This is a genomic window from Mesorhizobium sp. B2-8-5, from assembly GCF_006440675.2.
Classification (GTDB): domain Bacteria; phylum Pseudomonadota; class Alphaproteobacteria; order Rhizobiales; family Rhizobiaceae; genus Mesorhizobium.
This window is the reverse complement of the sequence record NZ_CP083951.1, coordinates 6,146,899-6,260,979: the sequence shown is the minus strand read 5'-3', so window position 1 is coordinate 6,260,979 and position 114,081 is coordinate 6,146,899. Positions and strand designations below refer to the sequence as shown.

Annotated in this window: 104 protein-coding genes, 2 tRNA genes and 2 pseudogenes (2 of these 108 cut by a window edge); 49 read left to right on the top strand and 59 right to left on the bottom strand. The window is 62.8% G+C overall.

From position 1 onward, the window contains the following. The 12 genes from tssM to tssA all read right to left on the bottom strand — a co-directional run. Window positions 1-720, bottom strand: partial view of a type VI secretion system membrane subunit TssM gene (gene tssM, locus FJ430_RS30690; RefSeq protein ID WP_140706173.1) — the 5' portion only. It extends 2,823 nt beyond the left edge of the window; the window shows 720 of its 3,543 coding nt (coding positions 1-720); it begins with the start codon at window positions 718-720; its stop codon lies off the left edge, out of view. Window position 721: 1 nt separating this feature from the next. Further along, window positions 722-2,044 (bottom strand): type VI secretion system protein TssL, long form, encoded by a 1,323-nt coding sequence (gene tssL, locus FJ430_RS30685; RefSeq protein WP_140706171.1) that lies wholly within the window; start codon window positions 2,042-2,044, stop codon window positions 722-724. Between the two features lie 4 nt (window positions 2,045-2,048). Continuing rightward, window positions 2,049-3,383 carry a type VI secretion system baseplate subunit TssK gene (gene tssK, locus FJ430_RS30680; protein ID WP_140706169.1) on the bottom strand — a complete coding sequence of 445 codons (1,335 nt, stop codon included), beginning with the start codon at window positions 3,381-3,383 and terminating at the stop codon, window positions 2,049-2,051. A gap of 42 nt (window positions 3,384-3,425) precedes the next feature. Continuing rightward, complete coding sequence (gene tssJ / locus FJ430_RS30675) at window positions 3,426-3,878, bottom strand: type VI secretion system lipoprotein TssJ (RefSeq protein ID WP_140706167.1); 453 nt, start codon at window positions 3,876-3,878, stop codon at window positions 3,426-3,428. Between the two features lie 4 nt (window positions 3,879-3,882). After that, a complete protein-coding gene (gene tagH, locus FJ430_RS30670) occupies window positions 3,883-5,337 on the bottom strand; it encodes a type VI secretion system-associated FHA domain protein TagH (RefSeq protein ID WP_140706165.1) in 1,455 nt (484 codons plus the stop codon). Beyond that, window positions 5,334-6,401, bottom strand: coding sequence for a type VI secretion system baseplate subunit TssG (gene tssG, locus FJ430_RS30665; protein WP_140706163.1), 1,068 nt, complete (start codon window positions 6,399-6,401; stop codon window positions 5,334-5,336). Before tssG ends, tagH begins: the two co-directional genes overlap by 4 nt. Beyond that, window positions 6,365-8,239: a type VI secretion system baseplate subunit TssF gene (gene tssF, locus FJ430_RS30660; protein WP_140706161.1), complete on the bottom strand. Its 1,875-nt coding sequence runs from the start codon at window positions 8,237-8,239 to the stop codon at window positions 6,365-6,367. The genes tssG and tssF overlap by 37 nt, the downstream gene beginning before the upstream one ends. Window position 8,240: 1 nt before the next feature. Further along, a complete protein-coding gene (gene tssE, locus FJ430_RS30655) occupies window positions 8,241-8,993 on the bottom strand; it encodes a type VI secretion system baseplate subunit TssE (RefSeq protein ID WP_140706159.1) in 753 nt (250 codons plus the stop codon). Then, complete coding sequence (locus FJ430_RS30650; protein ID WP_181166839.1) at window positions 8,980-9,429, bottom strand: Hcp family type VI secretion system effector; 450 nt, start codon at window positions 9,427-9,429, stop codon at window positions 8,980-8,982. Before FJ430_RS30650 ends, tssE begins: the two co-directional genes overlap by 14 nt. 71 nt (window positions 9,430-9,500) lie before the next feature. Continuing rightward, the gene (gene tssC / locus FJ430_RS30645) at window positions 9,501-11,006 is read right to left on the bottom strand and encodes a type VI secretion system contractile sheath large subunit (protein ID WP_140706157.1); all 1,506 of its coding nucleotides are present in this window, start codon (window positions 11,004-11,006) and stop codon (window positions 9,501-9,503) included. A gap of 3 nt (window positions 11,007-11,009) precedes the next feature. Further along, window positions 11,010-11,546: a type VI secretion system contractile sheath small subunit gene (tssB, locus tag FJ430_RS30640; protein ID WP_140643156.1), complete on the bottom strand. Its 537-nt coding sequence runs from the start codon at window positions 11,544-11,546 to the stop codon at window positions 11,010-11,012. Between the two features lie 6 nt (window positions 11,547-11,552). Then, entirely contained in the window at window positions 11,553-12,725 is a 1,173-nt protein-coding gene (gene tssA / locus FJ430_RS30635; protein ID WP_140706155.1) for a type VI secretion system protein TssA, read from the bottom strand. 335 nt (window positions 12,726-13,060) lie between these two features. Between tssA and tssH the strand changes: the two genes are divergently transcribed. Next, window positions 13,061-15,898 carry a type VI secretion system ATPase TssH gene (gene tssH / locus FJ430_RS30630; protein ID WP_140706153.1) on the top strand — a complete coding sequence of 946 codons (2,838 nt, stop codon included), beginning with the start codon at window positions 13,061-13,063 and terminating at the stop codon, window positions 15,896-15,898. A gap of 25 nt (window positions 15,899-15,923) precedes the next feature. Here tssH and FJ430_RS30625 read toward each other — a convergent pair whose 3' ends face one another. The 3 genes from FJ430_RS30625 to FJ430_RS30615 all read right to left on the bottom strand — a co-directional run bounded on the left by FJ430_RS30625 (window position 15,924) and on the right by FJ430_RS30615 (window position 18,067). After that, window positions 15,924-16,658, bottom strand: coding sequence for an SDR family oxidoreductase (locus FJ430_RS30625; protein ID WP_140643150.1), 735 nt, complete (start codon window positions 16,656-16,658; stop codon window positions 15,924-15,926). A 25-nt stretch (window positions 16,659-16,683) separates the two neighbouring features. After that, window positions 16,684-17,454 (bottom strand): 2-keto-4-pentenoate hydratase, encoded by a 771-nt coding sequence (locus FJ430_RS30620; protein ID WP_181175416.1) that lies wholly within the window; start codon window positions 17,452-17,454, stop codon window positions 16,684-16,686. A 163-nt stretch (window positions 17,455-17,617) separates the two neighbouring features. Then, window positions 17,618-18,067: an Lrp/AsnC family transcriptional regulator gene (locus FJ430_RS30615; protein WP_140706149.1), complete on the bottom strand. Its 450-nt coding sequence runs from the start codon at window positions 18,065-18,067 to the stop codon at window positions 17,618-17,620. Window positions 18,068-18,194: 127 nt separating this feature from the next. Here FJ430_RS30615 and FJ430_RS30610 point away from each other — a divergent pair, with 127 nt between their 5' ends. The 6 genes from FJ430_RS30610 (at window position 18,195) to FJ430_RS30585 (ending at window position 24,828) form a co-directional block, all read left to right on the top strand. Continuing rightward, window positions 18,195-18,515, top strand: a complete 321-nt coding sequence (locus FJ430_RS30610) for a DUF1330 domain-containing protein (protein ID WP_181175414.1) — start codon at window positions 18,195-18,197, stop codon at window positions 18,513-18,515. A gap of 669 nt (window positions 18,516-19,184) precedes the next feature. After that, complete coding sequence (locus FJ430_RS30605; RefSeq protein ID WP_140706145.1) at window positions 19,185-20,438, top strand: sarcosine oxidase subunit beta family protein; 1,254 nt, start codon at window positions 19,185-19,187, stop codon at window positions 20,436-20,438. Between the two features lie 13 nt (window positions 20,439-20,451). Further along, complete coding sequence (locus FJ430_RS30600) at window positions 20,452-20,721, top strand: sarcosine oxidase subunit delta (RefSeq protein ID WP_140706143.1); 270 nt, start codon at window positions 20,452-20,454, stop codon at window positions 20,719-20,721. After that, entirely contained in the window at window positions 20,718-23,597 is a 2,880-nt protein-coding gene (locus tag FJ430_RS30595) for a sarcosine oxidase subunit alpha family protein (protein WP_140706141.1), read from the top strand. The genes FJ430_RS30600 and FJ430_RS30595 overlap by 4 nt, the downstream gene beginning before the upstream one ends. Then, window positions 23,590-24,114 (top strand): hypothetical protein, encoded by a 525-nt coding sequence (locus tag FJ430_RS30590; RefSeq protein ID WP_140706139.1) that lies wholly within the window; start codon window positions 23,590-23,592, stop codon window positions 24,112-24,114. The genes FJ430_RS30595 and FJ430_RS30590 overlap by 8 nt, the downstream gene beginning before the upstream one ends. Window positions 24,115-24,165: 51 nt before the next feature. Then, window positions 24,166-24,828, top strand: a complete 663-nt coding sequence (locus FJ430_RS30585; protein ID WP_140706137.1) for a TetR/AcrR family transcriptional regulator — start codon at window positions 24,166-24,168, stop codon at window positions 24,826-24,828. A 24-nt stretch (window positions 24,829-24,852) separates the two neighbouring features. Here FJ430_RS30585 and FJ430_RS30580 read toward each other — a convergent pair whose 3' ends face one another. The 7 genes and pseudogenes from FJ430_RS30580 to FJ430_RS31795 all read right to left on the bottom strand — a co-directional run. Next, window positions 24,853-26,880 carry a CocE/NonD family hydrolase gene (locus FJ430_RS30580; RefSeq protein WP_140706135.1) on the bottom strand — a complete coding sequence of 676 codons (2,028 nt, stop codon included), beginning with the start codon at window positions 26,878-26,880 and terminating at the stop codon, window positions 24,853-24,855. 15 nt (window positions 26,881-26,895) lie between these two features. Then, window positions 26,896-27,906 (bottom strand): ABC transporter ATP-binding protein, encoded by a 1,011-nt coding sequence (locus FJ430_RS30575; RefSeq protein ID WP_140706133.1) that lies wholly within the window; start codon window positions 27,904-27,906, stop codon window positions 26,896-26,898. After that, entirely contained in the window at window positions 27,903-28,883 is a 981-nt protein-coding gene (locus FJ430_RS30570) for an ABC transporter ATP-binding protein (RefSeq protein WP_140706131.1), read from the bottom strand. Before FJ430_RS30570 ends, FJ430_RS30575 begins: the two co-directional genes overlap by 4 nt. Next, window positions 28,880-29,707 (bottom strand): ABC transporter permease, encoded by an 828-nt coding sequence (locus FJ430_RS30565; protein WP_226892000.1) that lies wholly within the window; start codon window positions 29,705-29,707, stop codon window positions 28,880-28,882. The genes FJ430_RS30570 and FJ430_RS30565 overlap by 4 nt, the downstream gene beginning before the upstream one ends. A 37-nt stretch (window positions 29,708-29,744) precedes the next feature. Continuing rightward, entirely contained in the window at window positions 29,745-30,692 is a 948-nt protein-coding gene (locus tag FJ430_RS30560; RefSeq protein ID WP_140643122.1) for an ABC transporter permease, read from the bottom strand. A 47-nt stretch (window positions 30,693-30,739) separates the two neighbouring features. After that, window positions 30,740-32,044, bottom strand: coding sequence for an ABC transporter substrate-binding protein (locus tag FJ430_RS30555; protein ID WP_181175412.1), 1,305 nt, complete (start codon window positions 32,042-32,044; stop codon window positions 30,740-30,742). Window positions 32,045-32,120: 76 nt separating this feature from the next. Further along, window positions 32,121-32,612 (bottom strand): annotated as a pseudogene (locus FJ430_RS31795) (dipeptidase); the annotation flags it as partial. A 415-nt stretch (window positions 32,613-33,027) separates the two neighbouring features. Between FJ430_RS31795 and FJ430_RS30545 the strand changes: the two are divergent. After that, on the top strand, window positions 33,028-35,058 hold the full coding sequence (locus tag FJ430_RS30545) for a prolyl oligopeptidase family serine peptidase (protein ID WP_140706129.1): 2,031 nt from the start codon (window positions 33,028-33,030) through the stop codon (window positions 35,056-35,058). A gap of 12 nt (window positions 35,059-35,070) precedes the next feature. Beyond that, the gene (locus FJ430_RS30540; protein WP_140706127.1) at window positions 35,071-36,330 is read left to right on the top strand and encodes an NAD(P)/FAD-dependent oxidoreductase; all 1,260 of its coding nucleotides are present in this window, start codon (window positions 35,071-35,073) and stop codon (window positions 36,328-36,330) included. A gap of 13 nt (window positions 36,331-36,343) precedes the next feature. On the opposite strand, the gene FJ430_RS30535 is transcribed toward FJ430_RS30540, so the two are convergent. Continuing rightward, entirely contained in the window at window positions 36,344-37,237 is an 894-nt protein-coding gene (locus tag FJ430_RS30535) for a LysR family transcriptional regulator (protein ID WP_140706124.1), read from the bottom strand. Window positions 37,238-37,355: 118 nt separating this feature from the next. Here FJ430_RS30535 and FJ430_RS30530 point away from each other — a divergent pair, with 118 nt between their 5' ends. The 14 genes from FJ430_RS30530 to FJ430_RS30465 all read left to right on the top strand — a co-directional run bounded on the left by FJ430_RS30530 (window position 37,356) and on the right by FJ430_RS30465 (window position 54,424). Beyond that, entirely contained in the window at window positions 37,356-38,708 is a 1,353-nt protein-coding gene (locus FJ430_RS30530; protein WP_140706122.1) for an aromatic ring-hydroxylating oxygenase subunit alpha, read from the top strand. Between the two features lie 134 nt (window positions 38,709-38,842). Next, on the top strand, window positions 38,843-39,406 hold the full coding sequence (locus tag FJ430_RS30525; RefSeq protein WP_181175411.1) for a hypothetical protein: 564 nt from the start codon (window positions 38,843-38,845) through the stop codon (window positions 39,404-39,406). 828 nt (window positions 39,407-40,234) lie between these two features. After that, entirely contained in the window at window positions 40,235-40,579 is a 345-nt protein-coding gene (locus FJ430_RS30520; RefSeq protein WP_210242093.1) for a non-heme iron oxygenase ferredoxin subunit, read from the top strand. Window positions 40,580-40,635: 56 nt separating this feature from the next. Continuing rightward, window positions 40,636-41,934 (top strand): sugar ABC transporter substrate-binding protein, encoded by a 1,299-nt coding sequence (locus FJ430_RS30515; RefSeq protein ID WP_181175409.1) that lies wholly within the window; start codon window positions 40,636-40,638, stop codon window positions 41,932-41,934. Window positions 41,935-42,011: 77 nt separating this feature from the next. Further along, complete coding sequence (locus tag FJ430_RS30510; RefSeq protein WP_140706118.1) at window positions 42,012-43,001, top strand: ABC transporter permease; 990 nt, start codon at window positions 42,012-42,014, stop codon at window positions 42,999-43,001. Then, window positions 42,998-44,017 carry an ABC transporter permease gene (locus FJ430_RS30505; protein WP_140706116.1) on the top strand — a complete coding sequence of 340 codons (1,020 nt, stop codon included), beginning with the start codon at window positions 42,998-43,000 and terminating at the stop codon, window positions 44,015-44,017. The genes FJ430_RS30510 and FJ430_RS30505 overlap by 4 nt, the downstream gene beginning before the upstream one ends. Before the next feature lie 21 nt (window positions 44,018-44,038). Further along, window positions 44,039-45,589: a xylulokinase gene (locus FJ430_RS30500; RefSeq protein ID WP_140706114.1), complete on the top strand. Its 1,551-nt coding sequence runs from the start codon at window positions 44,039-44,041 to the stop codon at window positions 45,587-45,589. Window positions 45,590-45,594: 5 nt separating this feature from the next. Further along, window positions 45,595-47,079, top strand: coding sequence for a sugar ABC transporter ATP-binding protein (locus FJ430_RS30495; RefSeq protein WP_181175407.1), 1,485 nt, complete (start codon window positions 45,595-45,597; stop codon window positions 47,077-47,079). Between the two features lie 97 nt (window positions 47,080-47,176). Then, a complete protein-coding gene (locus tag FJ430_RS30490) occupies window positions 47,177-48,172 on the top strand; it encodes a fatty acid desaturase (RefSeq protein ID WP_140706110.1) in 996 nt (331 codons plus the stop codon). A gap of 80 nt (window positions 48,173-48,252) precedes the next feature. Continuing rightward, window positions 48,253-49,425, top strand: coding sequence for an NAD(P)/FAD-dependent oxidoreductase (locus FJ430_RS30485; protein WP_413467814.1), 1,173 nt, complete (start codon window positions 48,253-48,255; stop codon window positions 49,423-49,425). Next, entirely contained in the window at window positions 49,425-50,531 is a 1,107-nt protein-coding gene (locus tag FJ430_RS30480) for a zinc-binding dehydrogenase (protein ID WP_181175438.1), read from the top strand. The genes FJ430_RS30485 and FJ430_RS30480 overlap by 1 nt, the downstream gene beginning before the upstream one ends. Further along, window positions 50,528-51,373: an alpha/beta hydrolase gene (locus FJ430_RS30475; protein WP_140706104.1), complete on the top strand. Its 846-nt coding sequence runs from the start codon at window positions 50,528-50,530 to the stop codon at window positions 51,371-51,373. Before FJ430_RS30480 ends, FJ430_RS30475 begins: the two co-directional genes overlap by 4 nt. Further along, a complete protein-coding gene (locus FJ430_RS30470) occupies window positions 51,360-52,283 on the top strand; it encodes a LysR substrate-binding domain-containing protein (protein WP_181175403.1) in 924 nt (307 codons plus the stop codon). Before FJ430_RS30475 ends, FJ430_RS30470 begins: the two co-directional genes overlap by 14 nt. A 953-nt stretch (window positions 52,284-53,236) precedes the next feature. Beyond that, a complete protein-coding gene (locus tag FJ430_RS30465) occupies window positions 53,237-54,424 on the top strand; it encodes an IS481 family transposase (protein WP_181175401.1) in 1,188 nt (395 codons plus the stop codon). A gap of 230 nt (window positions 54,425-54,654) precedes the next feature. Here the strand turns inward: FJ430_RS30465 and FJ430_RS30460 are convergent, their stop codons facing one another. Together FJ430_RS30460 and traA are read right to left on the bottom strand one after the other, a co-directional pair. Beyond that, window positions 54,655-54,870, bottom strand: coding sequence for a helix-turn-helix transcriptional regulator (locus tag FJ430_RS30460; protein ID WP_140706098.1), 216 nt, complete (start codon window positions 54,868-54,870; stop codon window positions 54,655-54,657). 128 nt (window positions 54,871-54,998) lie between these two features. Continuing rightward, window positions 54,999-58,052 carry a Ti-type conjugative transfer relaxase TraA gene (gene traA / locus FJ430_RS30455; protein WP_140706096.1) on the bottom strand — a complete coding sequence of 1,018 codons (3,054 nt, stop codon included), beginning with the start codon at window positions 58,050-58,052 and terminating at the stop codon, window positions 54,999-55,001. A gap of 173 nt (window positions 58,053-58,225) precedes the next feature. Here traA and FJ430_RS30450 point away from each other — a divergent pair, with 173 nt between their 5' ends. From FJ430_RS30450 to FJ430_RS30405, 10 genes and pseudogenes are all read left to right on the top strand, one after another. Continuing rightward, on the top strand, window positions 58,226-58,552 hold the full coding sequence (locus tag FJ430_RS30450; RefSeq protein ID WP_140706094.1) for a conjugal transfer protein TraD: 327 nt from the start codon (window positions 58,226-58,228) through the stop codon (window positions 58,550-58,552). Window position 58,553: 1 nt separating this feature from the next. Further along, on the top strand, window positions 58,554-58,802 hold the full coding sequence (locus FJ430_RS30445; protein ID WP_140706092.1) for a conjugal transfer protein TraD: 249 nt from the start codon (window positions 58,554-58,556) through the stop codon (window positions 58,800-58,802). A 938-nt stretch (window positions 58,803-59,740) separates the two neighbouring features. Further along, window positions 59,741-59,911 carry a hypothetical protein gene (locus tag FJ430_RS30440; RefSeq protein WP_226891998.1) on the top strand — a complete coding sequence of 57 codons (171 nt, stop codon included), beginning with the start codon at window positions 59,741-59,743 and terminating at the stop codon, window positions 59,909-59,911. 141 nt (window positions 59,912-60,052) lie between these two features. Further along, window positions 60,053-60,649 (top strand): hypothetical protein, encoded by a 597-nt coding sequence (locus tag FJ430_RS30435; RefSeq protein ID WP_140706090.1) that lies wholly within the window; start codon window positions 60,053-60,055, stop codon window positions 60,647-60,649. Between the two features lies 1 nt (window position 60,650). Then, on the top strand, window positions 60,651-61,718 hold the full coding sequence (locus tag FJ430_RS30430; protein WP_023707996.1) for an XRE family transcriptional regulator: 1,068 nt from the start codon (window positions 60,651-60,653) through the stop codon (window positions 61,716-61,718). A gap of 86 nt (window positions 61,719-61,804) precedes the next feature. Next, window positions 61,805-62,615: pseudogene (locus tag FJ430_RS30425) on the top strand (IS1 family transposase). A 16-nt stretch (window positions 62,616-62,631) separates the two neighbouring features. Then, complete coding sequence (locus tag FJ430_RS30420; RefSeq protein WP_181175396.1) at window positions 62,632-62,919, top strand: hypothetical protein; 288 nt, start codon at window positions 62,632-62,634, stop codon at window positions 62,917-62,919. A gap of 112 nt (window positions 62,920-63,031) precedes the next feature. Beyond that, window positions 63,032-64,393 (top strand): DUF262 domain-containing protein, encoded by a 1,362-nt coding sequence (locus tag FJ430_RS30415; protein ID WP_140706088.1) that lies wholly within the window; start codon window positions 63,032-63,034, stop codon window positions 64,391-64,393. Beyond that, window positions 64,390-65,562 (top strand): AAA family ATPase, encoded by a 1,173-nt coding sequence (locus FJ430_RS30410; protein WP_140706086.1) that lies wholly within the window; start codon window positions 64,390-64,392, stop codon window positions 65,560-65,562. The genes FJ430_RS30415 and FJ430_RS30410 overlap by 4 nt, the downstream gene beginning before the upstream one ends. 9 nt (window positions 65,563-65,571) lie before the next feature. Next, window positions 65,572-66,417, top strand: coding sequence for a hypothetical protein (locus FJ430_RS30405; protein WP_140706084.1), 846 nt, complete (start codon window positions 65,572-65,574; stop codon window positions 66,415-66,417). 69 nt (window positions 66,418-66,486) lie between these two features. Here FJ430_RS30405 and FJ430_RS31665 read toward each other — a convergent pair whose 3' ends face one another. Continuing rightward, window positions 66,487-66,621: a hypothetical protein gene (locus FJ430_RS31665; RefSeq protein WP_264296064.1), complete on the bottom strand. Its 135-nt coding sequence runs from the start codon at window positions 66,619-66,621 to the stop codon at window positions 66,487-66,489. Between the two features lie 24 nt (window positions 66,622-66,645). Here FJ430_RS31665 and FJ430_RS30400 point away from each other — a divergent pair, with 24 nt between their 5' ends. From FJ430_RS30400 to FJ430_RS30380, 5 genes are read left to right on the top strand one after another with little or no spacing between them, the layout of a single operon-like run. Further along, the gene (locus FJ430_RS30400) at window positions 66,646-67,014 is read left to right on the top strand and encodes a hypothetical protein (RefSeq protein WP_140706082.1); all 369 of its coding nucleotides are present in this window, start codon (window positions 66,646-66,648) and stop codon (window positions 67,012-67,014) included. A gap of 56 nt (window positions 67,015-67,070) precedes the next feature. Then, a complete protein-coding gene (locus tag FJ430_RS30395; protein WP_140706080.1) occupies window positions 67,071-67,376 on the top strand; it encodes a DUF2604 domain-containing protein in 306 nt (101 codons plus the stop codon). Continuing rightward, complete coding sequence (locus tag FJ430_RS30390) at window positions 67,373-67,990, top strand: putative metal-binding protein (RefSeq protein ID WP_140706078.1); 618 nt, start codon at window positions 67,373-67,375, stop codon at window positions 67,988-67,990. Before FJ430_RS30395 ends, FJ430_RS30390 begins: the two co-directional genes overlap by 4 nt. Before the next feature lie 56 nt (window positions 67,991-68,046). Then, entirely contained in the window at window positions 68,047-68,478 is a 432-nt protein-coding gene (locus tag FJ430_RS30385) for a Mov34/MPN/PAD-1 family protein (RefSeq protein ID WP_226891996.1), read from the top strand. Window positions 68,479-68,484: 6 nt separating this feature from the next. Next, a complete protein-coding gene (locus FJ430_RS30380) occupies window positions 68,485-70,011 on the top strand; it encodes an E2 ligase fold family C protein (protein ID WP_140706076.1) in 1,527 nt (508 codons plus the stop codon). Between the two features lie 217 nt (window positions 70,012-70,228). Here FJ430_RS30380 and FJ430_RS30375 read toward each other — a convergent pair whose 3' ends face one another. The 3 genes from FJ430_RS30375 to FJ430_RS30365 form a co-directional block, all read right to left on the bottom strand. Next, a complete protein-coding gene (locus tag FJ430_RS30375) occupies window positions 70,229-70,567 on the bottom strand; it encodes a hypothetical protein (protein ID WP_140706074.1) in 339 nt (112 codons plus the stop codon). 19 nt (window positions 70,568-70,586) lie between these two features. Next, a complete protein-coding gene (locus FJ430_RS30370; RefSeq protein ID WP_140706072.1) occupies window positions 70,587-71,552 on the bottom strand; it encodes a hypothetical protein in 966 nt (321 codons plus the stop codon). Between the two features lie 552 nt (window positions 71,553-72,104). Continuing rightward, window positions 72,105-72,323 carry a helix-turn-helix domain-containing protein gene (locus FJ430_RS30365; RefSeq protein ID WP_140706069.1) on the bottom strand — a complete coding sequence of 73 codons (219 nt, stop codon included), beginning with the start codon at window positions 72,321-72,323 and terminating at the stop codon, window positions 72,105-72,107. Between the two features lie 254 nt (window positions 72,324-72,577). On the opposite strand from FJ430_RS30365, the gene FJ430_RS30360 reads away from it, so the two are divergent. Beyond that, complete coding sequence (locus tag FJ430_RS30360) at window positions 72,578-72,982, top strand: hypothetical protein (RefSeq protein WP_140706067.1); 405 nt, start codon at window positions 72,578-72,580, stop codon at window positions 72,980-72,982. Between the two features lie 78 nt (window positions 72,983-73,060). Here the strand turns inward: FJ430_RS30360 and FJ430_RS30355 are convergent, their stop codons facing one another. From FJ430_RS30355 to FJ430_RS30305, 11 genes are all read right to left on the bottom strand, one after another. Then, window positions 73,061-74,248, bottom strand: coding sequence for a tyrosine-type recombinase/integrase (locus tag FJ430_RS30355; RefSeq protein ID WP_140706065.1), 1,188 nt, complete (start codon window positions 74,246-74,248; stop codon window positions 73,061-73,063). A 161-nt stretch (window positions 74,249-74,409) separates the two neighbouring features. Next, window positions 74,410-74,485 (bottom strand) — tRNA-Phe (locus FJ430_RS30350). A 164-nt stretch (window positions 74,486-74,649) separates the two neighbouring features. After that, complete coding sequence (gene yacG, locus FJ430_RS30345) at window positions 74,650-74,871, bottom strand: DNA gyrase inhibitor YacG (protein ID WP_140706063.1); 222 nt, start codon at window positions 74,869-74,871, stop codon at window positions 74,650-74,652. Continuing rightward, window positions 74,868-75,494 (bottom strand): Maf-like protein, encoded by a 627-nt coding sequence (locus tag FJ430_RS30340; protein ID WP_140706061.1) that lies wholly within the window; start codon window positions 75,492-75,494, stop codon window positions 74,868-74,870. The genes yacG and FJ430_RS30340 overlap by 4 nt, the downstream gene beginning before the upstream one ends. Before the next feature lie 127 nt (window positions 75,495-75,621). After that, window positions 75,622-75,840, bottom strand: coding sequence for a translation initiation factor IF-1 (infA, locus tag FJ430_RS30335; protein ID WP_006200926.1), 219 nt, complete (start codon window positions 75,838-75,840; stop codon window positions 75,622-75,624). A gap of 195 nt (window positions 75,841-76,035) precedes the next feature. Continuing rightward, window positions 76,036-76,446 carry a low molecular weight phosphatase family protein gene (locus FJ430_RS30330; protein ID WP_140706377.1) on the bottom strand — a complete coding sequence of 137 codons (411 nt, stop codon included), beginning with the start codon at window positions 76,444-76,446 and terminating at the stop codon, window positions 76,036-76,038. 331 nt (window positions 76,447-76,777) lie between these two features. Then, the gene (locus FJ430_RS30325; protein WP_140648026.1) at window positions 76,778-77,263 is read right to left on the bottom strand and encodes a UPF0262 family protein; all 486 of its coding nucleotides are present in this window, start codon (window positions 77,261-77,263) and stop codon (window positions 76,778-76,780) included. Window positions 77,264-77,265: 2 nt separating this feature from the next. Continuing rightward, window positions 77,266-78,558 (bottom strand): histidinol dehydrogenase, encoded by a 1,293-nt coding sequence (gene hisD, locus FJ430_RS30320; RefSeq protein ID WP_140706059.1) that lies wholly within the window; start codon window positions 78,556-78,558, stop codon window positions 77,266-77,268. A 6-nt stretch (window positions 78,559-78,564) separates the two neighbouring features. Then, window positions 78,565-78,999 (bottom strand): DUF2948 family protein, encoded by a 435-nt coding sequence (locus tag FJ430_RS30315; protein ID WP_140706057.1) that lies wholly within the window; start codon window positions 78,997-78,999, stop codon window positions 78,565-78,567. A gap of 92 nt (window positions 79,000-79,091) precedes the next feature. Continuing rightward, entirely contained in the window at window positions 79,092-80,384 is a 1,293-nt protein-coding gene (murA, locus tag FJ430_RS30310; protein WP_140648023.1) for a UDP-N-acetylglucosamine 1-carboxyvinyltransferase, read from the bottom strand. A gap of 139 nt (window positions 80,385-80,523) precedes the next feature. Then, window positions 80,524-80,724: a hypothetical protein gene (locus FJ430_RS30305; protein ID WP_140648022.1), complete on the bottom strand. Its 201-nt coding sequence runs from the start codon at window positions 80,722-80,724 to the stop codon at window positions 80,524-80,526. A gap of 225 nt (window positions 80,725-80,949) precedes the next feature. Here FJ430_RS30305 and FJ430_RS30300 point away from each other — a divergent pair. Continuing rightward, a tRNA-Thr gene (locus FJ430_RS30300) sits at window positions 80,950-81,024 on the top strand. A 45-nt stretch (window positions 81,025-81,069) separates the two neighbouring features. Here FJ430_RS30300 and FJ430_RS30295 read toward each other — a convergent pair. After that, window positions 81,070-81,816 carry a GGDEF domain-containing protein gene (locus FJ430_RS30295; RefSeq protein WP_226891992.1) on the bottom strand — a complete coding sequence of 249 codons (747 nt, stop codon included), beginning with the start codon at window positions 81,814-81,816 and terminating at the stop codon, window positions 81,070-81,072. Window positions 81,817-82,070: 254 nt separating this feature from the next. Beyond that, window positions 82,071-82,775: a thermonuclease family protein gene (locus tag FJ430_RS30290; protein ID WP_226891985.1), complete on the bottom strand. Its 705-nt coding sequence runs from the start codon at window positions 82,773-82,775 to the stop codon at window positions 82,071-82,073. A 205-nt stretch (window positions 82,776-82,980) separates the two neighbouring features. Between FJ430_RS30290 and FJ430_RS30285 the strand changes: the two genes are divergently transcribed. Further along, window positions 82,981-83,514: a hypothetical protein gene (locus tag FJ430_RS30285; RefSeq protein ID WP_140706051.1), complete on the top strand. Its 534-nt coding sequence runs from the start codon at window positions 82,981-82,983 to the stop codon at window positions 83,512-83,514. A gap of 29 nt (window positions 83,515-83,543) precedes the next feature. On the opposite strand, the gene FJ430_RS30280 is transcribed toward FJ430_RS30285, so the two are convergent. The 10 genes from FJ430_RS30280 to FJ430_RS30235 all read right to left on the bottom strand — a co-directional run bounded on the left by FJ430_RS30280 (window position 83,544) and on the right by FJ430_RS30235 (window position 91,727). Then, complete coding sequence (locus tag FJ430_RS30280; RefSeq protein ID WP_140706049.1) at window positions 83,544-84,104, bottom strand: hypothetical protein; 561 nt, start codon at window positions 84,102-84,104, stop codon at window positions 83,544-83,546. Beyond that, the gene (locus FJ430_RS30275; protein ID WP_140706047.1) at window positions 84,101-84,676 is read right to left on the bottom strand and encodes a L,D-transpeptidase; all 576 of its coding nucleotides are present in this window, start codon (window positions 84,674-84,676) and stop codon (window positions 84,101-84,103) included. Before FJ430_RS30275 ends, FJ430_RS30280 begins: the two co-directional genes overlap by 4 nt. Further along, complete coding sequence (locus FJ430_RS30270; RefSeq protein ID WP_140706045.1) at window positions 84,663-85,826, bottom strand: AAA family ATPase; 1,164 nt, start codon at window positions 85,824-85,826, stop codon at window positions 84,663-84,665. Before FJ430_RS30270 ends, FJ430_RS30275 begins: the two co-directional genes overlap by 14 nt. Beyond that, window positions 85,823-86,407 carry a TadE family protein gene (locus tag FJ430_RS30265; protein WP_226891984.1) on the bottom strand — a complete coding sequence of 195 codons (585 nt, stop codon included), beginning with the start codon at window positions 86,405-86,407 and terminating at the stop codon, window positions 85,823-85,825. The genes FJ430_RS30270 and FJ430_RS30265 overlap by 4 nt, the downstream gene beginning before the upstream one ends. 38 nt (window positions 86,408-86,445) lie before the next feature. After that, window positions 86,446-86,982 carry a TadE/TadG family type IV pilus assembly protein gene (locus FJ430_RS30260; RefSeq protein WP_140706039.1) on the bottom strand — a complete coding sequence of 179 codons (537 nt, stop codon included), beginning with the start codon at window positions 86,980-86,982 and terminating at the stop codon, window positions 86,446-86,448. A gap of 5 nt (window positions 86,983-86,987) precedes the next feature. Next, a complete protein-coding gene (locus FJ430_RS30255; RefSeq protein ID WP_140706037.1) occupies window positions 86,988-88,556 on the bottom strand; it encodes a TadE/TadG family type IV pilus assembly protein in 1,569 nt (522 codons plus the stop codon). An 8-nt stretch (window positions 88,557-88,564) separates the two neighbouring features. Further along, the gene (locus FJ430_RS30250) at window positions 88,565-88,858 is read right to left on the bottom strand and encodes a hypothetical protein (RefSeq protein WP_181175394.1); all 294 of its coding nucleotides are present in this window, start codon (window positions 88,856-88,858) and stop codon (window positions 88,565-88,567) included. Continuing rightward, window positions 88,845-90,290, bottom strand: a complete 1,446-nt coding sequence (locus FJ430_RS30245) for a type II and III secretion system protein family protein (protein WP_140706035.1) — start codon at window positions 90,288-90,290, stop codon at window positions 88,845-88,847. Before FJ430_RS30245 ends, FJ430_RS30250 begins: the two co-directional genes overlap by 14 nt. A 52-nt stretch (window positions 90,291-90,342) precedes the next feature. Then, window positions 90,343-91,404: a Flp pilus assembly protein CpaB gene (cpaB, locus tag FJ430_RS30240; RefSeq protein ID WP_140706032.1), complete on the bottom strand. Its 1,062-nt coding sequence runs from the start codon at window positions 91,402-91,404 to the stop codon at window positions 90,343-90,345. Between the two features lie 98 nt (window positions 91,405-91,502). Continuing rightward, the gene (locus FJ430_RS30235) at window positions 91,503-91,727 is read right to left on the bottom strand and encodes a Flp family type IVb pilin (RefSeq protein WP_140706030.1); all 225 of its coding nucleotides are present in this window, start codon (window positions 91,725-91,727) and stop codon (window positions 91,503-91,505) included. Between the two features lie 496 nt (window positions 91,728-92,223). On the opposite strand from FJ430_RS30235, the gene FJ430_RS30230 reads away from it, so the two are divergent. From FJ430_RS30230 to FJ430_RS30200, 7 genes are read left to right on the top strand one after another with little or no spacing between them, the layout of a single operon-like run. Continuing rightward, window positions 92,224-93,609 carry a CpaF family protein gene (locus tag FJ430_RS30230; protein WP_140706027.1) on the top strand — a complete coding sequence of 462 codons (1,386 nt, stop codon included), beginning with the start codon at window positions 92,224-92,226 and terminating at the stop codon, window positions 93,607-93,609. Beyond that, entirely contained in the window at window positions 93,609-94,580 is a 972-nt protein-coding gene (locus FJ430_RS30225) for a type II secretion system F family protein (RefSeq protein WP_140706024.1), read from the top strand. The genes FJ430_RS30230 and FJ430_RS30225 overlap by 1 nt, the downstream gene beginning before the upstream one ends. Before the next feature lie 15 nt (window positions 94,581-94,595). Continuing rightward, window positions 94,596-95,546, top strand: coding sequence for a type II secretion system F family protein (locus FJ430_RS30220; protein WP_140706022.1), 951 nt, complete (start codon window positions 94,596-94,598; stop codon window positions 95,544-95,546). A gap of 51 nt (window positions 95,547-95,597) precedes the next feature. Continuing rightward, window positions 95,598-96,143 (top strand): tetratricopeptide repeat protein, encoded by a 546-nt coding sequence (locus FJ430_RS30215; RefSeq protein ID WP_140706020.1) that lies wholly within the window; start codon window positions 95,598-95,600, stop codon window positions 96,141-96,143. After that, window positions 96,140-96,685 carry a prepilin peptidase gene (locus FJ430_RS30210; protein WP_140706018.1) on the top strand — a complete coding sequence of 182 codons (546 nt, stop codon included), beginning with the start codon at window positions 96,140-96,142 and terminating at the stop codon, window positions 96,683-96,685. Before FJ430_RS30215 ends, FJ430_RS30210 begins: the two co-directional genes overlap by 4 nt. Window positions 96,686-96,726: 41 nt before the next feature. Continuing rightward, a complete protein-coding gene (locus FJ430_RS30205; protein WP_140706016.1) occupies window positions 96,727-97,704 on the top strand; it encodes a phosphatase PAP2 family protein in 978 nt (325 codons plus the stop codon). Window positions 97,705-97,741: 37 nt separating this feature from the next. Then, a complete protein-coding gene (locus tag FJ430_RS30200; RefSeq protein WP_181175392.1) occupies window positions 97,742-98,788 on the top strand; it encodes a phosphatase PAP2 family protein in 1,047 nt (348 codons plus the stop codon). An 18-nt stretch (window positions 98,789-98,806) separates the two neighbouring features. Here the strand turns inward: FJ430_RS30200 and FJ430_RS30195 are convergent, their stop codons facing one another. The 4 genes from FJ430_RS30195 to FJ430_RS30180 all read right to left on the bottom strand — a co-directional run bounded on the left by FJ430_RS30195 (window position 98,807) and on the right by FJ430_RS30180 (window position 110,033). After that, window positions 98,807-100,039 (bottom strand): ABC transporter substrate-binding protein, encoded by a 1,233-nt coding sequence (locus FJ430_RS30195; protein ID WP_140706012.1) that lies wholly within the window; start codon window positions 100,037-100,039, stop codon window positions 98,807-98,809. Between the two features lie 230 nt (window positions 100,040-100,269). Beyond that, the gene (locus FJ430_RS30190) at window positions 100,270-100,974 is read right to left on the bottom strand and encodes a lytic transglycosylase domain-containing protein (protein WP_181175390.1); all 705 of its coding nucleotides are present in this window, start codon (window positions 100,972-100,974) and stop codon (window positions 100,270-100,272) included. A gap of 182 nt (window positions 100,975-101,156) precedes the next feature. After that, window positions 101,157-101,525, bottom strand: coding sequence for a hypothetical protein (locus tag FJ430_RS30185; protein WP_140706010.1), 369 nt, complete (start codon window positions 101,523-101,525; stop codon window positions 101,157-101,159). A 72-nt stretch (window positions 101,526-101,597) separates the two neighbouring features. Next, entirely contained in the window at window positions 101,598-110,033 is an 8,436-nt protein-coding gene (locus tag FJ430_RS30180; RefSeq protein ID WP_226891982.1) for a DUF5801 repeats-in-toxin domain-containing protein, read from the bottom strand. A gap of 323 nt (window positions 110,034-110,356) precedes the next feature. Between FJ430_RS30180 and FJ430_RS30175 the strand changes: the two genes are divergently transcribed. Beyond that, window positions 110,357-111,307, top strand: coding sequence for a transglutaminase-like cysteine peptidase (locus FJ430_RS30175; RefSeq protein WP_140710026.1), 951 nt, complete (start codon window positions 110,357-110,359; stop codon window positions 111,305-111,307). Between the two features lie 86 nt (window positions 111,308-111,393). On the opposite strand, the gene FJ430_RS30170 is transcribed toward FJ430_RS30175, so the two are convergent. The 3 genes in view from FJ430_RS30170 to FJ430_RS30160 are tightly spaced (at most 15 nt apart) and all read right to left on the bottom strand, a layout consistent with a single transcriptional unit that may run on beyond the window. After that, entirely contained in the window at window positions 111,394-112,035 is a 642-nt protein-coding gene (locus FJ430_RS30170) for a ribbon-helix-helix domain-containing protein (RefSeq protein WP_140710024.1), read from the bottom strand. After that, the gene (locus tag FJ430_RS30165) at window positions 112,025-113,314 is read right to left on the bottom strand and encodes an HlyD family type I secretion periplasmic adaptor subunit (RefSeq protein ID WP_140710022.1); all 1,290 of its coding nucleotides are present in this window, start codon (window positions 113,312-113,314) and stop codon (window positions 112,025-112,027) included. Before FJ430_RS30165 ends, FJ430_RS30170 begins: the two co-directional genes overlap by 11 nt. A 15-nt stretch (window positions 113,315-113,329) precedes the next feature. After that, window positions 113,330-114,081: the end of a type I secretion system permease/ATPase gene (locus tag FJ430_RS30160; protein WP_140710020.1), read on the bottom strand. It continues 1,381 nt past the right edge of the window; the window shows 752 of its 2,133 coding nt (coding positions 1,382-2,133); its start codon lies off the right edge, out of view; it ends in the stop codon at window positions 113,330-113,332.

Below are 114,081 nucleotides of genomic sequence, written 5' to 3'. Positions count from 1 at the left end.
TTTTCTGCCATGCGCCTTGATCGCCTCGTCGCCCTCCGACAGCGCGTCGATCGACAGCGCGACGATGACGCCGTTGAGCGCGCGGCGGCCCCGATGCTTCTTCAGGAGGTCGAGGAAGCCCAGCCATTCCGTCGCGTCGACGTCCGGCTGGCTTTCCTGCTGGACGTAGCGGCCCGCCGTGTCGATCAACACCGCGTTCTCGGAGAAGAACCAGTCGCAGTTGCGCGTGCCGCCGACGCCCTGCAGATCGTCGGTGAGGTCGATCGGGAAATTGAGCCCGGATTGACGCAATGCCGTTGTTTTGCCCGTCGCCGGCGGCCCGACGATCACATACCAGGGCATCTCGCGCAGGAATTTTCTGCCGCCGAGCTTGCGCCGCTTGAGCTCGGCCATCACCTCGCCGAACTTGGCGCCGACGGCCGCGACGCTCTCCTCGCCGGGTGTGAGCTGCTTTTCGGCCACCGGCGCCGCGATCTCGGCGACGAACATGCGGTTGGCGCGGATCGCGCGGCGTTGCGCGACGATCAGCCAGATCAGCCACAGGATGATCAGCCCGGCGATGATGGCGATGCGCACATTGTCGGATTCGAACGGCGCGTAAGGGCCGACCTGCACGATCGGGCCGAACACCCAGATCAACAGCGAAAGCAGCGCGATGCCGATCAGCGTCCATAGGAATCGCGAGGTGATGACGGCCCAGAGGAAGCGCAGGATGAACATCTCAGAGCCTCTTCTCGACCAGAACCTCGACGCGGCGGTTGAGCGCGCGGCCTTCGCGCGTCGAGTTGTCGGCCACCGGATCGGTTTCGGCGCGACCCTCGGAAGAGATGCTCTCTTGCGGCACGCCGGCCTGCACCAGAAGCTTGGCTATGGTTTCGGCGCGCGCTTCCGACAGACGCTGATTGCTGGCAAACGGATTGGACTTTTGCAGGCGCACATTGTCGGTATGGCCGACGACGGTGATTTTCCCGATCAGCTCCTTGTTGTCCAGGATCACCTTGGCGATCGCTGCGATCAGCGGCTCGTACCCTTCCGTCAGCGTCGGCCGGGAGGACTGGAAGAGCTCGGGATTGGAGGACTGGACGATCAGCTTGGCCAGCGAGACGCTCTCCGTGCCGCTCAGCGCCCCCTTGAGGTTGTCCGGCGCTTCGGCCTTGAATTCGGGCAGCAGCGCGAAATCGACGGGCTGCGGCGGTTCGGGCGCATCTTGCTGTGGCGCGGCGCGGGTGACGTCGCCGCGCGAGGCCGGCGGCAGCGTGCGCACCAGCGCCGAGAGCTCGACCGCCTGGCTGCTCAGGCCCATCGACAGGCCGATATAGGCGGCCGCGGCGACGACGATCGCCGCAAGCGCCATCACCCAGATCGGAACGATGAAGCGCTGCGGCTCGTCGGAAGCGATCACGCCTTTCCAGTTCGGCGACAGTGGCGCGTCCTCCGCGTCCGCGTTGCGCAGGAAGCGCGCCGCCGCCACGCGCACGGCATTGAGCGAACGGTCGCCGGCGCGGCCGGGCACGCGATACTTGCCGCGGAAGCCGAGCGCGAGGCAATAATATTGCAGCTCCAGCATTTCCCGGTCGCGGTTGGGATGGCGCTCCAGCTCGTCGAGCCGCGTGAAGAACTGTGTGCCGGCATCGACGTCGCCGCGCAGCATGACCACCAGCGGTTGGCGCGGCCAGGCGCTGGCGCCGCCCCATGGCGTGTTGAGCGCGAGATCGTCGAGCAGCGCCGCTACCGCCCATGCGGCCTGGTCGGCGCGCTCCAGCGATGAACCGGCCGCAACCGTTGCATCGCGGGCCCGCACCAGCTCGTCGAGCAGGCGCGTGCGCATGACTTCCGGGTTCTCCGGCGCCAGCGCGCTTTCGAGCTCGGGCGCGAATTCAAGCAGCGGCGCGAAGATGTTAATGAGCATATTGGGATGGGAGCGCGCCCGTTTGACCGGCGCGCCCGGCGCCAGCGGCGCCATCGGCCGGGGCGCCGCGCCGGTCAGCCGGATGCGGGTGCGCTCGCGATCCTCCGACAGTCCGAAAGGATCATCCCGGCTCATGGCCTCACCTGTTCACCGAATAGCAGTCGACCTGCGGCTCGCTCGGCAGCACACCGGAAACGCCGATGACGAAGCCGGGGGCGTCGAGCAGCGAGGCCCAATGCTCGCTCTTCTGGTCGAGCTCCAGGCACAGCCGGTCGCCGTCATAAGGGATCTCGCGCGGCTGCGAATGAAGCGGTTTCAGCGGAATGCCCGGCAGGCGAGACTTCCACAGGCCTTCGAACTGGTCGGCGGATCCGACCGTCGCCTGGTTGACGAAGATCTTGCGCAGCGCGTCTTCCGAAAGCTCGGAGCCGACGCGGATGACGATGCGGCTGGCGACCAAAAGCTTCGGGTTGTCGATGCGCACCTTCCAGACATTGGTCGCGTGCCGCATGACCGGCAGCGCGCGCGATTTCGGCTCGATGTAGCGCAGGCTGAGGACGAGCGAACGCAACGCGTCGGCCAGCGCCATATAGGCGGGGCCGGGCGCCATGTGATCGTAGGCCGGCAGTTCGCCGAGCCGCCTGGAGCTCGAGCCGTAGGTGGCCATCTCGCCGGCGAGGCCGGCAAGCTCAAGATAAAGCTCGGCCGGATGGAAGACATCCTGGGCCAGCATATGGGCAAGGCGTGGCCGCGCGGCGTTGGCGAGGTGCAGCATCAAAAGGTCCTCGACGCTGCGCCCGGCCCCGCCCATCACCATCTTGCCATGCGCCTCGGCGATCTGGTCGAGGCCGGTGACGACCTCCTGCAGCAATTGCCGATACCAGTGGACGGCGCCGGTGATCAGCGTCGGCGGCAGGAAGGACTGGTCGAGCGAGACGCCGCCATCGGCGCGCACGCCTTTGATGTCGGCGACCGGCAGCGCCGTATAGCCGCCGACCGATTTGCCGGGCGCCAGCAGCACCGCTTGCGGCCGCGCGATCTCGATCTCCTCCGGATCGGCGCCGCCCTGCACGGCATCGCGCACCGCAACGATCTTGCCGTGGTAGCGCGCGCCCGTCGATGCGGAATGCGCCGGATCGAAGCCGACGCCGCCGGGTGGCTCGAGCGGCAACGCCACCAGCACCGGCCCGGCGCCGGTGTCGGCGGTGACCGGCAGCGGCTTCGGCGCGTCCATCAGTTCCGGGATGGAGAAGGGCGTACCGTCCGGGAAGATGCCCCGGGCGGACACGATCGACACCTGGCCGGCGTCGAGCAGCGACTGGTCGAGCGTCAGCTGCTGGAAGCCGAACGTATGGAGCTGGCCGGCCTGCAAGGCGCCGCGCACCATCCCCTCGAAGAACCGGTCCTGCTGCTGGAAATGCTGGGTCCTGAGGAACAGGCCCTCCGACCACAGCACCCTGTTTGCGTCGCTCATGCCATTGCTCTCTGCACTGCCTGCCGCCTGGTTGCCACGTTGCTAAGCGGAGATGCCGCCCTTGCCGAGGCTGACGTTGATTGTGAATTTCGAGCCCGGCGACACCGACTTGGTCGTGCGCCAGTTGCGTCCGCCAGGCTCGCGGATCAGCGCCACGAAGCCGAGCGCGGTGGCGTTCGGCTCGACCGTGATGGTCTTGGCCGCCGTCTTGCCCGGCGCAACCGAGATCGTATCGGAGCCGATGAGGTCGGCCCCGAGCGCCGAGCCCGCATCGCCCTGCAGCGCGAAATAGTCGGCCGAGTTGAACTTGCCGGTGCTGGCAAGCCGCATCACCAGCACCGTCACCGGCCGGTCGCCGCCGCCCGGTCCCGGATTCATGCCGGCGCCGCCGGTCACGTTGACGGAGATGACCGATGGTTTCGGCGGGCCGCTCTGGCAAGCCGAAAGCAGCCCCGTGGCGCCGATGGCAATGATGAATTCGCGTCTGTCGATCATGTCCCTACTCCTCTTCATATGCATCCCTGAAGTCTGCGCCGATCTCGCCCAGGAAGCTCGATTCCGCGCTCTGTGCGATGTCGCGATGGCGTTTCTGGTAAAGTTCCCACAGCTTGGCATTGCGCCCCCCGGCGAGCAGATTGCCGATCGCGGAATTGGACTTGAGCTCTTCTTCGATCGCGGCCGGATCGAAACGGTCGATCATGCGCCGCAGCGCCGCCTGCACGCCGCGCCAGGCGCGCACGTGATGCTGCGCGAGATCCTTGACCGCGTCGCCGATCGCCGCCTCGCCGGAGAGAAAGCCGGGGCTGCGTTCCGCGATGATGGTGACGATGACATCCTCGACCGTCGGCAGGAATTTGAGCGGGTTGACCTCGGAGGCGCCGACCATGGTCTGGGCGACACGCGCGCTTCCCTTCTCTTCGGCGCGCTTGCGCAGGAGCTGCATCAGGCCATCGAGCATCAGCCGGTATTCCCGCCCGAACTTTTCCATTTCGGCAATCGCATCGCGCCCGGGAAAATCGGCCTCCTCGACGCCCATGCCGCGCAGGAACGCGGCGCGCAACGCCATGTCGCTGGACGCCGGTTGCGCCGGACGCGATGGCTTGGGCACGGGAACAGGGCGAGGTGGTGGCGCTGAGGGGTCGGCCGCCTGCGCCGGTATCTCCCATGGACGGGCGGCCTTCGGCTTCTCGGCGGGCCGCCCGCTGCGACCGGTTGCGTCGGCGCTGCTGCCGGAAGCGGGCGTCGCGGCTGGTCCGAAGCTGAAATCGTCGAAGCCGGACGGTTTCGGCTCGGGCTCGGACATATCGTTGCGCGATGGCATCTCGCCGAAGCCGAAGGGGTCCGCCCGGGCAGCGTCAGGTTCTTCGCTCGAGGCCGGCGTCGCCACCGGATCGAGGCTGAACGGATCGTCGAAAGCGGGCGAGCTGCGTTGGCTCGAGGCGCGATCGTAAGCCCTGGGCACAGGCTGCTCGAACGGATCGGGCAGTCCGGCCGGGCGCGGCCGCTGCGGCTCTTCTTCGACCTTGGCCGAGAAGAAGTCGTCGCCGCCGATGCTGGGTGGCGTCCGCGATTGCGGCGGCGACCATGCCGGCGCGGCGTTGGAGATCGGCGCCTGACCGATCGAGGTGTGGCCAGCGCTGGGTTGAACCTCGACATGGAGCACATAGTCGCCCAGGCGCAGCCGCATGCCGCTTTGCAGGCGCGTCGACCTGCCGGTGCCGAGCGGGCTGTCGGAATCGTCGATGAACAATCCGCTGCTCGACGTGTCGGTGACGTAATAGCCGTCGCGGCCGCCGCTGATCTTGCAGTGGGCGCGTGAAACGAACATGTCCGGATCGTCGATCTGCCAGCCGGCATCGGCGCTGCGGCCGATCACCAGTTCGCCTTCGTCCAGCCGAGTCTGCCTGACCGCCTGCGAGCGCGGGCCTTGTTCCAGGGTCAGCAGCAGGCTCATGCGGCTGCCTCCGCCATTTCCGGTCGCCAGCCGACGATGGTGCGCAACCTGAGATCGTCGGCGTCCCCCCTTTCGGCGGGCCGTGAAAGCCAGGAGGTTCGGCCGAGCTGGATGGTTCCCATCTTCGGCGAAGGCACGGCTTCACGCGCGAGCACGATGCGCAGATCGACATCGAGCGCTTCGCCGATCATGTCGCGCACTGCCTTCTTGAACAGGGCAAGGCGCCGTTCTCCGGGCAGGAAGGACTTGAAGTCGTCGAGACTCAGTGGTCCGACGCGCAATTCGATCCGGCTCTGCCGGCTGAAGACGCGCGGCCCGATCGTCGCGCCGCCGCCGAGCGTCGCATAGGCCTTGCCGATACGGCTCTGCAGGGCCGCCGGAATGGTGATCCAGGCGGCGACGAATTCCTTGATCCGCACCGGCACCTTGAAGGCGGTGGCGAGAAACAGCGTCAGCCGCTCCGCACCGTCGACTTGGTTTGCCAGCGATCCGGCCTGGCGCAGCCGCACCGTGTCGAGCTCGGGATCCTGCGTGCCGGGAAGGCCGATCCCGGCCATGGCTTCCAGCATGGCGCGGACGCGCCCGCCGACCGAACGTTCGACCTGCACCGCCGGATGCGCGTCCGCCCATGCGCGGTAGTAGAGCGCGATCATGCGATGCTGCAGGATGTTGACGAAGTCGACGAAGGTCGTGTCGCTGGTCTGCTCGGCATCGGCGCCGGTGAACCAGCGCTGCGACAGCCGGTCGAGCACCCAGCGTGTCAGATGCAGCGGCATCGGCCCTTCCGGCCCGAGCAGGCCGAGATTGGCGACGGTCACCCGCGCCGGAGCCTTTTCGCCCACATCCTGGAATTTGATCACGTCCCGCGCCGAGAAGCTCAGGCGCACATGCTGGCCGATCCTTGCCGGCTCACGGTCCGCGGTTCCGGAATGCCCGAACAAGCCACGCCGCTGCTCCAGGCGGCGCAGCAGCTCGAAGAAATCGTACCCCTCCGACAGCGGCTCCGCTTCGGTTGGGGCCAGCCGCGCTAGATCAGGTAGCGATTGCCGGGCGTCATCGGCCATGGCACATCCTCCTGCTTCTGCAGCAACCGCGTACGCGTCCGCACGAAACCATTTATCCCGGCGTGGCGGGCGAACAACCGCGCAAGCAGGGCCGAAAGCAGCAGCGTGCTCTGGCCCGCCAGCACCGACTGGTCGACATGCAGCGTCACCTCGGTGCCGCGCCCGAAACACATCGGCCCGTCGATCTTGAGCCGCTCGATCACCGGCCGCGAGTCGATGCGGGTGATCGAATGCACGTTGCGGGCAAGGCTCGGATCGCCGCGATCGGCGTAGAGGTCGAGCAAGGCATGCAGCGGATCGACGCCGCGACCTTCCTTGGCGAGGCTGAGGAAATTGAGCGAGAGCTGCGCCACCAGCCGCCAGGCGAGATTGTCGGCGCGGGATTCGCCTTCGGCGCCGGCCGGGAGCGCTGCCGGCATCGCCGGCTGCGGCGGCCGCAGCGCGCCGAGCAGCCGTACCGCTTCCACCGGATCGGCGGTCTCCAGCGTCAGCGCCGGCGTATCGTCCAGGATCGGCAGGTCGCGGTTGGTGCAGAGCGCCATCACGTCGAGCCGTTTCAGCGGCCGGTTGGGCTGGCTTCCTGCCGGACGCGAGACGGCGAGGAACACGTCGTCGCCTGTGTAAGAGGTGCGGGTCAGGCCGTCGCGCCGCTCGTCCTCCGTGGCCCGGCGGGGGCGCCGCTCCGTCGAATAGACCCAGCCGCTGCCGCGGTTCTGCCCCAGGCTGAACAATTCCGGAATTATCGCCTCGCTGCCTTCAGCGTCGGCGTCTTCCACCCGGGTGACCCGAAAGATCTCGAAGTCCCGTGCCCGGGTGCGGTCGGCATGCAGCACCTGGCGCGTCCGGCGCGGGTCGATCTCGATGACATTGCACTCGCGTTCGAAGAGATTGATGATCGGCGTTGCGAACAGCTCGAAATCGGCCACCGCCACATCGGCGAGTTCCGGCACCGGACGCCGGAACAGGAAGATGATCTCTATTGCCCCATCGCACTTGCGCACCACTGGCTGCAGGCCGGCGACGCGCACATAGTGGAAGCGCTCGGGGATCAGGAAATATTCGCGCAGCAGCCGGTATCCCTCGAAGGTCGGGCGCGTGCGCGGCATCAGCGCTTCGTCGTCGTGGATGCCGATCATTTCGGGCTCGGGCAGCGCCGTGAGCGGATTGGTCTTGCCTTCCGCCCGCGCGCCGACGGCCGAGCAGGCACCGAAGATCGCGTCGAAGATGAGCGGCGCCTTGGTGCGCCCGGCGAAGTGGAGATCGAGCCGGTCGAGCGACAATTCGCTGAGCTTGCCCTTCCCGGTCCGGGTAAGCGCGATGCGGAATGCCGCTTCGCCGCGCACGCCGCCGACCGGCGCGATGCCGGCGGCGGCCAGCGCGCTGCGGTCCTGGAAATAGCTGACCGAATTGATCGCGATCGGCCACAGCGTGACCTCTTGTGCGGTGGTGAAGGTCGAGCGCGTCGAGAGCCCGGGATGCAGGCCGGAAACCAGCCGCGTGCCGCGCGCCACGGCATGGCCGGCGATCATCGACTGCACCTGCTGTCCGGGTTTCAGCACGGCCATCGCCGTCGCCGGCGCCGGCGTCACCAGGTCCGGATAGAGCACGTCGAGCACGGCGCGCGAAAAGCGCGAGCGCTCGGCGTCGACCTTGAGCCGCGTGCGCGCGGCAAGAAAGGCGACGCCGTCGAGCAGCCGTTCGACGTAGGGATCGGGGCAGGGAACGGTGTCGAGGGAAAGGTTGCGGGCGACCGCCGGATGCATGTCGGCGAATTCCGCGGCCAGCGCGCGGATATGGGTCAGTTCCTCCTCGTAATACTCCACGAAGACCCGATCCATCTCAGGTCTCCCGGAATTCGGTTCGCGCCAGGCCGTTGTCGAGATTGATCGTGGTGCGCAGCCGCATGCGTTCCGGCGTCGGCGTCATGATCAGCACGGCGTCGATCTCGATCTTGAGGCCGACGGTCTTGTCGCCAAGCGTGACGTTGACGGTCGTAGCGCTTTCCTTGAGGCGCGGCTCGAAAGTGGCGAGCACCGCGCGGATCTCGCGCGCCAGCGTGTCGCGGTCGAAATCCCGCGACGAGCGGCCGGAAAACGACGGCACGCCATAGTTGACGACGCTGCGGCGCACCTCCGGAAAGTCGGCGAGCGGCGGCAGCTCATCCAAAGGCTGTTCGTGCTCGGCGTCGGAGAGCATCGGCACGGACTCGAAACGCTCGGTGTTGAACAAGGCCTCGATGTCGCGCCGCACCGCTTCCCTGAGCACCCGCGCCGACACCACCACGCCGCGGCTTTCGATCTCGGTGCGATGCTCGGTCTGGAAGACCAGTCTGTGCAGTCGTCGTTTCTGCTCGGATGTCAGTTCGGCATCGGCATCGATGACGCGCGCGCTGCCGGCAAGAAGAGCCTCGACGCGCTCGGCGCCGAGTTCTTCTTCCAGCAGACGGCGCAGCCCGTCGATCTCCGACGTCAGCCCGGGCAAGTCGTTGACGAGGCGGTCCCAGAGGGAGGGCTGGACCGCCTCGCGCTTTGCCCGCGAGCTGCCGGCAAGCTGCGCTTTCGCGCCAGGCCGCTTGGCCTCACTTGCCGACATAGACGTCCATTTCGATCTCGTCGTCCTTGTCGTAGACGAACTTGATCTTCTTGTAGGCGAAGCTGACTTCTTCCTCGATCAGGTCCGCCTCGTCGTGAGCCTGCCGCATGTCGTATTCCATGACGGAGGCGTCGGTGAGCGTCACGACCAGATAGTCGCTGGTCTCGCCGTCAATGGTGCGGCGGGCCGAAAACACCACTTCGTCCAGCGCCTTGTTCTCGAACAGCGCCTTCTTCAAGTAGGGCGACGACTTGTCGTAGTGCTTGAAGAATTTGATCATTCCCATCGACACGCGGCCGCGCCGCGACAGCGAATTGGGATCGTAGGGCGCGATCATCTTGTAATCGACGCCATGGATCTCGATTTCGTCCTCATGGCCGTCGCGCTTGCTCGGGCCCTTGATATCCGGGACTTTCAGGAAGCCGTCGATCTTCATCGAAGGCGCATCGGCTCTATCAGGCATTGTCTTTCTCCACCGCTTTCAAACGAAACAAGATGACTGCGATTTCAGCCCTTCACTGACGGCAATTCCGACACCAGACGGAGCGAGGCGTTGATGCCTTCCAGCTGGTAGTGCGGACGCAGATAGAAACGGGCATTGTAGTAACCGGGCCGGCCTTCGACGCTGTCGACCTGGACCTCGGCCGCGGCAAGCGGGCGCTTGGCGCGCGCCTTGTCGTCGGCAAAGGCAGGGTTGGCCAGCACGTACCGGTTGATCCATTCGGTCAACCAGGTCTCCATGTCGGTGCGTTCCTTGAACGAGCCGATCTTGTCGCGCGCGATCGCCTTGAGGTAGTGCGCGAAGCGCGAGACCGGGAAGAGGTAGGGCAAGTTGGCGCTCAGCCGTTCGTTCGACTGGGCGTCGGGGTCGACCAGACGCCCGGCGCGCGTCTCGTCATCCTGCAGCGAATGCGCGCCGATGAAGGCCGCGAGATCGGTGTTCTTGCGGTGCAGGATCGGCATCAGGCCGAGCTTCGCCAGCTCCGCCTCGCGCCGGTCGTCGATGGCGACTTCCGTCGGGCATTTCATCGCGATCGACCCGTCGTCGGTTGGGAAGGCGTGCACCGGCAGGTTGAGCACCGTGCCGCCGTTCTCGACGCCGCGGATCTGCGTTCCCCAGCCATAGAGCTTGTGGCTGCGGTTGATGTTCACGCCCATCGGGAAGGCGGCATTCATCCAGACATATTTGTTGTGGTCGCCGCCCACCTCTTCCTCGAAGGTGAAGCCCTTCACCGGAACCGTCTCGGAGCCGTAGGGCAGGCGCGCCAGCACGCGCGGCATGGTAAGGCCGATATAGCGTGCGTCCTCGCTTTCGCGCAGCGATTGCCATGAGGCATAGGCCGGGTTGTTCACGATCATCTGCAGGTCCTGCGGGTTCGGCAGTTCCTGCCAGCTGTCCATGCGGAACAGCCGTGGCGAGGCGGCTGCGATGAACGGCGTATGCGCCGAGGCGCAGACGCCGGAAATGTTGCGCAGCAGCCCGACGTCGCGCGGATGGTTGGAGAATTCATAGGCGCCGATGATGCAGCCGATCGGCTCGCCGCCCAGCATCGAATACTCGTCCGTGTAGACCTTCTTGAAGATCGGGCTCTGGTCCCACATCTGGCCTTCATAATCTTCGAGCGTGTCGGCCAGCTGCTCCTTGGAGATGTTCATCACCCGGATCTTCAGCTTGGTGTCCGTCTCGGTGTTGTTGATCAGGTACCAGAGGCCGCGCCACGTGCCTTCCATCTCGCGCACTTCCGGCGCGTGCAGGATCTCGTTGACCTGCGTCGTCAGCATCTTGTCGATGCCGGCGATCAGCGACTTGATCGACTTGATCGCATTGGACGAGATGGTCGTGCTCTCGGAGCGCGATTGCGCGGCAAGCGCCAGGTTGCGCACCAATTGCTGCAGCTTCTCGCTGTCGTCCTTCTTGACCTTGAAATCCTTTTCAAGGAGGCCGCTGAATTCGCCAAGATCGATGGCTTCCGCCTCGGCGGTGGCGGGTGCGGTCTTTTGCTGTTCGGCCATGACTTACTCCTCGCCCTTGCCGTCATCCATCGCCTGGCTGGCGATCTTGCTCAGCAGCGGCTCGTTGTTCAGAAGCTGCGCTATGCGCTTTTCCGCGTCGACGCGGCCGTCCATGAAGCCAAGCAACTCCTCGAGCTGACGGCGCATCTTCAGGATTTCGGCCAGTTGCGGGACCTGCTCGGCGACCTTGTCCGGCGCGAAGTCGCCCATCTTGGAGAAGGTGAGATCGACCATGAGCTCTTCGTCCCGCTCCTGGCCCTCGGCCTGTGGCAGGGTGTTCTTCACCCGCGCCTTCACCCGCGGCCCCATCGCTTCCATGAATTTCGGGAAGCGGTTGGCGTCGGTTTCGACGAAGTTGCGGTCAAGCACCGACTTCGACGCTTCCTTGGTCTGCGAAGCGCCCGAAAGGTCGGCCATCACGGCCATGACGAACGGCAGTTCGATCGTCGTCGGGCTGCCGTAGGTTTCAACATCGTAGGCGATCTGCACGCGCGGCGCGCGGTTTCTTTCGATGACCTTCGCTTTGCTCTCTGCTGGCATGCTTTTCTACCTTTCATCCTTCTGGGCCGGCTTCTTGGGATCGGGGACGCCGGCAAGCTGCCGGAACTCCTTCAGCCCCGACGGGGCGAGATCTTCCATCAGTTCCACGAAATCCATGTGCACCATCCGGCGCACGCGCCGGGCGAGATGCGGGATGGGGCTGGACGGTTCGGTGCGGTCGTAGAAGGCGACCACGAGGTCGAGGCATTTGACGACCTCGTCGCGCGAGTTGATCCGGTCCGGCAGACCGGCGCTCGCGTCCACAGGGCTTGCCACACTTGCCATCGTCTCGGCTCCATGACCGTTGCGGGCGGGCATCGCTGGTTCCGCCGCCGCCTGCGGAGCGGGCTTTGCGGCGCCGTTCGCCGTGGCGCCGCCACTGGAATTCCGCTCCAGCGTCGTCAGCAAACGCTGCAGGAACTTCTTCAATTCCGGGACGGTGGCGCCATGGCCTTCGATGCGGGCGTTGAGTGCGGTGTCCACCGCCTCGAGCGCGGCGATCGCGGCACGCGCGTCGGCCAGCAGCGACGTCATCACATCCGCTGCTTGATCGATTTGCGCCGCGCATCCGGTGCGCACGCGGTTCAACAGCTGGTTGTGGCCGCTCGTCAGCGCCGCCTTTTCGGCGGTCCCGAGGCCAGAGGCTGCTTCCTGGAGCATGACGCGTTCGTCGAGCGCAGCCTGTTCCAGGTCCCGGCCGCTGATCGGCCCGATCGCGCGCGGGGAGAAGAAGGCCACCTGCCTGAGGTTCGCCAGCAAGCCTTCTTGGCCGTTTTGCAGATCGAGCAGCGCGTTGATGCGGCGTAAGGCAGCTTCGCGTGGCGCGCCCGTCCGCAGCGACGGGTGCATCGTGTCCCAGTACTGCTCGAAGGTTCGCGCAATCAACGTCAGCCCTTGGGCGAGGCCGGCCAGCCCTTCCTCGTTGGCCAAGGCCCGCGCGACGATGACCAGCAGGCGCAGGTCCCGGCCGCGGGTGCGCAACTCTTCGGCTCTTTCGAGCACCGCCGCCCAGTCGACTGGACTGGACTGCGACGCGGGCTTGCTGTTGCCGTCATGGACAACTTTGAGCTGAGGCTCGGTCAAGCGCTCCAGCTCATGAAAGGCCGGGTCGTTGCGCAAGTCCTCCCCCGACGGATTCTCACCGTTCAGAGGATTCAGCCAGAGTGCGAGATCAATCACACCAACCCCCAGCCAGCGGCCCTGAGACCCCTATGTGACGCAACGTTATCACCGGCCTCACGCGACGACAATTGAGCACCTGCGCAAAAACTAACGGAAGCTAAACGCGACCGTTCTTTCTTTGGCCAAACCCATTGCGCGATTGTCGGACCCGGTATGTGAAATGGCTCGCATAGCCCGGGCAGCAATCCGGTGTTTGTTGCAGCGAGTTTGCAAGGCTTGTGTAACCGGGCGGTGCCGCCCGGATGGATTCAAAAACCTTATCCGCCACGCGGCTTTGTCAAGCAGCAGCTTATATGGCAGGGTACGGTCGGCAGGTTGCGGGAGCAGGTTCGATGGAACAGCGCCGGTCATCGCAGAGTTTCAAGCGTAAGGAACTGGTTGCCAAGCTCAACGCCACGGGGGTGCGCGCCTTCAAGGCCGCGGCCGACACGGCCAAGCTGCGCGGCAATCCTTATGTCGAGCTTGTCCATTTCATCCAGCAACTGGTGCTGTCAGAGCGCTCGGATGTGCAGATGATCGTCGCCGACGCCGGTATCGATGCCAGCCGGCTGACGGCCGACATGACCCGCGCCATCGACAAGCTGCCCTACGGCGCCACCTCGGTGGAGGAATTCTCCGACCACATCTTCCACGCCATCCAGGAAGGCTGGAACCTGGCGACGCTGGAGTTCGGCGTGGAAGAGGTGCGCAGCGCCCATATCCTGCTTGCCTGCCTGAAGACGCCGGTGCTGGAAGGCCTGGTGTCCAAGATCAGCGCCGAATTCGACAAGATCGACGCCGACGGTGTCGTTTCCCGCTTCGCCGACGTCACCGAAGGCTCTCTCGAAGCCGGCTCACCGCCCGCCGCGGCCGCTACCGAGACGCCGATGAAGCGCGGTCCGGGCGGGGATTCGGCGCTGGCGAAATACGCAACCGACCTCACCCAACGCGCCCGCGACGGCAAGATCGACCCTGTCGTCGGCCGCGATCCGGAGATCAGGCAGATCGTCGATATCCTGATGCGACGCCGGCAAAACAACCCGATCCTGACCGGCGAGGCGGGCGTCGGCAAAACAGCGGCGGTCGAGGGTTTTGCATTGCGCATCGCCCAGGGCGACGTGCCACCGACATTGCAGAACGTCAGCGTGCGCATGCTCGATGTCGGGCTGATGCAGGCGGGCGCCAGCGTCAAGGGCGAGTTCGAAAAGCGGCTGAAGGCGGTCATCGACGAGGTCCAGGCCTCCGAGGTGCCGATCATCCTGTTCATCGACGAGGCGCACACGCTGATCGGCGCCGGCGGCGCGGCCGGCACCGGTGACGCCGCCAATCTGTTGAAGCCGGCATTGGCGCGTGGCGAGCTTCGTACCATCGCCGCCACGACCTGGGCCGAATACAAGCAGCACATCGAGAAGGACCCGGCGCTGACCCGCCGTTTCCAGGTGGTCAAGATCGACGAGCCCTCGGAAGCCGTGGCCGTGCTGATGCTGCGCGGCGTTGCCGGCGTCCTGGAGCAGCACCACAAGGTGCAGATCCTGGACGAGGCGATCGAGGCGGCCGTCTCGCTTTCGCATCGCTATATCCCGGCCAGGCAACTGCCGGACAAGGCCGTCAGCCTGCTCGACACCGCCTGCGCGCGCGTCGCGGTCTCACAACATGCGACGCCGGCCGAGGTCGAGGACATCCTGCGCCGCCGCCAGGCGCTCGAGGTAGAGAGCGGCATCATCGGCCGCGAGGCGGCGATCGGCATCGATGTCGCCGACCGGCAGGCTCGTGTCGAAGCCGGACTGGCGGAAACCGAGACCAGTCTGGCCGCTGCCCAGGCGCGCTGGGACCGGGAAAAGGCGTTGGTGAGCGAAATCCTCGACCTGCGCGCCAAGCTGCGCGGCGAGGGCGTGCCGCTCGACGAGGCTGCGGTTGAAGAGGCCGCCGCGGAGACGGGGAGCGCCGAGGGCGCGGCAAAGGCGCCCGAGCAAAAGGCGCCCGAGAGCAAGGCTGGCGAGAGCAAGGCCGGCGACGGCAAGGCTGCCGGTTCGAAGAAGGCCAAGTCCTCGAAAGCCAAGGTTGCGAAGGCCGAAACGGCTTCCGCCGAGCCGGCTGATGAAGCCGCCGCCGATCTCGCGCGGCTGCGCGAACTGATGGCCGAGCTTGCCGACGCGCAGGGCGAGACGCCGCTGATCCTGCCGTCGGTCGACCGCAATGCGGTTGCCGCCGTGGTCCAGGATTGGACCGGCATCCCGACCGGACGCATGCTATCCAGCCAGACCGAGAAGGCGCTGAAGCTCGCAGCGACCCTGTCCGAGCGCGTGGTTGGCCAGGACCACGCTATGGAAATGATCGCCAAGCGCGTCCAGACCAGCCGCGCCGGCCTTGGCGCGCCGGAAAAACCGGTCGGCGTGTTCCTGCTTTGCGGCCCCTCCGGCGTCGGCAAGACCGAAACCGCGCTGGCGCTGGCCGAGACGCTTTACGGCGGCGAGCAGAACCTGATCTCGATCAACATGTCCGAATTCCAGGAAGCGCACACCGTCTCGACGCTGAAGGGCGCGCCGCCCGGCTACGTCGGCTACGGCAAGGGCGGCATCCTGACCGAGGCGGTGCGCAGGAAACCCTATTCGGTGATCCTGCTCGACGAGGTCGAGAAGGCGCATCCGGACGTGCACGAGATCTTCTTCCAGGTCTTCGACAAGGGCATGATGGATGACAGCGAGGGCCGGCGCATCGACTTCAAGAACACGCTGATCCTGCTGACCTCGAATGTCGGCTCCGACGTCATCATGGACCGCACCAGGAACGGCACGGTGCGCACCGGCATCGACGATCTCGACACCGCGCTGCGCGCCCCGCTGCTGAAGGTCTTCCCGGCCGCCTTCCTCGGCCGGGTGGTGACCATTCCCTACTATCCGCTCTCGGATGCGATGATCGAGGCGATCGCCAGGCACCAGTTCGGCAAGATCGCCAAGCGCCTCAAGGCAACCAACGATGCCGAGCTGGTCATCGGCGACGGCGTGATGGACCTGGTCAAGGCGCGCTGCACCGAGATCGAGTCCGGCGGGCGCATGATCGACGCCATCCTCACCAACACGCTGCTGCCGGAACTCAGCCGCGGCGTGCTCAACCGCTCGCTCGAGGGCAAGAAGATGGCGAAAGTCACCGTCGGCGCGTCGCCGGAAGGATTTACCTACTCGTTCGAATAGGCCTTCATGGCGAGTGAAGCCGCCCTCAGATGGACCAGAGCGCGCCGCCGTCGCAGGCGACGGCCTGGCCGGTGATGTAGGAGGCGCGGTCGGAGGCGAGGAAGGCTGCCAGCGCCGCGAACTCTTCGGGACGGCCGATGCGCTTGGCGGGTATGGCCTGGCTCACCTTTTCCAGGTCGAGCTTCGCGTCCGCCAGTCTCTCGGTCAGCGTATAGCCCGGCATCAGCGCGTTGAAGGTGATGCCGTTGGCGCCCTCTTCCTTGCTCAGCGTGTTGATCAGTCCGTGGATGCCGGCGCGCAGCGAGTTGGAGAGCGCGAAGCGGTTGATCGGCTCCTTCGCGGCGATGGAGGTCACGAACAGCACGCGGCCCCATTTCTTCTCGCGCATCGAAGGCAGCACCGCCCGCACGATCTCCACCGCGCTCATGAACAGGTTGTCGAAGGCGGCGCGCCATTGCTCGATCGTGATCTCGTCGAAGGGCGCGGTGGGCGGGCCGCCGGTGTTGACCACCACGATGTCCGGCGCGCCCAGCGTCGCCTTGGCCCGCTCTACAAGTTCCGTCGCCGCGCCCGGCTTCGCGAGGTCGCAGACGAGCGCCGTCGCGCCGATCTCGCGGGCGGTCTGCTCCAGCGCCGCCGCGGTGCGGGCGCAGATCGCCACGCGCGCGCCTTCGTCCAGCAATTCCTTGGCCACGGCGCGGCCTAATCCTTTCGAAGCGCCCAGCACGAGCGCGTTCCTGCCCTTCAATCCAAGATCCATCCGTCCTCTCCAATGATGCCGCGCCTCAGGCGCCGCTGACCTCGACGCTGCCAAGACCGGCAATGTCGAACCGATAGGAAAAAGCCTTGTCGGGGAACCGCGTGCGCACGATGCTGCCCGTCATGACGATGTCGCCCGCCTTCATGCCCCTGCCGGAAGCGCCCAGATGGTCGGCCAGCCAGGCCAGCGGCTCATAGGGGTGACCGAGCGCATCGGCGCCGACCCCTCTGCCGATCTCGGCGCCATCCTGGTAGACGATCGCTTCGACGGCCTCCAGTGCTGCGGGCGGGGCGACGAAATTGCCCAGCACCACGCCGGCGTTCCACGAATTGTCGGCAACCAGCGAGCGCACGTCCAGCACAGAATAATCGGCATGGCGATCGTCCACCACCTCGACCGCCGGGCAGACGCCGTCGACCGCCGCGGCGACCTCGTCACGCGTATAGGGTGCGGCGCGCGGCGCGAGATCGCGCCCGAGCCGGGCACAGATCTCGAATTCCAGGCCGAGATGGCCGTAGCCTCTCAGCGAGAGCTTTGCTCCGCTATGCATTACCCGCCGCCCGAAAACGGCGCCGGCGACAGGGTGGTCGATCCCGCACATGCTCTGCATGCTGTGCGAGGTCAGGCCGATCTTGTAGCCGGCTATGCGGTCGTCGCCGATGATCGCCCCGACATAGGCATCCTGCACCTTGTAGGCGGAGACAAGGTCCGACAATCCCTCGATCGTCGCGAACTGCGTGTTGTCCTGATGGCCGCGCACCAGCGCTTGTGCGGCACCAACAATATCGAACGCCATATCAAATCTCTCCATTCCCGTCCGACAATTCGCTCGCCGATTGCCGGACAAATTCGTCGTAAGCCCCAGACCACCTAAGGGGTTTTCGGCATCGGGATTTCCCGACTTCGTTTCGATGCATGTCGTTATCCCGGAACCGCTGCACATTTTTGGGCGACATGCATCAGAGATTGGTCTCGTCGGGGTTGAGCACCACCATAGTCGACGTCTCGGCCACCGATGGGATCGATTGCAGCACGTTGCTGATGAATTCGCGAAGCGCCGCGATGTCCTTCACCCATACCCGCAGCAGGTAGTCGATGTTTCCCGTCACGAGCAGGCATTCGGTGATCTCCGGGTGTTTCGCCACTTCGTTGAGAAACAAGCCGGCTCCTTCCGGGCCTTGCTGCCCCAGGCGCACGGAAACCATCACGCAGACGCCGAGACCCAGTGCCGCCGGATCGATCCGCGCCGCATATCCCTGGATCACGCCCGTCTCCTCGAGCCTCTTCAGCCGGCGCGCGCAGGGCGTGGGCGAAAGGCCGATGCGCTCGGCCAGCTCCACCGTCGAGATGCGGCCGTCCTGCCGCAGCTCGCGCAGGATGCGATGGTCGATGCCGTCCAGTTCGATCATGACGCTTTCAGCTAAAATTTCCGCCAATCTTGGTGATTATGCGCGAAAAGTTGGCGATGACAAACGAAATTTATCGTGAATGCGCTTTGATAAAGCGATAAGCTCGATCGAAAATAAGGAGGAGGCCATGGCCGCTTATATGATCTGCACGATGAGGATCCACGACCCCGAAACCTGCAAGAAGTACACCGCGCTCACCCCTGCCACGTTGAAGAAGTATGGCGGGAAGTTCCTGACGCGGGGCGATCCGGTGACCACATGCGAGGGTGAGACTTTCACCGATCGGATGGTCATCCTCGAATTTCCGGACGAGGCCACGGCCCAGAAATGGTACAATGACACCGACTATCAGGCGGCGTCGAAATTCCGCCGCGCCTCTTCCGATCGCGGACGGATGATCCTGCAGCAGGGACGCAGCGAAAGCGCCGCTCCCGACCCGCTCGTCTGAGCGGGCCAAGCCGTTGAGCCGGCAAAGTGCGTCCTTGATGCATGTCGCCCAGAAGTGTGCAGCGGTTCTGGGACAACGACATGCATAAAAACAAAAACTTAGAGCGCGGTCCGAGGAACGCATCTTGCGATCCCCGGAAAAGTTCATGCTACAAACGTGAGCGGGACAGTGCGAGTTTTCCTTGAAACGCCGACCCGCTTCAGGTCGAACTTGCGAGGCAGAATTTGGCTCGTTGGAGGCCGGTCATGAGGGCCGAGGATTTGCAGGTCGCGCGGGAAGCGTATGAGAATTATGCGGAATTCTACCGCAAGTCTTCCTACTCCGCTTTTCCCCAGCAGCATCGCACCATCCAAGGCACCGTGAGTGTCGGGGCGCCAAGTTAAAGCGGTCCAGCTTGCAGGGAACACTGCTTACGAAGGCTTTCGGCGCTTATCGGTCTCGGTGGACCAATGCCCAAAATCTGTGAAACGCGCGAAAAGCGAGCTCATAGCTTCGAATGGACACAGGTGTACATTCACGCTAAGTGTGTGCTTGGCGCTGCTTTGCGGTGTTTGGCACCAACGGCAGGTATCTTAAGAGGCGATCGATGCACATGTTCGAGCTGGAGGCCCGGCGACCAAGTCCTTGCGGTGGAGCGACGTCACTGGCCTGTGACGGCGGTTTGGGCGCATGACGAGGCGGTACTCGGCGCTTTCGCTCTTCAAGGAGGGCATCGCCGGTCAGACCGGTTGGGAAAAGGCCTGGCGCTCTCCTGATCCGAAACCGCGCTACGACGCGATCATAATCGGCGGCGGCGGGCACGGCCTCGCCACCGCCTACTATCTCGCCAAAAATCACGGCGTCACCAACGTCGCGCTCTTGGAGAAGGGGTGGATCGGAGGCGGCAATACCGGCCGCAACACGACGGTGGTGCGTTCGAACTACTTCTACCCGGAAAGCGCGGCGATCTACGGGCTGGCCCACAGCCTCTACAAGAGCCTTTCGACAGACCTGAACTACAATGTGATGTTTTCCGCGCGCGGCATCCTCACGCTCGCGCACAGCGAATCCGCAATGGAAACCGCCGCGCGGTCGGTCAACGCCATTCAGGTCAATGGCATCGATTGCGAGTTGTTCTCGGTCGAGGACGTGCGTCGCGTCGTGCCGATCTACAATTTCAGCCCGGACACACGCTTCCCCGTCTATGGCGGCACCTGGCAGCCAAGCGGCGGCACCGCCCGTCATGACGCTGTCGCCTGGGGCTACGCCCGCGCGGCGAGCCGTCTCGGTGTCGACATCATCCAGAATTGCGAGATTTCCGACTTCATCATCGAGAACGGGCGCTGCCGCGGCGTCGTCACCTCGCGCGGCGCAATCCGGGCCGAGCGTACAGGCATGGCGGTGGCCGGCCATTCATCGGTGCTGGCGGCGAAGGCGGGCTTCCGGCTGCCGGTCAATTCCTATGCGCTGCAGGCCTGCGTGTCCGAACCGGTCAAGCCGATCATCGACACGGTGGTGATCTCGCCCGACACCGGCGTCTATGTCAGCCAGTCGGACAAGGGCGAACTGGTGATCGGCGGCGCGCTCGACCGCATCCCGTCCTATGGCCAGCGCGGCAATCTGCCGGTGCTGGAAAGCGTGATCGCCGGCATGCTCGAAATGTATCCGATCTTCGGCCAGTTGAAGATGATGCGGCAATGGGCCGGCATCGTCGACGTGGTCCCGGATTCCTCGCCCATCATCGGCGAGTCGCCGCTACCCGGCCTTTTCCTCAATTGCGGCTGGGGCACGGGGGGTTTCAAAGCTATTCCCGCAGGCGGCACCCTGCTTGCCCATCTGCTTGCCACCGGCAGGCATCACGACATCAGCCGGCCCTTCGATCTCGACCGCTTCGCCCGCGGCCGCCTGATCGACGAAGCGGCCGGCTCCGGCATTGCCCATTGAAGGTGTAGAAAAGATGCAGCTCTTTCCCTGTCCGTTCTGCGGGCCGCGCGAAGAAAGCGAATTCCACTATGGCGGCGAGGCCGGCAATCTGCGGCCCGACGGCAGCGACGTGACCGCGGAGCGCTGGGCCGGTTATCTCCACATGCGCGACAATCCGAAGGGGCCGACGCGAGAGATCTGGGTGCATATGACATGCGGCGAGTTCTTCGCTATGAGCCGCGACAGCGTCAATCACAAGGTGTCGGGCTCTTCCGTGCTCGGCGAAGCGGAGCACGGCGCATGAGCGCTTCCCGTCTCACCACCGACGGCAGGGACATCGACCGCGACCGCCCGTTGAGCTTCACCTTCGACGGCAGGCGCGTCGAGGGTTTTGTAGGCGACACGATCGCCTCCGCCTTGCTCGCGAGCGGCCAGGCCGTGGTCGGCCGCAGCTTCAAATACCATAGGCCGCGCGGCATCTGGGGCTCCGGCGTCGAGGAGCCCAACGCATTGGTCGATGTCGAGAGCGCCGTCGGCCGCGTGCCGAATGCGCGCGCGACGACCGTGCAAGCCGTCGACGGCATCAAGGTCAAGAGCGTCAACGCTTCGCCGACGGCCGAGACCGACCGCAACGCCGTTCTGGATCGCTTCGCCCGCTTCCTGCCCGCCGCCTTCTACTACAAGACGTTCATGTGGCCGGACTGGCACCTGTTCGAGCCGCGCATCCGCGCCATGGCCGGACTTGGCGTCGTCGATCCGGACTGGAAGCCGCGTCAGGTCTCGGACCAGGTCAACCATCATTGCGACGTTCTGGTGGTCGGCGCCGGACCCGCCGGTCTTGCCGCGGCAGTCAGCGCGGCGGCAGCTGGGAACTCGGTCGTCCTGGTCGACGACCGGACGCATCCCGGCGGGTCGCTGCGTCATCGCGCCGGCGAAGTCGATGGCGTCGAGGGCAGGGCGTGGGTCGAGGCGACGGTTGCCAGGCTGAAGGGCGGCGGTCAGCTCGTGCTCAGCGATACGACCGCTTTCGGCCTTTACGACCACAATCTGGTCGCGCTCAACCAACGCCACTCCGACGGCCGGCCGGACACGCTTTGGCGCGTGCGGCCCCGCCGCATCGTGCTGGCGACGGGCGCGATCGAACGGCCCGTGCCGTTCGCCAACAACGACCTTCCCGGAATCCTGTCCGCCGACGCGGCGCTCAGCTATCTGCGCCGGCATGGCGTGCTTGTCGGCCGGGAAATCGTGGTCGCGACCAACAACGACAGCGCCTATGAACCTGCCTCCGCGCTCGCCGCTGCCGGCGCTTCGGTGACGGTGGTCGACTGCCGGCGCGACGGCGGCGCGCAAGGACGAGCCGATATTCGAGTCGTGGCTGGGCGCACGATCACGGCGGCGCGCGGGCGCAACGCCGTCCAGGGAGTCCTGCTGGACGACGGCACGACGCTTGGCGTCGACTGCGTCCTCGTCTCCGGCGGCTGGACACCCACTGTGCACCTGTTCTCGCAGGCGAAAGGCAAGCTCGCCTGGAGCGATCAGCTGGCGGCTTTCATCCCTGGCGAAGCCGTCGACGGGATTGGCGTCGCCGGCGCCGTGGCCGGCACGGTCTCGCTTTCGGATGCCTTGGCCAGCGGCGCCGCGGCTCCCGGCGACTTCGGTTCGTCGACGCCGGCGCCTCGCGGCACCGGGGCGGAAGCATCGCTCGGCGTCGCCGGCCTGTGGCCGAAACCCAAGGCAAAGGGTCGCGTCTGGATCGACTATCAGAGCGACGTCACCGCAAAGGATGTCGAGCTCGCGGCGCGGGAGAACTTCGTCTCCGTCGAGCACCTGAAGCGCTACACCACGCTCGGCATGGCGACTGACCAGGGCAAGACCTCGAACCTGAACGGTCTTGCGCTGCTGGCTGACATCACCGGGCGCGGCATCGCGGAAGTCGGCACCACGACCTACCGGCCGCCATTCACGCCTGTCCCCTTCGCCAGCCTTGCGGGAGCGCGCCGGGGCAGCATGCACGCTCCGGTCCGCCGTCTGCCGCTGGAGGCAAACCATCGCGCCGCCGGCGGGGTGTTCCAGGAATATGGCGGCTGGCTGAGGCCTGCCTATTATGGCGGCGGTGAAGCCGGCGCCTCGATCCAGGAGGAGGCGCGGCGAGCCCGGCAATCCGTAGCGCTCTTCGACGGTTCGACGCTGGGCAAGATCGAGGTGATCGGCCCGCGCGCGGCCGAGTTCGTCGACTTCATCTATTACAACACCATGTCGACCCTGAAGCCGGGCCATTGCCGCTATGGCTTCATGCTGTCGGAAAATGGCGTCGTCTTCGATGACGGCGTCCTGGTCCGCCTGGACGAGCATCGCTTCATCGTGTCCTGCTCGTCCTCGCATGTCACCGCGGTCCACGCGCGCCTCGAGGAATGGCGGCAGGACCGCTTCGGCCGCGACGCGCTCTATATCCACAATGCCACCGCGCACTACGCCACCTTGACCGTTTCGGGTCCGAATGCGCGCCAGGTCGTGGAGGCGCTCGATCTGGGTGTAGCACTTGACGATGCCAGCCTGCCGCATATGGCCGTCGCCGCCGGCCGCTTTGCCGGCGACGAGGTGCGCATCGCCAGGGTCTCCTTCACCGGCGACCGCAGCTACGAGATCTCCATCCGCGCCGACCGGGCGGAGGCGCTGTGGGCGAGGATGCAGCAGGAGGGCCGCGCATTCGACGCCGTTCTGCTCGGACTTGAATCGCTGATGATCCTGCGCGCCGAGAAGGGGTACATCGTCATCGGCAAGGACACCGACGGAACCACCATGCCGCACGATCTGGGCGTCGCCGGACCGCGGACCAAACGCGCCGGTGAGTTCGTCGGCCGGCGCTCGCTTTTCACCGAAGCCGGCAACGGCATGGACCGCAATCAGCTCGTCGGCCTTGCGCTGCGCCAAGGCGAGGCGCCGCTGGCGACCGGCGCGCATGGCGTGGAGAAGCGTGAGGGCCGGCTCAGGAGCATCGGTTTCGTCACCTCCAGCTATCAGAGCCCAACCCTGGGACGCCCTGTCGCCCTGGCGCTCATCGAACGGGGCGCGGCGCGGCACGGCGAAACCATCGACGTTCAACATCTGGGTGTCGTGCGGCAGGCGAGGATCGTCGCGCCTTGCGCCTTCGATCCGGAGGGAAGGCGGCTTCATGCGTAACCTTGCCGAAAAATGGCCGGCGGCGCCCGACTGGGCTGCCGCTACGCTGAGCAAAGGCGGCGTCGGCATGCGGACGCTTGCCGGGCTGAACCAGCTTCTGGTCAGCGGCGACCTTGCCGCCTGGTCGAAGGCTTCGGGGCTTGCTGGCGAGGGCGTCGGCGCCGGCGCAATTGCCAGTGGCGACAGATACATGGCGCGGATCGCCCGCGACCGCGTTCTTGCGGTCGCGGAGCAGCCGTTCCCCATTGCGGCCGGCTGGCACGCGGCCGGTTTCGCGGTCACGGTCATGGATGCCGGACTGCATGTCTTCGAGATCGAGGGGCCGGACCTGGATCGTCTGATCGCCAGGGGCACGGCGCTCGATCCAGGGGCGGCAAGCCGCTCGGCATCGATCCTTTTTGCCGGCGTCGGCGCTCTCTTCTACCGGTTCGGCAATTCCCATCGGGCGCGTCTCCACGTCGACCGGGGCCTTGCCCCGTATCTTTGGGAATGGCTTGGACAAGTGCAAGTATTGTAGCGTGGTGGTTTAAGGTCTATCTAGCCGGCGTTCAAACTTGGCCGGTCCGCTATGTTCTCCGATTCCAGTGCTGATGAAGTCGTGCGGCGGTCCGGTCTGATCGGCAACACCAAGGTGACGCGCGAGGACTGGATGAACCTCGCGCTGGAGACGTTGATCTCCGAGGGCGTGGAGGCGGTGCGCGTGCTGGCGCTCGGGCAGAAGCTCAATGTCTCACGTTCCAGTTTCTACTGGTACTTCAAGAGCCGCCAGGACCTGCTCGACCAGCTGCTGGATTACTGGCGCAATAACAACACCCGTTTCATCGTCGAGCAGGCCGGCCGGCCGGCCGCGTCGATCACGCAAGCCGTGCTCAATGTCTTCGAGTGCTGGCTGGACGAAACGCTCTTCAATCCGCGACTGGACTTCGCCGTGCGCGCCTGGTCGCGCCAGTCGGCCGACGTGCACCGGGTCGTGAACGAGGAGGACGACGCGCGCGTCGAAGCCATCCGGGCGATGTTTTCGCGGCATGGCTATGAAGCCACCGAAGCGTTCGTGCGGGCGCGCGTGCTGTATTTCACGCAGATCGGCTATTACTCGCTCGAGATCGTCGAACCGGTAAGCAACCGTCTCTTCCTGACGCCGGCCTACCTGCTCACGCACACGGGCGAAGCTCCTCGCGAAGGAGAGGTGGATGCCTTCGCCAAAAAGATGCTGCCGAGACGTCCCGGCTGAGCAGTCCTGCCATCCACGATCGCATCAATTCAGATCGCGTGGAAACTCCTTGACCTCTTCGCGGTCGACCACGACCTCGTCGCCGGCGCGTGCGATGAGATGCGTTTCCATGCGCCAGACATCGTGCAGCGCGCGCACCGTGGCGGAGACCGAAACGCCGGCGCTCCAGTCGCCGCGCGAATAGGTCTTGTCCCACGTCACGGTCCCGCGCGCCGAGTTCGGATCGTCCGGATGGACGACGAAGATCTCGGTCTGTCTCTGCGACAGGGTCATGCCGGTGTGTGGATGGCGCACCGTTCCGGCGTCGATGACGACCGTATAGCTCGTCTCGCCGGTGATCTGGTCCGTGGTCACCTCGCGCCGGAAAGGCTCGCCCGCCTTGATCGCTTCCTGCGCCATCGGCGTGGCGCTTTCCGGTCCCTCGAATTCCGGGAGTGTCTTGTCGAGCGGCTGCGGCTTGCGCACCGGCAGGAATAGCCTGCTGCCGGCGCAATGGATCGACAGCGTCGCCTTCTCCGGTCCCGGAAAGACGATCGGCCAATGCGCCGTTGCAACGGCAAGCCGGATGCGCTGGCCCTTCTCGAAGCGCTGGCCGCAGCAGCGCAATTTGAAGCGCACCGTTTCGGCCTTGCCTGGCGTCATCGGTGCCAATTCGAGATCGCCATGCCGATGCGTGAGGTTGAGGATGCCGTAGCTGACGCGCGAGGCCGCGCCGTCTTCAAGCACGAGCGACAGCGTGGCCGAGATCAGCGCGACCGGCTTGTCCGAGGCGAGCTTCACCTCGAATTCCGGGAAGCCGAGGATCTCCACGGCTTCCTCAAGAGGATCGGTTTCGAAGACGAGCGCGTTGCCGGCTTCCATGCGCTGGTCGACCGGCAAGGTCGGCAGGACGCCGTAGCCGCACCACGCGCCGGACGAGAGCCCCGCCGTTGAGGGCGAGCGGATCGTCAGCACGTCGTCGCTGCCCGCGCCCTCGGCAAGACGGCCGGGTGACAAGGCGAGCGCGCGCTCGCCGATGCCGGGTCCCGGCCATGACGGCTCGGCAACCCAGCGGCCTGGGCGCTCCTCATAGATAGCGGCCGGCGGCGCCGGCTCCTGCATCCAGGCGCGCAGCATGGGTTCGTCGGCGATGCCGGTGTCGATGCCCTTGAGATACTGGTCCCACCAGCGCAGGCATTCCTGGAGGAAGCCCATGCGCGGGCCCGGCATGGCGAAGTGCGGGTATTTGTGGCCCCACGGGCCGATCAGTCCCTTGCGCACACCCGGCAAGTTTTCAAGCATGCGGAAGATCGGGTTCGGATAGCCGTCCGCCCAACCGCCGACGGCGTAGACCGGGATTTCGACGTCGGAATAATCCTCGCAGATCGAGCCGTGCTTGTAGAAGTCGTCGCGGCGCTGGTGCTCGAACCAGTCCTGCATCCAGATGCCGTTGCCGTCGAGGCGACCCTCCCACATCTCACGCCAGCGGTCGCCGACGATCAGCGGATCGGGAGGCGTCATGGCGATCGCCCAGGCCGTGGTGCCCCATATCAGATTGTCGCACATCTGCGCGCCGCCGAGATAATGGACGTCATCGTTGTAACGGTCGTCGGTGGAGCAGAGCGAGATGACCGCCTTCAGCGCCGGCGGGCGGCGGGCGGCGACCTGGAGTCCGTTGAAGCCGCCCCAGCTGATGCCGATCATGCCGACCGCGCCCGAGCACCAGGGCTGCTTCGCCAGCCATTCGATGACGACGAGACAATCGTCCTGTTCCTGCTTCAGATATTCGCCCTTGCAGACGCCTTCGCTGTCGCCGGTGCCGCGCATGTCGACACGCACGCCGGCATAGCCGTGGCCGGCGAAATAGGGATGGGTGAGCGCGTCGCGCTCCACCGTTCCGTCGCGCTTTCGATAGGGCAGGTATTCGAGGATGGTCGGCACCGGATCGGCTTCGGCGTCCTGCGGGAGCCAGATGCGTGCGGCGAGCTTCACGCCGTCCGGCATCGGGATCCACAGGTTTTCGATCTCGCGGACCTTGCGCGGGAAATCGGTGACCACGCGGATGTCTTTCATCGGACGGACCTTCTCTTAACTTGCGGCGATTGCCTCGACGGCGCTTGGGCCGGCATTGAGCGGGAAGTGACAGGTGAGCCGGCTCGAGCCGACTGCGGACGAGGTCGGCGCCTGCGTTGTGCAGATGTCTTGCGCGAACGGGCAGCGTGTGTGGAACTCACAGCCCGAAGGCCTGTCGAGCAGTGACGGTACTTCGGCCGGCAGCGCGATTCGGTTGTGCACCTTGTCGGGATCGGGCTCGGGGTTCGCGGACAGCAGCGCGGCCGTGTAGGGATGATGCGGCGCCCGGAAAATCGCCTCGGTCTCGCCTTCCTCGACAAAGCGCCCGAGATACATCACCGCCATCCGGTCGGCGATCTGGCGCACGACATGCAGATTGTGCGTGATGATGAGCATCGACAGGCCCATGCGGTCGCGCAGGTCGTTGAGCAGGTTGAGCACCTCGCCCTGGATCGATACGTCGAGCCCGGCTGTCGGTTCGTCGGCGATGATCAGCACCGGGTCGAGCGCGACGGCCCTTGCGACGCCGACCCGGCGCGCCTGGCCGCCGGAGAGCTGGTGCGGATAGCGCTCGGCGAAATCGCGCGGAAGCCCGACCAGGGCGAGCAGGCGCTCCACCTCGGCTTCGAGGCTGCGGCCGGACAGGCCGTGGATGGCGAACGGCTCCGTCAGCAGCGAACGGACGCTGAGGCGCGGCGACAGCGAGCCGACCGGGTCCTGGAACATCATCGACATCTTGCGGCGCAGCGGCTTCCATTCCGCCTTGGTCAGCTCGTTCAGCTCTCGGCCCTCGAAGCGGACCGAACCGCCAGCCACCGCCTGCAGGCCGTTCACGGCGCGCGCGAGCGTGGTCTTGCCCGATCCGGACTCGCCGACCAGCGCAAGCGTCTGGCCGCGCTCCAGCGTGAAGCCGACACCGGCGACGGCCTCGATCTCCGTCCGCCGGCCGGCCAACGCGCTCATCATGCCGCCGACGCGGAAGCGCACGCGAAGATCGGAAACGGAAAGCAGAGGTTCTGTCGTCATGCGGCCGTTCCGGCCGTTTCATCGGTGTGCCAGCATCGCGCGACGTGCGACGCGCTCAGCGCGGTATCGGGCGGCATCGCGGAGCAGGCATCGTCCGCGAGCTCGCAGCGTGCCTGGAAAACGCAACCCTTGGGGCGGTTACGCAGGTCCGGCAGCGTGCCGGGAATGGTGGGCAGCCGCGGCTCGCGCCGCGAGAGCCTTGCCGGATCGCAGGCGAGCAGCTTCTTCGTGTAGGGATGTCGCGGGTTGTGGAAGATGTCGCGGGTCGAGCCGCGTTCGACCACTTCGCCGGCATACATGACGATCATCTCGTCGCACAGTTCCGCGATGACGCCGAGATGATGCGAGATGAACAGCACGGAGCAGCCGATCTGCTTCTGCAAGTCCTTGAGCAACTCGATGATGGCGACTTCGAGCGTGGCGTCGAGAGCCGTTGTCGGCTCATCGGCGATCAGCAGCGAAGGCTGCATCAGCAGCGCCATGGCGATCGCGATGCGCTGCTTCATGCCGCCCGAGAATTCGTGCGGAAACTGCGCCAGCCGGCGCCCAGGATCGGGAATCCGGACCTTGCGCAGCATCGCGATGGAGAGCGCGTCCTTCGCCTTGCGCGACAGTCCGGAGCGGTACTGGATGTCGCGCATCTGCTTGCCCACGGAAAGCACCGGGTTCAGCGCCCCCATCGGGTCCTGGAAGACGGTTGCGATCTTCTGGCCGCGCAACGCCCGCATGCCTGTGCCGTCGAGACGGACGAGATCGCTTTTGCCCTCGAACAGAATCTGGCCCGACGTGACCCTGCCGTTGTCTGCGAGCAGGCCGAGAATGGCATTGATCAATGTCGATTTTCCGCAACCCGACTCGCCGACGACGCCGACGATCCGGTTCGTCGGCACCTCCAGGCTCACCTTGCGCAGCGCCTGCAACGTGCCGGCTTCGGTGGCGAAGTCGACGCTGAGGTCCTTGACGTCAAGGACGGTCATCCGCGCCTCTTCAGCCGGGGGTCGAAAACGTCGCGCAGGGTCTCGCCGAGGAAGGTGAAGCCGAGCGTTGTGAGGATGATCGGCAGGCCGCCCGCGACCACGATCCAGTATGAATCGCGGATGTTGACGAAGCCGTCGTTCAGGATCGCGCCCCAGCTTGGCAGAGGCGGTCTGACGCCGAGGCCGAGGAAGCTCAGACCGGCCTCGATCGCCACGACGACCGGGATGTCCATCGACGCGAGGATGAGGATGGGGCCGATAACGTTGGGCAATATGTGGACGGTGAGAATGCGCGCGGTGCTTGCGCCCATCGAGCGCGCCGCCATCACATGTTCGGCGGACTTCAGCACGAGCGTCTGTGTCCTGATGATGCGGGCATAGCCGGGCACGTTGACCAGCACGACCACGATCAGCACCGCAAGCAGCGAAGGTCCGGTCAGCGTGACCAGCGTAAGCGCCAGCATCACGGTCGGGAAGCTCTTGATGGCATCGAAGAGCAGGAGCATCAGATTGTCGAGCCAGCGCGGCCCGTAGCCTGCGATGAGCCCAAGCGCGATGCCGCCGATGAGCGACAGTCCGGTCGCGCCAAGCGCAATGGCCAGCGCGATGCGGCCGCCATGGAGCACACGCGAGAACAGATCGCGCCCCAGATGGTCCGTGCCGAGCAGGTGATGCAGGCTTGCGGGCGCGAAGCGCTCGGCCGGGGCGAGTTTCGTCGGTGGGTAGCTGCTGAGCACGTCGGCGAAGAGAGCCGAGAGAACGACGATCACGACCAGGGTGAGACCGAACGCGCCGAGCGGCTCGCGAACGATGCGCCGAAGCACGCGGCCGATCTTGGCGACGCGCTGCCGTGATGGCCGGTCAATTAAGACTTGTTCTGACACGAGGGTCCAACGCACCAATGAGGATGTCGGCGAGAGCGTTCACGACGACGAAGAAAACGGTCGTCACCAAAACGGCGCCGGTGACAACCGGATAGTTGCGCACCGAGATCGCCTCGTAGACCAGCTTGCCGATGCCGGGGCGGGCGAAGACGATCTCGGCGAAGACGGCCGAAGACACCATATTGCCGATGCCGACGCCGAGCAGCGTGACGGTGGGCAGGATGGCGATACGCAAGGCATAGGAATAGGTGATGCGCCGATCCGTCAGGCCGAAAGCGCGCGCGGTGCGGATGTGGCTGGCTTCCAGCGTTTCTAGCATGGAAGCGCGCACCATGCGCGCGATGTAGCCGACCCAGCCGACGCCGATTGCGAGCGAGGGCAGGGCAAGATGCTTCAGCTGGCTGGCGAGATTGCCGGGCTCGCCGGCGCCGATGGCCGGCAGCCACTGCAGGGCGACGGCAAAGATCAGCAGGGAATAGATCGCGATGACGAAGGATGGCACCGCGATGACCGCGACCGACAGGATGCCGATGACGCGGTCGACGAAGCCGCCGCGCCGCACCGCCGCGATGCAGCCCAGCGGAATGCCGAGCAGCACCGACCATGAGATCGCGCCCGCGATCAGCGCCAGTGTGTACGGCAACTGCTCGAACACGACGTCCAGCACCGGCCGCCCGGACAGCACCTCGGTGCCGAGGTCGCCGCGCAACGCGGACAAATAGAACCGGAGGAACTGGATCCAGATCGGCTGGTCCAGCCCCATGCGGCTGCGCAACGCCTGAACCATCTCGGGCGTGGCGCGCGGTCCGAGCGCCACGGATGCCGGGTCGCCCGGGATCACATAGATCATGGCGAACAGCATCACCATCGCGACGCTCACGATGATGATGCCCAGGCCCAGCCGTTTCAGCGCATAGCGGAGCATCTCAGGAGCCGGCCGATCCGCCCCATGCCGTGCCGTTGTCCATCACGTCAGGCAGGTTTGAAGTCCGCGAAGCAAGGCTCGCCATTCGGCTTGAGCCCGGCGGCAACGCTCTTGCGGTACATCACGCCGGTGACTTCATGGGTGAGGAAGACGTAGCAGCCGCTCTCCTCCATCAGGTCCTGCATCTTCTTGTACATGACGTCGCGCTTGGCCGGGTCGAGCTCGATCTTGCCTTCGGTGACCAGCTTGTCGAATTCAGCGTTGCTGAACTGCTCCCAATTCCACTCACCGATCTGGCTGGTCGTGTACCACTCCGTCGCCCAGCTCGGATCAGGCTGCATCGAGAAGCGCGACAGCACCATCTGGAGCTTCTTGTAATAAGGGTTTTGCTTCGACCCCAGCGTCCAGAACGTGCCGCTGTCATTCTGCTTGATTTCGACATTGATGCCGATGTCCTGCAGGTTCGCCTGCACGACCTGCGCCGCCGACAGGCGTTCCGCCTTGTTGAGGATGTCGAGCGTGACGGTGACGCCGCTGGCGCCGGCCTTGTTGACCAGCTCGCGAGCCTTGTCGGGATCGTATTCGTAGAGGTTCTTCTCGCGATGGCCGACCAGGCCGGGCGCGATGATGCCGGTGGAGGTGGCGGCGGCGCCGAAATAGGCCGCGTCCACCACGGCCTTGCGGTCGACGCCATACTGCACGGCGCGGCGCAGGTCCGGATTGTCGAAGGGCGCCGCGATCTGGTTCATGCCGAGCCAGACGAAGGCCAGCGATGGCTTCTCGACCACGACGGTGTCCGCCGGCGGCGTTTCCTTCAGCCGCTTGATCGAGGACACGGCCGTCCAGGTGTAGTCGAGGTCGCCTGCCTCATAGCCAAGCTCGGCGGTCTTTTCGTCCTCGATCGGATGGACGTGGATCTCGTCGTAGCCGCCCTGCTCGTATTTCCAGTCCGGGTTGCGCACGAGCACGGTGCGCTGCTTGGGCGTCCATTCCTTGAGCAGATAGGGGCCTGACTGCGCCACGGGTTTCACGCCGAGCTTGCCGCCAGCCTCGGTCACGGCGCGCTTGGACAGGATCGTGCTCGACGGCGTCGGCAAGGTCGAGGTCCACAACGGCGCGAACGCCTTGTTCAGATGGATGATGCCCGAAAGCTTGTCCTTGACCTCGACTTCCTTGAGCGTCGCCCAGTCGCCCGCATAAGGGGACTTGTTGGCGGGATCGGCGATGCGCTCGATCGAGAACTTCACGTCCTCTGCGGTCAGCTGACCGAAACCGTCGGTGAAGCCGATATTGTCGCGCAGCTTGAAGGCGATCGTGAGTGGGTCGAGCTGGTCGATCTTCTCCACAGCCATCGGCTTCCAGCCCCAGATGGCCGCGGCGCAGCAGCACCTCGATAAGCTCCTTCGTCTGGCCCGGGCTCGAATAGGTCGTCTTGCCTTCGGGATATTCGTTCTTCGGCCAGAAATGCGGATTGCTGGAGATGATGTCCTCGATGCCTTCGACCTCGACCGGGAAAGCATAGTCGAGCCCGATGCCGACATGGCGCGGGCCGGCAAGGTCGATCAGATATTCGACGTGGTCGGCCAGCCGCTCGGAATCGGTGCGGCCCTCGCCGAGGAAGCGGTTGAGGCCCACGACGCCGATGATGCCGCCGGTACGGGCGCAAGCCTTGATCTGGTCATCGGTGATGTTGCGCCCGTGAGCGCAGAGCGCCTTCGGGTTGGAGTGCGAGAAGATCACCGGCCGGTCCGTATATTCCATCACGTCCATCGTGGTGCGATAGCCCGTATGGGTCACGTCCACGAACATGCCGAGGCGGTTCATTTCGTCGATCACCTGCCGGCCGAATGCGGTCAGACCTGTGTCCTCGTCGTGGCACCCGCCGCCGGCGAGATTGTTGCGGTTGTAGGCGAACAGCATCTGTCGCACGCCGAGGCGATGGTAGAGTGTGGCGACTGTCTTTTCCCAGGGCAGGAGATCGAAGCCGACATCGATGGAAAGATAGTCGACGCCTGCGTCGCGCCAGATCCGCAGATTGTTCAGGTCCGCGGCTGGGTCGGGCATGAAGCCGGAATGCGCATCCCAGATGACTTCGCTCTTCAGGATCGACTGGACTTTGTCGTCAAGGTTCATCGCGTCTTTGTCCGGTTGTTACGTCGCTTCGAAATCTGCGCGTTCCAATCATGGCGGGTCAACCGCCCATCGTGCCGTCAAGGCCGCTGGCCCAATCTAATGTACACCGGTGTCTAGACAATGCTCCGACTGTCGTTATGGTTGGGTGCGTGAGCTTGCCGTGGCGATAGCGCCAGGTTGAGCGCGGTGTTGGGAAGTCGAGATGAGCAGCGTGCGGAACTCCGGATCGATGATCGCGCCGATTGCCGGCCGGATGTCGGGGGATTTCCGCTCCGCCGCGGAATTCGCCGAGGCAGCGGGTTTGTATGCCGCTCTCTTCGGGCTGGACGGGCACGTCTTCGCGGCTCGCTCTCTTTGCGGTCACGCCTCCAGCGATGCGATGTTTTTCATCGGCCAGAGCTTCGAGGGCGGCCTCGATGGCGCGCCGGTCAGCCGTCTCTACCAAATGCGGCGCGGCGGTGAATCGCCTCAACGGCTCAATGATGCGGAGACCAGGCAAATCAGTCTTGCGCCAGACGGAGAGAGCTTGGCGGTCGCCTACGCCGGTGGAGAGGCGGGCATCGACCGCATCGAGATCTGGTCTGGCGGCGAAGGCACCGCGGTGGCGGATGTGCCCGGCCGGATCGAGCTGATGGACTGGGCGCCCGATGGCCAAAGGTTGCTGCTCGTCGTTGCCGGCGTCGGCGCGGATCTGGCTGGAATTCACGGCGGCTACGCGCAGAAGCAGAAGACGGATGCGCCCGCATGGCTGCCCGAAGTGGGTTGGGGCGAAGGCGAGGACCTTTGGCGCCGGGTTTGGATCTGGGATATGAAGGCCAAACCCGCGCCGCTCACATCGGCGCCGGTCAATGTATGGGAAGCGAGCTGGTGCGGCGCCGACAAGATCGCCGCCGTGACCAGCGATGACCATGGCGAGGGCAGCTGGTATGCGGCGAAGCTTTCGCTGATCGACGCGAAGTCGGGATCGGCCACCCTTCTTCACACGCCGCGCGACCAGATCGGCGTTCCTCGCGGCTCGCCCGACGGCGCCCGTATCGCCTTCATCCAGGCCTTCTGCAGCGATCGCGGCCTTGTTGCCGGGCAGCTGTCGATCCTAGATCCGTTCGGCGGCGAGGTTGCAGTCGTGCCGACCAATCCGATCGACGTCACCTCGATCGAATGGCGCTCCGCCGCCAGCTTGCATATGGCGGGCATCCGCGGCCACGAGACGGTGCTGGCCGATTGCGATGTCTCCGCCGCAGGGGTGACCGAACGCTGGTCGTCGACCGAATTGACCTGCGGCGAGTGGGCGCCCTCCAGTGTGCCGGTCGGGGCCGCGGGCTCGCTCTTCATCGCGGAGGCTTATGACCGGGCTCCATTCCTGGCCGAGGTCGCCGATGGCGGACTGCGCGAGATCGCGTCGCTCATGGCGTCCGATGCGCAATCCGCGATGGCCGGCCGCGGCAAGGCCGAGCCGTTTTCCTGGCGTGCCCGCGACGGACTCGAAATCCAGGGCTGGCTTGTCCGCCCGCTGGCGGCGGCCGGGCCGACGCCGCTGCTGGTCGATATCCATGGCGGGCCGATCTCGTCCCATCGCAACCGCTGGATGGCGCGAACGCGTTCCGCTCCACTGCTCGTCTCGCGCGGCTGGACGATTTTCTTTCCCAACCCTAGGGGCAGCACGGGACGCGGGGACGCCTTCGCCCGCGCCGTGCAGGGCGACATGGGCGGCGCCGATGCCGACGACATTTTGAGCGGCATCGATGCCCTGGTGGAGAAAGGCCTGGTCGACCCGGATCGCGTCGCCGTCACCGGCACCAGCTATGGCGGCTTCATGTCCGCATGGCTGCCGACGCGCAGCGGCCGCTTCGCCGCCGCCATTCCGATCTCGCCCGTCGGCGACTGGTACAGCCAGCATCGCACGACGCAGATACCGGAATTCGACGCGCTGATGCTGGAATCCTCGCCATGGGAAGAAGGCGGCGCTTATTTTACCCGCAGCCCCGCCTTTTACCGGCAGCTCAGCAAGGTCCCGACACTGGTCATGGCCGGCGGCATCGACAAGAGTACGCCCCCCGGCCAGGCGCTGGAGTGCCATTTCGCGGCCTTGCGCTCGGGTTCGCCAAGCGCGCTCGCGACCTATCCGAGCGCCGGCCATAGCCTGCGCGGCTATCCGGAATATATCGACACCGCCGCCCGCATCGTCTGGTGGCTTGACACCTATGTTGGCGGTTCTTCGACCGCGAAGATGTAAGGAGGAAGAAAAATGCCGGCAGCAAGCAACAGCAAGCATATCGTGGTCGTGGGCGGCGGCATCATCGGCTGCTCCACCGCCTACCATCTGCTGAAGTCGGGTGTGAAGAACGTGACGCTCGTGGAGGCAACCGAGCCGGGCGCGGCAACGACCAGCGCCGGCGCCGGCTTCGTCTCGCATTGGTCCGCCGGCATGATTCCGGCCGGCGAGGAAGGCCTTCGCCTGCAACAATACGGTCTCGACTTCTACCGCATGCTGCATGAACTGGGTACCGAGATCGGCTACCGGCCGAACGGCACGCTGATCATGGCGCTCACGCCGCAGGGGCGCGAGGATTTCGTCATGCCGGTGCTCCGCTCACCCTATGCGCCGAAGGAGATGCAGGATCTGAACGCCGCGCAGATCGGCGAGAAGATGGGCGGGCTGGTCGATCCGGCGAAGGTTCATTCCGGCGCCTACAACCCGCATGGCATCCAGCTCGATACCAAGCTCGCGCTCGGCGTGCTGGTCAACGAGATCAAGAAGCTCGGCGGCGTCGTGCGCGACAGGACCAGGGTCCTGAAGATCGAGGACGCCGGCGGCAAGGTCACGCTGGAAACCGACCGCGATAGCATCGAGGCCGATGGCGTGGTCGTGGCGGCCGGCGCTTGGAACAACGAGGTCCTCGCCAGCCTCGACTGGCACCTGCCGCTGCTGCGGGTGCTGGCCACGCGCGTGGTCACCGACGATCGAGGCCTGCCCTCGACGCTGCCGACCATCCAGTGCCGCGAGTTGCGGCTTTGGCTGCGCGAAACCTTTGGCGCGATCATGTGGGGCACGGGCAGCCACTACACGCCGATGCATCGCCTGGAGGAGAACGACCTCGAACCCGGCCAGCCGCACAACCGCGAGCTGATGCAGTCCATGGTCGATCACCAGATGGGCAAGCTGCAGGAAGTCTTCCCGCCGCTCCGCGGCTCGCAGGTCGCGAACTGGTCGCAGGGCATCCCCTGCTACACGCCGGACGTTGGCTTGATGGTCGGGCATGTGCCGGGCCACGCGAACATCGTCGTCGCGGGTGGCGACAACGAGACCGGCGTCAGCCATGGACCGGGCCTCGGCAGGCTGGCCACCGAGATCCTGCTGGACACGCCTCGCTTGGTCGATCCGGCGCGCTTCAGGGTCGACCGCTACGCGCGCGATGCCTTCCCGAGCGAGGAAGATGTCGAGGCCTCGATGCCCGCATGGAGCGCGCGCCACGGCGCCAGGCGTTTCGCCACCGCCGCCGAATGAGACCAGCGGCAGGTCAGCGGGTCGTCGCGCTGTCGAGCAGGGCTTGCGCCACCATCTGTTCGGTCGGCGTCGTCTTCCTGCGGGTGACGATGTAGAACGCATCGGCATGGCGGCGCGGAGTCCTGGTCAACCGCACCAATTGCCCGAGCCTGAGCTGCTCTTCGACGAAGCCGGCCCAGGCGAGCGCCGCGCCCCGGCCGGCTATCGCCTCATGCATCATCGACAGATAGCTGGAGAATGTCGGACCGGGCAGGCTCCGCGTAGTGCCGATCCAGGATCTCCAATTGTCGATCGCATCTTCGGGAGCTGCGAGATGCAGCAGCGGCACGTCGAGGAAGGATGCCGGATCCTCCGAGGCCAGAGCAGGGTGCCGTTCGAGGAAGCCCGGCGAGCAGACGGGAAACCACTCCCCGTCGAACAGCTTGCGGGCGGCGAGGCCAGGCCAAAGCTCGGGGCGACCGAAGCGTATCGAAATCCCGACTTCCGGCCGGCCGAAATCGTCGGGATTGCTTGAGGTCAGCAGCGTGACACGGCCATGCGTGACGAGCGAGGTCACAAGGTCGAAGCGCGGCATCAGCCAAGCCTGGACGAGGTCGTAGCCGCTGGCGATGACGAGGGAATCGCGATCGGCCTCCTGCAGGCGCGCGACGGCGTCGCGGATCGTGCCCAGCCCGTCTCGTATCGCCTCGGCCAGCGCGGCGCCGTTTTCGGTCAGCGAGACGCGATTGCCCTTGCGGGCCAAAAGGTCCAGCGCGAGCCGCTTTTCCAGATTGGCGATGTGGCGCGACACGGCCGATTGCGCGATGGCAAGCTCCTCGGCGGCGGCCGTCAGGTTGCCGCGTCGCGCGGTCGCTTCGAATGCGACCATCGCGTTGAGCAAGGGAAGCGAGGCTTTGAGCGTCTTCATCGAGGATAAGGGTATTCCATGACTTTTCGAGATGGAAGCCTGCCAAATCCATGGTTGATGAGTGCCGCAATTCGCTGCAACCCTGATCAAAAGGCATTTGCCAGCCCCGGAGCCTGCCATGTATGCAAACGACAAGATGTTGTCCGGCCTCGATCGCGCGCGCGTGGTCAGGCTGATTGACGAGCATCGCAAGGACTGGTCGCTGCAGCAGGCCTTCTACCTCGACCCGGACATTTTCGCGCTCGAGCGCGAATTGTGGTTCCCTCGCCAATGGGTCATCGTCGCCCATTTGAGCGAAGTGCCGGAGAAGGGCAGTTACGTCATCCGTCAATTGTTCGACGAGGAGATCATCGTCGCCCGTCATGGCGATGGCGAGGATGATATTGCCGCCTACTACAACGTCTGCACCCATCGCGGCTCGCGCCTGTGCGTCAAGGATGGCCGCGGCAAGCTGCTGGTCTGCCCCTATCATGCCTGGTCCTTCCGGCTGACCGGTGAGTTGCAGACCCGGCGCGACCTGCCCGAAGGCGTCGATGGCGACAGCCTCGGACTGCACAAGGTGCCGACGAAGGTGATGGGTGGTCTGGTGATATGTGGCCTCGATGCCTCCAGCCTGCCTGACATCGAACCGGCGGCGGCCGGGCTGACGGATCTTCTGCGCGAGAACGGGGTCGCCAACGCGCGCATCGTCGCGCGCAAGAATTACCTGACCAAGGCGAACTGGAAGCTGGTGCTGGAGAATTTCCTCGAATGTTACCACTGCCGCCCGGCCCACCCCGAATATTTCCGCGTCAACGGCCATGTGAAGGTGACCGCCATGCGCGACGACTACAACGCCGCCGAATGGAGGCAGGAGATCGACGCCTGGCACAGCGTCATCGGCGACGCCGAGTTCCACAAGGGCGTGTGGGAGCCAGGCGACCTGGACACGATGCCCTACGCCATGCATCGCAAGCCGATCGGCTCGGGCCGCCTCACGCTTTCCGACGATGGCCAGCCGGTCTCGTGCCTGATGGGCGGGCGCGGCAAGTATGACGGCGGCGAGAACGGGTTCCGGATCGGCCGGCTTTCGTTCCTGAGCGCGCCCAACGACTATCTGACGATGTTCCAGATGGTTCCGCGCAACGCCAACGAAACCGACGTGATCCTGACCTGGCTCGTCGACAAGGATGCCGATCCGGCCGTGGACGCCGGCAAGATTTCTTGGATGTGGGACGTGACGACCGTCCAGGACAAGAAGATCACGGAAGACAACGCCGAAGGGATTGCCTCGCGCGCCTATCGCCCCGGGCCTTATACGCCGCTGGAGTCGCAGACCGCCTTTTTCATAGAGACCTATCTATCGCAGATGCGCACCCTGGTCACCGGCGAACGTAGGGAAGGGGACGAGGCTTGGGCTGCGCCGTCACAGCTCTATGCCTCGCCGCAAGCAGCCTGCAGGGCGCAAAAAAATGGCCAGGCCACATCCTAGATGTTGTGACCGCGATCCAAATGTGGGTTGTCGCCCCGCGATAGTCGCTCGCTGGCGGCAGGCCGACACGCGCGAACAATGGTCAGGAGCAGCCCTGTCGCCTTTATAGGCGTTTTCAGCCTGATCGTCGTTCCGTGATCCCTGCCGCACGTCTGCAGGCCACCCTCGATCTTATGCACGAAGTCGATAGCGTCGCGCGTCCCGCGGATGCAGCCGTCTCGGCCTGGTTTGGCGCCCGACGCTATATCGGCGACAAGGACCGTGGTCAGATTTTAGAGTCGCTCTATGCGCTCCGGCATCAAGGACGGCTTGGCTGGTGGCTGGTCAAGCATGGGCGCGAGGATATGCCCCGCACCCGGCTGCTGGCATGGCTCACGCCGAAGGAAGGCAGGACGCCCGATCAGATCAAACGCTTGTTCAATGGGGTGAAATTCGCGCCTGCCATCCTGATGGATCATGAGCACGCGCTGCTGGTCAAATTGCAGGGATGCACAATCGACCATCCCGGCATGCCGGAAGAGGTGCGCCTCGAGTGCCCGTCCTGGGCGGCCGATCCCCTACGGCGCCGTTTCAAGGAAGCGCATTCGTTCCAACCGAGCGCCGTCATCTCGGCGCGGTTCATCGACAGGAACGGCGCGCCCGTTCGGCATGAGGCCGGTGGCCGGTGGCGGAACGATTTCTTTTTGGGCGCTGGCTAGGGTTTCCATCGGCAACGTAGAGGACGCCGCCAAAGTGGATGGTTCGGTTCCCGAATATTACTCGCAACTCCGGCCCGGCGCAGCTTGACTGCCGCCGGTCGGGATACGTCGTTGCAGCAGTCCGAGTCGCCAATGCCATGGCACAGGTCGACCACAAAGTTCTGAATGACTGCTTTGCGACCGTCGGTGTCGACTTTCTGGTCCTCCGAGGTCGATTCTGGGAGCGGCTAGCGGTAAATATTGGGATAGTTCGTGTGTTTGCCGCTTTTTATCTTCTATTCCTTCGCCGTAGGTAGACCAGACGCGCTCTGATCGCGGGCCGGAAAGGTCAACTCATGACGCAACGGCGACTGACGTCTGCCGACGCGTGGACGACCGGTTTGCGCCTCAATGTCAGTCGTAGAGATCGACTTCGTAGGTTTCTGAAAGCAATTCTTGCCGGCAATTACTACGTGTCGTGGCAGCGCCAAAACAGCCGGCCTCCTGACGCGGCGGTCAGGCTTTCGGCCCCCAATGCGCCGCTCGCCTCTGTGAACGGGGTCGATTTCGCAGCTGGCTGCGACTGTGCTGCTAGCGCCGACTCGCGTCACGCGATGATGGCAGGCTTTTTCAACGTCTGGCTCGCGCCGGCTCCGTGTGCCGCGATCCGCTGAAGCTGCAATCCAGTCGCCGATCACCTACGGGCTTCTTCCGGCCGTCGCTGCGACGAGCGGGTCCGCCCGGCAACTCTTATCGGAGTCATCAATACCGGCATTCTTATAATGAATTGGCCGCATATGGAAAGACAACGAAAATAAACGAAACAGAATGACGACTGCGAGGAAATGAATGGCAGCGGAAACGACAGCAAAGGACATGCAATGGATACAGGCGATCCGCGTTGACAGCCTGCCCGTCGGCGACGCCACGCGCATAGAGCACGCCGGGGCGTGCATCGCAATCTTCAATCTCGGCGGCAGATTTTACGCGACAGCCGGCGTCTGCACTCATGCACACGCATTTCTTTCCGAGGGCTACATCGATGGCCAGACGATTGAGTGCCCGCTGCATCAGGGACTGTTCCATATCCCGACCGGCATGCCGCTTTCGCCGCCCGTCACCGAGCGACTGAAAACTTACGAAACCAAGGTGGCGGACGGCTACGTCCACATCCTGGTGGGAGGAGGAGACTAGCACTGACTTCTTCGGGACATATCCCGAGCTGAAACCAAAATATGGGAGGAAACCTAATGCTGAAACTATCACGCCGTTATCTCTTGAAGACGGCTGCGACACTGACCGTGCTTGCTGCCGCCCCGCTGGCAATCGCTCCGGCGGCCGCTGAGGAGTCGGTCCATTCCATCATCAACGCGCTCATCAAAAAGTATTCCGGCGAGGCGAAGGCCGGAATGTCGAATGGTGACGTGAGAGCGCTGTTCGAGAAAGATGGCTTTCGCGACTACCTCGACGTCTACCCTGTGGGCGAGCTCGCCGGCGGGTTCGTATGGAAGCCGGGCATGGGTGCGAGTTTTGTCGGCCCCTACAGCAAGCTTCAAATCAAGTCGCCTTTCACCGACTATCTGCCGCTTGCGGAAGGTCCGGTGCTGGATCACAACAAGAAGTACCGCATAGGGCTGGTCTTTCACGGCTTCAACCACCCTTGGCTGATCAGCCTCGCCGACACCGCCGCTTGGGAGGCCAAACGCCATCCCAACATCGAGCTCGAGGTGATTGACGCCGAGTTCGACGACAACAAGATGGGCCAGGTCATCGATACCTGGATCGCCAAGCAGTATGACGGCATCGTGCTTTGGCCTAACCGCGAAGCACCGATGGGGCCACCGGTCGATCGCGCCATCGCGGCTGGCATCCCGGTGGTGAGCCTCGATCGCCGCACTTCGTCCGAGCAGATCAGCTCGGAGGTGCTTGGCAACTTCTATGCCAACGGTCTGCAGCAAGGTCTCTATCTCAAGCATGCTGCACCCGAGGGCAACATCATCTTCAATCGAAAGGATCTCGGCAGCACGGCGGACTCCATCCGCACCGGCGCCTTCCTGGAGGCGATCGGCAACACACCTGGCTACAAGGTGCTCGCCAACTATCACACCAACAGCCAGCGCACGCTGGCCTTCAAGTCGACGGCGGATGCGCTGCAGGCCTTCCAAGACATCTCGGTGTCGTTCAACACCGGCGGCGAGGAAGCCATGGGCGCGCTCGACGCAATCCGCGAGGCAAACCGGCTGAACAGCGCCCCGGGCGGGAAGAAGATGATGATCCTCGCCAATGACGATGCCCGTGAGGTGCTGAAGGAAATCAAGGCCGGCAACATCGAGATGGTGTCGCCCTACACACCGCTGATCGGCGACATCGGCATCCGCGCCGTTGTCATGCATATCGGCGCCAAGGCAGGCCTCAACGAAGCGCTGCCGAAGCTCATCATGACGCCCAACCTGCCGATGATCACTAAGGAGAAGATGAACATTGAGGGCATCGAGACGCTGACACCGGACGAGTGGCCTTATGCCTACGGTCCGGCAGTCGCGGGCTGATCGCCAGCCCCCATGCGCCTGCCGGATTCTCTGGTGAGGACCGGCAGGCGTTGACCGAACAGGCAGGCGAGCACGTCATGACCATGAGTACTCTTGAAACCGAGGTTGCCTCACAGGCGCGGCCTTCCGACGCCTTGCGGCACCTAGGCGTTGGCGAGATGAGCCGCGTCGCGGTGTTGATCGCCCTGCTTATTGCGGGGCAGGCGATCACACCGTCCTTTCTGTCCCTCGCCAACATCCATGTCATACTTCTCGCCGTGGCCGCGATCGGCATCATGGCCTACGGAATGACACTAGTGGTGATCACCGGAGAGATCGACTTGTCTATCGCCGGGGTCGCAATACTATCCTGCGTCGCCGGCGGGCTACTGATCCCGACCGGCTCCGCAGTGCTCGTCATCGGCACCACTTTGTTGACGGGGCTGGCCATCGGCCTGGTCAACGGCATTCTCGTCGCAGCATTGGGCATTCCTTCGCTGATAACCACGCTCGGCATGCTCGGCATCACCCGCGCGCTCGCCAACATCTTCTCAGGCGGTCAGGCGCTCTATCCCGAACCGATCGCCGCCTATCTCTGGCTCGGCCGCGGCGACCTTGTCGGCGTTCCGCTGCCGATCGTGCTGCTCGTAGTGCTTTGCGCAGCTGCGATCGCGCTCACCAAATATTCGATCTTCGGACGCGCACTTTACGCGACCGGCGGCAACGTCAAAGCAGCCGCTTTGTCCGGCATCAATGTTGTCGGCGTGCGCACCGCCGTGTTCGCGATTTCCGGCATCTGTGCTGCGCTTGCCGGCATGCTTGAAAGCGCCAGGCTGTCCTACATCAATCCGGCCGGCTTCGAAGGCATGGAGCTTTCGGTTTTGGCGGTCACCGTGCTGGGAGGCGCGGCGCTGTCCGGCGGCTCGGGCTCGATAACCGGTACGGTTGTGGCCGCCCTGATCATCGGCATCGTCAACAATCTTCTCAATCAGCTCGGTGTCAGCATCTATCTGCAGCAGGTCGTGACCGCGGCAGTCATCCTCGCCGTCGTGATACCTGGCATGTGGCAGCGGGGGATCGCGAAATGAGCGTCCTGGAACTCTCCACCCCGCGCGTCGCGCCCTTGCTGCAGGGGGCGCTGCGTGATCCCATCATCTGGCTGATCCTGCTGATCTTCGCTGTCGGCGCGCTAACCTCCGAGTATTACCTCACCGCGCTCAACATCGAGAACCTCATGCGCAGCATCGCTGTCATCGGCCTGTTGTCACTCGGCATGACGGTGGTGCTGCTCACCGGCCGCATCGATCTGTCGGTCGCGGCGCTGATGATCTTTTCGGTCATTGTCGGCGTGGTCGTCATGGCCGAGATCGGCCCAATGCTGGGAAGCCGTTGGCTGGTGCGCGGCAACACCTATGCCGGCCCGATCGTCCCGGTCATTTTGATCGCGCTGACGACGGGCATCGCGGTCGGCGCGCTCAACGGCATTGGCGTGGCGTATTTCAAGGTCGCGTCCTTCATCATGACGCTGGTGTCGCTGACGGCCTTGCGCGGCTTCAATTACGTACTCACCAATGGCCACCCCTATTATCTCAAGGCACCGCTCTACAGCTGGATCGGCGATAGCAAGATAGTCGGCATCCCGGTCAGTTTCGTTATCTTCCTTCTCGTTCTTCTTGCTCTCATGGGCTTCGTAAATGGCAGCATGCGGGGCGGCCGCTTCTACGCTATAGGCGGCAACGAAAAAGCCGCGCTCTATGCCGGCGTCAAGACGCAGCGCTACGTGGTCCTGGCCTATGCCATCAGCGGATTGTGCGCCGCCCTTGCCGGCATCATCTTCACCGCACGGCTGAAGTCGGTCGATGCGCCGCTCGCTGCCGGTTATGAATTGACTGCCATTGCCATTGCTGTCATCGGCGGCACGGCGCTGGCTGGAGGCATCGGATCGCCTTGGCGTACGCTGCTGGGCAGCATTGCGTTTGCCGCCGGCCTCAACCTGCTCGCCATCTGGGGCGTCGGGACCTGGTACCAGAACCTCGCCATTGGCGTTGTTCTCATCCTATCGGTCGGCTTGTCGAAGATGAGCCGCAAGAAAACACAAGCATAGGCACTCTGGGAGGAGCGATTTATGGGCGGACATCTCACGCTCGGCATCGATATCGGCACGACCAACGTGAAGGCCGCGGTTCTGGACACCAATACCGGCAAGGTGGTGGCATCAGGCTCGCAGGAACATCCTCTGTTTCACCCGTTTCCCGGCTGGGCCGAACAGGATGCGTCGAATTACTGGGGCGCCGTGGTCTCGTCCGTAAGGCAATGTCTGGAGCAGGGCCGCTTCGCCGACGATATCGCGGCCGTGGCGCTTTCGGGCCTTGTCGGCGTAACGCTGCCCGTCAGCGATCAGGGTAAGCCGTTGCGTCAGGCCATGATCTGGATGGACTCCCGCTCCGAGGAAGAGTGCGAAGACATCCGCCGCAGCGTCGGCGAGGCGACCATCAACAAGAACAACGGCAACCGTATCGCGCCCTGGTTCATCGATCCCAAGGCGCTGTGGATCAAAAAGCACGAGCCGCACATCTTCAACGCCACGCACAAGTTCCTGTCGCCTTCCGGCTATTGCACCTACCGGATGTGCGGCAACTTCACGATGAACACCGGTGACGCCGGGCTCGCCTATGCCTACGAATATCGTGAGGAGCGCTGGAACGAGTCTGTCGCAAGGGCGATCGGCATTCCGCTCGAGAAGCTGCCGCGGCTCTACCAATCCCATGAAGTGGTGGGCGAGGTGACCAGGCAGGCGGCCGAGGAGACGGGACTGCGTCCCGGCACCATAGTCGCGGCAGGCGGCACTGACATCAGTTCGGCAGCCCTTGGCGTTGGCGTCACCAAAGCCGGTGAGGCCTACTACTCCATGGGCACGGGTTCCAACCTCGGCATCATGATCCCGACCGGGCAGAACGTCGAGGAATACCGCATCCTGAAATGGCCGCACGTGCTGCCCGGCCTGACCATGTTCGATGGCCCGATGGCCTTTACCGGCGCGTCGTTGAAATGGTTCCGCGATCAGTTCGGCGATGCCGAATTCCGTCTGGCCGAGCGCATGGGCCACAATGTCTTCGACCTTTTCACCGAGCAGGCGAAGCGCGTGCCGGCTTGTTCCGACGGCCTGCTTTATCTGCCATACCTCGGCAACACGCTGTCGCCCAATTGGAACAGCAATGCCTGCGGCAACTTCTTCGGCGTGCGTCCAACGACGACACGGGCGCATTTCATCCGGGCGCTGATCGAGGGCGTCGCCTTCGACCTTTATTCCAACGTCCGCACCGCCAACGCGGCCGGCGTCAAGGTCGATGGTTTGATCCTGAACGGAGGTCCGACGAAGAGCCGGTTCTGGAACCAGATCACCGCCAGCGTGGTGAACCTGCCGTTGAAGACGCCAGACATCGGCGAGGCCGCTCCGATCGGTGATGCTGTCCTGGCCGGCGTCGCAGCCGGGATCTACAAATCGCCAACCGAGCCTCTTGAAAGCATCGTCCGCATCAAGGAGACGATCGATCCTGATCCGAAACTGCACGAGCGTTACCAGGATTTCTTCGAAGTATGGTCGTCGGTCTATCAGAACCTGCGCGGAGACATGGATCGCCATCGCGCGCTTCTCAACAAGTATCATTCGGCTTGATCGCAATGAGCGCCCCACTGCTCGAGGTCCAATCGATCCGCAAGACATATCCCGGCGTCATTGCACTCTCCGACGTGACCTTCGATCTGAAGGCCGGCGAAGTTCATGCCCTGGTCGGCGAGAACGGCGCCGGCAAGTCGACGCTGCTGTCGGTCATGAATGGCCTCGTCGCGCCCGACAGCGGCGAAATCAGGATCGGCGGCCAGCCCGTGGTCCTCAACGATCCCACGGTGGCGCTCGCCAACCGGCTGGCGCTGGTCCACCAGGAACTGGTGCTATGTCCGAACCTGAGCGTCGCCGAGAACATCTTTCTCGGCCGTGAACCGGCCGGTCGTCTCGGCAAGACACGCGCTATGCTCAACCGCATGGCGAAGGACCTGCTCGATGAAATTCATGTCAACCTTGATCCTTCGCGGGCGGTCGGCGAACTCAGCCTCAACGAGCAGCAGATCGTCGAGATATGCCGCGCCTTGGCGAGCCGTCCGCGCGTCCTCGTCTTCGACGAGCCGACCGCCTCGCTGAACGATGACCAGGTCGTGCATCTGCTTGCCATCATTCGCAAGCTGAAGGCCAACGGTCTCGGCATCGTCTACGTCTCGCACCGGTTGAGCGAGGTGGTGCAGATTTCGGATCGCGTCACCGTGCTCCGCGACGGCCATGTCGTCGCCACCCGGGATATAGCCGGCTTGAACGAGGCTGCTCTTGTCACGTTGATGGTCGGGCGTGAACACAAGCCGGGTCAGTCCGCCTACAAGGAGAGGCGCTGTGGCGACGTCGCGCTGGAGGCGAAGGGGATCGGCAAGGCCGGGGTCTTCGAGGATATTTGCCTGCAGGTGCGGGCCGGCGAGATCGTCGGCATCGCCGGATTGCTGGGCTGCCAGCGCGAGGCCGTCGTGCGCGCGATCTTCGGCGACCAGTCTATCGATCGCGGCGAGATCCGCGTTCAGGGACGCAAGGTGCAACTGCGCTCTCCGCGTGACGCCATCGCCTTCGGCATCGGCTTCATGCCCGCCGATCGCAAAGGTGAGGGCCTCGTCCTGCCGATGAGCGTCGGCGACAATATCGCAATGACGATCCTGCGCCGACTCGGCCGCCTCGGCTTCATGAAACGCCGGCAAAGAAACGCGACGGCCAACGGCCTGGTGCGCACATTGGCAATCAAGACCAACGGCCTGGCGCAACTGGCGTCGCAACTCTCTGGCGGGAACCAGCAGAAGATCGTCATCGGCAAATGGATCGCACGCGGCGGCGACATCGTGATCGCCGAGGACCCGACCCGCGGCGTCGATGTGGGCGCCAAGTTCGAGATATGGCGCGCAATCCAGGACCTGGCAGAACAGGGCAAGGCAATCCTGCTGCTGACCACTGAGCTGCAGGAGATGATGGATGCCTGCGACCGCATCCTCGTCATGAGCCGCGGTCGAGTGACCGGACATTTTCACCGCAAGGACTTCTCCGCGGAAGCAATCGCGCATTGCTTCGTGGCCTAGCGCCGAAGCGATAACGCCATAGGAACAATGAATTTTTCTTCGATGTCGCGACCCGTTAGACCTGTCGCGACAATGCGCAATCTGAAGGAGGATCGGCATGCAAGGCGATAATTCCGCGAGCTATGCTGGGATCGGTGGCATCGGCAGCAAGATATGGCCGCTGACGGGACCGGAGATCATTTCACGCGACAAGCTGAAGACGCTTCGCACGCGGTCCAATGGACCGGGGCTGATCAGATTGGCAGTCCATCTTACGGCCCTGGCCCTCGGCGTGCTCGCCGTCTACCTCTCGGGTGGAACACCGTGGCTGCTGATACCTTCGATGCTCGCTTACGGCATCGTCGTCGTGCTGCTGTTCGCGCCCTTGCATGAATGCTCGCACGGCACCGCTTTCCATTCGCGATGGATCAACCACGCCGTCGGTTTTGCGGTCGCAGCCTTCACCTTCCGTCCCTTTCTCTACTTCAAATACAGGCATGCCGCCCACCATACGTTCACCCAGCACGAGGACCATGATCCGGATATCGTGCCGTTCCCGACATCGCTTCGCGACTATTTCGGGCAGATAGTCGGCCTCTCCTTCTGGCCGAAGCTGGTCGGTACGCTGTGGCGCGGCACGACCGGGCGCTTCACCGAGGAAGAGCGTGAGTTCCTGCCGGAATCGGTCTGGAAGCAGGTGATGCTGGAGATTCGGCTGCTCGTCCTCTTCTATGTCGCCGTCGCCGCCGTCTCGATCTATTTCGGCAGCACGATCGCGCTGGCCTATTGGCTGCTGCCCCGGGTGATGGGCGAGCCGGTGCTGCGCGCCATCCGCATGGCCGAGCACACCGGCGCCGAGGAAAGTCCGAACCTGCTTGCCAATACCAGGACCACGCTCGCGAACCCGTTGCTCAGGATGCTCTACTGGAACATGCCGTTCCATGCGGAGCACCACCTCGCTTCCTCTGTGCCGTTTCATGCGCTGGGCCGGCTTCATGACGAGGTCTCGCCGCATCTTCAATGTGTCAGCAAGAGCTACTTCCAGGTGCATCGCGAGATCATCCGCGAGGTGCTGCGCAGTGGCCGCGCCACGCCTGCCGGGCAGGGGGCCTGAACGGCGTGGCAGGCCCAGGGAGAACGACCGGGGTTGTGATCGTCGGCGCAGGACACGCCGGCGGTCGCGTCGCGGAAAGGTTGCGGCACGGCGGCTTTGTCGGGCCGATCGACGTGGCCGGGGTCGAAACGGAGCTGCCCTACGAGCGGCCGCCTTTGTCCAAGGGCGTGCTGACGTCAGCCGGCGTCCCGGCAAATGCCTATCTGCTATCGCCGGCACGGTGGAACGAGATCGGCGTCCGGTTCCATCTGGGCGCTGAAGCGATGGGCATCGACCGGCGAGAGAAGATCGTGGCTCTCTCTAACGGCCGCAGCCTCTCCTACCGGAAACTGGTTTTGGCCACGGGATTGTCGCCCCGCAGGATCCGATCGCTTGAGCCTGTCGCGGCACGCACCTTCTATCTTCGCTCGTTCTCGGATGCGCTCGCGCTACGCGGCCGCATCGTGGCTGGCGCTCGGTTGGTGCTTGTCGGGGCGGGGCTGATCGGCCTGGAGGTCGCCGCAAGCGCGGTCAAACTCGGCGCGGCGGTGACGGTTCTGGAAGCCGCCGGGCGCCCGTTGAGCCGACTGCTTCCGCCTTATCTTTCACAATGGCTCGCCGATCTCCATGAACGGGCAGGCGTACGCATTCTCTGTGATCGGCAAGTCGTTTCGTCCGAGACGCTGGACGCCGCAGGGCACCTCCATCTCGATGACGGATCGATGCTGGAGGCCGACCTTGTCGTTGTGGGCATCGGCGGCACGCCGAACGACCGGATTGCCGGCGAAGCAGACCTGCATGTCGACAACGGCATTGTCGTCAATGAATTTGGGCAGACCAGCGATCCCGACATATTCGCAGCGGGCGATGTCGCGGCTCATGAGAACCATTTCTTCGGTCAGCGCTGGCGGTTGGAGTCGTGGAAGAATGCGGAAGACCAAGCGGCCGTCGTTGCGTCATATCTGTGCGGCAGTCCATCCCCTTACAGCGAGGTGCCCTGGTTTTGGACGGATCAATACGACCTCAACTTACAAGTGGCAGGGATGCCAGGCATCGGAGAGCCGGCGTATGAACGTGGCAAACCGGGCGATCGTGCCTATCTCGCATATTTTACGGCGGGCGACCGGCTGGTCGGCGCGGTCGGGGTCGGATGCGGCCGCGACATCCGCATCGCGCGCGAGATGATCAAGGCCGGCGCAAGGCCAGACGACGCCGAACTCATTCGCAAGGGCTTTGCGCGCTTCGGCGATGAACTCGGCAGGCAGGCGTCATGATCCGTTCACGCGCCGCGATCTGCTTCGAGATCCACAAGCCGCTAGCGATAGCAGAAGTGCAGGTTGCGCCGCCCGGTCACGGCGAAGCGCTCGTAGAGATCGTCGCCTCGGGCCTTTGTCACACGGACCTCACCGCGCTCGATGGCGTCAACGCGACCAGCGTCTATCCTCTCATTCCCGGACATGAGGGCGCAGGGCGAGTGGTCGAGGTGGGCGATGGAGTCTACGATCTCAAGCCGGGCGACCATGTCATTCCGCTCTATGGCCCGGAATGCAGGCATTGCCGCATGTGCAGGAGCGGGCGGACCAATCTTTGCTGGACCATCAAGCCGACGCGCGACAAGGGCGTCATGCCGGATGGAACTTCGCGCTTCTCGATCGAATCGCGACCGGTGCACCATTTCATGGGCACCTCGACGCTTTCCCGCTATACGGTCGTCCCTGAAATTGCGCTGGCGAAGATCCGCAAGGATGCGCCGCTGGACAAGGTCTGCCTGTTCGGCTGCGGCGTCACCACGGGCGTCGGCGCGGCGCTGGCCGAGGTCCGCGAGGGCGACGCTGTTGCCGTCTTTGGGCTGGGCGGCATTGGCATCAATGTTGTGCAGGGGGCGCGGCTTGCCGGCGCCGCAAGGATCATCGGCATCGACCTGACGCACAGCAAGTCCGAACTCGCGCGCTCCTACGGCATGACCGACTTTGTCGATGCGTCACGCGAGGACGCCAAAGTCGTGCAGGCGGTTCGCGATCTCACTGACGGCGGCGTCGATGTCGCATTCGAATGTACGGGCATCGTGCCGGTCATGCGGCAGGCCTTCGACTGCTCCCAGCCGGCCTGGGGCGCCGCTGTGTTGCTCGGTGTCGAGCCGCCCGGCGCCGAAATGGGATTCCCGCCGGTTGGCGTCCGCTATGGCCGCACGATCCGCGGCAGTTATTTCGGTGGCGTCAAAGGACGCAGCGGGCTGAGCAAGCTGATTGATTGTTACATGGACGGCCGGCTCGATCTGGATCGGCAGATCACACACAACCTGGCGCTCAGTGAGGTCAATCGCGGCTTCGACCTGATGCGAGCGGGAGAGTCGGTGCGCAGCATCGTTCTCTTCGAATGAATGGCGCGAATTCCAACAAGGAACATGGCTATGTCTTCCGCGACCGTCATCCGGAAAGAACGGACGTCTATAGACGTTTCGACGAGACGAGCGCCGCTGCCCGCAGCTCACTGACATGCCGGCGCAACGTCGCCTATGGCGCGCATCCGCGTGAAGTGTTCGACCTGTTTGCGGCTGGCGCGGGTGCGCCGCTGGTGGTTTTCGTACATGGCGGCTACTGGCAGAGCCTCGACAAGGACCGTTATTCCTTTGTCGCCTCGGCGCTCGTTCGCCGCGGCTTCTCCGTGGCGCTGCCAAACTATCCGCTGGCGCCTGAGACCCGTATCGACGCGATCGTTGCACGCGTCGGGGCCTGCGTGCAGGCGATTTTGCGAACCCTTGCAGCGCCCCCGGCTTTCTGGATCGCGAGCGGCCATTCCGCCGGCGGTCATCTTGCTGCCACACTCGCGATGAGAAGCCTCACGGCAGGCGCGCCGCTGGCGGGCTGCGTTCCGATCAGCGGCATCTTCGATGTCGAGCCGCTGGCAGAGACGTCACTCAACGCGGCGCTTGGGCTCGATCGCGAGCGGGCCGCAAGGATCAGCCCGATCCGCTGGCCGGTGCCGCGTTGTCGGCTCGCGGCCATCGTCGGCACAGACGAGACCCAGGAGTTCCGCGAGCAGTCGCGGCAGTTCTCTTCCTATTGGAGCGGCTCGGGCCAGCACGCCGAACTGGTTCCGATGCGCGGAAAAAACCACTATACGATATTGTGCGATCTGTTGGAGGAACGCTCGGAAATCGCTGAACAAATCGTGCGGATGGCTGAAGCCTTTCGCAGGGAGACAGGCCGTGGGCGGCACTAACAAGCTTCATTTCGTCAATTTCAGCCAGCTGCGTTCCTTCTACGCGGTGGGTCGCGAGCTTAGCTTCACAAAGGCAGCCGATCTGCTCTGCATCGGCCAACCGACCGTGACCACCCAGGTCAAAGCGCTTGAAGAGACTTATGATGTTCAGCTCTTCTTGCGCTCGCCGCGCGGCTTGAAACTGACGGACGCGGGAGAAGCTCTTCTGACAGTGGCGCGCCAGATATTCTCGCTGGAGGAGCAGGCCGTCGGCATCTTGCGTGCCGAAGGCAATCAGATTTCGGGCAAGTTGCGCGTCGGCACGGTGGGCCCGTTCTTCGTCATGGAACTTCTCTCCGCGTTCCATGCTCAATACCCCTTAGTGCAGGTCTCGCTCGAAAGCGGCAATTCCGACGTCGTCTATAACAAGCTCATGAATTACGAGGTGGATGTCGCCATCATCGGCCGGGACTACGACGACCCGCGTCTTGATCTCGTTCAGCTTGGCCGCCATGAGGTCATCATCTTCGTCCACCGCAATCATCCGTGGGCAGGCCGGCAGCAGATCGATCTCGAGGAACTCGATGGGCAACGGATGATTTTTCGCGAACCCGGTTCGATGACCCGTCGGGCGTTGGAGGAGATGCTGGAATTGCATCGGATCCGACCAAACGTGGTCATGGAGATCCCGCGCGATGGTGTTCGGGAAGCGGTCGCGGCAGGCTTGGGTGCCGGCATTGTGTCAAAGACCGAGTTCCAGCTCGACGACCGGTTGACGCCATTGTCGATCGCAGATCACAAGCCATTCACCGAGTCATTCGCAACGTGCCTGAAGGCACGTCAAGAACTTCGTCCAATCGGGGCCTTCATGAAGCTTGTGACGGAAGTTTCAAATCTGAAGTTCAACCAAATGGTTGCCGCCGTCCTCTGAAGGGAACGAATCTCAACCAGAGGCGCTAGGATCACAGATCCTTCAGGCTATCGGCGAAAGTGGCGGCGTCGCTGGAGGGCCAGTCCACAACGAATCGGGTCACGGAATTAGTCGCCCGGATTTCATGTGCCGGAATGGGTTCTGTCGCAACTCGAGGCTAGGGTCACATGGGAGCTTTGTACGCCCCGCTCAAGCGGCGAGGATGTTCGAATTGCTCAGTGATTGATAGGCTTGGATTGAAGGCAAATTCGCGCGTCGTTTACGCATCATGTGAACCGCCTCGATACGGGAAAGAATGGCCTCGGCGCTTATATCTGACATCTCGCGCACCTCGGAAAGCCCAGCCTGCTTTCCGATGGTGACACAGGATCGCAGGCCGGACCATACACTATTTGAGGGACCATTGCGGTTGGGATAGTGCTTCCGCAGGGTGTGAACCGCAAGGTCGCGTCAAAGCTGGTTCTAACCGTACACAAAGTCCGCCTAGTCTAGCACCCGCGCCTAAGGTACTGCGCCCGACAACATTAGAACGATGCCAACCGCTATCATTAGCAGGCCTACAGCACCGTCGCAGAAGATTCCAGGCAGGAATTCCGACGCTCCGAAATACCAGTATCCATGGCCGTCCCTTTTTGCAGAACTTGACGCACACAACCTCAGAACGGGCCATTCGTGAGACCTCCCTCTGGCTGTTTCGATACCAACAGGATGTCCAATACCAACGGAAATACCACCCCTGTGCTCCGTTGGACCAAATACGCCGAAATTCCGAGAAACGCGCCTGCCCGCGCCCTCTCGTCCGAAAAGATGAGCAATTTCAGTGCGTTGCAGAAACCCAAGCGTAGGAGCTTCGGCGAAAGGGAATGTCGAGAGAAGTGCCCTTCCCGAGAGATGGGTGACAGTTCATTCCGGATAGATGGGTTACACTTTCGGCCCTTTGCGAGGAGAGCAAGGTGCCTTGGAAGGACTGTAACGTCATGGAAGAGCGGCTGAAGTTCATCGCCCGGCTGCTGGACGGCGAGAAGATGGCCGTGCTTTGCCGTGAGTTCGATATCTCGCGCAAGACCGGCTACAAGATCCTCACGCGCTACAACGACAGCGGCCTTGAAGGGCTGACGGATCGGTCGCGTCGGCCCTACCGCCATGCCAATCAGCTTCCGTTTCAAATCGAGAAGCTGATTGTGCGTCTGAAGCAGGACAAGCCGACATGGGGTGCGCCGAAGATACGCGAGCGGTTGGCCAGGCTGTACCCGGATGTGCACCGCCCCGCGATCTCGACGGTGCATGCGGTTCTGGACCGGCACGGCATGGTCGAGCATCGCAAGCGAAGGCGCAACAGGGCGACGGGGACACCGCTTTCAAACGGCTATCGCCCCAACGATCTTTGGTGTGCCGACTACAAGGGCGAGTTCATGCTCGCCGATCGGCGCTATTGCTATCCGCTGACGATCACCGACTTCGCCAGCCGTTATCTCATCGCCTGCGAGGCGCTGTCGACCACCAAGGAGGCCTATGCCTTCACCGTGTTCGAAAGCGTTTTCAAGGAGTTCGGCCTGCCCAGTGCGATCAGGACTGACAATGGCGTTCCCTTTGCCAGCCCCAATGCGCTGTTCAACCTCAGCAAGCTGTCGGTCTGGTGGCTACGCCTGGGCATCGACATCGAGCGCATCAAACCGGGCTGCCCGCAGCAGAACGGGCGCCATGAGCGGATGCACCTCACCCTGAAGAAGGAAACCACCAAACCGGCTGGCGCCAACTTTCTTCAGCAGCAGGCCAGATTCGATGACTTCATCGATGAGTTCAATTCAGAACGCCCGCATCAGGCGCTCGACATGGACTGTCCAGCCGAGCGCTATCAACCTTCAACGCGGCCCTATGCCGGCCTGCCAGATCTCGACTATCCGGTTCACGACAAGGCCGTCACCGTCACCACCTGCGGCCGCATCTGTTACAATCACAGGAAGATCAACCTCAGCCTCGTCTTTGCCGGCCAGACCGTCGGCATCAAACAGGTCGAGGACCATATCTGGCTGACCAGCTTCATGGACTATGATTTGGGATACTTCGATGATGAGACATGCAGGCTCGAACCACTCCAAAACCCCTTCGGGCCAAAAGTGTTACCCATGTCTCCGGTATAAACCGTAACCCATGTGTCCGGAACGGACCAAGGGGGGATGGTGCCAGAGGCGGAATCGAACTTCCGACTATCTATTTGAATTTATTATTAGATCTTCAGTGTGGGTAATGGTCGATACCCGCAAAATTACCCAATCCAAAATCATACCGGTGGTTCGGTTCCGTTTTCCACAGAAAATTGCATTTCATGATGCGATAGATACTCTCATTTCGCCACCTCTCGCAACCGGACTTATCGGATTTCATCACTTTCTCGCCTCGGACTCCAAGATGCGGGATTCTCTACCCATCGATTGATTTCCGACTCTCGCCATCCTGCACCGTTTACGCTGATTTTGATTTGGGGTGGAAAGGTGCCTTCGGCAATCTTGCGATACATGGTTGAGCGGGAGAGCCCGGTCCGGGTAAGGACGGTTCTGAGGCGGATGATGCGGTCGGGTTCCGGCATGGCTGGCCTGCTTTCCGCTGGGTGCTTCTGATACCTGATGAGCCCAACAGAACAGGCAGCTACGGGCGTGCAAGAGGGATCCTCGCGGCGTCGTAACGTGACGTGGAAACGGCGGCAAATCGGATGGGTCAGAGTCCGATGCCGCGCCCCCGTCCCAGACCGATGCCGTGGTTGAACGCGAGTTCCACACCCAGACGCCGGCCGGATTCAACCTGGATGCCAAGTGCCTTCTTATGATTGGCAAGGAGGGATTCCAGCTGCGGATCGCGTTCGAGGCTCTTGGCCATATCGGACATGGCCGAGCGCGTTGACCTGTAGCCGGAAATGTCGCCGGCCTGGTATTGTCCCTGGCTCGTGCGATCGAGCTTTTGCCAACGTTCCACGAACCGGTCAGCCCGGCGGCCCGGATCGATGTCCGGTCCGGTGCGGATTTCCGTTTCAAGCTGGAGAGCAAGCACGACACGGTTGACCCGGCCGGCGCCCGCCTCATGGACAAGCTCGGGGCTTTTCACATAGGCCGCTTCGGCATCGCGCCAGCCGTAGGGACGAACCTTCTCGAAAGCGTCGCGAGCGTCCCTCAATTCGCGCGTCTGTTCAGGACTGACCTGCCCGTCCACATTTTCGGTGCGCAGGATCGCATCTATCGCGCGCGCGTGACGCACAAGCGCGTTCGTGCGAGCGCGGCGCAGCGCCGCTTCCGCGTCCGCCGGCGCATCCGTTTCGCGCTGCGTTCCCGTGACGGAAGCCCCTCTTTCAGGCGCGTGGCCGGCATCCGCGATTTGCGCGCCAACATCTTCCCTTCCCGGCCTGAGCCCACGGTCCTGGCCGGGCTCGGCATCTCCGGGCGAGCGGAACCCGTCCAGCAGCCCGCCGATCCTGTCGCGCAGCTTCTCCGGAACAAGCCGGCAAACGATCTCGACCACACGCTGGCGGAAGGTGATGCCGCGTCGCTCAGCATAGACCTGCGCCGGGTCGACCTGCTCGTAATCCGACGCCATATCCTTTGCGCGGTCGCGTGACAGCGTGCGGACGAGCCGGTCTCGTGTCGAGAAGTCGTCGCTGCCGTAGTGCAAGTCCATCCCGTCTCGATGCCGGGACAGGCCGACGTAGCTGCCGTGTGCATCCATGCCCGGCGTTGCCAGCACGTGGGTGCGGTCGACGGTCATGCCCTGGGCCTTATGAATAGTCGCGGCATAGCCGTGGTCGATGTGGGCATAGTCTTTGAGGTCAAAGCGCACCGACCTGCCGTCGTCGGTGCGGACGGCCATTCTCTGTGTGCTGACCTCTTCGATCACACCGAGCGTGCCGTTCTTGACGCCGAGCCCGCGCTCGTTGCGCAGGAACATGACGCGGTCGCCGCTTGCAAGGTTTCTTGCACCGCGTTCCACTTCCACCTGAACCTCGTCGCCAAGATCTCCGGCGGCGCGCATCCGCTCGCGCGCCGCCTTGTTGAGCGCGCGCACCTCGTCGTTTGTATGGGTGAGAATGATCCGGCTCGCCTCTGGATGCGCCTGCCTGTCGCGATCCCAGCGTTCGACGAGTTCAGCTCGCGCCTCGTCGCGCGTTGCAGCCTGATGCACCATGCCTTGCGCGTCGTAGGCGCCGATCGCAGCGCCGATCTTGCCGCTTGCCAGGTCGCGCGTGGCGTCACGCTGCCAGTCCTCGCGCTGCCGGCGCACCTGACCGATTTCGACGCCGCCGTGGCGCTCGTGAATCGAACGGAACGCGGCGCCGGCCTCGATCGCCTGCAGCTGCTGCGGGTCACCAACCAGCACGACCTTTGCGCCGACCTCCGCCGCATGGGAGAGCACGCGCTCCAACTGGCGCGTGCCGACCATGCCGGCCTCATCGATCACCAGGACATCGTGTGCGGTAAGCAGATCGCGGCCCTGGCCCCAGCTATGTTCCATGCTGGCGATGGTGCGCGAAGAAATGCCTGATCCGCTTTCCAGATTCTCCGCCGCAATGCCGGAAAGTGCCGCGCCTCGAACTTCATAGCCTGCGGCTGCCAATGCCTGGCGCGCAACGCCCATCATGGCGCTCTTGCCGGTTCCGGCAAAGCCGACGACGACACCAAGACCGCGGCCATCGGTGATGTGATCCAGTGCATCGGTCTGCTCGTCTGACAGGACAAGACCGCGTTGCGCAGCCCGCGCCAAAGCCGTCTCTCGCACAACGTCACTCACCGCATGACGCTCCGCCCCGGCCATGCGCTCCGCCGCGCGATGCAGGCGCTGTTCGGTTTCGATCATCTGCCGCGTGGTGAAGCGATCTTCGCCGCGTCCGTCCTTGCCGAGTTCGATCAGATCGGGCGCGTTGGCGATCGCGCCCATGACTTCGTTGAACTGCTCCATTCCATCACTGTGCCGATGCGCGAACTTCGCAATGTCTTTTCGGGTAAAGGTCGATTGCTGATGCGTGATGGCATCAAGCGCCACGGATGGATCCGCAATGATGCGCGCGCCATTGTCGCGCGCGATCTCGCGGTGCAATTCGGCGCGATCCGCTTCAATGCCGGCAGCGTCAAGGCCACCGCCCTCGATGCGTTGCGCCGGTGCACCAACCTGGGTTTGCGGCTCAAGCGCAATGCCCTGCGCTTCCAGACTGCGATGATCGATGCGGGCGTCGATGTCGAGTTCTGCAAGGCGCTCATTGGCAAGCTCGGCCCATCGCTCGCGCCAGCGCTCGACCAGCTCGGTGCTGTTCCAGTCGCGCACCTTCGGACCAAAACCGTTCTCGTCCACGGAGCGCATGGTGAGCATGACATGGGCATGCGGTTTGGGACTGCCATCCTCTGCCCTGTCCCAATGCACATTGAGATCGGCGACCATGCCCCGGCTGACAAACTCGGCCTGCACGAAGTCGCGCGCCAGTTCGATCCCCTGCGCCTGGCTCAGTTCGCGCGGCAGGGCAAACTCCACCTCACGGGCCAGCTGCGCATCCCTGCGCACCTCGAACGCCTCGACATCGTTCCACAGCCGTTCGCGGTCGCTCCAGGCCTCCGGCGCGTCCTCCGGCAGCATCACTTCGGAATGGACGACACCGCGCTTGGCCGAGAAATCATGGCTGCATTCGATCCGCTCGTCGCGCAACCGCGAAGCCGAGCGGTAGGCGGCTGACGCCACAGCGCTGCTTCCAGCCTTGCGGCCAATGACCTTGACGTGAAGATGATAGATAGCCATCGCGACCAGATCATTTGCACGTCAAAGCGTACGTCGGCACGACGTATAAGCGCGCCCTCCCTCGAAAAAATCTCGGGATGGACCAGCCCGTCCCGGGCTGTCTCGGCAACCCTGAAGCCTTCCGAGAGACGCTCCCCTATCATCGCCACATCGACAATCGATGGAGACAGCACATGCGTAAACCTCGTGACTTCGACGCCGAACTGAAAGCACTGGAAGACAAGGCGCGAGAACTCAAAACCCGAAAAGTGCAGCAGCTTGGCGAGCTGGTGATCGCCACGGGCGCTGATCAACTGAGCACCGACGAACTGGCCGGCGCATTGGTCGCCGTCACTGAGACGATAGACACCGCAAAGCGTGAGGCATGGGCCAAGCGTGGAGTGATGTTTTTCGAGAGCGGGTCCCGGCGAGTTGCTCCGGCATCTCAGCGCAACCTGCGGGGCACTCCAGCGCAACCGGGCAGCTCACAATCGCCGGCAAGCGGCTCTGGCTCGCAATGACATGCGCACCTGGCAGGTCGAGCGCCGTAAGCGCACCCGACATCTGATCGAACTTGGCGGTCTCGTCGTCAAGGCAGGCATTGTCGAGCTCACCAATGACGATCGCGCTACGATCTACGGCGCGCTCATCTGGATAGCGGACAAACTCCGAAGCGAAGACGATCAACGGATGCGAGAGTTGTGGGCCGAAATGGGGAAGGAGGCGTTTATGGCTGAGCGGAATGAAGAACCAAAGGGACAGCAAGCGTAGCGATGTTTGCCGCGAGCGGCGGGCAGTGCGGAGACTTCAAATATCGTGCGCCGCCCACTTCCCTCCGACCGTCGATTTTGGGTCGCAGCATCTCGAAGGCCTCCCGGCCGAAGACGCTCCGGTTGACAGCGACGAACGCCGAATAGCTGCCGATCGACGGTCAACGAACTCAGGACCCGCAGCAGGCGGGGCTTGACCGGCGGTGGACGCTTGAACCTACAAATTGTCTCAAGCAAATCCGCCGGACGACAAATCCCAATTTCTGACGTAGCCTGCTCGTTTTGCCGTTCTCGGACGCTGTAAATCCGATTAATGTTCGATTCTCGCATGTAACACCGGCTCAAACTGTTCGATCTGGTGCGCGGCTGCTTTGGGCCGCGAGATATCAATTCCGACCATTCGTCGAGTCGGGTGTGGGCGACGCTCTGCACGTTGGGCGATCTTGCGCGCTGAATTGGCAGTCTGCGCAGGCGCTTGCCTTTCGCACGGAGCTTTTCGCCTGACCAAGCAGACGCTTGAGGCGGGCTAGGCCGCTGTCGAACGACAGGTAGCAGGAGGGGGTAGTGTCTCAGTTTGAGAGCGCCTATCTCGGTTTACCCGCATGGGCGAAAACGCCTATATGCTTAGCGGAAAGCATAGGAGCGATGATGTCGGCCGATCGAGAATGGCGATGGTTAATCACATGGGACAATGCGGTTCCCAATCGAGACTCCACCAAGCTTCTCAAGCGGCTACAAAGGCTTGGGGTTTATCGAGAGATGACGCCCCGGACAACGATAGTCTTTGCGCCCACCAAAAAGATAGGCTGGAGGCGAATGAGGAAGTTTCTCCGGCGATATCTACACCCACGTGATGGGAACGCGGCATACGTAAACCTTCGTAGTGGACGCGTCTTCCACCTTGGCGTCACCACTGGATATTCATGGCAGGAGGTCTGAATGCCTCCCGGACCTAAAGGCCAGAAGCGCCCCGCCGACGCGATCGGCAACTCCGTACGCGTCATGCGCATTGCCACCGGCGACGAAGCCGAGGACGTGCACGACGATGGCAAGAGCGCCGCCGCCAAAGAGCTTGGTTCGAAGGGTGGCAGAAGCGCGCCGCTAACATGACGCCAGAGCGGCGCGCCGAGATCGCGCGGAAGGCGGCTGCAAGCCGTTGGAATACCAAGGAAAAATAAACTCGGAATATTTTGCTTCTCTTTTGATAGGATTTTCTGTACGGTCCCATGCATCGAATCAAGGGACACCGCGATGCCGCGTGATGAAGCCTACAGTCGCCAAAAGCTGGAACGGTTTTTGCCGGTTTTGTATAGTGCCGCTCGCGACGGCGTCCGTGCCGGCCTGAACGATTATCGGACGACTGGCCACATTCATCGGAAGACAACGAGGCGCAGTATTGTGCGGGATCACATCGTTGACAACCTGCGCGCCAACCTCATGCTCGATCCAGAAGTGTCTATCAAGGATAGAAACCAGACCACTTATTTCAATATCGGTGAATTTCGCTTACTTGCCAAAATGGCCAATCAGGATGGTGCGGTGGGGTTGAACCGCAATCAGATTTCTTTGGGTTTTCAGGAAAATGGGGTTTCGACGCTTTTTTCCCCCGAGGAGCTGGATGAGACTACGAATCTCTATTTGAGCTACGTCCCCAATTCCATCACTCCCGACGAACCTTTCGTTTATGTGATCTGCCCGAAGGCAGACGGCTATCATTGGCGGATGGAATTGGAACCGCCGGCAGCCGCCGCCGATGCCGAAATCGGTCGCGGTCCTGCGCCAAATGATCATGGCGACGATCTTATTCGGGTTATACCGGACGCAAAGCCGGACACCTCCGAGACTTGAAATGGCGAAGACATTCAACCCAGAAATGCTCGCACTGGCGCGAGAGTCGAAGGGATTCACGCAAGGCGATTTGATCGATCGCCTTGCGGAGCCGATGTCGCAAGGCAAATTGTCGAAGATTGAGAACGGTCTCATCCAGCCGACCAACGAGGATATCGACGCGCTGGCGTTGGCGCTCGGTTATAAGCGCGAGTTCTTTTTCCATCCGCATTTAAGGCGAGCAGAACCGGCGACCTACCATCGAAAACGGCAGAAGCTCACCAAGGCCGATTGGGCGAAAATTTATGCCAAAGCTGAAATCTATCGAATTACCACTTCCATCTTCCTTCGCTCTGTAGAATTGGCGCCGAGCAGAGCGAACCCTCCTTATATCGACCCCGATGAAGTTGGCGGCAGAGTTGACGACATTGCCCGCGCCGTGCGCCAGGCATGGTCGATGCCGCGCGGCCCAGTCGAAGACGTAACAACACTCATGGAGAGTGCCGGCATTGTCGTCGTCCCCTTCGACTTCGGGACGGAACTCTGTGACGGCTTCTGTCAAAGTGCTTCTGAAGGAATGCCCCCTGTCGTGTTCATCAACACACGGCAGCCAAAGGACAGGCTGAGATATTCCCTGGCTCATGAACTTGGACATCTGGTGATGCATAAAATCCCAAATCCGGAAATGGAGAGGCAGGCTAATCTATTTGCTGGTGAATTCCTCATGCCAACAGCCGACATCGCCAAGGACTTCTACAGCCTCTCTCTTGAGAAATTTATGGCGCTCAAAAAATACTGGAAGACCTCAATGGCTGCCCTCATGTTGAAGGCGCGGGACATTGGCCGGCTGAGCGAGAGCGCTCACCGATACTACATGATCAATATGTCCAAGCGTGGCTGGCGAACTAAGGAACCTGTCGACATTGAAGCGCGTGAAAGTCCGAAACTGATCTACCAACTGGTCCGCGCGCATATGGGACACCTGAATTACACTCTTGACGACCTTTCCACGCTTACCGGCCTCCCCACTGAAACATTCCAAGACTTTTTCGGCCTCGTAAGCACACCGCGATTCCGAATCGTTAGCTGAACCTTTATCCTTGGCACTAAGCATAAAAGTTCACCTATTAGGGGCATGAACAGCTGCCTCTTCAGACCCGCGTCCAAATCCTCGCCATGCTTTGCGAGGGTTCTTCGATGCGCTCGAGCTCGCGCGTTGCCGACGTGTCGATCAACACGGTTTCGAAGCTGCTTGTCGATGCCGGCAAGTTCTGCGCCGATCTGCATGACCGCGAAGTTCGCAATGTAGCTTCCAAGCGCGTTCAATGCGATGAAATCTGGTCATTCGTCGGGCGCGAAGGGGAAGAACGTGTCGGCCATGAAGCAGCCGGTTGAAGGCGCTGGCGACGTGTGGACGTGGACCGCTTTGGACAGCGACAGCAAGCTTATCATTTCCTGGCTGGTCGGCGGCCGCGATGGCGAATATGCGCTAGCCTTCATGGACGATGTGAAGGATCGGCTTGCAAACCGCGTCCAGCTTACGACAGACTGCCACCGCGCCTATCTCAATGCGGTTGAGGAAGCCTTCGGAGCGGATATCGATTACGCGATGCTCATCAGTATGGCGAGCCGGAGATCAACAAGTCGCCAGAGCGCCGCTTCAGCCCGTCCGTTTGCACTGGTGCGACCAAGACGCGGATTGAAGGCAATCCCGATCCTATGCACGAGCACGTCGCATATCGAGCGCGCCAATCTCACGATGCGCATGGCGAACCGACGCCTTCACGCGTCTTACCAATGCTTTCTCAAAGAAGTTCGAAAGCCATGTCCACATGGTCGCGATCTACACTGTCTGGTACAACTTCATCAAAATGCACAAGACGCTGAAAATGACGCCGGCAATGGCCGCTGGCATGTCGCAGCGATGGACCATCTTTGCGAGAAGATGGACGCCGTTGCGCCAAAGCCGGGAAAGCGCGGTCCTTAGAAAAGCAGGTATCGGAATGAATGATCATCGGCTGCCGGGGCGCTATAAAGCGCTCATTGCGGCCAACCTGTCGGTTGCCATAACAGGCATTCTCCTGCGGCCCATTTATCCGAAGAGCATCTATATCGCGATGTTTGTTATGGCCGTATTACTTATGGCCTTGTCGGCTAAGATGGTGTTGCTGGCGCGTAAGGAGCCATCCACCTCGCGGCGCGACACGAGCCTTTTTCTCATCCTTGCCGCCACGTGCTTTGGCGCAAGCGCCTATGGAATTTATCTAACGCTGCGTTCCATCTTGAATTGAAGGGGAAACCGAGAGCGCGTCAAGTTTCAAACTGAGACACTACCCAGGAGGGCGGTAGATTGTTTCGGAAGCTGCCGATATATGTCTGTCGGAACCATTATTGGAGCGCACCTTGCAAATCCCCATCCGCCTCGCGTCGGGAGAGCGAGCATCTGTCGCTCTGCGGCTGGACCAGTCGCAGCCCGACGGGCTGTGCCGTTGGACCGCAGAAGACGTTTCGCATGAACTTACAATCACCACAACGGAAGCCGGCCAGATCGTGGGCGTCGAAATGTCCGGAGATATCGGATCGACCCCGGACGAGATCAGCGAAGCCTTCATACAGGCGCTCGCGGAGCGTTCGATCCAAGAGGCTGCGGGCATAGAGGTCACTGAGGAATCGGCAGACGGCTCGCCCGAGCCCTTCCCCTACGATCCGGAGTTCATCCGGGTCGACACGAAGCCTTTCAACATCAGCCTAGTCTACGACATGATCAAGGACGGCGACATCAACCTGTCGCCCGATTTCCAGCGCCAATTTGTGTGGACTGATGTCGGCGCGCGGTCGCGGCTCATCGAATCGATAATGCTGCGCATTCCGCTGCCAGTCTTCTACCTCGCCCAGGATTACGACGGACGCCTGCAGGTGGTCGATGGGCTGCAGCGCCTTACCGTCATCGAGCAATTCCTCGACAACAAACTGCGCTTGCGCGACCTGGAATATCTTAAGGACGAGGAGGGTAAGGTCTTCCGACATGACGATCCGAACCGCTGCATCGACCAGCGTTACCGCAAGCGGATCATGCAGACGCAGATCATGATGAACATCATCGACGCTCAGACGCCGGTGGACGTGAAGTTCGACATCTTCAAACGCATCAACCAGGGCGGCCGGCCGCTCAACGCCCAGGAAATCCGCAACTGCATGTCGTCGCCGGAGACACGGCATCTCCTGCACAGCCTGTCCCGGTCACCCGAGTTTCTGGAGGCAACATGCTCGAGCGTGGGCACCGTTCGCATGCAGGACCAGGAGATCGCGCTTCGCTTCGCGGCGTTCCGGCTGGCGAACCTTGAGTATCAGTCGCCATATGCGGGCAATATGGAGCGCTTCCTTGACCAGACGATCGAGACGCTCAACCGGAATCCGGGTTCGTTCGACCAACTGGTCCCCGCCTTTGAGCGCGGCATGCGCAACAGCGCACACCTCTTCGGCGCCTTCGCCTTCCGGAAATGCGGTCCGCACGACCTTCTCCCGGGCGCCAGGCGCAGGCTGATGAACAACTCGCTGTTCACGACTTGGTCGGTGGTCCTAGCGGAACGGGACGAGAAGGAGGTTCAGGCGGTCAAGCCCGGGAGTTTTGCCGAGATCGTTGCTCACGAACTCGACAGGGACGCCAATTATTATGACAGTGTCTCGTTCGGCACCAACGATCGGCGTCGGTTGCTCTACGCATTCGAAAAGGCACGAACCCTCTGCGCGGAGCATATGGGATGATCTGCGACGTCCACCTGACCAATTTCAAATGCTTCCAGCAAGAGCAAATCCCACTCAAGCGGCTTACCGTGCTGAGCGGCGGAAACGGTGTCGGCAAGTCGAGCGTGATTCAGGCGCTCCTGCTCCTCCGTCAGACCGGCGACCAGGCCCGTCTACTGGCGGGGGCGGTCAGCCGCACCGATGGGGGGCATCCGCTTTTTAGCATCAAGCTCAATGACAACTATCGGCTAAGTCTGGGCAACAGCGCCACGCTCACGAACGCGGATATCGAATCCGACATGGTTGTTCTGGGGGTGTCCGGCGATGGTACCGACCGCGTCATGTGCAGCTTCGAGGCGAGCACCAAAAAGCCGACGACGAGCATCGCCTGCGTCGAGGCGCCGGAGGACCTACTCGAGCGTGTGGGCGCGTTTCCCATCTTCCAGCAGGAATTCCATTACCTCGTCGCCGAGCGGGTCGGTCCGCGTGACCTGCAGCCGATGGCCGACCAGCTCTTCATCTCCACCGGCTATGCGGGCGAGTTCACGGCCTTCGCGATCTCACAGGCGGAGGCAGAGAGCCGCATGGTGGCGCAAGCCTTGTGCATCGAGGCTGATTCCAAGCTCTTCCGAGTCCAGCTTGAGGCTTGGATGGGGCGGCTGGTGCCGGGAGCACAGATTTTCACAACGCCTCATCCCGATCTCAATCGCGTGCAAATGGCGATCGGCCGGCGGGGCGCGACGGCGAAAGCGCTTCCCCCGGCCAATACGGGCTTCGGAATCAGCTATGCCTTGCCGGTGGTGGTGAGTGGGCTGCTCGCGGCTCCAGGATCGATGCTCATCGTCGAAAACCCGGAGGCCCATCTCCATCCCGGCGCTCAGACCGCAATCGGGATTTTCCTCGCCTCGGTGGCCTCGGCAGGCGTACAGGTCCTCGTCGAGACCCATAGCGAGAATGTCCTGAACGGTGTCCGCCTGGCCGTGCTGCGGGACATCATCCCACATGATGATGCGAGTTTCCTGTTCCTGTCGCTCGGCGAGGGCCCGGGACAGCCCATCCTCCACCCGATCACGATGGACAAGGCGGCCGAGCTCACGAGCTGGCCGCCCGGCTTCTTCGATCAGCAGGGTGCCGACCTGGCCGAGATGATGAAGGCACGCCGAGCCCTGGCCGCACAGGCCAAGGTGTGACTGATCGGCATGCCGGCGAGCCTCATCCACAGCCTCGGACGATATGAGCCGCCATCGGGTGCGACGCTTGAGTCGTTGATCGGGCGTTTCGAGGCGCTGCTCGTGCTCGACGATGAGCTGCGCGAAGCCGGGTATGCGATCCACAAGGACGAAGGCCTCTACTATGCAGAGGTCCTTCCGGGCATCGCTCTTTACCAGATCCTCTTCGAAAGCCCCGAAGGTATCGGCCGGGACATGCAGCGGCTCCTCCAGCTCGCAATCGACAGGACCGTGTCGACAACATTGGCCGAGCTTGAGGCGCGGGGCGCCGTCGGCGAGCTTGGACCCTGGGCGGAAGAGGGGGCGCGGAGCGTCAACGACCTCGACCGATGGATCGCGGTGATGCGCGAGCAGCTCAAGGCGTATCAAGGCGATCGCGACGGCTTTTTGCTGGAATGCCGCCTGGCGTTCCCGAATTTCATTTTCAGCAAGCGTTTCCCCGACTGTCTCGGCACCTTTAAGGGAGATCTGAACGACTTCGTCGCGGTGATCGTGTCCGCGCTAGTATCGCTTGCCGACGACATGCCGAAGTGCATGGAGCAGCCGACCACGCAGGCGTGCATGAAGGCGTTCACCGCGATGTCGGGCTACGAGACCTCGATGGAGGGGGACGCGGACCGCAAGGAAGCGCTGACCTTTCAGTTTGCGGGCAAGGACGGCACAATCCGGATCCTGTGCGAGCCCCATATCAAACTTCATTGTTCAGCCCGTGCCGGTGACACCGAATATTATTTCCATCGTATCTATTTCTCGAGTGCGGAGCATGCCGAGTTCAAAGGCAGGACGCTTATCGGGCATATCGGCGAGCATCTCTAACGATGAGGATGGAGGCCGGTGATCCGCCGATCACCCTGCAGCCGCCCAGGCTCGTGGCGCGTCCCAAGCCTAGCAGGTCAAGCGCAACCAGATCGACGCCTGCCGGGGCGGCAGCAGCGGCGGTGTGACGATGCCAGCCGCCGCCTTGGCGGCAGCAAAAGCCATCAAGAGGCCGAATGCGCGTGGCTCGGCAAGCTCATCCATCACGCGCACCTGCGGATGATCCTCATGGAACAGCTCGGGTCAAAAGTTTTCTTGGAGGAGTATTGCGATGGCTTTTCAGCGGTCGACGGCAAGTTTGATTCTGTCTTCTGGCCGGACTGGGATCCCGCCTCACCGTCTCCGAATGTTGAATTGGAACAAGCGACAGCTTTCGGGGTCGCTGGCCACTGGGCTGAATGGCGGCAATTGGGCGCCTTGCTGACTGGCAGGAATAGGGCCGTCAGCGGACCGTCAGGTATCGGCTTTGTTCCGCAAAAAGCTGCCGTTCAGCGTCCGACCCCGGCCGTTCAGACCCTATTCACGCCGGAGCAGCTTCTGGCCCAAGCGGACATACGCAAAGCGTGGATTGACGGAGGAAACGAAAGTTTACCGTAGGCCCAGAGTAGGCACCGTGATAGTAGTAGAGGAAACTTAACATGGACGGTTAGAATATGGCAAAGTCTCCGAAAAGTTCACCTGAAACAGCGGCGCCGACGGCCGGCCCCAAACAAAAAATAACTCTGACTATCGTTGTCAATGGTGAGCCAGTGGCTGTGGAAGCCAATGTCAATTCGCCGTTGCATACAGTTATCGCTAAGGCGCTAGCTGATTCCGGGAACGTCGGCCAGCCGCCGGAGAACTGGGAGCTGAAGGACGAGGCAGGAGTTGTCCTAGATGCAAGCAAGAAAATCGAGGACCTTGGGATCATTGAGGGTCAGAAGTTGTTTCTGAGCCTCAAGGCCGGGGCAGCAGGTTGATCGAAGGTCAGTTCGTTGACGAGTCGGTTTCTAGACGTAAGTTTGACCGCGAAGTCGCGCAGTACCGAAAGCTTGACCATATATATCGTCGGCGAGGCTGGTTCCTTGTTGAGGCCGACTTTCCGACGGTAGTCGTATTGTTCGCCGCCCTTAAAGTTAAGCCCCCGGCACTGGTTTGCGCAGTGCGATTGGATTTTACCAACTACGACCTTGTCCCCCCGTCGGTGAAATTCGTAGATCCTGGTACCGGCGCGGAACTGCCATTCAAGAGCTTGGGCTTCCAGATGCTCCGTTTGAACGGCGTCGAAAATGCCTCGCCTGAAACGATAACCGCTCTAGCGCAGCAACAACGCCTGCCGGCTCAATCTTTGCTTCAGGCACACGACCCTGACGATGTCCCTTTCCTTTGCTTGCCCGGGGTACGCGAATATCACGACCACCCGGCCCATACAGGTGACTCATGGCTTTTGCATCGTCGCTCTGGAGAAGGCTCCTTACACTTTATTCTCGAGCAAATCTGGGCCAGCGGAATCAACCCGATCCAAGCGGCCAATTACCAGATTCAGATCGCCTTCGCGGGGTTCCAGCACAACCCGGCAGCCTTTCCAAGGTAAGGAGCAGCCTTGCCACTGCCGAGAAATTCATTGTCCCCCGGGCTGTATTCGATGATGTGCACGCGCATCTAGTCGAGGTAGGGCGGTCCGGATACGAGGGACTGGGCCTTTGGGTCGGTCGCATACGAGCGGGCACAGCCACAGTGGAACGAGCACTCATTCCCGAGCAGAGGCTCATTCGTGGCCCTGCTGGTGTCGGCGTGCTTGTCGACGGGGCTGAGTTGCACCGTATCAACGTTTGGCTCTTCGATAATGGTCTACGCATACTTGCGCAGATTCACAGCCACCCCACGGATGCATACCACTCGGACACCGACGACGATAATGCGTTAGCAACGACGGCCGGCTCACTTTCCCTGGTCGTTCCGGACTTCGCGAGAGGGCCGGCAGATTTGTCCCAGACTGTGGTCTATCGGCTTAACGGCGCCGGGAACTGGCTCCCCGTTCCTGCCGAGGATGTTAGTCGTCTCATTGAAATCGTGGATTGAGCTACCATGGCGCTCGCAACCTATTTCGGCCGTGCCGCAACCGCGGCCTCGCAAGTGCTACAGGGGTTCCAGACAAAGAATTTCGAGCAGCTACTCAACGGGCTGGTGATCGGAATTGCCTTTGACGAAACGGCCTGCTCCAGCGAGGGCAGGGCGTCGCTTGATCTTCTGGTCCGGCTGGTAGCCCGGCTTTACCCCAATATCTGCTTTCTGCCGGAGGGCGACGAGGCGACGAAGTTGGCGCGTAGCCTCAGCTCGTTGGCGCGCTCCATAAACGGACAGATCGATATAGTCCGGCCGCGCCTGGCGGCGCTCTCGCAGTGCCTCATTGTCGGCTCGACGGCTCCGGATGTAGCTTGCTCTCGGATGTTCTTGGGGTCTGACGGCTGGCTAGCGAAATTCTCCACCGTACAGCCGGTTGGCTCCGGCTGTAGTAGCAACAGTTTCGGCGCAGGTGCTGCGTCGTGTATCGCAGCATCAAATTTATTCCGCTTGATATTTAACGAGCAGATCAGCGGGGCGACGGTGGACAGCGCAGTCTCGTTCTCATTGTTTGACTACGCCCCCGGATCCGATGCTAACCCGCCGCTTGAGACGAACACGGTCCTCGAAACCATCTTCCTGCTGGGATTAGGAGCAATCGGCAATGGCGCTGTATGGGCCCTTGCGCGGGTATCCGGCCTCCAGGGGCAGTTGGGGCTTGTCGACGACGAGGAGGTCGACCAAAGCAATCTGCAGCGCTACGTGTTGGCATTGGAGAAGGACATCGGCGGCAGCAAGGTAAAGCTTGCCCGTCGTCACCTGACGTCTCAACGTGGGTTGTCGCTCCAGGATCACCCTTACAAATGGCAGTCCCTAGCGGGGTCACACTCGCTGCAGCACGTCGCGATCGCGCTGGATACGGCGGCTGACCGCATCGCGGTACAGGCTGCCCTGCCTCGATGGACCATCAACAGCTGGACGCAACGGGGGGATCTTGGCGTGTCGCATCATAACCTAGATGGCGAACTGGCCTGCCTCGCGTGCCTCTATTTACCTACTGGATCCGTTCCGGATGAAGACCAGGTCATTGCTCAGGCACTTAGCCTCGAGGACCGGAAAATGGACGTCGTGCGGCCCATGCTACACAGTGGCGCCCCCGTCAGCGTGGAATTGATGCGGGAGATCGCAAGCCGCCTGATGGTGCCTCTTGAGCCGCTACTGCCGTTTGTTGGCCAGCCGCTGCGAGGCCTCTATCAGGCTGCAATTTGTGGAGGGGTGGTTTTCGAGCTAACCGGGGGCGGTAAACCGGTACGTGTAGAGGTCCCGATGGCCTTCCAGTCGGCGATGGCAGGCATCATGCTCGCCGCAGAAATCGTCAAACGCGCCGCCCTCAGGGATGCTCCCAGCTGGACAACCGCGAAGCTTAACTTGCTCCGCAAAATGCCCTCTGACGTGATTACGGAGCGCAGAGCAAAGGATCGTCTGGAGCGCTGTATCTGCCAGGATGCGGATTATCTGGATGCATATCGGGCAAGATACAAATCAGTGTAGTCGCACCGACGGTGATGAATTTCTCGCCGCCGTCGCGACGCTAGCGGCTGCAGCCCTCCGAAGCGTGGCGAAAGCTGACAACAGCCATGGAGGCCGGCAGAGGGTTAGGTGGGCGCGAACGTGGCATACGAACTTGCCGCCCAATGTCTCCTATCAGGGGTAGAGCTGAGTTCAGAACGAACTAGCCTTAACGTTCCCTCAGTTAAGGCAAACCCTCCTATGCTCTTGTGCACCCGTAGTCATCGCAAGGCGTCGCAGCGAGCGAGGTTCTGAACGCTATCGTCTTAGGCGCACGTGGCAGCTTGCCAAGTAGGACAAGCGTCTCGATGCCTATTTGCTCGCTGACGGTTATGTTAACCCCCTGATACAGGCGCTTGATTTCGTCGACGTTGCGGCGATACGCGGAGTCCAAAACCGCATCAATGAACCCGCTAACCGGTACTACGAAATCTTTTGGCGGCGACCTCTTCGGTTCGGCAGACTTAGCCGTTGCGGCCTTTGTTGTCTTCGCCTTGGCGATTTTGCCCTTGCCACTTCCAGTTTTTGTTTGCGGCATGATAAATTTCCTCTCCGCGTCACCGATCGATTATCACCGTCGGTCTGTTGAATTCTGTTCGCAGAATAAAATTGCTAGCAGCACCAGCAGCAGCCTTTTCCGCCTTCGTTCCTTGAGAGACAACGAATTTCCCGGTATTCTCTGCCACATCAAGTGACGGCGGGTTTTCAATTGAGAAACCGAGCGTTATCTTATGCACATCTTCTCGGCTATTCTTGGACGCAACCGACGAGTCGGTTAGGTTTGGCTCAGCGACAATACCAGGCGTCAAGTTCCCGTATACTTTTGTAGTGAACTCCAAAGTTGAAGCAAGGGTCGGCGGTTTGGTCTTGTCGTTTGCCCCGAATGGGCTGAATAGCGACAGGTCGACAAACTCGTCCAGTGGCTTCTTTAGGCCTATTAGCCCTGCAATCGGATACAACGGATCCGGCCTCTCGTTGAAGAAATGGGGATTCTTTTTCCTCTTCTGCTCGGGATCGCAGTAAGCAAAATCCACTTGGCGCGTCAGATGGTCGAAAGTCTCTACTAGATAAAATGCCTGCTCATGGCGGCGCATCCGATCGACGCCAGCTCCGATGCCCAATTTGATCTTGTTGCCTGTTACGGCTCCCAACACGTCCATCGACAAGTCGACATCATTCGTCTCAGTGATATTGAGGTCAAAGTCGTAAGCAACAGCCGCGCCCATGACGTAGTTAAGGTAACTCCTCGTAGTGGGTAGAAGTTTCTTAAAGTCTACGTTCGCGAGCGATATCAGGTCGTCTTTCAAGAGCGGCGCCTGGCTTTGAGCGTACGCGTCATCCTTGAGGGAGTGCGATGCAAACCAAGCCGCGACTTTGTCTTCAATAGCATCGCGGAGCTCGCAGCGGGCCTTACGTTGGATATCCGTCGCAGTAAAACCCGTAACGTTCTCGATCACTGGTGTAGTGTGGCAGCCAGCAACCGCCACGCAGAGAAAAAATAGAGTTAGACGCCCCACAGCCATCCCCGTTCTGCCCAGCCCGAAGGATATTGGAAGCCACAATAAAGCTTTGTCAACTTGATCGGCGTGGTAAAGAGCAGTAATCCACAAACATTTTCCAAGGGCCGAGATAGCTCTACACCAAGTGCCCCCGCCGAGTATTGTATGGCCGCGCGACGTGATCGAACACATCCGTGCCGCCATCTCCGTCCCATAGACCTCGCGAACTGTCGTTCGGTCTTGAGTGATGAAAAGAGGCTTGGTTACGGCATTGTCGCTGATGTTGCACGCCGGCCCATCGAGTAGGTGATGCGGTGGTCGGTCATCAGTATTTGGATTTACGGTAGTCAGGTCTGCATTCAAGTTGGAACACGGCCGGATTCAAAGGCTGAATTAAGGCGCGAAGCCGCTGTTCGGAATGAGGAAGCAAGCCGGTTTCGGGATCGCACATCTCTATTGCGCCAACCAAGATGAGCCGAAAGCGACGCATGCTGTGCCGCTCGCCACGGTGCTGCTTGGGCGTGTGCTCGCGAGCGGCTGCGCGCAGGCGATTGATGGCCGACACGCTAAACAGCGCTAGCCGTCTTCTACCGGTTTTACTAGTTCGATGTGGCTTACACCCAACGCCTGGGAGAGCTCGAAAAGGGTGATGACAGTAGGATTGCGTCGACCACGTTCCAGACTGCTTAGGTATTGCTGGCTGTAGCCCGACCGGGCTTCCACCTGCTCCTGCGTCAGGCCTTTCTCCCTCCGAAGTCGGGCAAAGTTCCTTCCGACCAGTTGACGCATATCCATGCGCCACATTCGCCGTTTACACACTTTAAGTTTATCAACTATAGTATGTATTTTCGGAACAGTCGAATGTGCCGGAATTGGTTAGGAGGTGTTCGATGCTGCCAAGGACCACACCCACGTTCTCTGAGCCCATCACCCGGGCGGCTGCCACTCAGAATACAAATGATCCCGCTTTGAGCCTGTGGACCGACTGGCACCGCGCTCGGCACGTGTCGCTGGTCCTGTGTCGGGTGCAGCAGCGATTGGAGACGCGGATGATGGTCAATCCCGGAATTCCGGTATTGACCGATGGAGATCAGCAAACGCGTGGAACTTCGGCGGCCGCGTCGGAGGAGGGATCGGAATATGCGGTGGTTCGCGAGGCCGAGGTGTTTGCGATGACCGAGGCACTCCGATTTCAGGATGCGATTCCCAGTGTCGCGGCCCAGTCTCTCGTGGGTATCGTGGCAAAACTGGAAATGATTGTTGGCGCCGACCGGGACATTGGCGACCCGACGGATTTTCCATGGCCGCACATCGCGTCCGTTCTGCGCGACCTGAAGGCGATTGCTGGCGATCTACCGGCCCACGGGTTAAACCGGGCTGCTACCCGCGCGGATGTGGCGCGGCATCGGGAAGAAGCAACCAAGCTCGTCGCGGCCTTGGAGGCGCACGGGTGAACGGCTCAACTACCCATATCGGGCAGCGATCAACGCCCACACGGAAAACAGCGATCCGATCGTGGAATGCGTTTAAGACTAATGCTTCGCCTTCAACGCGTCTAGCAGATCTCCCCACTCCTGCATTAGTGTGACCCGCTGCTCCCAATAGGTCGCTCGGTTGTAGGTCCGCCGGATGGCGTTCTTGTCCTGGTGCGCCAGGACAGCTTCAATCACGTCTGGATCGTAGTCGCGGGCGTTGAGGATGGTGCTGGCGGTCACCCGGAAACCATGTGCGGTCACTTCGTCCTTTCCGTAGCCCATACGTCGTAGCGCAGCATTCATGGCGTTCTCGGAAAGCGGCCGTTTTGTGGAGCGGATCGAAGGAAAGAGCAGGCCGCCGTCCTCTGAGAGCTGCCAGACCTCTTCCAAGACCGAAAGCGCCTGTTTGGACAGTGGCACGTCGTGTGGAGCACGCATCTTCATGCGCTCGGCCGGAATATGCCAGACGGCCTTCTTTCGGTCGAACTCGTCGCGCGTAGCGCCCCGTACTTCGCCGGGACGGACACAGGTGAGGGCAAGAAACTGGAGGGCGGCTTTGATGGTTGGCCAGCCGTCGTATTCGTCGACCGTCATCAGGAGCTTGCCGAACTTCTTTTCATCGGTGATAGCGGCACGACCGTTGACTTTCGGCGGCTGGAGAGCGCCCCGGAGGTGTAGGGTTGGGTCAGACTCTGCCCGTAACGTGACAATGGCCAAGCGGAAGACGCTGCCTATCACGCCGCGTAAACGCCGCGCTGTCTCTCTTCGACCACTCTTTTCGATCTTCTGGAGGAGTAGGAAAATTTCGGCTGGAGTGATCTCGTTAATGGGGCGCTTGGCGAGTGGGCCGGCCAGATCTTCCAGGAGCCATTTGGTTTTGGTGATGGTAGCCGCCGCAGCGTCCCGTTCCTCCATCCGCGTGACATATTCCTCGGCGACCAAGGCGAAGGTGGTGCGTGCTTCCGTGATGGCGGCAGCCTTCTCCTCTTTGCGTTTGGTGGACGGGTTGATGCCGGCGCTCAACAGCCTCTTGGCGTCGTCGCGCCGTCCTCTCGCATCGAGAAGTGACACCAGCGGGTATTTTCCAAAGGAGAGGATATTTTCCTTCTCCAGGTAGCGGTACCGCAGTTGCCAGAGTTTGGACCCGTTGTTCCGGACGAGGAGATAGAGCCCGTCGCCATCGGCAAGACGATACGGCTTGTCTTTGGGCTTAGCGTTCTTGCAGGCGAAGTCGGAGAGAGACATGGGTAACGGACCTATCGGTTTGTGGGTAACGCCTAAATCGTTACCCACAAACCGATGCGTTGCAACGGTACGCGGTGGGTCACCATAAACCGCCAAACTAGGCTAAGTTATTGATTTGTATTGGTCGGTGAGACGTCGTGAGAAGCGATGGGAAAGTGAAATGGTGCCCAGAGGCGGATTCGAACCACCGACACGCGGATTTTCAGTCCGCTGCTCTACCAACTGAGCTATCTGGGCCTGTGCCGGCTAACGGAATGCGCCTGCCGGGTTTCGCGAAGGCGCCGGCGGCACCCCTTGAAAGCGCGTGGGTTATAGCACGGGAATCCTGCCTGTCCAGCGCCTAGGTGTTGATTTCGTCAGGAAAGAAAAAACGCCGGGAAACAGCCCGTCGCCGGCTGCGCTCACGGCTCGTCCTTGGGCGTCGGGCCCGGCTTCGGGCTGTCCTCTTCTTCCTCTTCGCCGTCGCGGACGGGGATGACATAGGCGCCCTTCAGCCAGCGATTGAGGTCGATGTCCTTGCAGCGCGCCGAGCAGAACGGGTAGTGCTCGCGCGCCGAGGGTTTGCCGCATTCGGGGCAGGGCCGCTTCGGCCTCAGCGGCGTGACCTTGTCGTCCAGACTCATGAGCGCGAAGCATGCCAGTTCTGGTGCGCCTTGAAGCCTTCGCCCGCAAGCAGCGCCACGCTCTCGTAGAGCGGCAGGCCGACCACATTGGTGTAGGAGCCGACCAGCTTGACGACGAACGAGCCGGCCAGGCCCTGCACGGCATAGCCGCCGGCCTTGCCGCGCCATTCGCCCGAGGCGACATAGGCGTCGACCTCCTCGCGCGGCAGCCGCTTGAAGCGCACCCTTGTCTCCACCAGCCGCTGGCGCAGCTTGCCGCCGGGCGTGATCAGGCAGATGCCGGAATAGACCCGGTGCGAGCGGCCGGAAAGCAGGCCGAGGCAGTTGATGGCGTCGTCGATCGTCTCGGCCTTGGGCAGGATGCGCCGCCCGACCGCCACCACCGTGTCGGCGGCGAGGATGAAGGCGGGTGCATAGTCCTCCTCGCTCTTCAGCGAGGCCAGCGCCTTCTCGGCCTTGTCCTTGCAAAGGCGCTTGGCCAGCGAGCGCGGATGCTCGGCGCGCAGCGGCGTCTCGTCGACATCGGCGGGCAGCACCCGGTCCGGCTCGATGCCGGCCTGCTGCAGCAATTCGATGCGGCGCGGCGAACCCGAGGCAAGCACGAGCTTCTGCAGGATGCTCATGTGAGCATGATGCCGAAAAGTGTGAAGCGGTTTTCGGGCGACATCATGCTCCACTCTTTGATTTGGAGCCGGATGATTTCAGGTCGAACAGACCTGAAATCATCCGGCTCTAGCTTCGCGCGGACTGTTACTTGAAACGGTAGGTGATGCGGCCCTTGGTCAGGTCGTAAGGCGTCATCTCGACCAGGACCTTGTCGCCGGTCAGCACGCGGATGCGGTTCTTGCGCATGCGGCCGGCCGTGTGGGCGATGATTTCGTGTTCGTTTTCGAGCTTCACGCGGAACATCGCATTGGGCAGCAGTTCGGTGACCACACCTGGAAACTCGAGGACTTCTTCCTTCGGCATTCGATACCTTTGCTTGGATGGGCGTTCCGGCGCCTAGAGCACGATGCCGAAAAGTGTGAAGCGGTTTTCGGACGACATCATGCTCTACTCTTGATCTGGAGTCGGGTGATTTCAGGTCGAACAGACCTGAAATCACCCGACTCCAACCGGAATTTGCGCGGAACCTATATGATAATCATCCGCTTGTGAACAAGCTTAATCCGGGGCGCTTTCAGCCCCCGGTGCCGCAAAACGTCGACTTATGCGGGTTTTCAGTCGCTCGCGCACGTCGCGATAGGCGGCCATGATGTGCTCGCGCGTGCCGCCGGTGTCGGTCGGGTCGGGCATCGGCCAGTACTCGACCTCGACGGCGAGCGATCGGGTGAGCTCGAGGGCCGCATGATGCGCTTCCGGCGCCAGCGTGACGATCAGGTCGAAATAGTCGTCTTCCAGCTCCTCCAGCGTCCTGGGCTGGCGCTCGCCGAGCGAGAGGCCTTCTTCGGCGAGCACCGCATCGACGAATGGATCGCGCTCGCCGGCGCGCACGCCGGCGGAAGCGACGAAGGTGGTGGCGGGAAGCATGCGGCGCGTCAACTGCTCCGCGATCGGCGAGCGCACGGCGTTCATGCCGCACAGGAACAGGATCGAATGCGGCAGGGCGGCCACTAGAGCGTGGTCCCAAAAAGTGGGAACCGGTTTTTGGAAAAGATCATGCTCCAACCAGAGAGCATGATCCCGAACCGGAGGTCAGCGCACGCAAAAAGTGGGAACCGGTTTTTGGAGAAGATCATGCTCCAACAAAAGAGCATGATCCCGAAAAGTGGGAACCGGTTTTCGGAAAAGATCATGCTCCAACAAAAGAGCATGATCCCGAAAAGTGGGAACCGGTTTTCGGAAAAGATCATGCTCCAACAAAGAGTTAGATCAGGACGGTGTTTCAACGAAACGTCATCCTGATCTAGCCTCGCCAGTGCAGCACGCAGACCAGCGTGAACAGCCGGCGCGCCGTGTCGAAGTCGATCTCGATCTTGCCGGCGAGCCGGTCCATCAGCGTCTGCGAGCCCTCATTGTGCAGGCCACGCCGGCCCATGTCGATCGCCTCGATATGGCTCGGCGTCGAGGAGCGGATGGCCTCGTAATAGCTTTCGCAGATCAGGTAGTAGTCCTTGACGATGCGCCTCAGCGGCGTCAGCGACAGGATGTGGGTGACCACCTCGGCGCCGTTTTCACGGCTGACGGCGAAGACCAGACGTGACTCGGCCAGCGAAAGCTTCAGCCTGTATGGACCGGCGCCGTCATCATTGATCGGCCGAAACCTGTTCTCCTCGATGAGGTCGAAGATCGCCACGGCCCGCTCGTGCTCGACGTCGGGCGTCGAACGTCCGATCGATTCGTCGAGCTCGACGTCGATCAGCCTGTCGCGGATTTGGTCGTGGCCGGACATCGCTACATGTTCAACCTGATCGCGACGGAGCGGGCATGGGCATCGAGGCCTTCCGCCTTGGCAAGCGCGATCGCGGCGGGCGCCAGCGCCTTGAGCTGATCGGGCCCGAGTTTCAGGATCGAGGTGCGCTTGACGAAATCGAGCACGGACAGACCTGACGAGAAACGCGCCGAGCGTGCCGTCGGCAAAACGTGATTGGAGCCGCCGACATAGTCGCCGATGACCTCCGGCGTATGGCGGCCGATGAACACGGCGCCCGCGTTGCGCATCCTGGAAAAGAAGCCCTCGGCATGGTCGAAAGCGAGCTCGACATGCTCGGCCGCGATCCTGTCGACCAGCGGCAGCGAGGCCTCCAGCGTCGGCACCAGGATCACCGCTCCGAAGTCGCGCCAGCTCGCGGCCGCTGTCTCGGCGCGCGGCAGCACTTTGAGCTGGCGCTCGACCGCCTGCTCCACCGCCTTGCCGAATTCGGCGTTGTCGGTGATCAGGATCGACTGCGCCGATATGTCGTGCTCGGCCTGCGCCAGAAGGTCGGCCGCGATCCAGTCCGGATCGTTGTCGGTGTCGGCCACCACCAGCACTTCCGACGGCCCGGCGATCATGTCGATGCCGACGGTGCCGAACACCTGGCGCTTGGCTGCCGCGACATAGGCATTGCCCGGACCGACGATCTTGGCCACCGGCCTGATCGTTTCGGTGCCGTAGGCAAGGGCCGCAACGGCCTGCGCGCCGCCGACGCGGTAGATCTCGGAAACGCCGGCAAGGTCGGCGGCCACCAGCACCAGCGGATTGATGACGCCGCCCGAGGCCGGCACGGCGATGACGATGCGCTCGACGCCGGCGACCTTGGCCGGCACCGCGTTCATCAGCACCGAGCTCGGATAGCTCGCCGTGCCGCCCGGCACGTAAAGGCCGACAGCTTCGATAGCCGTCCAGCGCGAGCCGAGCTCGACGCCGGCGGCATCCGTATAGCGGTCGTCCTTGGGCTTCTGCCGCTCGTGATGCGAACGGATACGCTCACGCGCGAATTTGAGCGCCTCGACGGTTGCCGGATCGGCCGCCTCATAGGCCTTGGCGATGTCGTCCTTCGAGACGGCGATGCCGAGCGCGTTGAGATCGGCTTTGTCGAACTTCAGCGTGTAGTCGATCAACGCCTTGTCGCCTTCGGCGCGCACGCGCTCGATGATGCCGCGCACCACGGCCTCAACGTCGGCGGACACCTCGCGCTTGGTGGTGAGGAAGGCCGAAAAGCGTTGCTCGAAATCGGCGTCCTGGTGTCGGAGCGTAATCGCCATTGCGCTTTAGCCTCTGTGCACGGGTCGCGCGGTGGCTTCCCAGGAGCCGCCGACATCGGCAAGCCGTGCCTCGACGCATTCGACGTCGAGCATGATGGTGCCGCCGCCCGAAAACACCAGTTCGACGATGCCGGCCGGCTTGCTGATGGCGATGAAGCTGATCGCCAGCAGCGACAGCACCCCGGCCGGCTTGTCGCGCGCAATGCCGCTGGTCTTGGCGCCGAGTACGCGATCGAAATGCAGAACGCTCTGGCGCCGTTCATTGTGCTGGCGGAACAGGCCGGATTTCGCTTCCCAGACGAAGCGGTTCATGGTCAGCACGAAGCGCTTGGCCGCCGGCAGATATTCAAGATCGGAGACCTTTATCACGGCGTCCTGGACATGCGCCGAGACGATGCTCAGATCCTGTTCGTCGAGCGCGATGAGCTTGAGAGCTGCCATGCCGAATGCGCACCTGAAGGTTGATAATTCAGCCCTCTGTTATGCGGTCTTTCCCGCCGGTGCAACTCGCCCGAGGCAGATGCGGGTAAGCGTCAGCCCGAAATCCGCTCGATCACCGCGCCGCACCCGGAAAGCTTCTCTTCCAGCCGCTCGAAGCCGCGGTCGAGGTGGTAGACGCGATTGACCGTGGTCTCGCCCTCGGCGGCAAGGCCGGCGATCACCAGCGACACCGAGGCGCGCAGGTCGGTCGCCATCACGGGCGCGCCCTTGAGCTTGGCGACGCCGTCGACAATCGCCGTCTGGCCGGAAAGCGTGATGTGGGCGCCCAACCGGGCGAGCTCCTGCACATGCATGAAGCGATTCTCGAAGATCGTCTCGGTGATACGCGACTTGCCCTTGGCCATCGTCATCAGGCCCATGAACTGCGCCTGCAGGTCGGTCGGGAAGGCGGGGAAGGGGGCGGTCGTGACGTCGACCGGCGCAATGCCGGCGCCGTTGCGCTTGACGCGGATTCCCTCATTGGTCGGCGTGATCTCCGCGCCGGTCTCGACAAGAACGTCGAGCGCGGTCTGCAACAGATCGGGTCGGGCGCCGTGGAGCATCACGTCACCGCCGGTCATGGCGACGGCCATGGCGTAGGTGCCGGTCTCGATGCGGTCGGGGATGACGCGCACGCGGGCGCCCGACAGCGCCTCGACGCCGTGGATGGTGATGGTCGAGGTGCCGGCGCCGTGGATCTTGGCGCCCATGGCGATCAGGCATTCGGCGAGATTGACGATTTCCGGCTCGCAGGCGGCGTTCTCCAGCACTGTCTCGCCCTTGGCGAGCGAGGCCGCCATCATCAGCACGTGGGTGGCGCCGACCGAGACCTTGGGAAACACGTAGCGATTGCCGATCAGGCGGCCGTTCTTGGTCTTGGCCATGACATAGCCATTGTCGACGTCGAGCTCCGCGCCGAGAACCTGCAGGCCCTCGAGGAACAGGTCGACCGGGCGCGTGCCGATGGCGCAGCCGCCGGGCAGCGACACCTTGGCCTCGCCCATGCGGGCAAGCAACGGTCCGATCACCCAGAAGGAAGCGCGCATCTTCGAAACAAGCTCATAAGGCGCGGTGGTGTCGACGATGTTGCGGGCCGAAAAATTGATCGTGCGCGAATAGCCTTCCTGCTGCTTTTCGCGCCGGCCGTTGACCGAGTAGTCGACGCCGTGATTGCCGAGGATGCGGATCAACTGCTCGACATCGGCCAGATGCGGCACGTTTTCGAGCGTCAGCGTATCGTCGGTGAGCAGCGAGGCGATCATCAGCGGCAATGCCGCATTCTTGGCGCCCGAGATCGGAATGGTACCGGCAAGCTCCTTGCCGCCGACAATTCTGATGCGATCCATGAGAAAACGTCCCCTCGGCCAGAACAGGCCGGTTTCAATCGGTTGATGCGCCCGGCTTAGACCATTGGCCGGCTTGGTTCAAGAAATAGGATTTTCTTGAAACCGGACCAACTGTGACCGGCCAGTATGGCTGATTTGGTCAGTCCTTGTGCATTTTTCCAGCAGCCGGCAATCCTTCGGACCTTAGATCCGCGTCGCGGGCGCGCTGCTTGTCAGCGTCGCGGGCGCGCCGTGACCGCGTCTGGGCCTTGCGCTTCTGCAGATTGGCGCGCAGCGCCTCGGCCAGCCGGTCCTTGCGCTCGCCATCGCCTTTTTTCGGTGGATTTGCCTTGTCGTTCATCGTCCGATCCCTGGCCGGCGGTCAGCCGGCCGCGATTCCGCAATGGCTAGCATTTTAACGCGCCGATGTCATGGAAGCGGGCCGAGAGCCGGTTTCACGCTATGGATCAGCCGCGCATGCCGCCCCAAACCCGCATAATTGCCGGCAAGAATTAGATGCGACGCTTTGGGTTTTTCTTGGCCTTGCGCTTGCCGGTTCGATATGGCAGAAGCGCCGCCATCGCAGGCTGCGGTAGCTCAGTGGTAGAGCACTCCCTTGGTAAGGGAGAGGTCGAGAGTTCAATCCTCTCTCGCAGCACCAGCTTTCCAGAACATCGAAGTGAGCCTGTCGGGCGATCGCGCCGGCTCAGTTGGTGACGTGCGACAGCCGCAGGCCGGCTTCGTCCGAGGCCTCGGCCATGCCTTCCTCCGCGAAGCGGAACATGTCCTCGAAATCCAGCTCACGCTCGAAAATGACGCCGCCGACACTGATCGCAAGCACGTCCTTGTCGCCTTTCGGCGCGAAATAGATCTCGCCGACCGTGCCGCGAATGCGCTCGCCCACGTCCTTGGCGTCCTCTTCGCTCGCGCCCGGCAGGAAGACGCCGAACATCGAGGTTCCGATCCGGCCGATCAGATCGTCCTTGCGCACCGCGGACCGGATGGCCGACGCGATCAGCCGCAAGGCCTCGTCGCCCCATTCGAGGCCGAAACGCAGGTTGATCGACGTCAGATGTTGCGGATGGATCACCAGAAAGGCCCCCGAGCGCGGGCCGACCGGTCTCGCCGCCCTCCTGTCGACCATCGAGGTGAACACCTTGCCGTTCAGGCAGCCGGTCAGTTGGTCATAGGTGCCGAACCTGGTGAGTTCCTGCCGGTAGCGGCGCATCTCGATCTGTTGCCAGCCGGTGAGGGCAAACAACGGCAGACCGATGACGATCGGCACGACGATTGCCGTAACGGCCCCGCGGCCGAATGGTGTGAGGCTGTCGCTGAAAAGCAGCAGGTAGTTCAACCCGAGCGAAAGCGCGACGCAGGCGGCGGTGCCAAGCACGGCCAGCAAGATGAGGTGCTTCCACGTTTGAACCGGCGCGGTCGGTGTTTTCGTGGTCAAGGGCCAATCTCCTGTTCGACGCATCGTTTACAGGAGGCCGGTTACGATTTCGGTGTCAGGAAAGCGTACAATTTGATGCAAGTCGGCATCTTCTCCATGGCAAGCGCTGAATCCGGCGCGCCAGCGGCCGCGGCCCGCGGCTGATGACCGGCCCGGTCGTCGGCCCAGGTTTTAGAATTGCTGAACCGCTCTGACCATTCTGCTTTCACGCAAGTCCGCGAGGAGAACTGGCCACTGACTTTCCCGCTGTCGCGTTATTGCGGTGGGCCGAAAATGCCCATCCGGGCGTTTCTCGCCACCACCTCCGCCTTGCCGTAAATGCCGGTCGGAGCGGCCATCGCCCAGCCGTTTGAAACCAGCCAGGCGCCGACATCCTGCTTGCCCAGCGCGCAGGGCGCCGCGATGGCGAAACGGTCGGCGTCCGGCGGCAGCAGGCATTTCAGCGCCCGGCCGCGCAGCCAGGCGTTGAAGACGGCCCGCGCCCGCTGGCCGCAGGGCCAGGCGGTGTCGTCGAACGTGCAGGTCCTGTCCGGATCTATGTCGACCGTCCCGCTGATGGCAACCGTGCGTCCCATGGCTTCGAAGACCGCCGCGGAGGTCGCGACCGGACCGAAAAGCAGGGTCTCGCGCCAATCCTGCGGCATCGGCGTCTTCGGTCGCGGCGCAAGCCCGAGTTCGCCAAGCGGAGGACGCGGTTCGATGCGCTCGATCCGGGATGGGTCGAGCGGCGGCGGCGCAATGAGATCCTCGGCGATCTTGCGCGCCGGCTGGCCCGGCCGCGCGTCATGGATCGGGGCATGGGAGGCCGCCTTCAGGTCACCGGCGCCCTGAGCCGATGCGATCGAAGCGGGCGGCAGCCGGCGCCCGCCCTCGGCGATCAGCGCCATGCCTGCGAGCAGCCCGAGACCGCCGAGCGCGGACGCCAGCAACGGGCGGCCGGGCGGATTCGCCTGGCTCACGCGCGGAACGCCGCGAGGTCGCGGCGGCTGTCGATGATGCCGCCCGAGCCCAACCCGTTAGCTCCTGTCGACACGGCGTCACCCCCGTTGAACCGGATCATACATTAGACATGAGCGACAATCCTTGAAAAGCAAGGCGTTGCGTTAAGTGTCGCGCAACCAATGCGGCCTAGAATCGGTGATCGGATGTCGAGGGGATGACACGATGCGCAAGCCGATACTGCTTTTTGCCTTTCCGGCCCTGGTGCTGCTTCTGCTGGCGGCGGAGCGAGCGGCAGCAATGCTTCTCGGCTTCTATCCCGCCAGCCCCGCTGTGTGGCATGCCTGGCTGGAGCTGCGCCCGTTCTCGACCATGTTCTGGCAGCAGGCGCATGTCTATCTCGGCGGGTCGTTGGCGCTGGATGCTGCCATTATCGTCTTCGCGGCAGGCGCCTGCTGGATGATTTGCCAGGCAAAAAGGTCCGCCGGCTTCTTTCTGGCCAATCATGCCGCGCTGCTCTTTGCGGGCAAGATGATGGCGCTTAGCAGCCATGCCGAGACGGCAAGCACGATCGCCGCCTTCACCGTGCCGAACGGCTGGCGCTTTTCGCTTATGCTCGACTTCAGCTTGAAGAATAGCCTGGTGCTGTGCCTCGGTCTCGCGGCCTGCGCCTATTGCCACGTCGCTTTCCTGCGCGAGGCGAGACAGCGCGCCGAAGCCCGCGCAGTCCGCATGCTGGCCCTGCAGCGCGATCTGTAATCCAAAGCAGCAACGACAGCCCCGCGCGTTCAGTTGATCTTCTTGTAATAGACCTTGCCGTCGGGCTGCTGGATGCGCTGGTAGGCCGGGTTGGGCCCCGGAGGCGCGACCTTCCGCTTGAACGAGAGCCGCGCGTCGGCGGCATCGCCGCCGCTTTCGTCGGCCGCGGAAGCATCCGCCACCGTGGTGTTGTCAAGTAGGGCTGGCTCCGGCGCGCCAGGTGCTGGCTCTCTGGCGGCGACGGGCTGGCCTTGCTCCAGCTTGGCGATATTGCCGTTGATCTGGCCGAAATTCGCCTGCAACTGACGGTCCAGCGTCTCGAACCGGCTCTGGAAACCGTTGTTGACGGTGTCGATGCGGGCGCTGATCCGCTGCTCGAACTGGCCGAGCTGTTCCAGCCGCGCCTCCATCGTCTTGAGGTCGTTGACGCCGCGACAGAGATAAACGGCGGCTGTCACGTTGACGAAGGTGACGAGCGCGGCGCCCACCGCGAGGACACCGATCAGTCTGGCCCGGCTGGGCTTTCCCGGAGCCGCTTCCCGGTGACCGAGTTCGATTGCCGGAGCGTCCGGCTCGCTGATCATCGTCATTCAACCACCACCTTTGCGCCCACCGCGACGCGCTTGAAGAGATCAATCACATCGGTGTTCGTCAGCCGGAAGCATCCGGACGTGCCGTCGAAACCGACGCCCTTGGGATCGTTGGTGCCATGGATGCGATAGAGCGTGTCGCGTCCGTCGCGCGACAGATAAAGCGCCCGGGCGCCGAGCGGATTGTAGGGACCGGCCGGCACCATCGCCGGCAGTTCCGGCTGGCGCGCGCGCATTTCCTTGGGCGGACGCCATTGCGGCCATTCGGTCTTGGAGGCTACCTTGACCGTTCCGGTCCAGCCGAAGCCGTCGCGGCCGACGCTGATCTGGTAGCGCAGCGCCTGGCCCTGGCCCGTCACCAGGTAGAGCGCCTTCTCGTTTTTGCGGATGACGATCGTGCCCGGCTGCTCGCCGGTCTCAAAGGCGACCGCCTTGCGCAGGCTGGGGCCCATGGCCGGCAGCGGCGGCGATCCGGCCTCCGCCAAACCGCAAGCCGACATCGACGCGATGCCGATCAGGCAGGCAGCCGCGAGGCGCGCCGTCATCCGCCGCGTCGAGCTAGCGCTGGGCATTGTCCAGCCGTTCCTTGAACATGCGTTTCAAATCCTTGTTGAAGCGCGCGCGCCCGTCCACCTCGGAAGGCAGGATGGCGCGGTTCAGCGCGTCGGCCAGAAGCGCGTTGTCCAGCGCCAGCGACTTGATGTGCGGCGCCTTGAAGATCTTCTCCAGCTCGCTGCGCGAGAAGTGGTTGCCGAACCATTTGCGCTTGTGCTTGTTGGCGACCAGCGTGATGTTGACCTTGTTGCCGCGCAATTCGCGGATCTTCTTGTAGAGCCGCTTGCCTTGCCGCAGCGAAGCGACGTTGAGCTCGAAGACGATGAAGATCTCGTCGCTCGTGCGCAGCACCGAATCATGCCAGGGCGTCTCGATATTGGGCAGGTCGATGACGATGTCGTCGAAGCGGTAGGCGACGAGATCGAGCAGCCTGAAGACGAAGTCGGAACCGTGCGGCTCGAACGGCAGCTGCGGCCGCTCGAAAGAGTAGAGCGTGAGGCCGGATGGCCGCGGCAATTTGATGACGTCCATGAGCTCGACGTCCAGCCGGTCCGGCTGGCCGATGATGCCGGAGAGATCGAACTGGTTGAACTGGTTGAGGTAGGCGCCGCAATTGGCGCTCTGGAAGTCGAGGTCGACGAGGCAGGTCGAAGCCGCGCGCTCGGCCGATTTCGAGGCAAGGTGCTCGGCCGCCGAGATCGCCAGCGTGGTGGCGCCGGCGCCGCCGCTGGCGGCGATGAAGGTGACGATGCGGCTCTTGGTGCCCTGGCTGCCGGTGTCGTGGAAGGTGACGGCGTTGAGCAGCTCCTTGGCGTCGAGCGGCTTGTGCAGCCAGTCCGACGCGTTCATGCGCACCAGGACGCGCGTCTGCTCGGAGGTGAGCTCGTCCGAGATCGCGATCAGCGGCACCGAGGCCCAGGCCGCGCGCGCCTCGACGATCGCCGGATTACCGAGCAGCTCGCCATTGGCGAGATCGAGGATGATAATGCCGGGCCGGCTGTCGACAGGCGGCCCTTTGAGGAACTCCGCCGCGTCCGAGACCTTGACGTCATAGATCGCCAGCGCGTCAAGCCGCGTCGTCACCTCGCGGGTGAAATTCGGATCCGAAGAAAACAGCGCGACCTGCTTTCGCTTGGTGGGCAGGACTCTGGTGTCGATGGCGTTCATGGCCAAGTACTCTTCATGTCTTCCCCCGTGACAGTGCTCAGCATGGAGGGCATGGTGATGTCGTTGAATCCGAGCAGCCCGCCCAGGAAGAAGAACTGGAAGGGATGATTGACGATGCTGACTGTGACGGTCGGCACGGGTCCACCGGGGCGAGTCCAGTAGCCGAGGCCGGATGCGACATATTCGATCCTGACCTCGGATTTTTCCAGGGTAGGAAGGAAATCGTGCATGCCGGCACGGTTGCTGCTGCCGTCATAAACGAAGTCAAAGGACGCCTGGTCCGCGCATGTGTCACCCGATTTACAGCTGGTACCCGTGCACGATGCCGCTCCTGCGGAATCTGCGGTGCAAACGTAGTCGTAAGTGCCTGGCGGCACCGCCGCGCCAACGAGAGTTAAATCCGCCTGGGTCCCAGTCTCGGATGACAAGGCGGTGGCGATCGGCGTGGAAATTTGCGCCAGTCTGGCACCGGCTTGCACCGCCTTGTTGGCCCCGTTCCACTGGTAGAAGGCATAGCCGAAGTCGACAAAACCGAGCAGGAGGGTGAGCAGCAGCGGCATTGCAATGGCCATTTCGACCATTGTCGCTCCAGACTGACTGGTCCAGAATCTTTTGCGCGTCACCATCCGACGACACGCTCCTGATGGGACACCGAGAGGGTGAGAGCACCAAAACCAAGGTAGGACCAAAAGCCCAAATCCGGGTACGTATATGATGTGGAAACGTTCACCACGTATACGTTGTTGGTACTGCTTAGGTAGAGCTCGTTCGGCGGAGTAGCGCTATCGACTGCCGGAGTGGACGTCGTGTCGATCTCAACTTGACCCGTGGTCCATCCCGCAACTCTTGCGGTTCCCCCCGTCCAAGCGCCATTGACCGCGATGTTTTTCGCTACATCGCCGCAAGCAGCCCACTTTATCCTAACAGGATCGTTAGGGTCGTCAGGATCCCCCGGATCGTTGCTGCAACGCGCCATATAGCGCGCGGCGTCCTCAACGCCGGCTTCAAGAAGCAGGCGCGTGTTCAGGATGTTGGAGAACTCGAACACGCCGGCCGATAGCAGGACAACGAAGGGCGTAACGATTGCCATCTCGACCAGCGCCGTGCCGTTCTCGTCGTCGCGGAATGGTGCAATGATTTGGCGAAGCTTGGTCATCGGGCTCACCGGTAAAGCTGCGCCTCGTTGCGGAAAGCCTTGTCGAGCGTGCCGTCGCCAAGCGGGCCATCGACATCGACGATCTCGAGGCTGATGGGCTTTTCGTTAGCCGTGTCGTCGTCGTCGTTCTTGGTATTATCAACTTTCTGGATCGGAGCGTTCAGGAAAACGCTGGCATACCCGTCAGGTTTTATCTTGGTGTGACCATTGATGACCTTGTCCCCGTCAGCAAGGCAGTCGACAATGGCCAGGTTAAGCAGCCTGCGATCGGGATCAGCAGTCGGCCTCGGATTTTTGTTCTTGTTAAAACATTGCGGAACCCCGGTTTCGTTGCCCTTTGACTTATCTGGAACCAAGCCATTCTCGATTTCGTATTTGTAGACGTCATACCTAGACGCAGGAGCACCCATGTTCCCGGTCGGGTTGCTCTTGCTCGGGATCGACGGATAAGTCGCCTTGTGGTTGACACTCCAGTACGTGCTCCTGTCCCAGGTGGAGTCAGTCATTCCCTTATTGTAGTTGTTGCCAGGCGGCAGCGGCATGGATTTCGTCGGATCGTCAGGCGTGTATTTGTTGCAGTTTCCGCCCTTGTCCCCTTTGCGGACGTTGCTTGCCGGTCGATAGGCCCATTCGCTATCATGCTGCTTTATCTTGCCGCTGTAGATGTCGAAGCGGACATTGAGGCCCGTGTTGACCTGGCCCAATGTAACGCCTGTTTTCGTGGTGAGGGCATTGCGATTGTAGCAGGTGCCGGCGGTTCCCATCGCGATGGCATCGCGCAGCGACTGCAGGTCGTTGTCGAGCAAGCCGAAATTGCCTGGGCCAGGCCTGCTGTTGTTGTCCGTCTTCAGGACGCGGAATTCGCGGCTGTAGGTATCCCCCGATGCGAAGGCTTGCTGAATAGTCTTGCTTGTTAACGGCGTATCGGTCTCGAACGGGTTGCACATGAAGATCGGCACGGTTTCGCAGATGGTTTGGGTGAAGCCAGCCACCGCCTGTGGCTGTATATCCATCGTGTCGTTGCCGCCAAGGAAGCTCGCTGGAAAGATCGTCGCGAACGCGCCCGCGCCGTCTGCTACACCTGACGGGTTCACCGTCACTTCCGCGAATGCCACGGCCTTGGGGTCAGTGCTTGCCCAGTTCACGCCGTTGGCGTCGACGCCGTCAGCACCCAACGCGATGTTGTCGCTGGCTGGTATGCCGGTCAGGTAGGTCACCGTCACATCAGCCAAGGCGAGTGTGTGGTCGCCTGCGGTGGAAAATTTCGTTTGGTTGGTGAGGAGATTTGTCACCGCCTGGTTGGCTCTGGTGATGCTATCCGATCTGCCGTCCAGTTCCGCCGCAGCCGCCAGAGCCATAGCATCGGCACCTTTCTGCAGATCGTTATGCAGGCTGTTGGCGCGACTCATGTCGATGGCGAGCAACGCGAAGCCGACGAGCACCGGCAGCATTATGGCGACGAGGATCATCGCTATGCCGCGTTGATCGTTCCAGAATTCACGAATGGTCCTCAACATGATCTTACTCTCTGTTCCATTCGTGCCGGGCGTCCTCGCGCGCCCGACGCGCAGCATCCTTCTTCTCAGTTCGCTCCGGTCGTAACCGATGGGCCGGCATTGGCCGTCGTGCTCGCCGCCGACGCCGACGCCGGATATTTGTATTTCTGCACGACGGCGACAGACCGCGCGCCGTCGCCCTCGATCTTCGTGTTGTTCGCAGCCGGGTTGTACGGATCGACGGTCTGCAGCAACTGATTGGCCTTCTGCGAGTCGCCGGCAGCCAGCGTTATCGTGTCGTAATTGTTCAGATAGTCGGCCGCGCAGCCTGCGAGCATGCTGGTGCCGAGAAGGATGAGCAGGAGCTTACTTCTTGACATAGACCAGCTTGTCCTTCGATTTCACGTCCAGCATGTGGCCATAGGGCCCGGTGACGCCTTCGCCATGCTCGTACATGCGGATCATGTCCTTGTTGACTTCGAGCTGGCCGAGCAGCATGAGCTCCGGGTCGTTCGCGGGTCTTGTCTTGTCGAAGGGGGTCGCCAGTTGTTCGCCGGGCCGCACCGGCCGCACCAGATGCGGCGTGACGATGACGACTAGCTCGGTCTCTTCCTTCGCCGTGCTCGAATTCTTGAAAAGTGCGCCGACGATTGGCACCTGGCCGAGCCATGGCACCTGATCTTGCTGTATGGTGTTCTTGCTGGAAAGCAGGCCGCCGACCGCAAAGCTCTGGCCGTCGCGCAGGTTGACCGCCGTCGACAGTTTGCGATTGGTGAAGATCGGGTCGCCGGCAGCGGTGAAGCCCGTCAGGTCGCTGACTTCCGGCGCCAGCTTGATGTGGATCTTGCCGTCGTCCAGCACCACCGGTGTGAAGTTCAAATTGACGCCGAACTGCTTGAAGACGATCTCGACCTCGCCCTGGCTGTTGACGCTGCGCACCGGCACTTCGCCGCCGGCATTGAAGCTGGCCGTCTCGCCAGAAACCGTGGTGAGATTCGGTTCGGCGAGTGTTCGAACGACGCCCTTTGCCTCGAGCGCCTCGATGATCAGGTCGACCTTGATGTTGTTGTCGATGATGCGGGTGATCAGCGCCGCGAACGGATTGGTATTGGAGAGAAGGCCCGTGACCAGATCGCCCGCGCCTAGTTCCGCTCCATCTTTATCTACCGTGCCAATGCCTGTTCCCACCCTGGTGGTGCCACGGCTATTCGTGCTCTTGAACGACACGCCAAGATCGCGCCCCGCATTGCGCTTGGCCTCGAGGATGCGCACAGAAAGATTGACCTGTTCGCTGTCGTCGATCGTCACGGCGTTGATGATGGAGTCAGGACCGTATTGCTGCGTGACTTCTACAATGGATGCCAGCGTCGCGGCGTCCTTGACGTGACCGCTCAGGCGAACCTTGCCGTTGATCGAGCCGATCTCGATGCGGGCCTTCGGCGCCACCTGGCGAATGGCCACCGCCATGTCGCTGACATCCTGGCCGACCTCGATCTGGATGGCGCCCAGCGAACGCTTGTCCTCGGAAAACAGATTGACGGTGGTGGTGCCGACGCTCTTGCCGATGATATAGAGCGTCTTGTCGGTCATGGGCTGCGCGTCGGCGATCTTTTCGTCACCAACGACGATGTCGCCCAAGGTAGCGTTCACCTGGATCGTGGCGGATTGGGAAACTGGCACGAACACGCGATGCAGCGACGGGCTCGATACGTCGATGAAGCGGTCAGCCGCTGCAGCCGGATTGCCGGAGATCGCCGGTACGCCCAACACGGATAGCGCGGCCGCCGCTATCCTCACCCAAAACCCCTTCATTCCCCGTCTCCCCACTCGCTGCCCAGGGCAGCCTCCACCGCGCCGACCCTCGTCAGTCTTGTCGCGGCACTTCGTATGACTCTAGCTTGATACCACGGAACACCCCGATCGTCGCCAGCTTCGGCGGCTCCGGCTGCACGTATTTGATCACTTCCTTCACCTCCTGCGCGACCTGTGGCGCCGACGTCACGACAGGCACGGGCTTAACTTTGCTCAACTGGTCGACCTGGCTGCCAACGCGCTCCACCGCCTTGGCCAATCCATCGATCTTATCGTCGGCCCGCTGGCGGTCTTCCTCGGCGCGCTTGCGCTCTTCCGCGGCCGCCGCTTCCTCGGCTGCCTTCCTGTCGAGCTCGGCCTGGCGTTTGGCGACATCGGCCGGCGTGTCGCCGGTCAGGTCGGCGAGCGTGACGCGCTCCGTCGTCTCGCCTTGGCTCGACGCGGCCTGCCGCAGCGCCAGCGACAACTGGCCGGCGCCGGCGGCGAGCGTCAGCTTCTGCGCATCCTTCGTGCTGGCCTCCAGCGTCACCGATTTCACGACCTGTGCCTTGTCCTTGCTTTCGTCGGCGACCTGGTCGATGGCGAGCACCTTCATGCTCTGCAGCAGCACGTCGACGTAACTTTTGTCCGCGCCGTCGCCGTCGCGAACCGTGCGCGTCAACAGCACGTCGACGCGGTCGCCGGGGAACACGAAGCCGGCGACGCCCAATACGTCGTTGACGCGAATGGAAACTGCTTTCATGCCTTCGCCAAGCACGGCCGAAAGCGTGGCGCGCTGGCCGGCGCCGGTGATCTTGGTGGCGAGGATTGGTTCGTTAGCGCTGATCGTCTGCAAAGCCTGCCGCGCGCCAGCGTCGGCCAAGGCATCCTTGACCGTCTTGAACGCGCCCGCCGGTATGGCGCCTGCCGGCCAGGCGATCTCGCGCAATTTGTCCGCGCTTAGCGTGTCGCCGAATTTCAACGGCATCGCCGCGACCACGACAGTGCTTGCCTGCACGCCGCTCGACTGCGCCAACGCGGTGCGCTGGTTTGCCAGCCAGATGTTGGCGAGAACGACCGCTAGTACGCCGAATACGCCGGCAAGCACAATCATGATGAGTGTATTGGCGCGCATTTTTCCCACCCCAAAATCACCGCCCAATGGGCGATGCTAGTCTTTCATGGCGCGAACCCTGGGCCGGGATCGAGCGATCCGGCCCAGGGAATTCTTGATTACGGAACGGTGCAGGTGCCCGTGCTAGTGCCGGCAGCGTTGGTGCCATGGCCATTGAGATGGACGCAGAGACCAGCGAACTGATCGCCAACCCATCCGGCGATCACGACCACAACGGCGATCGTGGCAGCGGCGATGAGACCTAGCAGAATAGAATATTCGACCATGGCAGCGCCGTTTTCGTCGTCGCGGAACTGCCGGGCCATCGTCATGAGCTTCTTCATGCCAATTTCTCCCTTGAGAGGTTTGAACCCGACGAGACAGAGCCAAGGAATGTACCCCATACCCAAGCATCCCCCGTCACGTTCAATCCTAGGTCGCACGAAAAAGGAGTGTCAAACGGATTAACGGAAACTTAACCGTTCAATACTCGGCTTTTGGCATTTTCATTTGAGACAAAGGCTTGATTCGCCTCATTTTTCAAGTCTCCTTAACCATTCATTCACAATTCGGCCACGGTTAGGCCTTTTTGCGGATGGGTTAGAGTTCCTGCATAATTCTTTATATCTAATGGCTTAGAGGCGTCGTTGCCTTTGCTGTGGCAAAGGTCCTAGGACTTTAGTCTGGAGGCTAAAGATTGGCCTGAAATAGTTATGTGGCATCATCGCCACTTTTTTAACTATGTCGCAAGTAATTGCTGGTGCTTTGCCTCGCGCCGCTTGTGCCCCTCGTGGTTAACGCTTAGTTTCCGGCTTGGGGATATCAAAAGGGGCGGGCGGCATGTTGGGTCGCTTCATCAAAGGGCCGGGTGAGCAGCGGGCGCCGCAAGCGGTGTCGACGGTTTCGGCGGAGAATGGATCGGCTCCGCCCATGACGGCGGATGCCGAGCCGCAAGGTCTCGACTTCCTGACCTTGAAGGTCGAGCTGCATCGCCATCTCATCGATCGTTTTAACCTGACGGCGCTGGAAAGCGCATCCAAGGATGAAATCCTGAACGAGATCCGGCCGATCGTGCGCGAGTTCGTTCGCGGCCGCAACGTGCCTTTGAATGCCCGCGAGCTCGATCAGCTGACCAGCGACACTGCCGACGAGATGCTGGGCCTCGGTCCGATCGAACCTCTGCTCAAGGACGACTCGATCACCGACATCATGATCAACACACATGAGCGCGTCTTCATAGAGCGTCGCGGCATGATCGAGCAGACCTCGATCCGTTTTCGCGACGAGGCGCATCTGCTGCGCATCATCAACAAGATCGTCTCGAACATCGGCCGTCGCGTCGATGAATCCTCGCCGATGGCGGATGCGCGCCTCGATGACGGCTCGCGCGTTAACATCGCCGTGCGGCCGGTATCGGTCGATGGCCCGCTGGTGTCGATCCGCAAATTCTCGAAGAACCCTTATTCGCTCGAACGCCTGATGGCATTCAATTCGATCCGCCAGCCTATGATCGACATGCTGCGGATCGCGGTGCAGGCGCGCAAGTCGATCCTGGTTTCAGGCGGCACCGGCAGCGGCAAGACGACGCTGCTCAACGCATTGTCGAGCTACATCCCGGCAAAGGAGCGTCTGGTCACCATCGAGGACGCGGCAGAATTGCAATTGCAGCAGCCGCATGTTGGCCGGCTGGAGACGCGCCCACCCAATGTCGAGGGCAAGGGCGAGATCCGCCAGCGCGAGTTGGTCAAGAACGCGCTGCGCATGCGCCCCGACCGCATCATCGTCGGCGAGGTGCGCGGCGAGGAAGCCTTCGACATGCTGCAGGCCATGAACACCGGCCACGAAGGCTCGATGACCACAATCCATGCCAACACGCCGCGCGACGCCATTTCGCGGCTGGAACAGATGGTCGGCATGGCCGGGTTGCCGATGACGCACGAATCCATTCGAGCGCAGATTGCCTCCGCCATCGACATCATCGTGCAGACGCAGCGGCTTGCGGACGGCGGCCGGCGCGTCGTCTCCATCGCGGAAATCACCGGCATGGAAGGCAATGTCGTCCAGTTGCAGGAAATCTATCACTTCGTCAGGCGCGACGTCGCCGCCGACGGATCGATCATCGGCGATTTCCGCGCCACCGGCGTGCGCCCGCGCTTTGCCCCTGAGGCCGCCACGCAGGGCCTTCACTTCGCCAAGGACGCCTTCAATCCGCAGGTACCTATGTGATGCTGACGGGACAGGCGCTGCTTTACTTCATCTACGCGGTCGCGGCGGGCTCCGTCATTCTTGCCGGCGAAGCCTTCTATCTATCGTTCGCCGGTCGGCGGTCACGCGCCATGGCGATCAACCACAGGCTGCGCCGCTTGGCCGACGAGGCTCCTGCCGAAAAGACTTTGCAAAATTTGCTGCGCGAACGCGGCCTGACCGATTCAGGGGACTTCATCTCTGGCTTTGTCTGGCTGAACCGGCTTTATACCCAGTCCGGCATTACCGGAAATCCGCTGACTTTCGCGTCGAGCTTTCTTCTTGCAGGCCTGGCACTGGCCTTGCTGCTTTCGTTCCTCATCCGATTGGCTGCTCCGGCTGCCTTCATCATCTTTCTGCTTGTTGCCTTCGCGCTGCCGCTGCTCGTTCTGCGGCGAGCCCGCGGGAAGAGAATACAGAAATTCGCCAAGCAATTGCCCGACGCTCTCGACATGATTGTCCGTTCATTGCGCGCCGGTCATCCAGCCTCTGTTGCCATAGGCTTGGTCGCCCGTGAAATGCCGGATCCCCTGGGAACGGAATTTGGCATCGTCGCCGACGAAATCACCTTTGGGCTGAGCATCGAGCAGGCGATAAGGAAGCTGTCGGAACGTGTAGGCTTCGAGGGACTGCATCTGCTGTCGGTATCACTGTCGATCCAGGCCAAGACAGGCGGCAACCTCACCGAGATTCTTGCCAATCTCTCATCGGTGCTTCGGGAACGGCAAAAGCTGCGAATGAAGATCAGGGCGCTGTCGGCCGAAGGTCGCGTTTCGGCATGGATCATCTCGTTGCTTCCGGTTGTGATGTTCCTGGTCCTGCAACTGATAGCGCCGTCATACTACGGAAAAGTCTGGGGCGATCCGATGATATTGCCCGTATTCCTGATCTTCGGGATCTGGGCGCTTCTGGGTGACTTCATCATGTACCGCATGGTCACTTTCGATTTCTAGGAGTGAGCTATAAACCTGCTTTCCAACACCAATGACCTGACGTTTCTGGTCTCCCTCGCCGTTTTCGCGGCGGCTGTGGCCCTATTCCTGTTCGCCGCATTGGTGTTCTTGCCGGCATTGCAGACGCGGAGGCTGGTCACCGATAGCCTGTTAGGCGACAGTGTTGTCGACCGTCGCTCGATATTGGGACAGGACCGGCTTGCCAAGATCGCTGCGCAAATGCCGGTCGATGCCTATTTCAAGTCGATCGAAAAGGAACGCACGGAGCCGAACGCGCTGGAGGCAAAGCTCTTTCGTGCCGGCTTTTATCAATCCAGCGCGCCTCTGATCTATACGCTTTGCCGGCTCGGCGCCGTCGGCATAGGCTTCCTGGCCATGTATGCGCTTCTCTCGCGCGTGCTGCCATCGCGGCTGCCTGAGTTCTTGCCCTTTGCTGGGTCAGCCTTGTTTGGCCTGGCCTGCATTGTCATTCCCAGCATCATGCTCGACCGCTTCGAGAACGCACAGAAGCAGGTTTACCGTCGCTCCTTTCCCGATTTCATGGACATGATGATCACATGCGCCGATGCCGGCATGAGCCTGGAAGCGGCAGTCGAGCGCGTCAGCCAGGAAATGGCGGGCACCCACAAATGGCTGGGCATCCAACTCTCGATCATGAATCTGCAACTGCGGGCCGGTAAGCCATTGCGCGAGGCATTGCGTGAACTCGCCGATCGCATCGGACTGGACGAAGCGAAGGCCTTGGCTGTGCTGTTCCGGCAATCGGAAGAGCTGGGCACCAGTCTCACCGACGCCCTGCGCGTTTACAGCGCCGAGATGCGCGATCAGCGGATTCTGCAAGCGGAAGAACGTGCCAATTCCTTGCCCGTCAAGATGATGATCCCGCTGGGGCTCTGCATCTTTCCAGTGGTGATGTTGGTGATCATGTTGCCGGTCATCATTCGCATGAGAGGCATTTTCTTCTAAGTTGTCGTATGATTAGGTTCTAAACAGAGTCGGGGACTCGTGGGACACACAATGACAAAGCGCCTCGCAGTCGCGGCCAGCCTGCTGCTGATCTTCTTAGCAGGTTGCCAGACGCACGACTCCACGGGCGGCGTCGTGCGCACCAACGAGCCGGCCAAAGGCGACTACACGGCCTTTGGCGATACTTTCGATGGGCTGAAAACGATCAGCGATGTCGACTACTACGCATCGGACCAGGCAGTTGCCGAGGCCAAGACGCAGTTCCGGTCCGAAAATTACGGCAATGCCGGCGCTTTGTTCTACAAGGCGACCAGGCTCGCACCGAATGACGGCGTCGCCTGGCTGGGTCTTGCCGCATCCTGTGACCGCATCCGGCGCTTCGATCTGGCCGACATGGCCTACGGCCGGGCCTACCGGCTGCTCGGCGCGACGCCGGAGTACTACAACAATCTCGGCTATTCCTATCTGCTGCGCGGCAAACTGCAGGAAGCGCGCAGCAACTTCCTCAAGGCCTATGAACTGGCGCCTAACGACCCGACGGTTGCCAACAATCTGAAGCTGCTGTCCTCCAGCGTGCGAAATATAGAGCGGTCATGACCGTTTTGCTGGCCGCTTCGCTCGTGTTCAAGGGGCTGGCTATCCTGCTGCTCGGTAGAATCGCTTGGACCGACTTCAGCACGCAGAGGATATCCAACCGTGACGTGCTGCTGCTGCTCTGCCTAGGACTTGGCGCCCTGCAGTTCCAGGCATTGCAAACTCACTCATGGCTGGAAATGGGAATCAGCGCGTTCGGCGGCGCTGCGCTGTTCCTTGCGCTTTTTCCGTTCTGGCTTTTGCGCAAGGTCGGCGCCGGCGACGTCAAGCTGATGAGCGTTGCGCCGCTTCTGATTGGCGGAAGCAACCTCTTCGTGTTTGCCGTGTTGCTGCTGGTTTTCGCGATCGGCACGACCGCTTTGGTCAAGAATCCTTTCCTGATGCCGGCCGGCATGTTCCGCCATTATGTGCAGCATATGGACCGCAAGGGTGTCGTGCCGTTTGGCGTGCCGATATCCGCAGCTGCCATCTGCACGTTAGCCCTGAAAATGTACCACGCTATTGTGGTGGCAAGCAGTTCCGGGATTTTGGAGCAGCTCAATTAACGCTGCTTAAGTTCGCTGCATGAGCCAAACGGTGAATCGGGATGAAACAGTCAGTGTCCCATCGCTACGTGGCAGTCATTGTTTTCGTGACGGCGATCTTTGTGGCAGCCGATCTCGTCATGCTTCCACGATCAGATGTGACATTCAGCCCGTCCAACTGGCTCTATCTGTTGAAAGCCGTGCCTCTGGTGGCGTTCTTCTTTGCGGCCGCGCGGATCGTGGAAATGCGGCGGCCCAAGTTCCCGCGCGCCATGCAAACCTTTTTGGTGCGCACTGTCGGCTCCATGGAGACCACGGGTACCTTTCTTATGCTCTTCATCCCGCTTTCAGTGGCGAGTTTCCTGTTTATGTATCTCGCGGCGAACACAACGCGTCCGCTGATGGACGCCTACCTGGCTTCGTTTGATGCCGCGGTCGGCTTCAACTGGATCCGAGCTGTCGAGCTTGCCAACATGGTGCCATCGGTGGCGGCCGTAATGGTCTTCTGCTACGCCGCCCTTACCTACCAGGTTCCAATAGCCTTCCTGGTGCATTCGATCGGGGGTGGGCGTGAGCGGATGCTGGAATTGGTGGCCCTGATTGCGGTTTCGGGCCTCATGACAGGCGCTCTGATGCTGGCTGTGCCCGCCGCGGGCGCATATTCCTTCCATGCACCCGATCGCGGTATTTTCAGCCATTTTACCGGCGTCGGAGGTCTCGCTCATCTTTCGACCCTCGCGCAACTGCGTGGTTCGACGCCATTCACATTTGCGATTGGCAACACGATAGGGCTTACCAGCTTTCCTTCCTTTCACACCGCGCTCGGCATCATCATCGCCTACAATTTGCGGCGCTCGATCCTGTTTTTGCCGGTGGCCGCGGTCAATGTGATTATGATCCTCGCCACGGTCCCGGAAGGCGGCCACCATTTTGCGGATGTGCTCGCCGGAGCGGCGATCGCTTTGGTTTCCATTACCGCCATGCGCGCCGTAAGCGCCGGGCCGGTGGCCGAAGTCAGACAACGCCTCGTGTCGAGTTAGCGTCAGCCATGCCATTTAATGGTACAGAGTTATGCGGATGATCGGACTTGCAAATGGCTGTTCGGCAACCTGGCACGCCAACCGGATATTCTTCCTGACAGTGGCGGCCTACGCGCTAGCGGTAGTCTTTGCTGCGAGCCATTGGGACATTCCACTCAACCTTCGAATCTACAGCAGGCCGTTCTTGTTGTTCGGATTCGGTGTTACGGTCATACTCTTCGTCGTCATTGCCACGCGCGTCATGCTTGAACGGCCGGCGCGGCTATTTCCCACCCTAGGTCGTCGTCTGAGGGGATATGATGTCGTCAACCGACTTATCGTCGGTGTACCGGTCGCCTTGACCTTGCCCGTCTTCTTTTCCCTTTTTACCAGTATGAAGAACGGCCTTAGCAGGATAGTACCCTTCTATGCCGATACGACAATTGTCGCCCTCGATAGGGCGATCCATGGCGGCCAGGACGCCTGGAGGGTACTGCACCCTGTGCTTGGTGCTGGACCGCTGACTTTTGCCTTGAACTTTCTCTACAATGTTTGGTTCGCGGTGATGTTCGTTGTGCTTTTTTGTGTCACCTTCTCGACAGGTGATGAGCGCCTTCGTTCGCGGTATCTTGTGGCGTTTGTCCTGACCTGCGTGCTTTTGGGGAACGCAGCAGCCACCGTTTTTGCATCGGTCGGACCGGCCTTCGTGATGCCCTTCTATGGTAATGATACGTTCTTCCCACTGATGAATTATCTTCAAGCGACAAACGCCGTCTATCCCGTCTGGGCCGTGGACACGCAAAGAATGCTTCTCGCATATGCCGCCCTCGATGGCCCACGCCCGGGCAGCGGTATCTCGGCGTTTCCGTCAATACATGTCGCCGTGGCCATGCTGAACGCGATTTATCTTTGGCGGTTCAGTTCCTTGCTGCGTTGGCTCAGCGTCGCCTTTTTGATCGCAATTGAGCTGGGGTCTGTGCATTTGGCTTGGCACTATGCCGTTGATGGCTACGCTTCCATGTTGGCGACACCAGTCATCTGGATATTCGCTGGATGGCTGTCCGGCTTGCGCCGGTGGCCTGTCGCAGCAACTGCTGTAAGTTAGATTGCCGCAGTATCCCCCTCAAAACCCCGCCGTCGATTTCTCCACCAGCTTCAGCTGGCCCTTCTCCACCCTGAAAAACGGCATCGACCTTTGGCTCGAGCCGTCGCTGCGGAAGCGGAACAGGCCGGTCGAGCCGCGGAAGCCGGTCGTGTTCTCCAGCACCTGCTTGCTGAAGCCGTCCGGGCCGGCCGAGCTTGCTATGCCCGCGCTCAGCGCCACCATGTCGTAGGCATAGGCCACGTTGACGTCCGGCTGGTACTTGTAGGTCGCCTTGAAGCGGTCGGCGATCGGCCCGGTCTCGCCCTCGTCGAGCGTCGCGATATAGGCGCCCTCATAGAGCGGATCCATCGGTCGCTCGAGCCAGCGGTCGGTGCCGACGAGCGTCACCGCCTTGCCGGGAATGCCTTTTGCCTTCAGCGCGGCGAGCACGGCGATAGGGCTGCCGTCGCCACAGGCGACGACCACGGCGTCGGGCGCCTCGACCAGCGAGCCCATGTCGGACACCACCTTGGCGCCGCCATCCGTCGCCGAATAGGGCAACGTCACCGCAAGCGTGGCGCCATAGATGCTGAGCGCGTTGGCGACACGGGATTCGATGGGGCTCGAATCCGCGCCCGAAGGCACCATCAGCACGAATTTCCTGGCGCCCTTGCCGGCGATCGCCGCCGCGCCCGCGGCGGCGCTGTCGGCTTCGCTGAGCCTTACCGAATAGACGCCGGGGCCGCCGGCGAAATTGTCGGCCAACGCCAGCACCGGCGGCCGCTTCGAGCCGGAGAGCTTGGCAAGGTGCTGCGCCGCCGCGAGCTCGGACGGTCCGATGACGACCTTCGCCGTGCCCGACGTGATCGCCTTCACCGCGAGGTCCTTGGCGTAGCCGCTGTCGCCGCGGGTATCCTCGATCGTCAGCGTCAAAAGCTTGTCGCCGAGATCGGCCATCGCCAGCCGCGCGCCGTCATACATTTTCCGGCCGTTCTCGCCCGTGCTGCCGGGGGCCGAAAGCGGCAGCAGCATGGCCACCTTGGTCGGTCCCGCGCCGAGCGTCAGCTGGGCCTTGGCGGCGGCCGCCGAGGTCGGACCGCCCGAGGTCGCGCTGGCCAAGGTTTGACCGCTTGCCTGCTGGGCGGGCGCCGCCGGAGTGCCAGCCTGGCCCGCGGGTGCCGCAATCGCCGCTGGATCGAGCACATCCGACGCGCCGCTCTTGGACTGGCATCCGCACAGCGCCGCGACGAGCCCGAGAGCGATCGCCCCCAATGCATGTCGCCCAAAAGTGGTCCCGGTTTTGGGGAGACGACATGCATCTGACAAAGACCTGAAGCGCGCCGCAACGATCCGCTTCGGCGCGGCGCGCTTCAGGTCCGGATCGTGCCGCTCAAGTTTCATGATGCTTCCATCCATGTGCCGCCAGGTATTTGCCCCGGTCTGTCTTCAACCGACCTTACCGTCTTGCTTGCTTGGCCGTCCCGTGATTCTTGCGTCATGGTTTAGCCATCGAAGAGCCGCGCTCTCAGCGCCTGTATCGCCCTTGCTTGCGCCGGGCTGCGATATTCGGCGCATCTCATGTAGCGCGGCCCGGGCACGAACGATCGGCGCACGCAGACGCGTTTCTCCTGGCCGGTGACCGCGCCGTCCATGGAAGCGTCGGAGAAGCCGATCGTCGAGACGTCGGAGAATCCGATCGTCGCCACCGGCAGCGGCCCGGCCACATCGAGGCCTTCCCGCGCCAGGATCGCGCGTGCGCGCCGGCAGTAGTTGACCGAGCGGACCGAGAAGCGGGTTTCCCCGTGTCCGGCCCGGTATTTCATCACGGTGGTGCAAAGATCGCCCGCGGAGAGCCTGTTTGCCTGCGCCAGATATCTGACGCCGAGCGCGATGTTGGTGGCGGGCTCGCCAAGCTCGTCGAGCGAACCGCGAAAGCCGAGCATCCGCGCCGTTGCCGGCATGACCTGCATCAGGCCGACTTCGCCATCGGCGCCGCGCACACCAGGATCGAAGCCGCTTTCGATCTCCATCACCGCATGCGCCAGCACCGGCTCGAGGCCGTAGAGCGACGCCTGGCAGGTCGCGAATGCCTTGAATGTCTCGCGGGTCCGCTCCGGCGGCGCAGCGCAGTGCGCCGGCCGCGCCCCCGGCGGCTGCGGCCGTTCCAGCCAGTTGGCGTGGACAGATGTTTGACCGAGACCAAGCAAGGCGACCGCTAAAGCAATTCCAGGAAAAGTGCGTAGCGGTTTTCCGTTCGGAATTGCGTCAAAACAAGGAGATAGATCGTTTCGCCGTTTCCGTGAAACGATGAAACGATCCAGCGCGATCGCCTTGACGGGCTTTCCGTCAGCCGCCATCGCAGCCAGCCGGCGTCCGCTTGCCCGTCAGCTCAATGCATGTATTCGACCATGCGGTCGTGGAAGCACTCGCATTTGTTGAGCGTGTCTTCGTCCTTGTAGTTCGTCTTGAGGTAGCCATAGGCCATGCCGCAGGCGACCTTGGCTTCCGAAGCCCAGACGAAGGCGGGACGCGACGAGTTGATCCATTCCGGGCTCTTGGCGACGGCGACCGATTCGTCCATCAGCTTCACCACATGGTCCTTGAGCTCGACCATGTTGTCGGTCAGCACCAGGTCCGATGTGCCGACGGTGCGGCAATAATTCACCGCCGGCTCGCCGATGATGTCGGCGGTGAACCCCGTCGACCCAGCCAGCAGCAGCGCCGCGGCCGAAGCCAGAAATCTTACGGAATGTCTCATGTAAGCCCCTCTTCGAATTGCGAATTCAAGCGTTGCTAATGCTTAGCATGGAAGCGTGGCCACGCATAAGTGCTAAATCGTGGCCGTATGCTGTTGATGGTTCGAGTCGTCATAGAGAATGTTGATCGTGCCGGCGGCAGGCGTGTTCGTCAGTTGCGCCACGTCCACGAAAGTTGCGCCGCCGGCCGCGCCGTTGGTGTCGACGCTCAGCGTCTTCGTGCCGGCGTCATAGTGCACGTAGTCGGCGATGTTGCCTCCCGGCGCGGTCTCGAACAGCGACGATAGGTCGATCTTGTCGCCTTCGGCACCCTTGTAGTCGGTGATGAGATCCTTGATGTCGAGGTGGTCGAGCCTGAACGTGTCGGCGCCGGTGCCGCCCGTCAGCGTGTCCTGCCCAGCACCGCCGACGAGCAGGTCGTTGCCGGCCCCGCCATTGAGCGTATCGTTGCCGGCGCCGCCGACTAGCGTGTCGTTGCCGCCCGCTCCACTCAAATTGTCGACTCCGCCTCCGCCATACAGCATGTTCCCGACATCGTTGCCGGTGATGGTGTCGTCGAAAGCAGACCCGATGATATCGGGCGCCGCCGCCGTCGACGTGTAGATATGCGAAGCGCCGGCGGCGTCCGCCGAGTGATCCGCAATCGGGTTCCCGCTCAGCGTCACGCCGATCAGACTTGTCGCCAGGTCACCGTCCGCGTCCACGATCTGGATCGGCAGATTGAAGTTGACGGGGTTGGTGCTCTGAACGGCTGCGCCGAACCCGGTGATGGCGAAGTCGTCGCCGCTCGTGTTCAACAATTCCAGGCTGTTGTAGCCGTCGGCCGTGAACGTTGAGACGGAAACATGGTCGTCCATTATACCTGTTATCTGAGCGGCATAATGAACTGCGGCGGTGGGATCCACATCGACGAAGTGAACCGTGTAGGTTCTGTCCGTCAGCCCACCCGGACTGCCAACCGTGTATGTCGTTGCGTTGGTGCCGATGGTCGCGAAATCGACGATCTGCGTCTGCCCGTCATACGCGATCGCGACCGACGTGACCGAATCGAGTGCACCGTCCCCAACGACCTTGTTGTTGTCGGTACCCGTCGTGGCGTTGTCGTCCTTGGCCGTGATTTGAAGCACGGTGTTGGTGTTTCCGTCGCCAAAGGTGAAGGTGGCGCCGTTGGCGGTATAGTGATTGTCGAACACGTGGTCGCGGTTGGCGACGACGCCATAGCCGCCGGATCCCATCGTGTTGCCGGTCAAATCCTGGACGAAGTCGACCCGGATGCCTTCGCCCGCGCCGATGTTCTGCCCGCCGGCGCCACCGCCGACACCGAAGGAGTTCGCGTTGCCGTTGATGGTCGTGCCGGTGCCGAAAGGCGTGAAAAGCACGTCCTGCGAATTATCGTCGACCGGGGTGCCGGAGTTCTTCTGACCGGTGGGTACGAAGCCGGCCCAGGCGCCGTTGCCGCCGTCGAAATCATACGAGCCGTTGGAGAAAGTCACCTGCGTCAGGCTGTCGACCGTTCCGTTCATGGCCACAGTATAGTTGGCGTTCTGGGCGTCGAGCGAGACCGTGAACACCGCCACCCCGTTGGCATTTCCATACAGGGTATGACCGTCCGCGGACACGTCGTAGATGATGTGGGCGCCGCCCGAAGTCAGGCCGCTGTCCGCGCCATCGAGAGACGCCGCGAAAATCGCCGTGCCGGCGCCGTCCGCCCCGTAGTTGTTGGTCAGCATGTGGTCTGCGTCGAGGGCAAACGTGGCCGAATGACCTGCACCGTTCGCCAACACGGCATAGTCAGGCGCGACTGCTGTCGGGCCGTCGTCGAGGAAGGTGACGGCGCCGCCGATGTTGATGGCGCCGGTGGAGGCGGTGTCGCCATCGGCGTCCGTCACCGTCGCCGTCACGGCGATCTTGCCGTCAAGGTTGAGTGCGTCGTTGTAGGCGGCCGGGCCGCCATCGATCAGGTGTTCGAGCGCGACGTTCTGCACCACCGTCAGCTTGCCATCCGCGCCGATCGACACCGTGAAGGCGGTGTGCGTGCCGCCATCGTTGTACTGGCCCTCGATCGTGTTGCCGACCTGCACCAGCGTGATGGGATGGTCGCCCTGCGCCGTTGCAAGTCCGGAGGTCGCGTTCGTCACCGACAGCGCATAGCCCGTCGAGCCGGCGCCGTCGGCGCCGTAGTTCGAGGTCAGCGTCACGATCGCCGCAGCGCTCGTGGCCGTCATGATCGCCGGGTTCAGCACGCCGTCCGTCGTCGGGCCGTTGCTGGTCTCGTCGAGCGTCACCGAGCTGCCGACCACCGCGTTCGAGATCGTGGGGCCGTCGTCGAGGAAGGTGACGGCGCCGCCGATGTTGATGGCGCCGGTGGAGGCGGTGTCGCCATCGGCGTCCGTCACCGTCGCCGTCACGGCGATCTTGCCGTCAAGGTTGAGTGCGTCGTTGTAGGCGGCCGGGCCGCCATCGATCAGGTGTTCGAGCGCGACGTTCTGCACCACCGTCAGCTTGCCATCCGCGCCGATCGACACCGTGAAGGCGGTGTGCGTGCCGCCATCGTTGTACTGGCCCTCGATCGTGTTGCCGACCTGCACCAGCGTGATGGGATGGTCGCCCTGCGCCGTTGCAAGTCCGGAGGTCGCGTTCGTCACCGACAGCGCATAGCCCGTCGAGCCGGCGCCGTCGGCGCCGTAGTTCGAGGTCAGCGTCACGATCGCCGCAGCGCTCGTGGCCGTCATGATCGCCGGGTTCAGCACGCCGTCCGTCGTCGGGCCGTTGCTGGTCTCGTCGAGCGTCACCGAGCTGCCGACCACCGCGTTCGAGATCGTGGGGCCGTCGTCGAGGAAGGTGACGGCGCCGCCGATGTTGATGGCGCCGGTGGAGGCGGTGTCGCCATCGGCGTCCGTCACCGTCGCCGTCACGGCGATCTTGCCGTCAAGGTTGAGTGCGTCGTTGTAGGCGGCCGGGCCGCCATCGATCAGGTGTTCGAGCGCGACGTTCTGCACCACCGTCAGCTTGCCATCCGCGCCGATCGACACCGTGAAGGCGGTGTGCGTGCCGCCATCGTTGTACTGGCCCTCGATCGTGTTGCCGACCTGCACCAGCGTGATGGGATGGTCGCCCTGCGCCGTTGCAAGTCCGGAGGTCGCGTTCGTCACCGACAGCGCATAGCCCGTCGAGCCGGCGCCGTCGGCGCCGTAGTTCGAGGTCAGCGTCACGATCGCCGCAGCGCTCGTGGCCGTCATGATCGCCGGGTTCAGCACGCCGTCCGTCGTCGGGCCGTTGCTGGTCTCGTCGAGCGTCACCGAGCTGCCGACCACCGCGTTCGAGATCGTGGGGCCGTCGTCGAGGAAGGTGACGGCGCCGCCGATGTTGATGGCGCCGGTGGAGGCGGTGTCGCCATCGGCGTCCGTCACCGTCGCCGTCACGGCGATCTTGCCGTCAAGGTTGAGTGCGTCGTTGTAGGCGGCCGGGCCGCCATCGATCAGGTGTTCGAGCGCGACGTTCTGCACCACCGTCAGCTTGCCATCCGCGCCGATCGACACCGTGAAGGCGGTGTGCGTGCCGCCATCGTTGTACTGGCCCTCGATCGTGTTGCCGACCTGCACCAGCGTGATGGGATGGTCGCCCTGCGCCGTTGCAAGTCCGGAGGTCGCGTTCGTCACCGACAGCGCATAGCCCGTCGAGCCGGCGCCGTCGGCGCCGTAGTTCGAGGTCAGCGTCACGATCGCCGCAGCGCTCGTGGCCGTCATGATCGCCGGGTTCAGCACGCCGTCCGTCGTCGGGCCGTTGCTGGTCTCGTCGAGCGTCACCGAGCTGCCGACCACCGCGTTCGAGATCGTGGGGCCGTCGTCGAGGAAGGTGACGGCGCCGCCGATGTTGATGGCGCCGGTGGAGGCGGTGTCGCCATCGGCGTCCGTCACCGTCGCCGTCACGGCGATCTTGCCGTCAAGGTTGAGTGCGTCGTTGTAGGCGGCCGGGCCGCCATCGATCAGGTGTTCGAGCGCGACGTTCTGCACCACCGTCAGCTTGCCATCCGCGCCGATCGACACCGTGAAGGCGGTGTGCGTGCCGCCATCGTTGTACTGGCCCTCGATCGTGTTGCCGACCTGCACCAGCGTGATGGGATGGTCGCCCTGCGCCGTTGCAAGTCCGGAGGTCGCGTTCGTCACCGACAGCGCATAGCCCGTCGAGCCGGCGCCGTCGGCGCCGTAGTTCGAGGTCAGCGTCACGATCGCCGCAGCGCTCGTGGCCGTCATGATCGCCGGGTTCAGCACGCCGTCCGTCGTCGGGCCGTTGCTGGTCTCGTCGAGCGTCACCGAGCTGCCGACCACCGCGTTCGAGATCGTGGGGCCGTCGTCGAGGAAGGTGACGGCGCCGCCGATGTTGATGGCGCCGGTGGAGGCGGTGTCGCCATCGGCGTCCGTCACCGTCGCCGTCACGGCGATCTTGCCGTCAAGGTTGAGTGCGTCGTTGTAGGCGGCCGGGCCGCCATCGATCAGGTGTTCGAGCGCGACGTTCTGCACCACCGTCAGCTTGCCATCCGCGCCGATCGACACCGTGAAGGCGGTGTGCGTGCCGCCATCGTTGTACTGGCCCTCGATCGTGTTGCCGACCTGCACCAGCGTGATGGGATGGTCGCCCTGCGCCGTTGCAAGTCCGGAGGTCGCGTTCGTCACCGACAGCGCATAGCCCGTCGAGCCGGCGCCGTCGGCGCCGTAGTTCGAGGTCAGCGTCACGATCGCCGCAGCGCTCGTGGCCGTCATGATCGCCGGGTTCAGCACGCCGTCCGTCGTCGGGCCGTTGCTGGTCTCGTCGAGCGTCACCGAGCTGCCGACCACCGCGTTCGAGATCGTGGGGCCGTCGTCGAGGAAGGTGACGGCGCCGCCGATGTTGATGGCGCCGGTGGAGGCGGTGTCGCCATCGGCGTCCGTCACCGTCGCCGTCACGGCGATCTTGCCGTCAAGGTTGAGTGCGTCGTTGTAGGCGGCCGGGCCGCCATCGATCAGGTGTTCGAGCGCGACGTTCTGCACCACCGTCAGCTTGCCATCCGCGCCGATCGACACCGTGAAGGCGGTGTGCGTGCCGCCATCGTTGTACTGGCCCTCGATCGTGTTGCCGACCTGCACCAGCGTGATGGGATGGTCGCCCTGCGCCGTTGCAAGTCCGGAGGTCGCGTTCGTCACCGACAGCGCATAGCCCGTCGAGCCGGCGCCGTCGGCGCCGTAGTTCGAGGTCAGCGTCACGATCGCCGCAGCGCTCGTGGCCGTCATGATCGCCGGGTTCAGCACGCCGTCCGTCGTCGGGCCGTTGCTGGTCTCGTCGAGCGTCACCGAGCTGCCGACCACCGCGTTCGAGATCGTGGGGCCGTCGTCGAGGAAGGTGACGGCGCCGCCGATGTTGATGGCGCCGGTGGAGGCGGTGTCGCCATCGGCGTCCGTCACCGTCGCCGTCACGGCGATCTTGCCGTCAAGGTTGAGTGCGTCGTTGTAGGCGGCCGGGCCGCCATCGATCAGGTGTTCGAGCGCGACGTTCTGCACCACCGTCAGCTTGCCATCCGCGCCGATCGACACCGTGAAGGCGGTGTGCGTGCCGCCATCGTTGTACTGGCCCTCGATCGTGTTGCCGACCTGCACCAGCGTGATGGGATGGTCGCCCTGCGCCGTTGCAAGTCCGGAGGTCGCGTTCGTCACCGACAGCGCATAGCCCGTCGAGCCGGCGCCGTCGGCGCCGTAGTTCGAGGTCAGCGTCACGATCGCCGCAGCGCTCGTGGCCGTCATGATCGCCGGGTTCAGCACGCCGTCCGTCGTCGGGCCGTTGCTGGTCTCGTCGAGCGTCACCGAGCTGCCGACCACCGCGTTCGAGATCGTGGGAACGTCGTCCGTGATATTGATCGTGATGGTCGACGTGGACGTGTTGCCAAGCCCATCGGTTACCGTGAACGTGAACACGTCCTGTCCGGGCTGCACATTGGCGCCGTCGTTACCCGTCGGGACATTCGCTTCCGGCGACGTCAACGTATAGGTGTAGGTGCCATCCGCGTTGACGTGCAGGATGCCGTACGTGCCATTGATGTTCGTACCGACATTGCCGGTCACATCGCTGCCCACATCGCCGGCCTGAACACCGGTCACGGTCGCCCCGTCGGGATCCGAGAAGGTCAGCGTACCGGTGGTGGTCTCCGAGCCGTCGCCGGCATGCGAGCCGTCCACCGTCCCGGGGCCGAGGTCGCCGACCGGCGGCGTCGTATCGATGCCCGCCTCGTTGACCGCCGCAACCTCCGCCACCACACGCGGCTGGCTGCCGGTCACCTCGATCGTCAGCGTCGCCGGCGAGGTATCGCCGTCGCCGTCGGTAATCGTGTAGTTGAAGACGTCAGTGCCGGTGGGCGTGTTCGGGTTGGCCTGATAGCTGTATTCGCCATTGGCGAAGACCGTCAGCACGCCATGGGTGCCCGTCACCGTCGTCACGCCGGCATTGGTCACCGCGTTCGTCCAGGTGATCGACGCGATGCCGTCCGCGCCCGCCGTGTCGGCCGCGCCGAGACCATGGGTGCTTGTCCCTGTCTCGACATTGCCGGTCACCGTCTCGCCCGACTGCGCCGCGTCCGTGTCGGCCTTGGCCGTCGGCACGTCATTGACGATGTCGATGGTGAGCGTCGTGGAAGCGGGGTCGCCGTCGGAATCGACCACCTTGACGGCAAAGTCGTCATGCGTGCCGTTGCCCGGGGTGCTATCCAGCAGCGTGTAGGAATAGGTGTAGCCGGTCGCCGGCGTGCCGGTGATGGTCAGGTCGCCATACTGGCCGTGCACCAGAATGCCACCGGCTGCGTTGGTCACCTCGATCTGGGTGTTGTCCTTGTCGGTCACGTAGAGGTGGCCGATCGTGTCGCCGCCGGTGGTGATAGCCAGCGCGCCGGTCGTGGTCTCGCTGGTGTCGCTGTTGTTGTTGGCGTCGTTGTCGGCGATTTCGCCCGAACCCGCAGGCAGGCCATCATGCGGCGGAAGGCCGGCCTCGCTCGCCGCGCTGTGGCCGTTCGCATCGGGATTCTGCGGCGTCACATCGATGGTGGGCGTCGAATCCGGCTTCAGATTGATCGTCACCGTCGCCACCGACGGGTCGCCGTCGCCATCGACGATCTGGTACTGGAACGTCACCGTGCCCTGTTCGCCGGCGGCCGGCGTGTAGGTGAAGGTGCCGTCATTGTGATAGGTGACCGTGCCGGAGCCCGTCAGCGAGTTCGCCACCAGGCTCACCTTCGTCGGGTCGGCGATGTTGACGCCGTCCGCGCCGGGCACGTCGTTGGCGAACACGTCCACCGTCACCGGTGCGTTCTCGGCTGCCTGCGTAGCCACATCATTATGGGCAGTCGGCACGTCATCGACGATCTGCACCGAAAGCGTGCCGGGGAGCGAGACGTCACCGTCACTGTCGGTGACTGTCACCGTAAAGTTGTCGAAGGTGGAATTGGTACCGGCGCCGTCCGGATGCTGCGCGCTATGCTCCAGCGTGTAGGTGTAGCTCACTTGGCCGGTGGCGGCGTCGTAGCCGTTGATGGTCAGCTTGCCGAGCGGCGTGGTGATGTTGATCGGCGTCGACGCGCTGTTGGCAAGCTCGGCGCCTGAGATATTCGTGCCGTTGATGTTCACCGAGCCGATGCCGTCGGGCGAGGTGATTGTGAAGTTGCCGCTGTTGATCTCGGACTGGTCGGTGTTGGCGGCGGGATCCTGCGCCTCGCCCGAGCCTTCCGACCCTGAGCTTGCCGGCAGGCCCTTCTCGTTGACGGTGGTGTCGCCGCCGCTGGTCGATGGCGTCAGGTCGAGGATCGCCGGCGTCGAGTCCGGCAGCAATCCCGGGAACAGCTCGCGATGTTCAGGCTGGCCGAACGCCAGGTCCGTCGGCGGCAGCAGCGACGTCAGGCCGAAGCCGTCGCCGATCCCACCTGCGGGATGTTCGAAATTTCCGCCCGCGCTGCCCGGCGAGCCGTTGCCGCCAGCCGAGATCGAGCCGTCGGCGCCGAAGGCGACATCGACATGGCTTGCCTCGAGCGCGGCGATCAGGGCCACGCGCGGCACCTCGACGTCGCCGAGGATGAAGGTCGGCACGTTCAGTGCGGCGTCCTTGATGACGATCTCGGATCCGTCGGGCTGCGTGAGGACGAGATCATGTCCGTCGACTTTGATGTTGTCGATCGACACGCTGGCCGGAAGCTTTACGATGTTGCCGGCCTCGACGTGATATTCATGCGGGATATTCCCTGCCGCTGCATTTGCCGCCGTTGCGGGAGCGTTGGAAGCAGGGGCCTTGGCATCGGCTGCCGGCTGGTTCGCGGCTGGCGTATTGGCCGTGCCCTGCGCCGGCGCGCCGCTGCCGACATCGACCGGTACCGGCTCGCTTGCAGCCTGGCCGGTGGTCGCCTGCGCGACCTGGACACCCGTGGAAATATGATTTTCACCAGCACTCGTGTGCTCGTCCCAGGAATTTGAAACGGCGTCGAATTCGATATTGGTTGTCATAGCTAAAGCCCCTCCGGCATTTCCCGGAAAGAGACATGTCAGGCCTGGACTTTGCAACAGACATTCAATCTATTTCATATACTCGAATATGTAGAGAATCGCATTTTTTACACTTGGTAAATCGCGATGATATATCTGGATATGCATGATCTTAAGGAAGGCGGGATTGACCGCGCCGCGCGCCTCCGTCTTGGTAAATGAAAGTATAAATTTGAATAAAATTTGACGCAAAACAGAATAGAGTGATTCGCGGAAATTTACCTACCTTCCTTTCCGATAATTTGAGACAAGATTGGTAGCGTCCACAGTCAAAGGTGGGCGTTATGAAAATACAAAAAGCAGCCCCGACGGGGATCAAGGTTCTCTTGCTGGCGATCGGCCTTGCCGGTTTGGCAAATCCATCGTCCGCCGGCGCGAATCCGGGCCCGGATCCGGTCCTGCAAAAGGTGCTTGCGCCGGCGAGCCTCGGCGGTGTTTCGCTGGCCCGGCCGCTGCCTTGGCGGGCGGCCACCGCTTACCGGATCGCGGAGGTTTCGGCAGGCTACGCGCCGGCAGCGGCTTACGCGGTTGAAGCGCGCTCGAGCGCCGAGGCCGATCCCGGCATCGACCCGATCCAGACCGCCGCGATCATCCCCGGCGTCTTCGGCTCCGTCGCTTTGTCGATGCGCAACTTTCCGGTCGCGGCGCGCTGGACTCCCGTCTACAAGGCCATCGTCGATTGCACCGCCGGCAGCGTCTGCGACCGCGAGAGCCCGGCTTTCGCCGAGATCATCAACATTGCCGCCGACAAGGGTTTTCGCGAGAAGCTCGCTTTCGTCAACAGCAGCATCAACCGCCTGATCGCCTATCGCAAGGACAGCGTCGTCTACGGCAAGCTCGACTATTGGGCGAAGCCTTCGGAAATCCTCGAACATGGCGCCGGCGATTGCGAGGATTTCGCCATACTCAAGATGGCGGCGCTGCTCAGGGCCGGCATCCCGGCGCAGAGCATGTCGCTCGTGGTGCTCCAGGATCGCCGCCGCAAGTTCTTCCACGCCGTCCTGTCGGTAAGCACGGGAAGCGGCGCCTTCATCCTCGACAGCCTCGGCAACGCCGTTCTTCGTGACAGCGATCTGCCCGATTATGTTCCGCTCTATTCGTTCAGCACGGATCGCGCCTGGATCCACGGGTCGAAGTCCGGCGCGCAGATCGCCGACATCGCAGGCGGCTTCGCGACGGTGGCGCCCGGTGAAGGCTCGCCGGAACCATCGGCGGCTTCGAGCCTGAGGCAGTAGACTGTAGCGGTCGACGTTCCACCAGGACGCAGAACCGCTCGATCCCGCCAGGGAAGCCGCGACGCGCCTTTGTTCCTGGAATTGTCCTACCCGTTGTAGACGAAAGCCATCAGCAGTTCCGGCTCGGTGACAGGCGCGCGCACGGCGCTGAGCTGGCCGCGATAGCGGCGCTCGCCCGCGCCGATGACGAAGCCGCTGGTGACCGGCGTTTCGCCATTGGCGTCGAGGCGGGCGAAGATGTCGGGAACGTTGAGGTCGAGCGCCAGCTTCAGGTCCTGGCGCCCGTCCTCGCCGGGCGCGCTCGGCAACTGACGCCTGACCAGTTGCTGGAACGGCGTGTTGAAGGCCAGGATCTTCTTCGACGAAGACAGCGCGAAGGCGGGCGAGGGGCAGGCGATCAGGATTGCGTTGATCGTGCGGATCGAAGCGAGCTTGCGCAATTCCATGCTTTCCTCGGCGAGGCCGCGCATGCAGGCGACACGGATCGCCGAGGTGAGATTGCCCTGGTCGGGATGGTGTTCGGCGATCTCCTCGACCAGCATGCCGATCGTGCATTTTCGGCTTTCGGCCATCTGCTTCAGCGACACCCAGAAGGCGCGCTCCAGCCGGATGCCGCGACGCACGCCGCCGCGCGCCACGACGCGGAATTCCGGGCCGAAATCCTCGGCCGCGAGCGCCGGCAGCAGCCGTTCGCGCGAAGTGTCCGGATGGATGGCGCTATCGCTCACTCATTGCCTCCTGACGCGCCTTGTTGATGGGCTTCAAAAGATAGTTGAGGATCGTCTTGCGTCCGGTCTTGATGTCGACCGAGCAGATCATACCGGGGATGATCGAATAGGTCTTGCCGTTCCTTGTCAGCGTCGACTTCTCGGTGGCGACCCGCACCTGGTAGTAGGGCTCGCCCGTCTTCTGGTCGACGAGGCTGTCGGCAGTGATGTTGGAGACCTTGCCCTCGATGCCGCCGAAGATCGAGAAATCATAGGCCGTGACCTTGATCAGCGCCTCCTGATTCGGCTGGATGAAGGCGACGTCACGCGGCGAAACCCTGGCCTCGACCAGCAGCGTTTCGGATGTCGGCACGATGCCGGCCACGACCGCGCCTGGCTGCACGAAGGCGCCGAGCGTGTTGACGTCGAGCGTGTTGACGATGCCGTCGACCGGTGAGCGGATGTCGGTGCGCGCCACCTTGTCGGTGGCGCCGCGGATGGTTTCGTCGACCACGGAAAGATCGGCGAGCGCCTGCGTCAGGTCGCTCAACGCCTCCTGCTGCAATTGCAGGCCCAATTCGTTCACCTGAAGCTGCGCCTCGGTGATAGCCGACTTGGTCTTCTTGATGGTCTCGCCGGCCAGGGTCAACTGCCCGTGAAGGTCGGTCTGTTCCCGCTCGACGCGGATCTGTTCGGTCTTGGCCATCAGGCCTTTCTTGACCATGGGTTCGACCAGCGCCGCTTCCTGGTCAGTGACGGCAAGGCTCTTGGATAGGCGGTCGGCGTTGGCGGTGGCCTCGTCGAGTTCCTTCTCGCGCTGGTCGAGGCGCGATTTGAGAACCGACAGCTTGACCTCGAAATTGTCGCGGCGCGCGACGAGCAGCTTTTGCTCGTTGTCGCAGATCTCCGGCGCGACCTTCTGGATTTCCACAGGGCAGGGAAACGACCCTTCGACACTGCCGCTCTGCTCGAACTGCAGCCTGGCGATGCGCGCCTGCAGCGCCCGCGCCTTGGCCTTCTCTTCGCCAAGGCTCGACGTGTTGCCCGAATTGTCGAGACGGATGATGAGGTCGTTCTTCTTGACGGTCTGGCCGATCTGGACGGCGATCTCCTGCACGACGCCGGCTTCGCTGGCCTGAATGATCTGCGTCTTCGAAGCGGGTATCACCTTGCCGTCGCCGCGTGCGATCTCATCCACCTCGGCGAATGACGCCCAGGCCGTGAAACACACGAACAGCGCTCCGACGATGTAGACGGACGCCGAGGCGAATAGGGGTGGCCGGTCTTCCCTTGCTAGCATGTCCATGCGTTCCGGTCAGGCATTTGCCTTCTGCAATGCCTGGATGACTTGTTCCTTCGGCCCGTCGGCGACGACGCGGCCCTGGTCGATGACGATGAGGCGGTCGGCAAGTTCCAGCATGCTGTAGCGATGGGTCGACACGATCAGCGTCGTGCTGCGGTCGAACGCCACCTTGAGCTGCTTGATCAACTGCCGTTCGGAAGCGAGATCCATCGAACCCGATGGCTCGTCGAGGAAGACGATCTTCGGCTTGGTCAAAAGCAGTCGCGCGATTGCCACCGCCTGCCTTTGTCCGCCCGAGAGACTGGTGCCCCGCTCGCCGACATTCATGTCGTAGCCGCGCGGATGCCGCGAGACGAAGTCGTCGACGCCGGCGGCCTTCGCCGCATCGATGATCTCCTCGTCGGTGGCTTCCGGCGCCGCCATCAAGAGGTTCTCCTTGATGGTTCCCGAAAACAGGTCGCCGGCCTGAGCGACGATGCCGACCGCGGCGCGGACCTCCGAGGGGTGGTATTGGCGGATGTCGATGCCGTCGAGCAGCAATTCCCCCGACGTCGGCAGGAAAAGCCGGCCGATCAGCCGGCCCATCGTGGTCTTGCCGGAACCGATGCGGCCGATGATGCCGACCCGCTCGCCGGGCCTGACCGCGATGTTGAGCCCGCTCAGAACCTCGTTTTCCGTGCCCGGATAGGCAAAGCCGACATTCTTGAAGACCAGCGCCCCGCTGCGGATCGGCCGATTGACGAAACCGACCGTATCGGGGCGGT

What these genes read in the sequence shown, in the direction of transcription:
- tssL (WP_140706171.1), bottom strand. Translation starts at nt 2,044, where the DNA reads ATGAGCCGGGATGATCCTTTCGGACTGTCGGAGGATCGCGAGCGCACC.
- tssK (WP_140706169.1), bottom strand. Translation starts at nt 3,383, where the DNA reads ATGAGCGACGCAAACAGGGTGCTGTGGTCGGAGGGCCTGTTCCTCAGG.
- tssJ (WP_140706167.1), bottom strand. Translation starts at nt 3,878, where the DNA reads ATGATCGACAGACGCGAATTCATCATTGCCATCGGCGCCACGGGGCTG.
- tagH (WP_140706165.1), bottom strand. Translation starts at nt 5,337, where the DNA reads ATGAGCCTGCTGCTGACCCTGGAACAAGGCCCGCGCTCGCAGGCGGTC.
- tssG (WP_140706163.1), bottom strand. Translation starts at nt 6,401, where the DNA reads ATGGCCGATGACGCCCGGCAATCGCTACCTGATCTAGCGCGGCTGGCC.
- tssF (WP_140706161.1), bottom strand. Translation starts at nt 8,239, where the DNA reads ATGGATCGGGTCTTCGTGGAGTATTACGAGGAGGAACTGACCCATATC.
- tssE (WP_140706159.1), bottom strand. Translation starts at nt 8,993, where the DNA reads ATGTCGGCAAGTGAGGCCAAGCGGCCTGGCGCGAAAGCGCAGCTTGCC.
- FJ430_RS30650 (WP_181166839.1), bottom strand. Translation starts at nt 9,429, where the DNA reads ATGAAGATCGACGGCTTCCTGAAAGTCCCGGATATCAAGGGCCCGAGC.
- tssC (WP_140706157.1), bottom strand. Translation starts at nt 11,006, where the DNA reads ATGGCCGAACAGCAAAAGACCGCACCCGCCACCGCCGAGGCGGAAGCC.
- tssB (WP_140643156.1), bottom strand. Translation starts at nt 11,546, where the DNA reads ATGCCAGCAGAGAGCAAAGCGAAGGTCATCGAAAGAAACCGCGCGCCG.
- tssH (WP_140706153.1), top strand. Translation starts at nt 13,061, where the DNA reads ATGGAACAGCGCCGGTCATCGCAGAGTTTCAAGCGTAAGGAACTGGTT.
- FJ430_RS30625 (WP_140643150.1), bottom strand. Translation starts at nt 16,658, where the DNA reads ATGGATCTTGGATTGAAGGGCAGGAACGCGCTCGTGCTGGGCGCTTCG.
- FJ430_RS30620 (WP_181175416.1), bottom strand. Translation starts at nt 17,454, where the DNA reads ATGGCGTTCGATATTGTTGGTGCCGCACAAGCGCTGGTGCGCGGCCAT.
- FJ430_RS30615 (WP_140706149.1), bottom strand. Translation starts at nt 18,067, where the DNA reads ATGATCGAACTGGACGGCATCGACCATCGCATCCTGCGCGAGCTGCGG.
- FJ430_RS30610 (WP_181175414.1), top strand. Translation starts at nt 18,195, where the DNA reads ATGGCCGCTTATATGATCTGCACGATGAGGATCCACGACCCCGAAACC.
- FJ430_RS30605 (WP_140706145.1), top strand. Translation starts at nt 19,185, where the DNA reads ATGACGAGGCGGTACTCGGCGCTTTCGCTCTTCAAGGAGGGCATCGCC.
- FJ430_RS30600 (WP_140706143.1), top strand. Translation starts at nt 20,452, where the DNA reads ATGCAGCTCTTTCCCTGTCCGTTCTGCGGGCCGCGCGAAGAAAGCGAA.
- FJ430_RS30595 (WP_140706141.1), top strand. Translation starts at nt 20,718, where the DNA reads ATGAGCGCTTCCCGTCTCACCACCGACGGCAGGGACATCGACCGCGAC.
- FJ430_RS30590 (WP_140706139.1), top strand. Translation starts at nt 23,590, where the DNA reads ATGCGTAACCTTGCCGAAAAATGGCCGGCGGCGCCCGACTGGGCTGCC.
- FJ430_RS30585 (WP_140706137.1), top strand. Translation starts at nt 24,166, where the DNA reads ATGTTCTCCGATTCCAGTGCTGATGAAGTCGTGCGGCGGTCCGGTCTG.
- FJ430_RS30580 (WP_140706135.1), bottom strand. Translation starts at nt 26,880, where the DNA reads ATGAAAGACATCCGCGTGGTCACCGATTTCCCGCGCAAGGTCCGCGAG.
- FJ430_RS30575 (WP_140706133.1), bottom strand. Translation starts at nt 27,906, where the DNA reads ATGACGACAGAACCTCTGCTTTCCGTTTCCGATCTTCGCGTGCGCTTC.
- FJ430_RS30570 (WP_140706131.1), bottom strand. Translation starts at nt 28,883, where the DNA reads ATGACCGTCCTTGACGTCAAGGACCTCAGCGTCGACTTCGCCACCGAA.
- FJ430_RS30560 (WP_140643122.1), bottom strand. Translation starts at nt 30,692, where the DNA reads ATGCTCCGCTATGCGCTGAAACGGCTGGGCCTGGGCATCATCATCGTG.
- FJ430_RS30555 (WP_181175412.1), bottom strand. Translation starts at nt 32,044, where the DNA reads ATGGCTGTGGAGAAGATCGACCAGCTCGACCCACTCACGATCGCCTTC.
- FJ430_RS30545 (WP_140706129.1), top strand. Translation starts at nt 33,028, where the DNA reads ATGAGCAGCGTGCGGAACTCCGGATCGATGATCGCGCCGATTGCCGGC.
- FJ430_RS30540 (WP_140706127.1), top strand. Translation starts at nt 35,071, where the DNA reads ATGCCGGCAGCAAGCAACAGCAAGCATATCGTGGTCGTGGGCGGCGGC.
- FJ430_RS30535 (WP_140706124.1), bottom strand. Translation starts at nt 37,237, where the DNA reads ATGAAGACGCTCAAAGCCTCGCTTCCCTTGCTCAACGCGATGGTCGCA.
- FJ430_RS30530 (WP_140706122.1), top strand. Translation starts at nt 37,356, where the DNA reads ATGTATGCAAACGACAAGATGTTGTCCGGCCTCGATCGCGCGCGCGTG.
- FJ430_RS30520 (WP_210242093.1), top strand. Translation starts at nt 40,235, where the DNA reads ATGGCAGCGGAAACGACAGCAAAGGACATGCAATGGATACAGGCGATC.
- FJ430_RS30515 (WP_181175409.1), top strand. Translation starts at nt 40,636, where the DNA reads ATGCTGAAACTATCACGCCGTTATCTCTTGAAGACGGCTGCGACACTG.
- FJ430_RS30510 (WP_140706118.1), top strand. Translation starts at nt 42,012, where the DNA reads ATGACCATGAGTACTCTTGAAACCGAGGTTGCCTCACAGGCGCGGCCT.
- FJ430_RS30505 (WP_140706116.1), top strand. Translation starts at nt 42,998, where the DNA reads ATGAGCGTCCTGGAACTCTCCACCCCGCGCGTCGCGCCCTTGCTGCAG.
- FJ430_RS30500 (WP_140706114.1), top strand. Translation starts at nt 44,039, where the DNA reads ATGGGCGGACATCTCACGCTCGGCATCGATATCGGCACGACCAACGTG.
- FJ430_RS30495 (WP_181175407.1), top strand. Translation starts at nt 45,595, where the DNA reads ATGAGCGCCCCACTGCTCGAGGTCCAATCGATCCGCAAGACATATCCC.
- FJ430_RS30490 (WP_140706110.1), top strand. Translation starts at nt 47,177, where the DNA reads ATGCAAGGCGATAATTCCGCGAGCTATGCTGGGATCGGTGGCATCGGC.
- FJ430_RS30475 (WP_140706104.1), top strand. Translation starts at nt 50,528, where the DNA reads ATGAATGGCGCGAATTCCAACAAGGAACATGGCTATGTCTTCCGCGAC.
- FJ430_RS30460 (WP_140706098.1), bottom strand. Translation starts at nt 54,870, where the DNA reads ATGCCGGAACCCGACCGCATCATCCGCCTCAGAACCGTCCTTACCCGG.
- traA (WP_140706096.1), bottom strand. Translation starts at nt 58,052, where the DNA reads ATGGCTATCTATCATCTTCACGTCAAGGTCATTGGCCGCAAGGCTGGA.
- FJ430_RS30450 (WP_140706094.1), top strand. Translation starts at nt 58,226, where the DNA reads ATGCGTAAACCTCGTGACTTCGACGCCGAACTGAAAGCACTGGAAGAC.
- FJ430_RS30445 (WP_140706092.1), top strand. Translation starts at nt 58,554, where the DNA reads ATGCGCACCTGGCAGGTCGAGCGCCGTAAGCGCACCCGACATCTGATC.
- FJ430_RS30440 (WP_226891998.1), top strand. Translation starts at nt 59,741, where the DNA reads ATGCCTCCCGGACCTAAAGGCCAGAAGCGCCCCGCCGACGCGATCGGC.
- FJ430_RS30435 (WP_140706090.1), top strand. Translation starts at nt 60,053, where the DNA reads ATGCCGCGTGATGAAGCCTACAGTCGCCAAAAGCTGGAACGGTTTTTG.
- FJ430_RS30430 (WP_023707996.1), top strand. Translation starts at nt 60,651, where the DNA reads ATGGCGAAGACATTCAACCCAGAAATGCTCGCACTGGCGCGAGAGTCG.
- FJ430_RS30420 (WP_181175396.1), top strand. Translation starts at nt 62,632, where the DNA reads ATGAATGATCATCGGCTGCCGGGGCGCTATAAAGCGCTCATTGCGGCC.
- FJ430_RS30410 (WP_140706086.1), top strand. Translation starts at nt 64,390, where the DNA reads ATGATCTGCGACGTCCACCTGACCAATTTCAAATGCTTCCAGCAAGAG.
- FJ430_RS30405 (WP_140706084.1), top strand. Translation starts at nt 65,572, where the DNA reads ATGCCGGCGAGCCTCATCCACAGCCTCGGACGATATGAGCCGCCATCG.
- FJ430_RS31665 (WP_264296064.1), bottom strand. Translation starts at nt 66,621, where the DNA reads ATGGATGAGCTTGCCGAGCCACGCGCATTCGGCCTCTTGATGGCTTTT.
- FJ430_RS30400 (WP_140706082.1), top strand. Translation starts at nt 66,646, where the DNA reads ATGGAACAGCTCGGGTCAAAAGTTTTCTTGGAGGAGTATTGCGATGGC.
- FJ430_RS30395 (WP_140706080.1), top strand. Translation starts at nt 67,071, where the DNA reads ATGGCAAAGTCTCCGAAAAGTTCACCTGAAACAGCGGCGCCGACGGCC.
- FJ430_RS30380 (WP_140706076.1), top strand. Translation starts at nt 68,485, where the DNA reads ATGGCGCTCGCAACCTATTTCGGCCGTGCCGCAACCGCGGCCTCGCAA.
- FJ430_RS30375 (WP_140706074.1), bottom strand. Translation starts at nt 70,567, where the DNA reads ATGCCGCAAACAAAAACTGGAAGTGGCAAGGGCAAAATCGCCAAGGCG.
- FJ430_RS30370 (WP_140706072.1), bottom strand. Translation starts at nt 71,552, where the DNA reads ATGGCTGTGGGGCGTCTAACTCTATTTTTTCTCTGCGTGGCGGTTGCT.
- FJ430_RS30365 (WP_140706069.1), bottom strand. Translation starts at nt 72,323, where the DNA reads ATGGATATGCGTCAACTGGTCGGAAGGAACTTTGCCCGACTTCGGAGG.
- FJ430_RS30360 (WP_140706067.1), top strand. Translation starts at nt 72,578, where the DNA reads ATGATGGTCAATCCCGGAATTCCGGTATTGACCGATGGAGATCAGCAA.
- FJ430_RS30355 (WP_140706065.1), bottom strand. Translation starts at nt 74,248, where the DNA reads ATGTCTCTCTCCGACTTCGCCTGCAAGAACGCTAAGCCCAAAGACAAG.
- yacG (WP_140706063.1), bottom strand. Translation starts at nt 74,871, where the DNA reads ATGAGTCTGGACGACAAGGTCACGCCGCTGAGGCCGAAGCGGCCCTGC.
- FJ430_RS30340 (WP_140706061.1), bottom strand. Translation starts at nt 75,494, where the DNA reads ATGAGCATCCTGCAGAAGCTCGTGCTTGCCTCGGGTTCGCCGCGCCGC.
- infA (WP_006200926.1), bottom strand. Translation starts at nt 75,840, where the DNA reads ATGCCGAAGGAAGAAGTCCTCGAGTTTCCAGGTGTGGTCACCGAACTG.
- FJ430_RS30330 (WP_140706377.1), bottom strand. Translation starts at nt 76,446, where the DNA reads ATGAACGCCGTGCGCTCGCCGATCGCGGAGCAGTTGACGCGCCGCATG.
- FJ430_RS30325 (WP_140648026.1), bottom strand. Translation starts at nt 77,263, where the DNA reads ATGTCCGGCCACGACCAAATCCGCGACAGGCTGATCGACGTCGAGCTC.
- hisD (WP_140706059.1), bottom strand. Translation starts at nt 78,558, where the DNA reads ATGGCGATTACGCTCCGACACCAGGACGCCGATTTCGAGCAACGCTTT.
- FJ430_RS30315 (WP_140706057.1), bottom strand. Translation starts at nt 78,999, where the DNA reads ATGGCAGCTCTCAAGCTCATCGCGCTCGACGAACAGGATCTGAGCATC.
- murA (WP_140648023.1), bottom strand. Translation starts at nt 80,384, where the DNA reads ATGGATCGCATCAGAATTGTCGGCGGCAAGGAGCTTGCCGGTACCATT.
- FJ430_RS30305 (WP_140648022.1), bottom strand. Translation starts at nt 80,724, where the DNA reads ATGAACGACAAGGCAAATCCACCGAAAAAAGGCGATGGCGAGCGCAAG.
- FJ430_RS30285 (WP_140706051.1), top strand. Translation starts at nt 82,981, where the DNA reads ATGCGCAAGCCGATACTGCTTTTTGCCTTTCCGGCCCTGGTGCTGCTT.
- FJ430_RS30280 (WP_140706049.1), bottom strand. Translation starts at nt 84,104, where the DNA reads ATGACGATGATCAGCGAGCCGGACGCTCCGGCAATCGAACTCGGTCAC.
- FJ430_RS30275 (WP_140706047.1), bottom strand. Translation starts at nt 84,676, where the DNA reads ATGCCCAGCGCTAGCTCGACGCGGCGGATGACGGCGCGCCTCGCGGCT.
- FJ430_RS30270 (WP_140706045.1), bottom strand. Translation starts at nt 85,826, where the DNA reads ATGAACGCCATCGACACCAGAGTCCTGCCCACCAAGCGAAAGCAGGTC.
- FJ430_RS30265 (WP_226891984.1), bottom strand. Translation starts at nt 86,407, where the DNA reads ATGGTCGAAATGGCCATTGCAATGCCGCTGCTGCTCACCCTCCTGCTC.
- FJ430_RS30260 (WP_140706039.1), bottom strand. Translation starts at nt 86,982, where the DNA reads ATGACCAAGCTTCGCCAAATCATTGCACCATTCCGCGACGACGAGAAC.
- FJ430_RS30255 (WP_140706037.1), bottom strand. Translation starts at nt 88,556, where the DNA reads ATGCTGCGCGTCGGGCGCGCGAGGACGCCCGGCACGAATGGAACAGAG.
- FJ430_RS30250 (WP_181175394.1), bottom strand. Translation starts at nt 88,858, where the DNA reads ATGTCAAGAAGTAAGCTCCTGCTCATCCTTCTCGGCACCAGCATGCTC.
- FJ430_RS30245 (WP_140706035.1), bottom strand. Translation starts at nt 90,290, where the DNA reads ATGAAGGGGTTTTGGGTGAGGATAGCGGCGGCCGCGCTATCCGTGTTG.
- cpaB (WP_140706032.1), bottom strand. Translation starts at nt 91,404, where the DNA reads ATGCGCGCCAATACACTCATCATGATTGTGCTTGCCGGCGTATTCGGC.
- FJ430_RS30235 (WP_140706030.1), bottom strand. Translation starts at nt 91,727, where the DNA reads ATGAAGAAGCTCATGACGATGGCCCGGCAGTTCCGCGACGACGAAAAC.
- FJ430_RS30230 (WP_140706027.1), top strand. Translation starts at nt 92,224, where the DNA reads ATGTTGGGTCGCTTCATCAAAGGGCCGGGTGAGCAGCGGGCGCCGCAA.
- FJ430_RS30225 (WP_140706024.1), top strand. Translation starts at nt 93,609, where the DNA reads ATGCTGACGGGACAGGCGCTGCTTTACTTCATCTACGCGGTCGCGGCG.
- FJ430_RS30215 (WP_140706020.1), top strand. Translation starts at nt 95,598, where the DNA reads ATGACAAAGCGCCTCGCAGTCGCGGCCAGCCTGCTGCTGATCTTCTTA.
- FJ430_RS30210 (WP_140706018.1), top strand. Translation starts at nt 96,140, where the DNA reads ATGACCGTTTTGCTGGCCGCTTCGCTCGTGTTCAAGGGGCTGGCTATC.
- FJ430_RS30205 (WP_140706016.1), top strand. Translation starts at nt 96,727, where the DNA reads ATGAAACAGTCAGTGTCCCATCGCTACGTGGCAGTCATTGTTTTCGTG.
- FJ430_RS30200 (WP_181175392.1), top strand. Translation starts at nt 97,742, where the DNA reads ATGATCGGACTTGCAAATGGCTGTTCGGCAACCTGGCACGCCAACCGG.
- FJ430_RS30185 (WP_140706010.1), bottom strand. Translation starts at nt 101,525, where the DNA reads ATGAGACATTCCGTAAGATTTCTGGCTTCGGCCGCGGCGCTGCTGCTG.
- FJ430_RS30180 (WP_226891982.1), bottom strand. Translation starts at nt 110,033, where the DNA reads ATGACAACCAATATCGAATTCGACGCCGTTTCAAATTCCTGGGACGAG.
- FJ430_RS30175 (WP_140710026.1), top strand. Translation starts at nt 110,357, where the DNA reads ATGAAAATACAAAAAGCAGCCCCGACGGGGATCAAGGTTCTCTTGCTG.
- FJ430_RS30165 (WP_140710022.1), bottom strand. Translation starts at nt 113,314, where the DNA reads ATGCTAGCAAGGGAAGACCGGCCACCCCTATTCGCCTCGGCGTCCGTC.